The 110,210-nt window shown below is 66.1% G+C and carries 111 protein-coding genes, 1 tRNA gene and 1 riboswitch (1 of these 113 running past the window's edge); of the genes, 57 read left to right on the plus strand and 55 right to left on the minus strand.

The window, feature by feature from the left end; all coding sequences use genetic code 11:
• Positions 1-295: the 3' portion of a hypothetical protein gene (locus ACIQXM_RS08310; protein ID WP_400930304.1), read on the plus strand. Its footprint begins 149 nt before the window's first position; 295 of the gene's 444 nt are visible here — the last part of the coding sequence; the start codon falls outside the window, past its left edge; its stop codon occupies positions 293-295.
• A gap of 53 nt (positions 296-348) precedes the next feature.
• Here ACIQXM_RS08310 and ACIQXM_RS08315 read toward each other — a convergent pair whose 3' ends face one another.
• From ACIQXM_RS08315 to ACIQXM_RS08330, 4 genes are read right to left on the minus strand one after another with little or no spacing between them, the layout of a single operon-like run.
• Positions 349-540: a DUF2795 domain-containing protein gene (locus ACIQXM_RS08315; protein WP_400930307.1), complete on the minus strand. Its 192-nt coding sequence runs from the start codon at positions 538-540 to the stop codon at positions 349-351.
• Complete coding sequence (locus ACIQXM_RS08320; protein WP_400930310.1) at positions 533-1,453, minus strand: glycosyltransferase family A protein; 921 nt, start codon at positions 1,451-1,453, stop codon at positions 533-535. Before ACIQXM_RS08320 ends, ACIQXM_RS08315 begins: the two co-directional genes overlap by 8 nt.
• Positions 1,450-3,051: a D-glycero-beta-D-manno-heptose 1-phosphate adenylyltransferase gene (gene rfaE2 / locus ACIQXM_RS08325; RefSeq protein ID WP_400930313.1), complete on the minus strand. Its 1,602-nt coding sequence runs from the start codon at positions 3,049-3,051 to the stop codon at positions 1,450-1,452. The genes ACIQXM_RS08320 and rfaE2 overlap by 4 nt, the downstream gene beginning before the upstream one ends.
• Positions 3,048-4,541 (minus strand): aldehyde dehydrogenase family protein, encoded by a 1,494-nt coding sequence (locus tag ACIQXM_RS08330; protein ID WP_400930316.1) that lies wholly within the window; start codon positions 4,539-4,541, stop codon positions 3,048-3,050. Before ACIQXM_RS08330 ends, rfaE2 begins: the two co-directional genes overlap by 4 nt.
• Positions 4,542-4,726: 185 nt before the next feature.
• Between ACIQXM_RS08330 and ACIQXM_RS08335 the strand changes: the two genes are divergently transcribed.
• Entirely contained in the window at positions 4,727-5,893 is a 1,167-nt protein-coding gene (locus tag ACIQXM_RS08335) for a glycosyltransferase family 9 protein (RefSeq protein ID WP_400930319.1), read from the plus strand.
• Positions 5,894-5,953: 60 nt separating this feature from the next.
• Here the strand turns inward: ACIQXM_RS08335 and ACIQXM_RS08340 are convergent, their stop codons facing one another.
• Complete coding sequence (locus tag ACIQXM_RS08340; protein ID WP_400930321.1) at positions 5,954-6,604, minus strand: heme oxygenase (biliverdin-producing); 651 nt, start codon at positions 6,602-6,604, stop codon at positions 5,954-5,956.
• A 131-nt stretch (positions 6,605-6,735) separates the two neighbouring features.
• Between ACIQXM_RS08340 and ACIQXM_RS08345 the strand changes: the two genes are divergently transcribed.
• Genes ACIQXM_RS08345 through ACIQXM_RS08360 form a run of 4 tightly spaced genes read left to right on the plus strand, consistent with a single transcriptional unit; the run spans position 6,736 to position 12,182 of the window.
• Positions 6,736-9,066, plus strand: coding sequence for an HtaA domain-containing protein (locus ACIQXM_RS08345; protein ID WP_400930324.1), 2,331 nt, complete (start codon positions 6,736-6,738; stop codon positions 9,064-9,066).
• A complete protein-coding gene (locus ACIQXM_RS08350; RefSeq protein WP_400930327.1) occupies positions 9,059-10,204 on the plus strand; it encodes a hemin ABC transporter substrate-binding protein in 1,146 nt (381 codons plus the stop codon). Before ACIQXM_RS08345 ends, ACIQXM_RS08350 begins: the two co-directional genes overlap by 8 nt.
• Entirely contained in the window at positions 10,201-11,337 is a 1,137-nt protein-coding gene (locus ACIQXM_RS08355; protein ID WP_400930330.1) for a FecCD family ABC transporter permease, read from the plus strand. The genes ACIQXM_RS08350 and ACIQXM_RS08355 overlap by 4 nt, the downstream gene beginning before the upstream one ends.
• A 2-nt stretch (positions 11,338-11,339) precedes the next feature.
• A complete protein-coding gene (locus ACIQXM_RS08360; protein WP_400930333.1) occupies positions 11,340-12,182 on the plus strand; it encodes a heme ABC transporter ATP-binding protein in 843 nt (280 codons plus the stop codon).
• A gap of 42 nt (positions 12,183-12,224) precedes the next feature.
• Here the strand turns inward: ACIQXM_RS08360 and ACIQXM_RS08365 are convergent, their stop codons facing one another.
• The 7 genes from ACIQXM_RS08365 to ACIQXM_RS08395 are packed head-to-tail and all read right to left on the minus strand — an operon-like array spanning position 12,225 to position 18,931.
• Positions 12,225-12,926 (minus strand): SDR family oxidoreductase, encoded by a 702-nt coding sequence (locus tag ACIQXM_RS08365; protein WP_400930336.1) that lies wholly within the window; start codon positions 12,924-12,926, stop codon positions 12,225-12,227.
• Between the two features lie 49 nt (positions 12,927-12,975).
• A complete protein-coding gene (locus ACIQXM_RS08370) occupies positions 12,976-14,337 on the minus strand; it encodes a PfkB family carbohydrate kinase (RefSeq protein WP_400930339.1) in 1,362 nt (453 codons plus the stop codon).
• Complete coding sequence (locus ACIQXM_RS08375; protein WP_400930341.1) at positions 14,334-15,017, minus strand: SIS domain-containing protein; 684 nt, start codon at positions 15,015-15,017, stop codon at positions 14,334-14,336. Before ACIQXM_RS08375 ends, ACIQXM_RS08370 begins: the two co-directional genes overlap by 4 nt.
• Entirely contained in the window at positions 15,014-16,279 is a 1,266-nt protein-coding gene (locus ACIQXM_RS08380) for a glycosyltransferase (protein WP_400930344.1), read from the minus strand. Before ACIQXM_RS08380 ends, ACIQXM_RS08375 begins: the two co-directional genes overlap by 4 nt.
• Positions 16,276-17,340, minus strand: coding sequence for a glycosyltransferase (locus ACIQXM_RS08385; RefSeq protein WP_400930347.1), 1,065 nt, complete (start codon positions 17,338-17,340; stop codon positions 16,276-16,278). The genes ACIQXM_RS08380 and ACIQXM_RS08385 overlap by 4 nt, the downstream gene beginning before the upstream one ends.
• Positions 17,337-18,398 carry a glycosyltransferase family 9 protein gene (locus ACIQXM_RS08390; protein ID WP_400930350.1) on the minus strand — a complete coding sequence of 354 codons (1,062 nt, stop codon included), beginning with the start codon at positions 18,396-18,398 and terminating at the stop codon, positions 17,337-17,339. Before ACIQXM_RS08390 ends, ACIQXM_RS08385 begins: the two co-directional genes overlap by 4 nt.
• Positions 18,395-18,931, minus strand: a complete 537-nt coding sequence (locus ACIQXM_RS08395) for a D-glycero-alpha-D-manno-heptose-1,7-bisphosphate 7-phosphatase (protein ID WP_400930353.1) — start codon at positions 18,929-18,931, stop codon at positions 18,395-18,397. Before ACIQXM_RS08395 ends, ACIQXM_RS08390 begins: the two co-directional genes overlap by 4 nt.
• Before the next feature lie 153 nt (positions 18,932-19,084).
• Between ACIQXM_RS08395 and ACIQXM_RS08400 the strand changes: the two genes are divergently transcribed.
• Positions 19,085-20,032, plus strand: a complete 948-nt coding sequence (locus ACIQXM_RS08400; protein ID WP_400930356.1) for a glycosyltransferase family 9 protein — start codon at positions 19,085-19,087, stop codon at positions 20,030-20,032.
• Here ACIQXM_RS08400 and ACIQXM_RS08405 read toward each other — a convergent pair.
• The 5 genes from ACIQXM_RS08405 to ACIQXM_RS08425 form a co-directional block, all read right to left on the minus strand.
• A complete protein-coding gene (locus ACIQXM_RS08405) occupies positions 20,029-20,811 on the minus strand; it encodes a sigma-70 family RNA polymerase sigma factor (RefSeq protein WP_400930358.1) in 783 nt (260 codons plus the stop codon). The genes ACIQXM_RS08400 and ACIQXM_RS08405 overlap by 4 nt on opposite strands.
• Positions 20,812-20,990: 179 nt before the next feature.
• Positions 20,991-21,431: a hypothetical protein gene (locus ACIQXM_RS08410; RefSeq protein WP_400930360.1), complete on the minus strand. Its 441-nt coding sequence runs from the start codon at positions 21,429-21,431 to the stop codon at positions 20,991-20,993.
• A gap of 90 nt (positions 21,432-21,521) precedes the next feature.
• A complete protein-coding gene (locus ACIQXM_RS08415) occupies positions 21,522-22,205 on the minus strand; it encodes a hypothetical protein (RefSeq protein ID WP_400930362.1) in 684 nt (227 codons plus the stop codon).
• Positions 22,206-22,297: 92 nt separating this feature from the next.
• Entirely contained in the window at positions 22,298-24,943 is a 2,646-nt protein-coding gene (locus ACIQXM_RS08420; protein WP_400930364.1) for an LPXTG cell wall anchor domain-containing protein, read from the minus strand.
• Between the two features lie 188 nt (positions 24,944-25,131).
• Positions 25,132-25,692, minus strand: coding sequence for a CGNR zinc finger domain-containing protein (locus tag ACIQXM_RS08425; protein ID WP_400930366.1), 561 nt, complete (start codon positions 25,690-25,692; stop codon positions 25,132-25,134).
• Positions 25,693-25,800: 108 nt separating this feature from the next.
• On the opposite strand from ACIQXM_RS08425, the gene ACIQXM_RS08430 reads away from it, so the two are divergent.
• Positions 25,801-26,802: an EamA family transporter gene (locus ACIQXM_RS08430; RefSeq protein WP_400930368.1), complete on the plus strand. Its 1,002-nt coding sequence runs from the start codon at positions 25,801-25,803 to the stop codon at positions 26,800-26,802.
• Positions 26,803-26,842: 40 nt separating this feature from the next.
• Here the strand turns inward: ACIQXM_RS08430 and ACIQXM_RS08435 are convergent, their stop codons facing one another.
• Complete coding sequence (locus ACIQXM_RS08435; RefSeq protein WP_400930370.1) at positions 26,843-28,396, minus strand: long-chain fatty acid--CoA ligase; 1,554 nt, start codon at positions 28,394-28,396, stop codon at positions 26,843-26,845.
• A 276-nt stretch (positions 28,397-28,672) separates the two neighbouring features.
• Here ACIQXM_RS08435 and ACIQXM_RS08440 point away from each other — a divergent pair, with 276 nt between their 5' ends.
• From ACIQXM_RS08440 to ACIQXM_RS08465, 6 genes are all read left to right on the plus strand, one after another.
• A complete protein-coding gene (locus tag ACIQXM_RS08440) occupies positions 28,673-30,175 on the plus strand; it encodes a SulP family inorganic anion transporter (RefSeq protein ID WP_400930372.1) in 1,503 nt (500 codons plus the stop codon).
• An 18-nt stretch (positions 30,176-30,193) separates the two neighbouring features.
• On the plus strand, positions 30,194-30,718 hold the full coding sequence (locus ACIQXM_RS08445) for a methylated-DNA--[protein]-cysteine S-methyltransferase (protein WP_400930374.1): 525 nt from the start codon (positions 30,194-30,196) through the stop codon (positions 30,716-30,718).
• Positions 30,719-30,785: 67 nt separating this feature from the next.
• Positions 30,786-31,295, plus strand: a complete 510-nt coding sequence (locus ACIQXM_RS08450; protein WP_400930375.1) for an RNA polymerase sigma factor — start codon at positions 30,786-30,788, stop codon at positions 31,293-31,295.
• Positions 31,292-31,942: a methylated-DNA--[protein]-cysteine S-methyltransferase gene (locus tag ACIQXM_RS08455; protein WP_400930377.1), complete on the plus strand. Its 651-nt coding sequence runs from the start codon at positions 31,292-31,294 to the stop codon at positions 31,940-31,942. Before ACIQXM_RS08450 ends, ACIQXM_RS08455 begins: the two co-directional genes overlap by 4 nt.
• Positions 31,939-32,628, plus strand: coding sequence for an alpha-ketoglutarate-dependent dioxygenase AlkB family protein (locus ACIQXM_RS08460; protein ID WP_400930379.1), 690 nt, complete (start codon positions 31,939-31,941; stop codon positions 32,626-32,628). The genes ACIQXM_RS08455 and ACIQXM_RS08460 overlap by 4 nt, the downstream gene beginning before the upstream one ends.
• Positions 32,625-33,542 carry a DNA-3-methyladenine glycosylase family protein gene (locus tag ACIQXM_RS08465; protein WP_400930381.1) on the plus strand — a complete coding sequence of 306 codons (918 nt, stop codon included), beginning with the start codon at positions 32,625-32,627 and terminating at the stop codon, positions 33,540-33,542. The genes ACIQXM_RS08460 and ACIQXM_RS08465 overlap by 4 nt, the downstream gene beginning before the upstream one ends.
• Before the next feature lie 11 nt (positions 33,543-33,553).
• Here ACIQXM_RS08465 and ACIQXM_RS08470 read toward each other — a convergent pair whose 3' ends face one another.
• Entirely contained in the window at positions 33,554-33,961 is a 408-nt protein-coding gene (locus ACIQXM_RS08470) for a DUF1304 domain-containing protein (RefSeq protein ID WP_400930383.1), read from the minus strand.
• A gap of 158 nt (positions 33,962-34,119) precedes the next feature.
• Between ACIQXM_RS08470 and pstS the strand changes: the two genes are divergently transcribed.
• The 3 genes from pstS to ACIQXM_RS08485 all read left to right on the plus strand — a co-directional run bounded on the left by pstS (position 34,120) and on the right by ACIQXM_RS08485 (position 36,818).
• Positions 34,120-35,235 (plus strand): phosphate ABC transporter substrate-binding protein PstS, encoded by a 1,116-nt coding sequence (gene pstS, locus ACIQXM_RS08475; RefSeq protein ID WP_400930385.1) that lies wholly within the window; start codon positions 34,120-34,122, stop codon positions 35,233-35,235.
• Positions 35,236-35,336: 101 nt separating this feature from the next.
• Positions 35,337-35,537 (plus strand): hypothetical protein, encoded by a 201-nt coding sequence (locus ACIQXM_RS08480; protein WP_400930387.1) that lies wholly within the window; start codon positions 35,337-35,339, stop codon positions 35,535-35,537.
• Positions 35,538-35,567: 30 nt separating this feature from the next.
• Positions 35,568-36,818 carry an AI-2E family transporter gene (locus tag ACIQXM_RS08485; protein WP_400930389.1) on the plus strand — a complete coding sequence of 417 codons (1,251 nt, stop codon included), beginning with the start codon at positions 35,568-35,570 and terminating at the stop codon, positions 36,816-36,818.
• Positions 36,819-37,259: 441 nt separating this feature from the next.
• Here ACIQXM_RS08485 and ACIQXM_RS08490 read toward each other — a convergent pair whose 3' ends face one another.
• Positions 37,260-38,213, minus strand: a complete 954-nt coding sequence (locus tag ACIQXM_RS08490; RefSeq protein WP_400930391.1) for a lantibiotic dehydratase C-terminal domain-containing protein — start codon at positions 38,211-38,213, stop codon at positions 37,260-37,262.
• A gap of 769 nt (positions 38,214-38,982) precedes the next feature.
• Between ACIQXM_RS08490 and ACIQXM_RS08495 the strand changes: the two genes are divergently transcribed.
• Positions 38,983-39,516, plus strand: coding sequence for a hypothetical protein (locus tag ACIQXM_RS08495; protein WP_400930393.1), 534 nt, complete (start codon positions 38,983-38,985; stop codon positions 39,514-39,516).
• A gap of 90 nt (positions 39,517-39,606) precedes the next feature.
• On the opposite strand, the gene ACIQXM_RS08500 is transcribed toward ACIQXM_RS08495, so the two are convergent.
• Positions 39,607-40,875 carry a multidrug effflux MFS transporter gene (locus ACIQXM_RS08500; protein WP_400930395.1) on the minus strand — a complete coding sequence of 423 codons (1,269 nt, stop codon included), beginning with the start codon at positions 40,873-40,875 and terminating at the stop codon, positions 39,607-39,609.
• 84 nt (positions 40,876-40,959) lie between these two features.
• Here ACIQXM_RS08500 and ACIQXM_RS08505 point away from each other — a divergent pair, with 84 nt between their 5' ends.
• Positions 40,960-41,424 (plus strand): MarR family winged helix-turn-helix transcriptional regulator, encoded by a 465-nt coding sequence (locus tag ACIQXM_RS08505; RefSeq protein WP_400930397.1) that lies wholly within the window; start codon positions 40,960-40,962, stop codon positions 41,422-41,424.
• On the opposite strand, the gene ACIQXM_RS08510 is transcribed toward ACIQXM_RS08505, so the two are convergent.
• The 3 genes from ACIQXM_RS08510 to ACIQXM_RS08520 all read right to left on the minus strand — a co-directional run bounded on the left by ACIQXM_RS08510 (position 41,412) and on the right by ACIQXM_RS08520 (position 43,253).
• Entirely contained in the window at positions 41,412-41,918 is a 507-nt protein-coding gene (locus ACIQXM_RS08510) for a PGPGW domain-containing protein (protein WP_400930399.1), read from the minus strand. The two genes, ACIQXM_RS08505 and ACIQXM_RS08510, sit on opposite strands and share 13 nt — an antisense overlap.
• 288 nt (positions 41,919-42,206) lie before the next feature.
• Entirely contained in the window at positions 42,207-42,425 is a 219-nt protein-coding gene (locus ACIQXM_RS08515) for a hypothetical protein (RefSeq protein WP_400930401.1), read from the minus strand.
• Positions 42,426-42,488: 63 nt separating this feature from the next.
• Positions 42,489-43,253: an SDR family oxidoreductase gene (locus tag ACIQXM_RS08520; protein WP_400930403.1), complete on the minus strand. Its 765-nt coding sequence runs from the start codon at positions 43,251-43,253 to the stop codon at positions 42,489-42,491.
• A gap of 272 nt (positions 43,254-43,525) precedes the next feature.
• Between ACIQXM_RS08520 and ACIQXM_RS08525 the strand changes: the two genes are divergently transcribed.
• The 5 genes from ACIQXM_RS08525 to ACIQXM_RS08545 all read left to right on the plus strand — a co-directional run bounded on the left by ACIQXM_RS08525 (position 43,526) and on the right by ACIQXM_RS08545 (position 49,264).
• Complete coding sequence (locus ACIQXM_RS08525) at positions 43,526-44,290, plus strand: alpha/beta hydrolase (RefSeq protein WP_400930405.1); 765 nt, start codon at positions 43,526-43,528, stop codon at positions 44,288-44,290.
• An 86-nt stretch (positions 44,291-44,376) separates the two neighbouring features.
• Complete coding sequence (locus ACIQXM_RS08530; protein WP_400930407.1) at positions 44,377-45,033, plus strand: TetR/AcrR family transcriptional regulator; 657 nt, start codon at positions 44,377-44,379, stop codon at positions 45,031-45,033.
• 39 nt (positions 45,034-45,072) lie between these two features.
• Positions 45,073-47,673, plus strand: coding sequence for an MMPL family transporter (locus tag ACIQXM_RS08535; RefSeq protein ID WP_400930409.1), 2,601 nt, complete (start codon positions 45,073-45,075; stop codon positions 47,671-47,673).
• Between the two features lie 181 nt (positions 47,674-47,854).
• Entirely contained in the window at positions 47,855-48,430 is a 576-nt protein-coding gene (locus ACIQXM_RS08540) for a TetR family transcriptional regulator (RefSeq protein ID WP_400930411.1), read from the plus strand.
• A gap of 39 nt (positions 48,431-48,469) precedes the next feature.
• The gene (locus ACIQXM_RS08545) at positions 48,470-49,264 is read left to right on the plus strand and encodes an SDR family NAD(P)-dependent oxidoreductase (protein ID WP_400930413.1); all 795 of its coding nucleotides are present in this window, start codon (positions 48,470-48,472) and stop codon (positions 49,262-49,264) included.
• On the opposite strand, the gene ACIQXM_RS08550 is transcribed toward ACIQXM_RS08545, so the two are convergent.
• Positions 49,261-49,785 carry a hypothetical protein gene (locus ACIQXM_RS08550; RefSeq protein WP_400930415.1) on the minus strand — a complete coding sequence of 175 codons (525 nt, stop codon included), beginning with the start codon at positions 49,783-49,785 and terminating at the stop codon, positions 49,261-49,263. The two genes, ACIQXM_RS08545 and ACIQXM_RS08550, sit on opposite strands and share 4 nt — an antisense overlap.
• Positions 49,786-49,928: 143 nt before the next feature.
• Between ACIQXM_RS08550 and ACIQXM_RS08555 the strand changes: the two genes are divergently transcribed.
• Together ACIQXM_RS08555 and ACIQXM_RS08560 are read left to right on the plus strand one after the other, a co-directional pair.
• Complete coding sequence (locus tag ACIQXM_RS08555) at positions 49,929-50,819, plus strand: Rieske 2Fe-2S domain-containing protein (protein ID WP_400930417.1); 891 nt, start codon at positions 49,929-49,931, stop codon at positions 50,817-50,819.
• A gap of 70 nt (positions 50,820-50,889) precedes the next feature.
• Complete coding sequence (locus ACIQXM_RS08560; RefSeq protein WP_400930419.1) at positions 50,890-51,747, plus strand: aminoglycoside phosphotransferase family protein; 858 nt, start codon at positions 50,890-50,892, stop codon at positions 51,745-51,747.
• A gap of 24 nt (positions 51,748-51,771) precedes the next feature.
• Here ACIQXM_RS08560 and ACIQXM_RS08565 read toward each other — a convergent pair whose 3' ends face one another.
• Positions 51,772-52,314, minus strand: a complete 543-nt coding sequence (locus ACIQXM_RS08565) for a GNAT family N-acetyltransferase (RefSeq protein WP_400930421.1) — start codon at positions 52,312-52,314, stop codon at positions 51,772-51,774.
• Between the two features lie 79 nt (positions 52,315-52,393).
• Between ACIQXM_RS08565 and ACIQXM_RS08570 the strand changes: the two genes are divergently transcribed.
• From ACIQXM_RS08570 to ACIQXM_RS08580, 3 genes are all read left to right on the plus strand, one after another.
• On the plus strand, positions 52,394-53,227 hold the full coding sequence (locus ACIQXM_RS08570) for a DUF1295 domain-containing protein (RefSeq protein WP_400930423.1): 834 nt from the start codon (positions 52,394-52,396) through the stop codon (positions 53,225-53,227).
• A gap of 116 nt (positions 53,228-53,343) precedes the next feature.
• Positions 53,344-54,078 (plus strand): glucose 1-dehydrogenase, encoded by a 735-nt coding sequence (locus tag ACIQXM_RS08575; RefSeq protein ID WP_400930425.1) that lies wholly within the window; start codon positions 53,344-53,346, stop codon positions 54,076-54,078.
• Between the two features lie 96 nt (positions 54,079-54,174).
• Positions 54,175-54,807, plus strand: coding sequence for a TetR/AcrR family transcriptional regulator (locus ACIQXM_RS08580; RefSeq protein WP_400930427.1), 633 nt, complete (start codon positions 54,175-54,177; stop codon positions 54,805-54,807).
• 38 nt (positions 54,808-54,845) lie between these two features.
• On the opposite strand, the gene ACIQXM_RS08585 is transcribed toward ACIQXM_RS08580, so the two are convergent.
• The 6 genes from ACIQXM_RS08585 to ACIQXM_RS08610 form a co-directional block, all read right to left on the minus strand.
• Positions 54,846-56,003: an alpha-hydroxy-acid oxidizing protein gene (locus ACIQXM_RS08585; protein WP_400930428.1), complete on the minus strand. Its 1,158-nt coding sequence runs from the start codon at positions 56,001-56,003 to the stop codon at positions 54,846-54,848.
• Positions 56,004-56,060: 57 nt separating this feature from the next.
• Positions 56,061-56,717, minus strand: coding sequence for a GNAT family N-acetyltransferase (locus ACIQXM_RS08590; RefSeq protein WP_400930430.1), 657 nt, complete (start codon positions 56,715-56,717; stop codon positions 56,061-56,063).
• A 41-nt stretch (positions 56,718-56,758) separates the two neighbouring features.
• Positions 56,759-58,843 (minus strand): xanthine dehydrogenase family protein molybdopterin-binding subunit, encoded by a 2,085-nt coding sequence (locus tag ACIQXM_RS08595; protein ID WP_400930432.1) that lies wholly within the window; start codon positions 58,841-58,843, stop codon positions 56,759-56,761.
• Complete coding sequence (locus ACIQXM_RS08600; RefSeq protein ID WP_400930433.1) at positions 58,840-59,919, minus strand: FAD binding domain-containing protein; 1,080 nt, start codon at positions 59,917-59,919, stop codon at positions 58,840-58,842. The genes ACIQXM_RS08595 and ACIQXM_RS08600 overlap by 4 nt, the downstream gene beginning before the upstream one ends.
• The gene (locus ACIQXM_RS08605) at positions 59,916-60,536 is read right to left on the minus strand and encodes a (2Fe-2S)-binding protein (RefSeq protein WP_400930435.1); all 621 of its coding nucleotides are present in this window, start codon (positions 60,534-60,536) and stop codon (positions 59,916-59,918) included. The genes ACIQXM_RS08600 and ACIQXM_RS08605 overlap by 4 nt, the downstream gene beginning before the upstream one ends.
• A gap of 188 nt (positions 60,537-60,724) precedes the next feature.
• A tRNA-Met gene (locus tag ACIQXM_RS08610) sits at positions 60,725-60,801 on the minus strand.
• A gap of 95 nt (positions 60,802-60,896) precedes the next feature.
• Here ACIQXM_RS08610 and ACIQXM_RS08615 point away from each other — a divergent pair.
• Positions 60,897-61,781: a metal-dependent hydrolase gene (locus ACIQXM_RS08615; RefSeq protein WP_400930437.1), complete on the plus strand. Its 885-nt coding sequence runs from the start codon at positions 60,897-60,899 to the stop codon at positions 61,779-61,781.
• Positions 61,782-61,784: 3 nt separating this feature from the next.
• On the opposite strand, the gene ACIQXM_RS08620 is transcribed toward ACIQXM_RS08615, so the two are convergent.
• Genes ACIQXM_RS08620 through ACIQXM_RS08630 form a run of 3 tightly spaced genes read right to left on the minus strand, consistent with a single transcriptional unit; the run spans position 61,785 to position 65,060 of the window.
• Positions 61,785-64,181 (minus strand): ATP-binding cassette domain-containing protein, encoded by a 2,397-nt coding sequence (locus ACIQXM_RS08620; protein ID WP_400930439.1) that lies wholly within the window; start codon positions 64,179-64,181, stop codon positions 61,785-61,787.
• A gap of 45 nt (positions 64,182-64,226) precedes the next feature.
• Positions 64,227-64,622: a VOC family protein gene (locus ACIQXM_RS08625; protein ID WP_400930441.1), complete on the minus strand. Its 396-nt coding sequence runs from the start codon at positions 64,620-64,622 to the stop codon at positions 64,227-64,229.
• 27 nt (positions 64,623-64,649) lie between these two features.
• On the minus strand, positions 64,650-65,060 hold the full coding sequence (locus tag ACIQXM_RS08630) for a VOC family protein (RefSeq protein WP_400930443.1): 411 nt from the start codon (positions 65,058-65,060) through the stop codon (positions 64,650-64,652).
• Between the two features lie 262 nt (positions 65,061-65,322).
• Between ACIQXM_RS08630 and ACIQXM_RS08635 the strand changes: the two genes are divergently transcribed.
• Positions 65,323-65,799, plus strand: a complete 477-nt coding sequence (locus ACIQXM_RS08635) for a nucleoside deaminase (protein WP_400930445.1) — start codon at positions 65,323-65,325, stop codon at positions 65,797-65,799.
• A 13-nt stretch (positions 65,800-65,812) separates the two neighbouring features.
• Here the strand turns inward: ACIQXM_RS08635 and ACIQXM_RS08640 are convergent, their stop codons facing one another.
• Positions 65,813-66,349 (minus strand): GNAT family N-acetyltransferase, encoded by a 537-nt coding sequence (locus tag ACIQXM_RS08640; protein ID WP_400930447.1) that lies wholly within the window; start codon positions 66,347-66,349, stop codon positions 65,813-65,815.
• Positions 66,350-66,487: 138 nt separating this feature from the next.
• Here ACIQXM_RS08640 and rlmN point away from each other — a divergent pair, with 138 nt between their 5' ends.
• On the plus strand, positions 66,488-67,741 hold the full coding sequence (rlmN, locus tag ACIQXM_RS08645; protein WP_400930448.1) for a 23S rRNA (adenine(2503)-C(2))-methyltransferase RlmN: 1,254 nt from the start codon (positions 66,488-66,490) through the stop codon (positions 67,739-67,741).
• Positions 67,742-67,777: 36 nt separating this feature from the next.
• Here rlmN and ACIQXM_RS08650 read toward each other — a convergent pair whose 3' ends face one another.
• Both ACIQXM_RS08650 and purB read right to left on the minus strand, forming a co-directional pair.
• Positions 67,778-68,185: a VOC family protein gene (locus tag ACIQXM_RS08650; RefSeq protein ID WP_400930450.1), complete on the minus strand. Its 408-nt coding sequence runs from the start codon at positions 68,183-68,185 to the stop codon at positions 67,778-67,780.
• Positions 68,186-68,275: 90 nt separating this feature from the next.
• Positions 68,276-69,697, minus strand: a complete 1,422-nt coding sequence (gene purB / locus ACIQXM_RS08655; protein WP_400930452.1) for an adenylosuccinate lyase — start codon at positions 69,695-69,697, stop codon at positions 68,276-68,278.
• A 243-nt stretch (positions 69,698-69,940) separates the two neighbouring features.
• Between purB and ACIQXM_RS08660 the strand changes: the two genes are divergently transcribed.
• Positions 69,941-70,225, plus strand: coding sequence for a hypothetical protein (locus ACIQXM_RS08660; RefSeq protein WP_400930454.1), 285 nt, complete (start codon positions 69,941-69,943; stop codon positions 70,223-70,225).
• Positions 70,226-71,596 (plus strand): hypothetical protein, encoded by a 1,371-nt coding sequence (locus tag ACIQXM_RS08665; RefSeq protein ID WP_400930456.1) that lies wholly within the window; start codon positions 70,226-70,228, stop codon positions 71,594-71,596. It abuts the gene before it with no gap.
• Here ACIQXM_RS08665 and ACIQXM_RS08670 read toward each other — a convergent pair.
• Positions 71,558-71,956, minus strand: coding sequence for a phage holin family protein (locus ACIQXM_RS08670; RefSeq protein WP_400930458.1), 399 nt, complete (start codon positions 71,954-71,956; stop codon positions 71,558-71,560). The two genes, ACIQXM_RS08665 and ACIQXM_RS08670, sit on opposite strands and share 39 nt — an antisense overlap.
• A gap of 83 nt (positions 71,957-72,039) precedes the next feature.
• Between ACIQXM_RS08670 and ACIQXM_RS08675 the strand changes: the two genes are divergently transcribed.
• The 5 genes from ACIQXM_RS08675 to ACIQXM_RS08695 all read left to right on the plus strand — a co-directional run bounded on the left by ACIQXM_RS08675 (position 72,040) and on the right by ACIQXM_RS08695 (position 77,262).
• Complete coding sequence (locus ACIQXM_RS08675) at positions 72,040-73,197, plus strand: histidinol-phosphate transaminase (protein WP_400930460.1); 1,158 nt, start codon at positions 72,040-72,042, stop codon at positions 73,195-73,197.
• Between the two features lie 142 nt (positions 73,198-73,339).
• The gene (pdhA, locus tag ACIQXM_RS08680; RefSeq protein WP_400930462.1) at positions 73,340-74,533 is read left to right on the plus strand and encodes a pyruvate dehydrogenase (acetyl-transferring) E1 component subunit alpha; all 1,194 of its coding nucleotides are present in this window, start codon (positions 73,340-73,342) and stop codon (positions 74,531-74,533) included.
• Complete coding sequence (locus tag ACIQXM_RS08685; RefSeq protein ID WP_400930464.1) at positions 74,530-75,510, plus strand: alpha-ketoacid dehydrogenase subunit beta; 981 nt, start codon at positions 74,530-74,532, stop codon at positions 75,508-75,510. Before pdhA ends, ACIQXM_RS08685 begins: the two co-directional genes overlap by 4 nt.
• A 63-nt stretch (positions 75,511-75,573) precedes the next feature.
• A complete protein-coding gene (locus tag ACIQXM_RS08690; protein WP_400930466.1) occupies positions 75,574-76,983 on the plus strand; it encodes a dihydrolipoamide acetyltransferase family protein in 1,410 nt (469 codons plus the stop codon).
• Between the two features lie 69 nt (positions 76,984-77,052).
• Positions 77,053-77,262, plus strand: coding sequence for a hypothetical protein (locus ACIQXM_RS08695; protein WP_400930468.1), 210 nt, complete (start codon positions 77,053-77,055; stop codon positions 77,260-77,262).
• 13 nt (positions 77,263-77,275) lie between these two features.
• On the opposite strand, the gene ACIQXM_RS08700 is transcribed toward ACIQXM_RS08695, so the two are convergent.
• Positions 77,276-78,568: a PLP-dependent aminotransferase family protein gene (locus tag ACIQXM_RS08700; RefSeq protein WP_400930470.1), complete on the minus strand. Its 1,293-nt coding sequence runs from the start codon at positions 78,566-78,568 to the stop codon at positions 77,276-77,278.
• A 47-nt stretch (positions 78,569-78,615) separates the two neighbouring features.
• Positions 78,616-79,572: a LuxR C-terminal-related transcriptional regulator gene (locus ACIQXM_RS08705; protein ID WP_400930932.1), complete on the minus strand. Its 957-nt coding sequence runs from the start codon at positions 79,570-79,572 to the stop codon at positions 78,616-78,618.
• A 499-nt stretch (positions 79,573-80,071) separates the two neighbouring features.
• Between ACIQXM_RS08705 and ACIQXM_RS08710 the strand changes: the two genes are divergently transcribed.
• Both ACIQXM_RS08710 and ACIQXM_RS08715 read left to right on the plus strand, forming a co-directional pair.
• Positions 80,072-81,028 (plus strand): lantibiotic dehydratase C-terminal domain-containing protein, encoded by a 957-nt coding sequence (locus tag ACIQXM_RS08710; protein WP_400930472.1) that lies wholly within the window; start codon positions 80,072-80,074, stop codon positions 81,026-81,028.
• 41 nt (positions 81,029-81,069) lie between these two features.
• Complete coding sequence (locus tag ACIQXM_RS08715; RefSeq protein WP_400930474.1) at positions 81,070-81,261, plus strand: hypothetical protein; 192 nt, start codon at positions 81,070-81,072, stop codon at positions 81,259-81,261.
• A 105-nt stretch (positions 81,262-81,366) separates the two neighbouring features.
• Here ACIQXM_RS08715 and ACIQXM_RS08720 read toward each other — a convergent pair whose 3' ends face one another.
• On the minus strand, positions 81,367-81,927 hold the full coding sequence (locus ACIQXM_RS08720) for an NAD(P)H-dependent oxidoreductase (RefSeq protein WP_400930476.1): 561 nt from the start codon (positions 81,925-81,927) through the stop codon (positions 81,367-81,369).
• A gap of 106 nt (positions 81,928-82,033) precedes the next feature.
• Between ACIQXM_RS08720 and ACIQXM_RS08725 the strand changes: the two genes are divergently transcribed.
• Both ACIQXM_RS08725 and ACIQXM_RS08730 read left to right on the plus strand, forming a co-directional pair.
• On the plus strand, positions 82,034-82,630 hold the full coding sequence (locus tag ACIQXM_RS08725) for a helix-turn-helix domain-containing protein (RefSeq protein WP_400930478.1): 597 nt from the start codon (positions 82,034-82,036) through the stop codon (positions 82,628-82,630).
• Positions 82,631-82,717: 87 nt separating this feature from the next.
• Entirely contained in the window at positions 82,718-84,922 is a 2,205-nt protein-coding gene (locus ACIQXM_RS08730) for a catalase (RefSeq protein WP_400930480.1), read from the plus strand.
• A gap of 98 nt (positions 84,923-85,020) precedes the next feature.
• On the opposite strand, the gene ACIQXM_RS08735 is transcribed toward ACIQXM_RS08730, so the two are convergent.
• Positions 85,021-85,452: a hypothetical protein gene (locus ACIQXM_RS08735; RefSeq protein WP_400930481.1), complete on the minus strand. Its 432-nt coding sequence runs from the start codon at positions 85,450-85,452 to the stop codon at positions 85,021-85,023.
• Positions 85,440-85,625, minus strand: a complete 186-nt coding sequence (locus tag ACIQXM_RS08740; protein ID WP_400930483.1) for a hypothetical protein — start codon at positions 85,623-85,625, stop codon at positions 85,440-85,442. Before ACIQXM_RS08740 ends, ACIQXM_RS08735 begins: the two co-directional genes overlap by 13 nt.
• Before the next feature lie 158 nt (positions 85,626-85,783).
• On the opposite strand from ACIQXM_RS08740, the gene ACIQXM_RS08745 reads away from it, so the two are divergent.
• Positions 85,784-86,521 (plus strand): GAF and ANTAR domain-containing protein, encoded by a 738-nt coding sequence (locus tag ACIQXM_RS08745; protein ID WP_400930485.1) that lies wholly within the window; start codon positions 85,784-85,786, stop codon positions 86,519-86,521.
• 78 nt (positions 86,522-86,599) lie between these two features.
• On the opposite strand, the gene ald is transcribed toward ACIQXM_RS08745, so the two are convergent.
• Both ald and ACIQXM_RS08755 read right to left on the minus strand, forming a co-directional pair.
• Positions 86,600-87,718 (minus strand): alanine dehydrogenase, encoded by a 1,119-nt coding sequence (ald, locus tag ACIQXM_RS08750; RefSeq protein WP_400930487.1) that lies wholly within the window; start codon positions 87,716-87,718, stop codon positions 86,600-86,602.
• Between the two features lie 73 nt (positions 87,719-87,791).
• Positions 87,792-88,289: a helix-turn-helix domain-containing protein gene (locus ACIQXM_RS08755; RefSeq protein WP_400930489.1), complete on the minus strand. Its 498-nt coding sequence runs from the start codon at positions 88,287-88,289 to the stop codon at positions 87,792-87,794.
• Positions 88,290-88,446: 157 nt separating this feature from the next.
• On the opposite strand from ACIQXM_RS08755, the gene ACIQXM_RS08760 reads away from it, so the two are divergent.
• Complete coding sequence (locus tag ACIQXM_RS08760; RefSeq protein WP_400930491.1) at positions 88,447-89,490, plus strand: alpha/beta hydrolase; 1,044 nt, start codon at positions 88,447-88,449, stop codon at positions 89,488-89,490.
• Here the strand turns inward: ACIQXM_RS08760 and aceB are convergent.
• From aceB to ACIQXM_RS08785, 5 genes are all read right to left on the minus strand, one after another.
• Positions 89,472-91,070 carry a malate synthase A gene (aceB, locus tag ACIQXM_RS08765; RefSeq protein WP_400930493.1) on the minus strand — a complete coding sequence of 533 codons (1,599 nt, stop codon included), beginning with the start codon at positions 91,068-91,070 and terminating at the stop codon, positions 89,472-89,474. The two genes, ACIQXM_RS08760 and aceB, sit on opposite strands and share 19 nt — an antisense overlap.
• Before the next feature lie 134 nt (positions 91,071-91,204).
• Positions 91,205-91,849 carry a hypothetical protein gene (locus ACIQXM_RS08770; protein ID WP_400930948.1) on the minus strand — a complete coding sequence of 215 codons (645 nt, stop codon included), beginning with the start codon at positions 91,847-91,849 and terminating at the stop codon, positions 91,205-91,207.
• A 6-nt stretch (positions 91,850-91,855) separates the two neighbouring features.
• Positions 91,856-92,260, minus strand: coding sequence for an Asp23/Gls24 family envelope stress response protein (locus tag ACIQXM_RS08775; protein WP_400930495.1), 405 nt, complete (start codon positions 92,258-92,260; stop codon positions 91,856-91,858).
• Positions 92,253-92,813, minus strand: a complete 561-nt coding sequence (locus ACIQXM_RS08780) for a hypothetical protein (RefSeq protein ID WP_400930497.1) — start codon at positions 92,811-92,813, stop codon at positions 92,253-92,255. Before ACIQXM_RS08780 ends, ACIQXM_RS08775 begins: the two co-directional genes overlap by 8 nt.
• Positions 92,804-93,439 carry an RNA polymerase sigma factor gene (locus ACIQXM_RS08785; protein ID WP_400930499.1) on the minus strand — a complete coding sequence of 212 codons (636 nt, stop codon included), beginning with the start codon at positions 93,437-93,439 and terminating at the stop codon, positions 92,804-92,806. Before ACIQXM_RS08785 ends, ACIQXM_RS08780 begins: the two co-directional genes overlap by 10 nt.
• Positions 93,440-93,637: 198 nt before the next feature.
• On the opposite strand from ACIQXM_RS08785, the gene ACIQXM_RS08790 reads away from it, so the two are divergent.
• The 6 genes from ACIQXM_RS08790 to ACIQXM_RS08815 all read left to right on the plus strand — a co-directional run bounded on the left by ACIQXM_RS08790 (position 93,638) and on the right by ACIQXM_RS08815 (position 96,959).
• Complete coding sequence (locus tag ACIQXM_RS08790; protein WP_400930501.1) at positions 93,638-94,201, plus strand: Asp23/Gls24 family envelope stress response protein; 564 nt, start codon at positions 93,638-93,640, stop codon at positions 94,199-94,201.
• 72 nt (positions 94,202-94,273) lie between these two features.
• Entirely contained in the window at positions 94,274-94,453 is a 180-nt protein-coding gene (locus ACIQXM_RS08795) for a hypothetical protein (protein WP_400930503.1), read from the plus strand.
• An 80-nt stretch (positions 94,454-94,533) separates the two neighbouring features.
• On the plus strand, positions 94,534-94,872 hold the full coding sequence (locus ACIQXM_RS08800) for an Asp23/Gls24 family envelope stress response protein (protein ID WP_400930505.1): 339 nt from the start codon (positions 94,534-94,536) through the stop codon (positions 94,870-94,872).
• Complete coding sequence (locus tag ACIQXM_RS08805; protein ID WP_400930507.1) at positions 94,869-95,435, plus strand: DUF6286 domain-containing protein; 567 nt, start codon at positions 94,869-94,871, stop codon at positions 95,433-95,435. The genes ACIQXM_RS08800 and ACIQXM_RS08805 overlap by 4 nt, the downstream gene beginning before the upstream one ends.
• Before the next feature lie 65 nt (positions 95,436-95,500).
• The gene (locus ACIQXM_RS08810) at positions 95,501-96,100 is read left to right on the plus strand and encodes a hypothetical protein (protein WP_400930509.1); all 600 of its coding nucleotides are present in this window, start codon (positions 95,501-95,503) and stop codon (positions 96,098-96,100) included.
• Positions 96,101-96,104: 4 nt separating this feature from the next.
• Positions 96,105-96,959 (plus strand): MBL fold metallo-hydrolase, encoded by an 855-nt coding sequence (locus ACIQXM_RS08815; RefSeq protein WP_400930511.1) that lies wholly within the window; start codon positions 96,105-96,107, stop codon positions 96,957-96,959.
• Between the two features lie 44 nt (positions 96,960-97,003).
• Here ACIQXM_RS08815 and cycA read toward each other — a convergent pair whose 3' ends face one another.
• Positions 97,004-98,500 (minus strand): D-serine/D-alanine/glycine transporter, encoded by a 1,497-nt coding sequence (gene cycA / locus ACIQXM_RS08820; protein WP_400930934.1) that lies wholly within the window; start codon positions 98,498-98,500, stop codon positions 97,004-97,006.
• Positions 98,501-98,781: 281 nt separating this feature from the next.
• A riboswitch (glycine riboswitch) is annotated at positions 98,782-98,906 on the plus strand.
• A 150-nt stretch (positions 98,907-99,056) separates the two neighbouring features.
• Between cycA and gcvP the strand changes: the two genes are divergently transcribed.
• The 6 genes from gcvP (at position 99,057) to ACIQXM_RS08850 (ending at position 106,843) form a co-directional block, all read left to right on the plus strand.
• Positions 99,057-101,969 carry an aminomethyl-transferring glycine dehydrogenase gene (gene gcvP, locus ACIQXM_RS08825; RefSeq protein WP_400930513.1) on the plus strand — a complete coding sequence of 971 codons (2,913 nt, stop codon included), beginning with the start codon at positions 99,057-99,059 and terminating at the stop codon, positions 101,967-101,969.
• A gap of 19 nt (positions 101,970-101,988) precedes the next feature.
• Positions 101,989-103,110: a glycine cleavage system aminomethyltransferase GcvT gene (gene gcvT / locus ACIQXM_RS08830; protein ID WP_400930515.1), complete on the plus strand. Its 1,122-nt coding sequence runs from the start codon at positions 101,989-101,991 to the stop codon at positions 103,108-103,110.
• A gap of 118 nt (positions 103,111-103,228) precedes the next feature.
• On the plus strand, positions 103,229-103,606 hold the full coding sequence (gene gcvH / locus ACIQXM_RS08835; protein WP_400930517.1) for a glycine cleavage system protein GcvH: 378 nt from the start codon (positions 103,229-103,231) through the stop codon (positions 103,604-103,606).
• Complete coding sequence (glyA, locus tag ACIQXM_RS08840) at positions 103,603-104,904, plus strand: serine hydroxymethyltransferase (RefSeq protein WP_400930519.1); 1,302 nt, start codon at positions 103,603-103,605, stop codon at positions 104,902-104,904. The genes gcvH and glyA overlap by 4 nt, the downstream gene beginning before the upstream one ends.
• A gap of 11 nt (positions 104,905-104,915) precedes the next feature.
• Positions 104,916-106,331: an L-serine ammonia-lyase gene (locus ACIQXM_RS08845; protein WP_400930521.1), complete on the plus strand. Its 1,416-nt coding sequence runs from the start codon at positions 104,916-104,918 to the stop codon at positions 106,329-106,331.
• Positions 106,332-106,420: 89 nt separating this feature from the next.
• Entirely contained in the window at positions 106,421-106,843 is a 423-nt protein-coding gene (locus tag ACIQXM_RS08850; RefSeq protein ID WP_400930523.1) for a ChaB family protein, read from the plus strand.
• Positions 106,844-106,921: 78 nt separating this feature from the next.
• On the opposite strand, the gene ACIQXM_RS08855 is transcribed toward ACIQXM_RS08850, so the two are convergent.
• The 3 genes from ACIQXM_RS08855 to ACIQXM_RS08865 are packed head-to-tail and all read right to left on the minus strand — an operon-like array spanning position 106,922 to position 110,141.
• Positions 106,922-107,815 carry a carbohydrate ABC transporter permease gene (locus ACIQXM_RS08855; protein WP_400930525.1) on the minus strand — a complete coding sequence of 298 codons (894 nt, stop codon included), beginning with the start codon at positions 107,813-107,815 and terminating at the stop codon, positions 106,922-106,924.
• Between the two features lie 2 nt (positions 107,816-107,817).
• Complete coding sequence (locus ACIQXM_RS08860; RefSeq protein ID WP_400930527.1) at positions 107,818-108,762, minus strand: carbohydrate ABC transporter permease; 945 nt, start codon at positions 108,760-108,762, stop codon at positions 107,818-107,820.
• Positions 108,759-110,141: an ABC transporter substrate-binding protein gene (locus ACIQXM_RS08865; protein ID WP_400930529.1), complete on the minus strand. Its 1,383-nt coding sequence runs from the start codon at positions 110,139-110,141 to the stop codon at positions 108,759-108,761. Before ACIQXM_RS08865 ends, ACIQXM_RS08860 begins: the two co-directional genes overlap by 4 nt.
• Between the last annotated feature and the right edge of the window lie 69 nt (positions 110,142-110,210).

A 110,210-nucleotide genomic window follows, 5' to 3' on the forward strand; every position in this document is an offset into this window, starting at 1 on the left:
TTTCACTGCCGCGGGCATTGCGTTCATTGCCTCCGTCCTGATCTGCTCGCTGCTGCTCATGACGGAAAAGCCGAACCCGGACCACCTCAGCGAGGGCTCCGGCGTCAACCGCAGCTCGGCCAAGATTCCCGGCGGTGCCGGCTCGGTGGGGGCACCCCGGAGCAGCGCTGCACCGGCAGGCACTTCAGCACCTGCCGGAACCAGTGCGCCGGAAGCCCCGGACGCTGCTCCAAAAACGGCCGACGGCGCCTCCCGTCCAGCCAATCCCGGCACCACGGAGCCCGGCGTTCAGTAACAAATCCCGCGGCCCGGTCAACGGGACTGCCGGGCGGCAGACGCCCCCGTAAGTTAGTCGAAGATTTCTTTGCTGATGTCCGTGGGAGCGCCGTACTCGCGTTCGGGCAGGTTTCCCAGTGCGTCCAGCACCGACTGGTCGGCCTTGGACCCCTCTGCCTTCTTGACGATGTCCTCCTTGGACGCCGGATAATCCAATCCGCCCAGGGCCTTTTGGATGTCGATCGGGCTTGGCTTGTCACTCATGGCTCTCCCTTGATTGATGTGCGTCTTGCCTTGCTTCCCACTGTCCGAACATGAGCTCGGCAGCGTCTGCGGAACGGTCTTGGACCGTTGTGGGGGATTCCAGGTGGACGGCCCCGGAGGGGACCAAACCGGCTCCGCCGTATTTTTCCATCACGCGCCACTGCGCGGCCACGTCCTCCCCGGAGTGCCCGGGCGGCAGATCCGGCCAAAAGCTGAAACCGCCGCAGTCCAGCAGCTTCCGGCGGTCGAAGAGCACGCAGGCGCCCACCCAGGCCACCTTGTACAGCCGCCAGGAGCCGGGCTCAAGCGACAAATCAGCACCCAAATGGGCAAGATTGGCTGCATTGTGCAGGGGCCACCGCTCAAAACCGGGTTCTCCGCGCCGGATCCGTTCCGGCTCCACAGATCCAGTCCACAGTTCGAACGTCTGCTGCTCGAGGGGCCTGCGGTCCGCCAAATAGGACAAACCCTGCACTGCCGCGCCCACAAACCCGCATTCTGCCTCCGCCAGGGCGTTCACCATCCGGCGCAGCATGTCCGGTTCCAGCCACACATCATTGTCCAGAAACAGCACGAGGGCAGAGCCGGCCGCATCCAGCAGGTGCTGGCGCTGCTGTGCCAGCCCGCGCGCCGGCAGGTTCCGCAGCAGGGTGACCGGCCGCCCCTGGGCCTTCAGCACCCGGAGCATCGCGGCCGCGGCCGGATGCGCCCAGGACGGTTCGCCCGGGCTTTGGTCACTGATCACCACGCCAAAGTCCGGTTCATCCTGGGCAGCCAGCCCGGCAAGCGTCACGGACAGTTCAGCTTCCCGGCCCCTGGTGGGTATCAGGACCTGCAGGTGGAGCCGGGAAGCCGGCACCGGGTCTCCGCCGCCGGTGCCCGCACCCCACGCCCCGGACCATGCCCGGCTCACGCGCGCGCTCCGGCTTCTTCCGCCGGGCCGGTTTCCCCGGCCGCCGGCGCCTTGGGCCCCTCCGGCGACTTGGGCTCCCCGGGCTCCTCAGGCCCCTTGCTGGGGCCGCGGGCTCCGGGGGCGGAAGACTGGATCCGTTCGACCAGCGCCGTCGTCGAATGGTCCGCCACATAGTCCAGAATCCGCACCTGCCCGCCGCATCCGCGCACCACCCGTGTCTCCTGCAGCATCTCCGGGGAATAGTCCCCGCCCTTGGCATAGATGTCCGGACGAAGGGCTTCGATCAGCGGAATGGGGGTGTCCGTGTCAAAAACCGTGACATAGTCCACGCAGCTCAGCGCCGCAATGACGCCGGCGCGGTCATGCACCGGATTGATCGGCCTGCCCGGACCCTTGAGCCGCCTCACCGACTCATCGCCGTTCAACGCCACCACCAAAACGTCCCCGAGGGCCTTGGCCTGCTGCAGATAGCGGGTGTGTCCGCGGTGCAAAACGTCAAAACAGCCGTTAGTCAGGACAATCCGCTTGCCGGCGGCCCGGTCTGCGTCCACCCGCGCCTGAAGTTCGTCATGAGACAGGGCGGTGTCCGCCAGGGCCGTCAGGTGCAGTTCCAGGTCCGCCCACGTGCACACCGATGTTCCCGCCCGCCGGACCACCACGTCGGCAGCGTTCTGCGCCAGGTCTGCCGCCGTGCTCAGGGGGAGCCCGGCGGCACGGGCCACGGTCAGGCACGCCACAAAGGTATCGCCCGCCCCGGACGCCTGCTTCTCCGTGGCAGGCCGCGCCCAGGTGCGGTGGATTGAGCCGCCGCTCATCAGCAGGGTCCCCTCACGGTCCAAGGTGACGACGGCGGAGCGGGCACCCGTTGCCTGCAGCAGTTCAGCGCCGCGGCTGCCGATCTGCTCGGCCCGCTCCCGGTCCGGCTCCGGCCGCAGGTCCAGCAGCCTGACTGCCTCCTGGAAGTTGGGGGTGACGACGTCGGGCTCCAGCGCAGCCCACAGTCCCGGCGAGTGGGCGTCCACCACGGTGAGCCGGTTTCCGCGCTGCCGGATCAGGGCCTCGCGCACGCGCCCGTGCAGCAGCCCGCTGCCGTAGTCGCACACCACCACGGCGTCCGCGTCTTCGAGCCACGCGGGCAGGGCACCGGCCAGGGCCTCCTCCGCCTGCCCCGGAACCGGGCTGCCGCCGTCGTCCATGCGCAGCAGCACCTGATCTCCCGCCAGGACACGGTATTTCGTGGCGGTCCGCGCGTCCGGACTGGCGTGCAGCAATTCGAGGTCGATGCCGGCGGCGCCGAGTACGGCCCGCAGCCGGCGGCCGGGTTCATCCTCGCCCACCAGCCCCGCCAGCCGGACCCGGGCGCCCAGCCCGCGAAGATTCATGGCGGTGTTTGCGGCGCCGCCGGGTGCGTAGTCGCGGCTGACCATATCCACCACGGGAGCCGGCGCTTCACGGCAGAACCGGTCCGTGGTGCCGGACCACCAGCCGTCCAGCATGACGTCCCCAACGACGGCGACTCGCGGCGCCCGGGCCGCCAGCCGGCCCGGCAGCCACGGGGCCAGACTGCGCAGCCCGGACAGTTCCGGCGGGCTGATCATGCCTGTCCCGGCACCTTCGCCAGGCCCACGTGGACCACTTTGACCAGACTGAACTCGTCGAGGAGCTCGGGTCCGTAGCCGAAGCCGCTCCCGCTCTCCCCGCGGGGTTCGGCGGAGCCACCGGGAGCGCCGCCGAAGACGGCGTTGATCTTTACCGTTCCCACCGGCAGGGCTGCCACGGCGCGGTGGGCGGAGTCGATGCTCGGCGTCAGCACGGTGGCCGCGAGCCCGAACCTGTCCCGTGCCGCCAGTTCCAGTCCTTCAGCAAAGCTGTCCACCACCTGCACCGGAGCCACCGGCCCGAACGTTTCCTCCGTAAAGACGGCCATGGGAGAGGAGCAGTTCAGCAGCACCGTGGCGGGATAGTGGGCGCCGGGACCGCCGGGCAGTACGCCGCCCTCGGCCAGCTCCGCTCCGTTCCGGACCGCGTCGGTGACCTGGGCATGGACCAAGGACCGGAGCCGGACATCCACCAGCGGGGCCGGCGGCTGCTCCCGGTTGCGGCGCCGGGCTTCCAGGGTCAGGGCCCGGCAAAACGGTTCGGCCAAGTCGCGGTGCACGTAAATGCGCTCGACGGCGGTGCAGATCTGTCCGCTGTTGCTGAAGGCGCCGATTGCCGCCTGCTCCGCCGCCCAGACCGGATCCACCCCGGCATCGATCAGCAGGGGATCGTTGCCGCCGTTCTCACGGATGACGTGGGCCCCGGTCAGGCCGGCCGCCCGCGCGATCCGCCCGCCGGCAGGGCTGGAACCAACATGGGCGAAGACGTCCACCCCGTCCTCGCGGGTGAGCAGCGACCCGGTCTCCGCGTCTCCGGTCAGAGTGCTGAAGGCGCCGGCCGGAAAGAACGGTGCCAGGATTTCGCCCAGCAGGATGCCGGTGTGGGGAGAGCGTTCGCTGGGCTTGTGAATGACGGTGTTGCCGGTGACCAGCGCCGCGCCAATCAGACCCGCTGCCACAGCCACCGGATCATTCCACGGCGTGAGCAGCACTGCCACGCCGCGGGGTTCGGAGACGGTGTAGTCAGCTGCCAGCGCGGATCCGCGCAGGCTGAGGCCGCGGTGCACCGGGCCGAGTTCCGCATACTGCTCCAGCGTGGACACGGCTGCGGCTATCCCGCCGAGGGCCTCATCCACCGGTTTTCCGGTTTCCCGGTGGTTCAGTTCAGCGAGTTCCGAGGCCCGTTCGGCGACGGCGGCGGCAGCTGAGCGCAGGACCCGGCCCCGGTCAGCGGGATCCGTCCCCGCCCATCCGGGCAGTGTCCCGCGTGCCGCGGCCACCGCCTGCGTCACCTGCTCCCGGTCCGCGGCGGCAAGTTCGCCCACCAGCGTGCCGTCATTCGGGTTGAGCACCACGATTCTGCCCCTGCCCGCAGCAGCACCGGCGATGGACTCAGCTTCAGCGCCCTCGGGCAAAGCGGCGGAGGCGGGAGGGGCTGCGGCCTTGGCGGGAGAGGCAAGCGGGGAAGCGGGAGCGGCACTGTGGGGCATGGGGTTCCTTGGGGTCGGCAGGCGAGCTGGCTGGATCCTGTGTAGGGTTCCTACCCGTTTGGGCGGCGCTTTACACAGGTTTGCACCGGGAGTTTTGAGGTACGGCCAGGCGCTTGGGTTCAGTGCCCGCAGGCCCTAGGGTGAAGCTCAGAAAAGGACCGGGAACACGAGACGGCGGAGGGCACATGGTGCACGGATTGGCGGAGCAGGACGGATCAGCGTTCGGGAAGCCGCAGGCTGCGCCGCTGCGCCCCGGGGTGGGCCCGGTCCTGGAACGGTTCGCCGGAGTGGAGCGGATTGCGGTGCTGCGCGGCGGTGGTCTCGGGGACCTCATGTTTGCCCTGCCTGCCCTGGACGCTCTTGCCGCGGCCTACCAGGAAGCAGAAATCACCCTGCTGGGAACTGCGCTGCACGCGGCCCTGCTGGACGGACGGCCCGGCCCGGTGCAGCGCGTGGAAGTGCTGCCTTCGGCTCCGGGAATCCACCCGGGTGCCGTGGATACGGCTGCCCGAGAGAGGTTCCGCGCGGACATGGGAGAGCGGAACTTCAATTTGGCCGTGCAGCTGCACGGCGGGGGCCGCAACTCCAACCCGTTCCTGCTGGAGCTGGGCGCCGAGCACACGGTGGGAACAAGGACACCTGATGCGGTGCACCTGGAACGCACCATTCCCTATGTCTATTACCAGCACGAGGTGCTCCGCTTCCTGGAGGTGGCGGGTCTGGCGGGCGCCGTTCCGGTGTCGCTGGAACCGCAGCTTCAGGTCCTGCCCGAGGAAGAAGAAAAAGCGGCCGCCTATCTGGCGCCCGGCCGGGACCTGATAACCCTGCACCCCGGCGCCACGGATCCGCGGCGCCGCTGGCCGGCGTCGGCCTTTGCGGATGTCGCGGCGCGGGCCGCGGCAAACGGGTGCCGGGTGCTGGTGGTGGGCGACGACGGCGACCGGATTCTGGGCGAACAGATCCTTGCCCTGGCCCTCGGCGCGGCCGGACAAAATGCCGACATTGGTTCTGTGGCGGGCGAATTGGACATCGGCACCCTGGCCGCGCTGCTGAAGGCCAGCAGCGTGATGGTCGGCAATGACAGCGGTCCGCGGCACCTGGCACAGGCGGTGGGAACACCGACGGTGGGGATTTACTGGTTCGGCAACGTGATCAACGCCGGGGCCATGGGCCGCACCCGCCACCGGGTGCACATGGCCTGGGCATCCCGCTGCCCCGTGTGCGGAGTCGATGTCACCCAGGTGGGCTGGACTGCCGAGCGCTGCGAGCACGACGACTCATTTGTCGCCTCGGTGGATCCCGCGGCGGTGTCCGCGGACGTGGCCGAACTGCGCACGGCGCCGCCGGCTTAGCCTGCTTAACCGGCGGCGGGAACTTTCGCGGAATCCTTCGCGGAAACCGCAGCGGTGCGGCTAAGCGGTCCGGGCCAATTCCTCGAACAGTGCCCGGTTCAGCCGGAATCCCAAGGCCGCCTCGTGAATGAAGTCGTTTTCCGCCTCCGTCGAGTCCACGGCAGTCTCCAGGTGCCCGCGGTAGTCATCCTTGTAGGGCTTGAGCTTGTCGATGCCGGCGAAGTCCCACATGGTCAGCGCCTCGCCCGGAATGGCGTAGTGCCGGCCGACCAGCCGCCCGATGATCTGGCCGCCGGAAAGATCGCCCAGGTAACGCAGGTAATGGTGGGCCATGAAGCGCACGGCATCGGTCTGCGCCGTCTCCTGCAGCCGCGCCACGTAGGCCTGCGTGGACTCCAGGGCCGTCGGAATCTCGGCGAACCCGTGTGCCGGGCGGAGCTGCGCCAGGTCTGCCTGCAGCGAGGCCATCCGGTCCAGACGTTCATCCAGGACGCCGGCCAGGTCTGGCCGGGAGGCCCGCAGCTGCCGCGCTCCCGCTTCCAGGGCGGCGTAAATGTAGGCGTACTGGCTCAGCAGCCGGACATAGCCAACCGCTGTTGACTGCCCCTGGAGCAGCGACGTGATGAAGCCGGAGCTTTCCGCCGCCTCATGGTCGGCCTGCGTGGCAGCCTTTAGTCGCGCAGGAAAGGACGGGGCGAGTTCGGTTGTCATGGTCGATCTTTCGTCGGGATGAATTAAGTCATGCTTCTGTTTCGTATTTGGATACTAGCAAGGTTAGCCTTACCTTTACGACTGTTGCGTCACTCGCGCCGCATCTTCCCCCTCCAGCAAGAAAGACCACGATGACAACTCCGTTGGGAGCGCCTGCCCGAAGGCTGATCTCGCTATTCCTGGCCGCACTGCTGGCCGTTGCCGGAGCACTGATCCTGCCCGCTCCGGCACACGCCGCAGGCCCCTCAGTAACAACGACCCCGGTCTATGCAGGGGGAGGTACGGTCACCGTCACCGGATCAGACTTCACCGCTGCCAGCCCCGGTGTCTACATTGGGCTCGGTGCGGCCGGTGCTTCCGGTTTCTACACCTCCGGTGCCACGGACACGGTCTGGGCAGCTCCCGGAAACGTGGAAGGCGACGGCGCCGCCGGGCGGACCACGCCGATGACGGCGGAGGGCACGTTCACTGCCACCCTCACCGTCCCCCCCGGTGCTGACGCCGGCTTTGCGGTGTACACGTCCAAGGCCCACGGCCAGGGCTTCAGCGATCCCAGCCAGAACACTGTCACGGACGTGTCCGTGCTGCCCGCACCTTCGGTCACCGCCGCCCCGCTCTCCGAAGACGGCGGAACCCTGACGGTCACCGGCAGCGGATTCCTCCCCGACTCCCGCGGGGCCTACGTGGCGCTGGCCGACGCCGGCACCACGGCGATCGACCGCTCCAACCCCACCGCCCAGTGGCTGCGGGCCGGCGCCGGCCTGAACCCGGACGGAACCTTCAGCACCACCTTCGAGGTCGGACCGCGCCTGGAAACCGGCGACCTGTACGTCCTGACCGCCCGCGGCCACCTGGCCACCGACGTCGACCTCTCCACCCGCACGGCGGTGTCCTACACCCCGTCCACCGCCGTGCCGGCGCCGGAGCCCACATCGGAGCCTACTCCCGAACCGACTCCCACCGACGAGCCCACTGCTCCGGCACCGACGCCGGAGCCGACTCCCGAGCCGACTCCGGCACCGTCCGACAAGCCGACCCCGGCCCCGTCCGAAAAGCCGGCTCCGACACCGTCGGCACCGGCCACGGCCAGCCGGGTCGCCGGCGCCACGCTGGGCTGGGGCGTCAAGTCCTCCTTCACCGATTATCTGTCCTCACCGGTCGCCAACGGCGGCTGGACCCTGGACGGCGTCACCCGCTCCGGGGGCTCCTTCGGCTGGGTCAACGGCAGCGGCAACGTGGAAACCTCCACGACCACTGGCCTGGTCACCTACCCCGGTACCCTGCGCTTCACCGGCCACGACGGCGACCTGGACCTCACCTTCTCCAACCTCGCCGTCCAGCTCCGGTCCACGTCCGAGGCCGTCCTGCGGGCCGACGTGACCGACGCCGGGCAGGCACCGGGAACCCGCACGGACGGTCCGACCGTCCTGACCGGCATCGAATTGGCCACCGTGGACCTGTCCGCAGCGGCCGTCACCGCCGACAGCATCCGCGTCAGCGGCGCCCCGGCCACCCTGACCAGTGCCGGCGTGGCCGCTTTTGCCAACTTCTATCCGGCCGGTGCTGCCCTGGACCCGGTCAGCTTCGTGCTGCCCCTTGATAAGCCCGGTTCCGGCACCACCCCCGTCATTCCGGACACCAACGGCGCACCTCCGCCCACGGTTTCCCCCGGCACCGGCGGGAACGACACCGGCGCGGGAACAAGCCCGGACAAGACACCTGAATCCGCGGTCCCGGCCGCGGTTCAGCAGACCGAATCCAAGCCCCGCTACGCCACCGTCTGCACCTCCAACGCGGTTCAGGGCGCCACTCTGGACTGGGGTGTGAAGAGCTCCTTCCGCAGCTACATCCGGTCGGCCATCGCCAACGGCGGCTGGACGGTCAACGGCGTCGCCGACACCGGCAGCGGATTCTCCTTCGGCTCCGGCACCGGCAGCTATGCCTCGGATTCCCGTACCGGAGCAGTGTCCTACCCCGGCAGCATCAGCTTTCAGGGCCATGGCGACACCCTGAAACTCACCCTGTCCGGGATCTCCATCCGCCAGACCGGTTCCGGCACCGGCGTCCTGATCGCCACCGTTGAGTCCTCGGACATGGACGGGAACCGCAGCGTCCACAGCGGCGTGCCGTTCGCGGCCCTTGACCTCTCCGGCGTCAGCGTCGGCGCCGGCGCGGTATCGGTTGCCGGAGCGCCGGCCACCCTGACCGCAGAAGGCGCTGCAGCCTTCGCGGGCTTCTACGAGGCAGGCGCGGCCCTGGATCCGGTCAGCTTTACCTTCCCGCTGGGTGACGCCACCGACTGCTCCTCTGTCCTGGTGGACGAAAACGGAAACCCGGTCGGGTCGCTGGCCAGCACCGGCCTCGGGGGCACCTCCGTCCTGGTCGGCGCCGCGGCCCTGGCCCTGCTCCTGGGTGCCGGCCTGACGCTGGCAGCACGACGAGGCCGCGCGGCCCATGTCTAACCCAAGCACACCGGGCAGCCTCCGCGTCCGTTCCGCAGCAGGCATCGCCTTCGCGGCGGCCGCCGTCCTGATTCTTTCGGGATGTGCGGCCGCCGCGCCGGCGGGCCCCGCCTCCGCGCCGTCCACGGCTACGGTTTCAGCGCCTGCCACCGGGAACCCCGATGCGGGCATCCCTTCAGAGCAGCCGGCGACGGCCGCGGACCTTACCGGCCCCTCCACCGCGGCGCCGATCGCCGACATCGTTCCGGTGACGGCAGCACCATCCCCGGCGCTGCCGGCAACCTTCACCGACTTCTCCGGAGCCCAGGTCACCGTCCGCGATGCCTCGCGGATTCTCGCCCTAGACCTTTACAGCACCCTGGCGCAGACCGTGATCGGGCTGGGCCTGGGAGAGAACCTGGTGGGACGCACCACCTCGGACACCGACTCCACCATGAATGACCTGCCCACGGTGACGGCCAGCGGCCACGAATTGAACGCCGAAGCCATCCTGGCCCTGGGACCCACCGTGGTGCTGGCGGACAAGACCATTGGACCGCCGGAAACACTGCAGCAGCTAGCCGACGCCGGGATCACCGTCGTGTATTTTGATCCCGCCCGGTCCGTGGACGGAATTGACGACGCCATTAGTGCCGTGGGAACCGCCCTGGGCGTGAAAGAGGCCGCCGACCAGCTCAATGCGCGCGTTGCCGCCGAGCTGGCAGCGGCACGCCGGGACATCGCCGCCATGGTGCCGGCGGAGCAGCCCGGAGCCGCTTTCCTGTATATCCGCGGCACCGGAGCGGTGTTCTTCATCCTGGGTGAAGGCAGCGGCGCCGACGGCCTGATCAACGAACTCGGCGCCCGCGACGTCGCCTCCGATGCCGGCCTGGCCGGCACCCGGCCGGCCAACGCCGAAGCCCTGGCAGCGCTGAACCCCGAGGTCCTGCTGGTGATGAGCGCCGGACTGGAATCCACCGGCGGCGTGGACGGGCTGCTGAAGCGGCCCGGAGTTGCACAGACCGCAGCAGGACAGAACCGGCGCATCGTGGACCTGCCGGACGGGCAGGCACTGAACTTCGGTCCCGGCACCCCAGCCACGCTGCTGGCCGCCGCCCACGCGCTCTACGCGCCGGGAAGCACCGAGGAGCCGCAGTGACAGCGCCCGTCCGGGCCGGAACGACTGCGTCGGAAACGACGGCGCGAGTTGCACCGGCTGCGCCGCCGGCGATTTCCCGGCCGTCCGCTGCGGGAGGCCGGAGCGGACGCCGGGCCGCAGTACTGGGCACACTGCTGTCGCTGGCACTGGTCCTGCTGCTGCTGGCCTCGGCGGCGGCCGGCCAGTTTCCGATCGCCGTGCCGGACATCATCGAATCCCTCCAGCGCCGGATCGCGGGTACTCCGGCGACCGACCCGTCAGCTGTCCTTGTGGACGGCACCCTGTGGAGCGTCCGCTTCCCCCGGCTGGTCCTGGGCCTGCTCGTAGGCGCGGCCCTGGGCATGGCCGGCGCCGTCATGCAGGGAGTCTTCGGCAACCCGCTGGCCGAGCCCGGCGTCATCGGCGTGGGATCCGGTGCTGCCGTGGGAGCCTGCCTGGTGATTGTCCTGGGCTTCGACGCCCTCACACCGTTTGCCCTGCCGGCCGCCGCCTTCGCCGGCGGTCTCGTGACCACAGCAGCCGTCTACCTGCTCTCCCGCTCCGGAAACCGGTCCATCGTGCTGACCCTGGTCCTTACCGGCATTGCGGTCAACGCCGTTGCCGGCGCGGTCATTTCCTTCCTGGTCTTCGTGGCGGACACCTCCAGCCGCGAACAGATTGTCTTCTGGCAGATGGGATCCCTGGGCGGGGCCACTTGGACCGCCGTGGGCGCTGTCGCCGTCGTCCTGGCGGCGGGCACCGCCGGTGTCCTGGGAATGTCCCGCCGGCTTGACCTGCTGGCCCTCGGCGAGCAGGCCGCCCGGCACTCGGGCGTGAACGTGGAACGGCTGCGAATCGCGGCGATTGTCTGTGTTGCGCTCCTGACATCGGCGGCCGTGGCGTATGCCGGCGTCATCGGCTTCGTGGGCCTGATCGTGCCCCACGCGCTGCGCCTGGTGACCGGTCCCTCGCACCGGTACCTGATTCCGCTGTCCGCGGTCGCCGGTGCGCTGCTGCTCTCCGGGGCGGACCTGGTGGCCCGGACCGCCATCGCCTACGCGGACCTGCCGATCGGAATCTTCACCGCCCTGGTGGGTGGCCCCGTTTTCTTCCTGCTGCTGCGCAGGACCCTCCGCCGACAAGGAGTGCTCTGACCATGGCACCGACCACCCGCCGGAAAACTCCCGGAACCACTGGGCCTGTGCCCGCCCTGCCAAATCAGCCCGACGCCGGCCCGCTGCTGGCGGCCGTGGACGTCGTCTATGCCCCGTGCGGGCAGCCGGTGCTGCGGGGCATCTCCCTGACGCTGCATCCGGGCGAGGTCACCGTGATCATCGGCCCCAACGGAGCCGGAAAGTCCACGCTGCTCTCCGTCCTGACCGGCGACGCCGTTCCGGATTCCGGCACGGTGGAACTGGACGGACGCCCGCTGCGCTCCTGGAAAACCGGTGACGCCGCGCGCCGGCGGGCCGTCATGGCCCAGGACACCTCGGTCGCTTTTCCTTTTCCCGTGCAGGAAGTGGTGCAGATGGGCCGCAACCCGTGGCGGAAGACGCCCCGGGAACATGAGGACGGTGTCGTGGTGAACCAGGCCATGGACATCACCGGCATCCGGGAACTGGCCGGACGCAGCGTGACCCTGCTGTCCGGCGGGGAACGCCAGCGCACCGCACTGTCCCGCGTCCTGGCGCAGCAGGGCAGCGTGCTGCTGCTCGACGAGCCGGTGTCCGCCATGGACATCCGGCACCAGGAACAGACCCTGAAAACCTGCCGCCGGCTGGCCGCGGAGGGAGCCGCCGTCGCCGTCGTCCTCCATGACCTGGATGCCGCGGCCGCCTATGCGGACCGGCTGGTCCTCTTGCAGGACGGGCGGATCCGCGCCGCCGGAAGCGTGGCGGACATCTGCAAGGCGGAGATCCTCAGCGACGTGTACGGCACGCCCCTTGAGGTTTTCCGCCTTGGGGAGTCGGGCCGGCTCCGCGTCGCCCCGGTGCGCTGACGGGAACTGGGGCTCCTTGCACGGTCGACAGGGCCCGCAGGATCAGGGCCAGGAGTCCTCCTCCTCGTGGCAGATCACCATTTCCCTTACCTCGCACCCCTGTGGCTGGTGCAGCGCAAACAAGATGGCCTCCGCCACTCGCATTGGATCATTGAGCCGGGAATCGTCCTGCGGTTTGTACTGCTCCGTGCGGTCATCGAAGAAGTTCGTCTTCATGCCGGAAGGGATCATGGTGGTCACGCCCATCCGGCCGCGGGTTTCCGCGGCGAGGGCACGGCTGAAACCCACCACCCCAAACTTTGAGGCACAGTAGGCGGTGGCGTCGGAAACCGCCTTGATCCCCAGGCTCGACGCCACGGTGACGGCACGGCCATGGCTCTCCAGGAGGTAGGGCAGCGCAGCGCGGATCACTGACACGGTGCCCAGAAGGTTCACGCCTATGACTTTTTCCCATTCCTGCGCGGCTACGTCTTCGAGCCGCCCGCAGCGGTCGATCCCGGCAGCCGTCACCACTGCGTCCAGCCCGCCCAGGGACTCCGCCGCTTCCCGCACAGCGGCTTCCACGGCCGCGCGGTCCGCCACGTCCACTTCAAAGGCCTTCGCTTCAGTAACGCTGCTGATGTCGCGGTCCAGCACGACGGCGGTTCCGCCGGCTTCGGTCACTGCGCGGACGACGGCGGCGCCCAGGCCGGAGCCTCCGCCGGTGACCAGCACCCGGCCGGGGTTGGAGAGATTCAAGGACATGCTTTTTCCTTTCAGAAGGGTTTCCGGATTCGTAGTGGAACAAGGCTGCTCAGCCCACCTGGGCCAAAGCAGCGGCAAGGGCCGTGGTGGATCGGGCCGGATGGTAGGGAACGGTCACGGTTTCTCCGCCCCAGGTCCTAACCAGGCCGGCTTCGGGAAGCTGGTCCTCGCGGTAATCCCCGCCCTTGACCCAGATGTCAGGGCGCAGCCGCTCCAGCACCGCCTCGGGAGTGTCCTCGTCAAAGACCAGGACGCCGTCCACGCAGCCCAGGGACAGCAGCAGTTCGGCGCGGTCCTCCTCGCCGATGATCGGCCGCTGGGTCCCTTTAAGCCGCCGGACGGAGCTGTCCGAATTCAGCACCACAATGAGGCAGTCTCCGAGCCTCCGGGCCGCCGCAAGGGTCCTGGCATGGCCGGCGTGGAGCAGGTCGAAGCAGCCTCCGGTGGCCACCACCGTTCCCCCGCGCTCGCGGACCTGCTGCGCGGCATGCAGCGCGTCGAGGCTTTCGCTGTGCAGCCGGGCGGGCTCCTTGTCCCGGTGCAGGGAGGCAACACCGCCTCCGGCCAGGAAACCCGCGGCGGCCAGAACGGCTTTCTCGGCCGCGGATTCCAGCGGCTGGCCCCGGTGCAGGCCAAGGGCCAGTGTGGCCGCGAACCTGTCCCCGGCGCCGCAGGTGTCCGAGGTGGACACGTGCGGCGCCGGGATCACCTGGGGCAGCCCGGACCGCGGCAGGACCAGTGCACCCAGGGCGCCGAGGGTCACCACGACGGAGCGGCTTTGCCACCGCTCAAGCAGCCGTTCGGCAGCCCGCACGGCCGCGGAAACCCCGCCGCCGGAAACGCCTGCGCCGCGCAGCGCCTCGGGGAGATTGGGAGTAACCGCAGTGACACCGGGCACCGGTTCAGCCCCGGCAGGGTGCGGATCCCAGACCACGGGAATCCGTCCGGCCAGTCCTTCCAGCACGGTCCTTAGCCGCGGGTTTCCGGTCAGGCCGCGGCCGTAGTCCGCCACAATCACGGTTTCCGCCGCGGCAACTGCGCTGAGCATCTCCTCGGTCACCTCCGGCACCGCGGGCGGCGCGCAGCCCTCGTCAAAGCGCACCACAGCCTGCGCCCCGGCGCGGATCCGGGTCTTCACCGGAGTGGGAACGCCTGACGGCCCGGCAGCCAGCGAAATGCCTGCGAGCGCAGCGCGCAGTTCCCCGGCGGCGCCGTCGTCGGACAGAACCGTAACCAGCTGTACCTCGTGGCCGTCGCGCTGCAGCATCCAGGCCACCAGGCCGGCGCCGCCGGCGCGCCGCCGAACCGTCTCCACCTCCACCACCGGCACGGGGGCGTCCGGGGACAGCCGCTGCGCGCTTCCCGTGATATCGGTGTCCAGCAGAACATCGCCCACCACCACAATTCTCATGACTGTTCCTCTCCGCTGCGGCGCTGCACTTCCGCGTCGAAAGCGCGGCAGAGTGCGTGGACGGCAATCAGATGGGCTTCCTGGGCGTTGGCCGGGCGGGCGTCGATACATACCGCCTCATCACAGGCGATGCTCAAGGGATTGGGTCCGCGCCCGGTCAGGGCCCAGGTACTGAGGCCTAGGTTGCGGGCGGCTTCAGCGGCGGCCAGCAGATTGGGGCTTTGTCCGCTGGTGGACAGCAGGACCAGGACATCACCGCGGCGTCCGTGGCCCAGCACCTGCCGGGCAAAGAGCTGATCGAACCCGTAATCATTCGCTATTGCCGTGACGGCCGAGGTGTCCGCGTGCAGGGCGATGGCCGAGAACGGGCGCCGGTCGCCGTCGAACCGGCCCACCAGCTCCGCGGTCAGGTGCTGCGCCTCCGCCGCGGATCCGCCGTTGCCGGCGGCAAGCAGCCGCTGGCCGGCCAGGAGCCGGCCGGCCAGCTCCACCCCCCAGGCGGTGAGCTGCCGGGCCTGCGCCTGAACGGAAGCCACCGCCGGTGCCAGATCGCTGAAGTGCTGCAGCACCGCCCGATGGGCGGCGGCATGGGGTGCGGCCGGGGCGGGCCGGGTATCCGTACCCATGGTCCCGGCCAACCCGGTTCCGGCGGCTGCGGCCGTGGTGGTTTCGGCGTTCACAATGCGCCTCCCAGCGGTTGCAGGCTGGCCTGCCCGGCGGCGGCCGTCCGGCTCACGGCGCTCTGGTAGGCCTTTTCGGTGTCAGCGGCCACGCGGTCCCAGGAATAGCGTGCCCTCGCCCGCTGCCGGCCCGCGGCGCCCAGACGGGTGGCATATCCGGGATCCTGAAGCAGCTCGGCCAGCGCCTTGGCCAGCGCCTCCGGATCTTTCGGCGGCACGTGAAGCCCGGTCTTGCCGTGCACCACCGTGTCGATGAGCCCGCCCACGGCCGAGGCCACCACCGGAACCCCGCAGGCCATGGCCTCCAGCGGAACAATGCCGAACGGTTCGTACCAGGGCGTGCACACCACCGCGTCGGCGCTGCGCAGCACCGCGGGCATTTCCTCGCGCGGGACCTGCCCCCGCAGCAGGACCCGGTCTCCGACGCCCAGGTCCCGGGCCAGCGCCAGCAGGCGCCGGGCTTCGGGATCGGAGGCCAGCCCGGCGGAGTCGGAGGCCCCGCCGACGATCAGGAGTTCGACGTCGTTCATTCCGCGTTCTGCCAGCAGCGCCACCGCCTGGACCGCCAGATCAATGCCCTTGCGCGGGACCAGCCGGCCGACGGCGGCAATCCGCCACCGCCGGTTGCGCGGCTCGGCCGGACCGGCGGAACCGAACAGGTCCAGGTCCACCCCGCAGGGGGCAACGGAGATGCGATGCCCCGGAATACCCAGGGCCTTGAGTTCAAAGACCTCGTCCGAGCAGGTGGCGATGATCCGGTCCGCGTTGCGACCCACCGACGGTTCCAGCCAGGTGCGCTCAGGCGGACTGGTGTCCTCGGTGCCCTGATGCCGTTTCTTCACCGTGCCGAGGGCATGGAAGGTTTGCAGCACCGGCACCGGATAACCCTGGGTATCGAAGCGGCGTGCGGCATCCAGGGCCGCCACCCCGGACATCCAGAAGTGCCCGTGCACCACGTCAGGGGGAGCGGAGCCCCAGTCAGCGGAGATCCCGTCCGCCAGTTCACTCATGTAGGGCAGCAGGTGGTCCTTGGGCAGCACCCGCGCCGGTCCGGCATCCACGTGCACCACGTCCAGGCCCGGCCCTACCGGCACCACGGCCGGCAGGGCCGGATCATCGCGGCGGGTGTAGATGCGCACGGAGTGCCCGCGGCGGGCCAGCGCCAGGGACAGCGCCGCTACATGCACGTTCTGCCCGCCCGCATCCACGCCGCCCAGCGCCGCCAGTGGACTGGCATGTTCGGACACCATTGAGATTTTCACTGCTTGCCCCCTCCAACAGCACTTGACAGTTCCGTAGGCCGCGCAACCGGCAGGTCAGCGACGGCAGGGTCCTCGAAAACGGGGAGCCGCCCGCCGGCCCGCGTGGTGATATCCGACAGCGTGTTGTCCCAGGCCGCCAGGAAAGCGTCCAGGCCATAGTGGTGCAGGGCAAAGCTCCGGGCAGCCAGGCCCTGCTGCCGTGCTTCACCGGGCTCACGGATCAGGTGCGCTGCCCTCTGCACCAGCTCCTGAACATTCGCGGAGACGGTTCCGGCCTCCGGCGGCACGGCCCGGGCGGCTTCGGTGGTGGCCAGCGCCAGCACCGGAAGCCCCAAATGCATCGCTTCCAGCAGGGAAAGCCCCAGGGAGGTCCACCGCATGGGATGGACGTACACCCTGCACCCGGCCAGCTGTGTATGCAGTTCCCCGGTCGGCAGGTCCCCCCGGACGGTCAGTTCATCCGCGCCCAGGCCGGTGGCGGCGGGAAGCCCTTGTGTTCCCATGCCAAAAACCTCCAGCCTGGCTGCCCGGGCAAACTGCGGCAGCAGGTCCGTGCCGGTCACCCGCCACCGGCGCACCGGCTCGTTGATGACCACGCCCAGGTGTTCCCGGACGCCGGTGTACCGGTAACCGGGGTCCGGGATGCCGTGCTCAATCACCCGGGAGGGGGCCCTGCCGCTGTCCCAGAAGAGATTGTTGAAGTGCGTCACGTGGATGACGGGGATGCTGCTCTGGCCGGCCAGCGGGTGGACGGCAGAGGGAACGCTGCCCTTGGGGGTGTTGTGCTCCAGATACACCGCCGGCAGGTCAACTCCGGGCCGGCGGCCCAGCAGGCGTTCGCAGGCGGCTATCTCTTCGGGGCGCTGCAGCACCACGGCATCGATCTCCTGGTTCCGCAGGTTCTCCGGCGCGCATTCGACGGCTGTATCCGGCCAGTCCCGTCCGCCCCGGCCCAGCCCCCAGGCTCCGCCCTCCGCCGATGCCGGGAGGATGTACTCATGCCCGCCCCGGACGAAGGCTTCCATCCAGCCGCCGTGCACATGCCACAGCAGGATCCTCATACAGTCCTCGTTTCTCTGCGTGTTCCCAGGGATCTCACTCCGGTGGTCAAGCGGTGCACTGCCTCCACCACCTGCTCCGGTGTTACGCCGGAAAGACAGGGGTGGCCCGGTACCGGACAGATGCGGGCGCGGCTGAGCCGGCAGGGTGCGTTCTGGTCGCCCAGCAGTTCCAGCGGCACCCGGTACGGCGCCCAGCGCACTGCCGGCACCACGGGAGCAAAAAGGCTCACGACAGGCGTTCCCACGGCAGCGGCCAGATGGGCCGGGCCGGTATTGCCGACGACGGCGGCCGACGCGCCGGCCAGCACACCGGCCAGGGTGCGAAGATCGGTGCGCCCGCCCAAATCCAGGCCGGCAACCCCCGCCACGGTGGCGGTCAGCCGGGTTTCCCCGGGTCCGCCGGTGACGATGACCCGGTGTCCGGCGGCGGTGAGCAGCTCCACGGCGGCTGCGTGGTGCAGGGCCGGCCAGGCCCGCGCCGGAACCGCAGCCCCGGGATGAACCACAATGTACGGGCCGGGTCCCACCAGATCCCGGACGTCGGCGGTGCCGGACAGGCGCAGCCGACCGTCGTCGTCCGGCGGGAGGCGATAGCCCGCTGCTGCGGCGATCTGAAGGGCCCGCTCTGCTTCCGGCTGGTCTTCCGGGAAGTCTTCCCCGGGTTTGAGCCGGACATCCAGCAGGGAACCGGCGTAGTCCACGGAGGCACCGGTGATCCGGGCAACGCCGGCGAGCCGCAGCACCAGCGCCAGCGGCAGCGGTGACTGGTGGAAGGAGGTCAGGATGACCGCTTCGTTGATCTGCTCATGACGGACGCCGGCTTCCAGTGCGGCGATGGCGGAGCCGGTTGCGGCAGGCGCGGGATCGACAATCCAGGGACTGGCCCAGGTCAGCACTGAATCCACCCCGGGCAGCAGGGCGCCGGCGTCGGCGCCCTGCGGTCCGCACAGCAAGGTGACGCGGGTGTTGCCGGCGGCAGCCACGGCACGGACGGCGGGGCCGGCAAGCAGGACATCCCCGGCACTGTCCAGGCGGGCCACCAGAACGCGGCGCGTCACGGATGCCCCAGCAGGATGCCGACGGCGGCGGCAAGATCAGGGGCCACGCACCTGGCGGCAGCGGTTTCCTCGGCCCGGGTAACGGCGGTTGGAACCAGGACCGCGCGTGCACCGGCGGCTTCGGCTGCCTCTACGTCCGCGCCAATGTCACCGATCATGGCCACTTCCCCGGGCTGCAGCCCCAGGCGCTCGCAGGCGCTGCGGATCATTCCCGGCTCGGGTTTGCGGCAGCTGCAGCCATCCTGAGGACCGTGCGGACAGATTTCCCAGACATCGAACGGGCCCAGCAGTTCATCCACGCGGGCGTTGACGGCGGCCACCTGGGCGGGCGTGAGCAGTCCGCGTGCTATCCCGGACTGGTTGCTGACCACCCCCGTCCGGATTCCCTGCCGGCGAAGTGTCCGCAGCGCTGCTGCCGCGCGGGGAAAGGGGACCACCAGGTCAGGGTTGCCGTTATAGGGGACGTCGCACACCAATGTTCCGTCCCGGTCGAAGAGCACCGCCCGCGGCCTTTCTGGCTCCTGATGTCGCATAAGGAACTTGTTCCCCATCCGCACCGCTTCTAAACAGGTTTGCTGCCAGATCTTCTTCGGTTCCTTCCGGTGCTTAGCCGGAGGCGGGAATTCTGGCAGGATGTGCTTCATCCGCTCCGCACCCGCGGACGCGGAGCGGATGAAGGGGCGGGCATGGGCAGCAGCAGCGCGGGGAAGGACCAGCCGGAGCTGCTGGTGCTGAGGGCCTTGAAACTGGGGGATCTGTTGGTGGCCGTGCCGGCTTTGCGTGCACTGCGGCGTGCCTTTCCGGAGCACCGCATCAGCTACGCGGCACAGGAATGGCTGCGTCCGGTGGTGGGCCTGGTGGGCAGCGTTGACGATCTCCTGCCGCTGCACGGGCTCGATGTCCCCATACCCCTGGTACCCGGCCGGATTGACGTGGCAGTGAACCTGCACGGCAGCGGTCCGGAGAGCACGGGCCGGCTGCAGGCACTGGCGCCGCGCGTCCTGCTTGGACACTCGGGTCCCGGGCTGCCCGGACCGGCCTGGCGCCACGGGATCCATGAACGTGAGCGGTGGTCCGAGCTCATGGACTGGCACGGCATCCCGGCGGATCCGCTGGACTACCTCCTGCTGCCGCCGCGGACCGCCAGTCCCGCCCCGGGCGCCGTCGTCATCCATGTGGGGGCGGCCTACGGAAGCCGGCTCTGGCCCGTGGAGCGTTTTGCCGCCGTGGCCGCGGAACTGCACCGCGCCGGGCATGAGGTGGTGTTCACCGGCAGCACCGGCGAACGGCCCCGGGCACTTGCCGTGGCTGAAAGAGCCGGGCTGCCGGAGGGTACCGTAGCAGCGGGGAAGCTGGGGCTGGACGCATTTGCGGCCGCCGTGGCCGGCGCTGCGCTGGTCATCTCCGCCGATACCGGTGCCGCACATTTGGCCTCAGCGTACTCACGGCCTTCCGTGGTGATTTTCGGCCCGGCACCGGTCGCCGAGTGGGGCCCGCCCAAGGGACCGCACATTGCCCTGACTGACGAGTCGCAGCGGGTGGGGGACACCTTTGCCGTGGAGCCGGACCCTGCGCTGTTGGCGGTCTCGGTCCAGGACGTGCTGACCGCCGCCGCGAAGCTGGAACTGCTCTAGGCGCTGGCTGCCTCGGCGGAGAGCGGAGCGGAGGACTCCGGCGGGCCAAGGATTTCCTGCTGGAGGGTCACCAGTATCCGGGCAAGACGGCGCGAGACCTGCATCTGCGTCATGCCCAGCCGGTCGGCAATCACCTGCTGGGGCTCCTCATGGAAGTAGCGGCGAAACAGCAGGTCCTTGTCCCGATCCGTCAGTTTCCGGATGGCCAGGGCCAGCATCGCCAGGTTCTCCGCGCGCTCCAACCGGGTGTCGATGTGTCCATAGACATCCGCCACATATCCGCCTTCAAAGGGGGCATCAAGGGAATCCGGCTGCAGGCTGCTCTGGCAGTTCAGCGCCTCCGACACAGTCTTCTCATCACAACCCAGTTCCAGCGCCAGCTCCGCCAGGGAGGGTTCACGAACCAGGTGCTGGGTGAGCAGAGGGTAAACCTTGGCAATGCTGGTGCGCAGGTCCTGCACCTCCCGCGGCGGCCGCACCATCCAGGACTGGTCCCGCAGATAACGCTTGATCTCCCCGTGGATCGTCGGAACGGCAAAGGCCGGGAAATGACAGCCCACAGCGGGGTCAAAACGTTTAACGGCCTTAATGAGCCCAATGTAGGCCACCTGCCGCAGATCTCCGCGGTCCCGGCCATGGCCGGCGTAGGAACCGGCCACACTGTCCGCAAGCTCGCGGTGTTTGAGCACCAGTTCATTGTGCAGCGCCTGCTGCAGATCCCCGCGGGCATGCCTGGCGCGGGTGAAATGGGAGAGGGAAGCGGACTCGGGAGACGTCATGGGGCAACTCTTCGCAGTTTCCGACGAGGCCCTCTGCTGGACCGCTCCCTCAGGAAACCAGAAGCACCCTTAGTTATCAAGGGATTTGTTCCGGACTCTGCAAAAAGGGCTTTACCTCTCGGCTGAGAAGAAGGTATAGGTGCGTTTCCGGTTCTACGGACGCGTTCTCCCCTTAGCCGTCAGCGCCGCTTGCGCGGATTCTGTTTCGGAGTTTTCGGAGTCTTCCGCGGTGGAACCGGCCGTTCGGTGCTCTCCGGTGCCAGAAGGCCGTCCGGATCATCCAGCATCCGGCCGAGGCGTGCCAGCTGGTCCTGCCCGGCGTCTTGGTCCTGCCCGGCGTCGACAGACTCTGCGGGTGCCGGCGGCGCGCCCGCAGGGGCCGGGATCTGCTGCTGCCGCACGAGGAGAACCGCCGCGGCACCTATCGCTGCCATCGCGGAAGCCAGGGCCAGCATCAGCATGGCGTAGAACCAGAACAGCGCCACGTTCGGCGGGGCGGACACCGGCGGAGTCAGGACTCCGGTGAAGCAGACGAACCAGAATGCGGCGCAGCTGCCCATGATGATCCAGGCGGTCCGGGAGGGGAGGGAATGCAGCAGGTGGTGCAGCTTCTGATCCATGGACGGGTCCTAGGGGAAGGCCGTGGTGCCGTTGCTTGACGCCTTCCAGTCTAGGGAGACAGACCCGGGCCGTGACCGGCCTTTACCGGATTAAGACCCGTTTGTCCCCAGGGGGGTTGCCGGCCCGCTGGACTCCTCCACAATGACCTTCACTGCCCCGGCCGGCTGCTGTTCGGCCACGGCATCGGTCAGGGGCTGGACCTGCTCTGCCGGAACGCGGACCGTGATGCTGGCGGTGCGTCCGCTGGTGCCCAGCCATTGGACCTGGACCGGTGGAGCCGCATCCGAACCGAGCCAGGCCCGGAAGGCATTCGCAGCTTCCTGCAGTTGCTGTGCGGTGAAATCCGTCAGGTAAGGGACGGCCCCGGCTTCGCGCACTGCCGCCTCGGCCTCCGGGGTGGTCACGGCCACGTGAAGCTGACCTTCCTCGATCCAGGCATCGGAATAGGCCGAGCCAAGATCCATTTTGAGTTGGGCGTGAAGCTGCAGCAGTTGAGTCATGACTTCATCCATAGCTGTCTCGGGATCACTGGGCAGCGCCGGAACTGCGCCGACCGTGCCGCCGGGGCTGTCCGTGACACTGGAGGCCGGCGGGGCACTGGGGATGTTGGACATCCCGTTGTTCGCCGAGGACTCTGCGGTGGACTGTGATGAGTCGGAAGCGCCGGGTCCCTGCGCATCCTGGCCGCAGCCGCCAAGAGTCATCAGGGCAAAGGCGGCAACGGCGGCTACCGGTGCGGCAGCGGCGCTGCGGGTCTTCCTCGGTATAAGCATCAGGGCCTCCTGGGTTTGATAGGCACGTAATACCAAAGCGGGCCCCGGCACAAGGCCGGGACCCGCTTTGGTTTTCTCACGTCAGCAAGGGATTAGGCGTCCTGTGCCTGGCGGCGACGGTTGATCAGCAGGGCGCTGATGCCGCCGGCCATGAGCAGTGCGCCTGCTCCGGTGAAGAAGCCCATGCCTGCCGCACCGGTGTGGGGCAGGCCGCCGCTGTTGTTGCCCGGTGCCGGAGCGGGCGCCGGTGTGGGCTGCGGGCCCTGCGGTGCAACCTCGACGACGGCGTTCACAGTGAAGGACACGGCAGTTGCTGCCGACTCGGCGCCGTTCAGCGTCTGGACTGCGTTCACCGTGAAGTCACCCGCCTTGAGGGCGGGGAAACCGTTGACGGCCCAGCTGCCGTTGTCGGCAACCTGGGCGGTGAGGGTGGTATCTCCGATGGAGACGGAGACCTTGGCACCCGCGGTGCCGGTGCCCGAGATGTCCCGAGGGTTGGAACCTTCATCAAACTTCTGGCCCTCAGTCACGGAGGTGATGGCCGGTGCGGCCAGGATGACGGCGAACTCGGAAGCCGCCGCAGGTGATTCCCGCTTTCCTTCAATACCGTCCTGAGTAGCGGTCACGGTGTAATCACCGTAGGACAGTGCCTTGTCCAGCTTCACTGTCCAGCTGCCGTCCGCGTCAACGGTGGCGGTGGCCGTTCCTTCGATGGCGGCAGTTGCCTCTTTTGACTCCGGCTTTTCAGCGGCAGCCACACCGGTGACGTCCACGGTGACCTTGGCCTTGGCAATGCCGGTACCCGTGATGGTGGTGAGTGAATCAACGATCTGCGCGCCCGCAGCGGGATTGGTGATGACCGGGGCGGCCAGCGGTGCTTCCTGGACAGTCAGCTCATAGGAGGAGGTCTTGGACTTGTTGAAGCCGTTGACTGCCTGGACCTTGAATTCCAGCTTTTCGGCGGGAACGGTGGACGGAGCAGTGAAGCTCCAGACGCCGTTTTCAACTGCCAGGTCAGCCGTCTTGCCGCCCTGGGTGAGCTTGACCGTGCTGCCCGCGGGGGCAGTACCGCTGATGCGCTGGTCCGTGAGGACGGTGCCCTTGTTTTCGTGGGAGGTCAGCGCCGGGGCCTCAACGAACATTGCAACGGTGTAGCCGCCGAGGTGGGTGAGACCGTCGGAAAGCGAGGCAGACAACATGCGCTCCACGCCCTCGCGGTCACCTACGGCACTGTTGATGCCCATCGCATTGGATCCCGAGATGGTGGATCCGCCGGAGTCGCCGGGCTTTGCGTTGGTGGTCAGAGTTGACTCAAAACCAAAGACTCCGCGGATATCTTCCTCGGTGCCCTTATGGCCGCCAACGAAGAAGTCACCAACTCCGGTGACCTCGCCGCAGCTCCAGCCGGTGGTGCGGCCGGACTTGCAGACCGGGGCACCGACAACAGCATCCGCGGTTCCGGTGATCTTGGTGGTAGCCGCAGTAAGATCCTTGGCGTCTTCCCACTGAGTCACCTCGGGCAACAGGTTCAGGTTGTTGTCGATGCTGTTGATAACGGCAACATCCGTACCAACGTTGGCGCCCGTCTGGAGATCGACCGGCGAGTTGTTGACGCCGCCGAACTGGGAGAAACCCCAGGTGCCGAGTTCAGCCAGAAGGGACGGATTGTCGGTTCCGCTGGCCGGATCGCCGGTCGGATCGGTCAGGAGCGCTTCGGTGACTTCGCCGTCATGGGCACAGTGGCCGGCGGTAATGACAGCAGCCTCACCTGTGCTGTTGTAACCGTTGAAGCCGATGGAGCACAGGGCGGCGCCGTCGGCAACGGGACTGGCATAGCCCTGGCCGTTGACGACGTCCTCGACAGGCGTGGCTGTTCCCGAGGACTGGGCAACAGTGACGTTGGCGTATTTTTGGGCGATCGCATCAACCGAAGATTCGGCTGCTGCACCGGGGCTTTTCGAAAGGACGGAGCCGCCGGGTGCGGCCTGCTTGTCCACGCTGATGACGTAGCCTGCACCGTTCCACATGATGGACTGCAGGCCCGCAACACCGACATTGGCGATGTAGTCGGCGCGGATCTTCTCGATGTTGGCGCGGTAATCTCCCGTGAGGCTGAGGGGAGATGCGGTCTCTTCCCCTGCGGCCGGTTCCTCGGTGGCTTTGGGTTCTTCGGAGGCTGCGGGTGCCTCGGCACTCGGCGCATCGGTTGCCGTCTCGGTGGGAGCCGGGGCTTTAACTTCAGGTTCAACGTCGGCTTCTGTTGTGGCGGGAGCCACGAGGAGTGCATCCAGCTTGAGGGCCAGAGCCTCAATCGCCTCTCCGGAACCGGTGATGATGATCTTGCCGTCTTCGAGGGCGATGCCGGCGAAGCCTTCGGTCGCCTGGAGCTCGGGAAGCGCCTCTGCAGCCTTCTTGCCCAGTTCACCCGCCGCTTCGAATTCTTCAACGGTCATGCCGAGGTCGCGGAGAAGCGCTTCAGCCAGGCCGGGGGGCAGGGTTCCTGCCTCCTCGGCGGGAGCAGCTTCAGTGAGGGCAACGTCGCCGGAAATTGTTCCGTCAGCGGCGGTTGCGTCGACCGGCGCCTCAGCGGTCGCCGTGACCGGTGCGGATGTTGTGTCCGGCTCTGCTGCCGGTGCGGCGATGGCCGGAGAAGCGAAGAATGTTCCGCCCACTGCCAATGCTGTTGCGGCGCCCAGAGCGCCGACGCGTTTATAAAACGCGGTTGAGTTGTCCTGCAATTGAAACCCCCATTTTGTGCTGTCACAGACTGCACCCCGCGACGGGCACAGGAGTAGCCCTGTGGCGGCACTTCGCGGGGTCGAGACTGAGTGGAATAGCTGTCCGCCGTGGTGACGGGCGCAGCTCAGGGTCAGTGTAACTACACGTGTTCAAAGTAACAAGACCCCTTACTACCTGGTCTGTGGAACTACGTGGTGTGCGCAGACCCAGCCGACGCCCGGCGGCTGCGGTAGGACCGGACATGTTCCCGGTTGCCGCAGTTCCCGGTGTCGCAGTATCGCTTGGAACGGTTCCGGGTCAGGTCCAGGATCACGGCGGAGCAGTCCGGAGCGGAGCAGGTCCCCAGCCTGTTTATTTCGCCGCCGCGCAGGATGTCTGCCAGGGCCATGGCGGCCTCGGTGGCCATCCGTTCTTCCAATGGTGCAGCCGGGGAGGTGCAGTGCAGGTGCCAGCCCCACTCATCATGCCGGACCACCTGCGGGAGGGCGCGGGAGTTCCGCAGCAGCTGATTGACGCCCGCGGCCAGTTCTTCTGCACCGGCCGTCCAGAGCCGGTGCAGCACGGTGCGCAGGTGGCGGACGGCCCGCAGTTCAGCTGCCGTGCGGGTGCGGGAACCGCTGAAGCGCTCCCGGGCCAGGAAGGCATCCAGGTCCTCCACGGTGAGGAGTTGGTCGGGTCCGGCCATGCCGGTGTTGATGAGCGCCGCCGCAGTTCCCAGGGAATCTGCGGTGTCATGTCCTAAAACCATTGTGAATCCTGACATCTTTGAAGAGGTCTTCCCAGTGTAAGGGGCTAAGAGGCAGAATGGTCCTGACCGGTCCCGCGGGACGTCCAATACTTCGTTCTTAGAGGGGCCATGAAGCGTGTAAATCATCAGCGGACCGTCGGGCCCGGCACCGCGGGCCTCCCCGGCAATCCGGGTGGCAGCGCCGGTATTGCGGTAGCCCTGCTGTCGTCGGCAGTGTTCGGACTCTCCGGTTCCTTCGCCAAGTCGTTGCTGGAAACGGGCTGGACGTCCACCAGTGCCGTGGCTGTCCGGATGGGCGGAGCGGCGCTGGTGCTGCTCGTTCCCGCCCTGGTGGTGCTGCACGGGCGCTGGTACCAGGTCAGGGGGAACTGGAAGACCATCCTGGCCTTTGGATTCATTGGAGTTGCCGGGTGCCAGTTTTTCTACTTCAACGCAGTGGAACGGTTGTCCGTAGGGGTGGCACTGCTGCTGGAATTCCTTGCACCGGTACTGATGGTGCTGTGGATGTGGGCGGCCACCCGCCGTCGGCCGGGCCTGAAGACCATCGGAGGCGCCCTGGCCGCCATCGCAGGCCTGGTACTCGTCCTGGATCTTGGGGGAGCCGTGAGCATCGATCCGGTGGGCGTCCTGTGGGGTCTCGCGGCGGCCATATGCCTGGCAATCTACTTCTTCATTACGGCCAAGCAGAACGACTCGCTGCCGCCACTGGTGCTCGCCACCGGCGGAATGATCGTAGGAGCGGCCACCATGGTGCTGCTCGGGGCCGCCGGGATTCTCCCCACGGGATTCAGCGCCGTTCCCGTGGTGCTGGCCGGCCGGGTGACGCCGTGGTGGGTGCCGCTCGCCGGGCTGGTCCTGCTCTCAACCGTGCTGGCCTACGTCACCGGTATTGTGGCGGCGCGCCGCCTCGGTTCGCGGGTCGCGTCTTTTGTCTCCCTGACTGAGGTGCTTTTCGCCGTCCTGTGGGCCTGGCTGTTCCTGGCGGAACTTCCCGCCACGGTACAGCTCATCGGCGGGGCACTCATTGTCCTGGGGGTGGTGCTGGTGCGCTCGGACCGGGCGGCCGGCCTGCCCGGCGAGGCCCTTGGGGAGCCCGACCCCTACGCATGACACGGGCCCGCCGCAACGTCTGCCGCGGCGGGCCCGTCCGCTAAGCCTGCGGTTCGACCTGAGGCTCGCCCTGGTCAGCCTGGGTATCCACCCGGATTTCCCGCTTGAGGATCTTTCCGGTGGGCCCCTTGGGCAGGGCATCGGTCAGCACCACCCGCCGCGGATACTTGTAGGCTGCCAGCCGGTCCTTCGCGAAACTGCGGATGTCCGCCAGCAGCGCGTCGCGGGCCACGTCGTCGGCCACGCGGACATCCTCCTTCAAGCCCACCACGGCCACAATTTCCTCGCCGTGCAGTTCATCGGGAATGCCGATCACTGCGGCCTCGGCCACGGCGGGATGCCCGTACAGAACTTCCTCCACCTCCCGGGGATACACGTTGTAGCCGCCGCGCAGAATGACATCCTTCTTGCGGTCCACGATGTAGATGTTTCCGGCTTCGTCGAGCCGGCCCAGATCCCCGGTGCGGAACCAGCCGTCGGGAATGGCCGCCTGCGTAGCTTCCGGATTGTTCCAGTACTCCTTCATGACACCGGTGCCCTGCACGGCGAGCTCGCCAACCTCACCCACGGGAAGGTCGCCGCCGTCGGGATCCACCACGCGCACGTGCATGCCTTCCACCGCCTTGCCGATGGATCCGGCCATGCGGTCCGGTCCCGGCAGGTTGAAGGAAACCACGGGTGAGGTTTCGGACAGGCCGTACCCCTCCAGCAGCTGGGTGCCGAAAACACGCTCAAATTCGTGCAGGACCTCCAGCGGCATGGCCGACCCGCCGGTGATGGCTCCGCGCAGCGAGGAGACGTCGGTGTCGGCCAGGCGGGGATGGCGCAGCATGCCCACGTACATGGTGGGAACGCCCTCAAAGATGGTCACGCCGTCACGCTCAATGATTTCCAGGGCCTTCCCTGCGTCAAACCGGGGGAGCAGGCTGATCGAGGCACCGGCCATGACCGCGGAGTTCAGTGCAGACGTCTGCCCGAACACATGGAAAAACGGCAGCCCGCCGAAAATCACGTCCGATTCCACCGTGTGCAGCAGATTGCGGGAAATCTCGGCGTTCGTGACCAGGTTGTTGTGGGTCAGGGCGGCCCCCTTGGGCCGCCCTGTGGTGCCGGAGGTGTAGAGGATGACGGCGGTGTCCTCCCCGTCCACCTCATGCACTTCGGAAACCGGATCAGCCTCGGCCAGCAGCTGCAGGAACGCCCCCGCATTCACCGGGATAACCTCAACTCCGCCGGCCTGCTCCGCCCCCTCGAGAGCTTCGGCAAGGATGCCTTCCCAGGCGAAGACCAGCCGGGCACCGGAATCCTGCAGGTGATAGGCCACTTCGCGGGCTTTGAGCAGCGGGTTCAGGGGAACCACCACGGCTCCGTACCGCAGCACGCCGTAGTAGACAAAGGCCATCTGCGGAATGTTGGGCATGATCAGGGCCACGCGGTCACCGGCCTCGATGCCGCGCGCGGCGAGGACGCCCGCCACCTTGGCGCTCATGGCGTCCAGGGCTGCGTAAGAGACGGTGGTTTCATCGAGCAGCAGGACCGGGCGGTCCGGGACCCGGGCCGCGGTGTCGGTGAGAATGCCGGCGAGGTTTTGCATGAAGATCTCCTTTGATCTGGCGTTCAGCTTCCAAGCGGTTGCGGATCCCCGGAGGGGCCGCGGAGCCGGTACTCCCCATTCCATACCGCCCGGTATGGAGCAGTCTAGGGCCACCGGGGCGCAGATGGAGGGGCAAACGGCGTTTTTCTTGCCGAGCGGCGCCGGCCCCCGCGGGGACCGCATCAATCCGGCGGTAATCTGGTCCTGGGCGCGGTGTGCAGTCCCGCCGCCGCAACCCCAATTACAACCGATCTCCTCAGCCTTCAAAGGAACCCCATGCCCTCTTCAGCGGCGCCCGCCCGCACGCCTGCCGCCCGGCAGTCGGTGCTGGCCACCCTGAAATCTCCGCGGCTGCTCAAAACGGAGGTGCTGGCCGGGCTTGTGGTGGCACTTGCCCTGATCCCCGAGGCCATTGCCTTCTCGGTCATCGCCGGCGTGGATCCGCGGATGGGACTTTTCGCTTCCTTCACCATGGCGGTCACCATCGCTTTTGTGGGCGGGCGCCCCGCCATGATTTCCGCCGCCACCGGCGCCGTAGCCCTGGTGATAGCACCGGTGGTGGCCAACTACGGCGTCCACTATCTGGTGCCCACCGTGATCCTGGCCGGCGTCATCCAGATCCTGCTCGCGCTGGCCGGTGTGGCCAAGCTGATGCGCTTCATTCCCCGTTCGGTGATGGTGGGCTTCGTAAATGCCCTGGCCATCCTGGTGTTTTCCTCCCAGCTGCCCGAACTCATCGGCGTGCCCTGGCTGGTCTATCCGATTGTCGCCGTCGGGCTGGTTATCGTGTTCGGCCTGCCCCGGCTGACGACGGCGGTGCCCGCGCCGCTGGCGGCGATTGCTGTCCTGACGGTGGCCGCCGTCGTCGCCGGCTGGGACCTGCCCACCGTCGGAGACAAGGGTGAGCTGCCCGACAGTCTGCCGGCCCTGCTCTTCCCGGACATTCCGCTGACCCTGGACACACTGCGGATCATCGCTCCGTACGCCCTCGCCATGGCCTTTGTGGGCCTGCTGGAGTCTCTGCTCACCGCCAAACTCGTGGATGACATCACCGATACCCGCTCCTCCAAGCCCCGCGAGGCGGCAGGGCAGGGCATCGCGAATATCGTCACCGGATTCTTCGGCGGCATGGGCGGCTGCGCCGTGGTGGGGCAGACCATGATGAACGTGAAGGCCTCCGGTGCCCGCACCCGGATTTCCACCTTCCTGGCCGGGGTTTTCCTCCTCGTCCTGGTGGTGGTCCTGGGAGATGTGGTGGCGCTGATTCCCATGGCGGCGCTCGTGTCCGTCATGATCTTCGTGGCCTGGGCCGCGTTCGACTGGCACAGCATCCGACCCTCCACCCTGAAGCGCATGCCGAAGTCCGAGACCGCCGTCATGCTCATCACCGTCCTCGCCACGGTGTTCACGCACAACCTGGCGATCGGCGTCGGAGCCGGCGTGCTTACCGCCATGGTGCTTTTTGCCCGCCGGGTGGCGCACTTTGTGACCGTGCGCCGCACCCTGGCCGGCGACGGCGGAGCGGTCACCTATGCGGTGCAGGGTGAGTTGTTCTTCGCCTCCTCCAATGACCTCTACACCCAGTTCGACTACGCCCTGGATCCGGACGATGTGCTGATTGACCTCAGCGCCTCCCACGTCTGGGATGCCTCTACGGTGGCCGCGCTGGATGCCATCACCGAAAAGTACCGCAGCCGCGGCAAAACGGTCCGGATCACCGGCCTGAATGATTCCTCCGATGCCATCCGTTCCCGGCTCAGCGGCAAACTGGGCGGATAAAGCCGCTACGCTCGGCTCATGACTGCCGTCCACTCCGTGATCGCCTCACCCATCGGACCCCTGACCCTGGTGGCCGACGGCGGCGCCCTCACCGCGGTGTACATGGAAAACCACAAACGCGGCCCGGCACCTGAAACCCTCGGCCCGCTGGTTTCGGACAACGACGCCGCCGGTGCCGGCGCCCTCGTCCTGGCCCGGACCCGGGACCAGCTCGGAGAATACTTCGCGGGGGAGCGCCGGGACTTCACCCTGCCGCTGGCTCCGGCGGGCAACCCGTTCCGGCAGCGCGTCTGGACGCTGCTGCTGGAAATCCCCTACGGGGAAACCCGCACCTACGGGGACCTGGCCCAGCAGCTCGGGGACAAGAACCTGGCCCAGGCCGTGGGCGCAGCGAATGCCCGGAACCCCGTCTCCATCATCATTCCGTGTCACCGCGTGGTGGGAGCGGCCGGCGCCCTCACCGGCTATGCGGGCGGACTGCCGCGCAAGCGCCACCTGCTGGGGCTGGAGGATCCGCGGCGGATCCAGGACGCACTCTTCTGAGAGCATGGGATCGTCAGCCGGAGCGGGCTCACAAAAGCTGCTCCGGGATCGTCTACCGGGTGTGGAAGTGAAACCGTTCGAAGCCATTGTCACCGAGCACGGTCCGGCCGTACTGCGGGTCTGCCGCGCCGTGCTGGGCCCGCACGATGCCGAGGACGCCTGGTCCGAGACGTTCCTGGCCGCGCTGCGTGCCTATCCGGATCTGGCTCCGGGTGCCAATATCCAGGCCTGGCTGGTGACGATCGCCAAGCACAAGGCCATTGACCTGCACCGTGCCGCCGCCCGGCGGCCGGTCCCGGTTTCCGATCTGCCGCCGCCCGCGGACAGCCGCGGGCTCCGCCGGCCTGACCGCACCGGATACCCGGGCCCCGGCGAGGCCAATGATCACGATCCGCTCTGGGCTGCGCTGAAGACCCTGCCGCGCAGGCAGCGGGAGGCCCTTGCCTATCACCACCTGGCCGGGCTGTCCTATGCGGAAGTCGCCGTGGTGCTGGGCGGCACCGAGGCGGCCTGCCGCCGGTCCGCAGCGGACGGCATGAAGAAACTGCGCAGCCTGAACTTGGAGGAATCACGATGACACCGTCGGAGAAACTGCAGCTGAAACCAACACTGAACGTCCTGCCGCCGGAGCTGCTCCTGCAGGCCGGCGGAGACGCCGCCGATGCCGCCGTCCTGGAACGGCTGCACGGAAGGCTGGTCACCGCCGCCGAGGAAACCGGTGTGCTGGACGTGGCCTATACGGTCATTGACACCCCCGTGGGGGAACTGCTCCTGGCGGCAACCGACGCCGGATTGGTGCGGGTGTCCTTCGCCTGTGAGGACCACGACGCCGTCCTGGCCCTGCTGGCACAGCGGATCAGCCCCCGGATCCTGCGTGCGCCGGAGCGGCTGCAGGCTGCTGCCGAGCAGATCGGAGAGTACTTCGCCGGCGCCCGCCGCAGCTTCGACCTGCCCCTGGACCTGCGGCTGGCAGCCGGTTTCCGCCGTTCCGTCGTCGAGCATCTGTCCGGCATCGGCTACGGATCCACGGCTACCTACGCCGCCCTCGCCGCGCTGGCCGGCAGCCCCGGTGCGGTCCGCGCCGTCGGCACCGCCTGTGCCCTGAACCCGCTGCCGGTGGTGGTGCCCTGTCACCGCGTCGTTCGGTCAGACGGGAGCACGGGCGGCTACCGCGGCGGGCCCGCAGCCAAACGGCTGCTGCTGAATCTGGAGGCCGCGGCATGAGCGGGGCACTGTTCCCGCCAGACCGGGCAGAGCTGGCCCCCGGCGCCGTCCATGTTCCCGGCTGGCTGGATACCGCAGCGCAGCGCGAGATTGTCCAGGCCTGCCGGCAGTGGGCCATCGGACCCGTGCCCATGCGCGCCGCAGTGCTGCCCGGAGGGCACCCCATGTCCGTGCAGACCGTGTGCCTGGGCTGGCACTGGCAGCCCTACAAATACACCCGCACGGCCGACGACGCCGGCGGCGGCCGGGTGGCCGAGCTGCCCCAGTGGCTGATCTCCCTTGGACGGCGCGCCCTGGCCGAGGCCTACGGACGCCCGGGCGAACCCGGATACGCGCCGGAGCTCTGGAAGCCCGAGGACTACACCCCGGACACCGCCCTGATCAATTACTACGCCCACGGCGCCCACATGGGCATGCACCAGGACAAGGAGGAGAAGTCCAGTGCCCCCGTGGTGTCCCTCAGTATCGGCGACACCTGCATATTCCGCTTCGGGAATACTTCAACGCGGACCAAGCCCTACACCGATGTTGAGCTCAGCTCCGGAGACCTGTTTGTCTTTGGCGGGCCCTCGCGCTTCGCCTACCACGGCGTGCCCAAGACCCTGCCGGGCACAGCCGATCCCGACTCGGGGCTGACGCAGGGGCGAATCAACATCACCCTGCGCATGACCGGAATGACCCCATGATCCCCCAGCCGGTCAGGACCCTTCGGCACAGCCTGGCCTACGCTGAACCGTTCGCCTGGCAACCGTTGTTCCGGGCGCTTGCCGCCCACGCGGTGCCCGGCCTGGAGCGGGCGGAATACAACGGCGACGGCGGAGCGGAGGTTGAGCGCCTGGTGCCCGCACCGTCCGGACCGGCCTTGGTCCGCGTCCGTTTTGGGGCGCCGGGTGCCGTGGAAGTGGAGCTTTCCCTGGCCCCGGAAACTCCGGCCGAGGCGCAGGCGCAGGAGGAGTCGGCGGTGCTGGCCCTGGTGCGGCGCTGGCTGGACCTGGATGCGGACCCCGCCGTCATCGACGGATTCCTCTCCGGCTTTGAGCTGCTGGCACCGCTGGTGGCGGCAGTGCCGGGACTGCGCGTGCCGGGGTCCGTCAACGGCTTCGAAACCGCCGTCCACACGGTGCTGGGCCAACAGGTTTCCCTGGCCGCAGCGCGTACCTTCGGCTCCCGGCTCGCAGCAGCCTTCAGCGGCCCGGAACGGGACGGACTTCGAGTCTTTCCCTCACCCGTGCAGCTGGCCGCCGTGCCGGCGGAAGATCTCCAGGCCGCCGTGGGACTCACGCATGCACGGGCGCGCACCGTGGCTGCGCTGGCGAAAGCATCTGCCTCGGGGTTGGTGCTCGGTGCCGGATCCGACCCGGCTGCCACCCGGGCGGCCCTGCTGGCCCTTCCCGGAATCGGCCCGTGGACGGCTGATTATCTGGCGGTCCGGGTTTTCGGCGACCGGGACGCCTATCCGGCGGATGACCTCGTGCTCAAGCGGGCGCTGGGGGTTGCAACCGGACGTGCTGCGGCCGCCCTGTCCGAACCCTGGCGGCCCTGGCGCGCCTACGCACTGTTTCACCTGTGGACGGCCGCAGCCTACGGATCCGGACGGTAGCCGCGGCAGAATCAGGCTGCAAGCAGGGTAAAGAGCAGGCAGAGGACGGCCGGACCGCCCTGAATAAGAGCGGGACGGATCATTTTCCGGTTGCTCAGGATCAGCACCAGGGCGGCCAGGACCATTGACGCTGACGTGAAACTCATCAGGGTCAGCCCCGCCACCCTGCTGCCGGCGCCAAGCAGGACAATCCCCAGCAGCGCACCGACTGCCAAAAACAGGTTGTAGAAGCCCTGGTTGTAGGCCAGTGCCTGAGTGTAAGCCGCCTCCTGCGGACTTGAGATCCGAAAGACCCTCATGGTGGCCGGAACCGTCCAGCGCAGGGATTCCAGCACGAAAATGTAGAGATGGACAGCCGCGGCAATTGCGGCAAACACTGCAGCGGTAATGAGCACGGTGATGCCTCCTTGGCCTCCCATGCTTCCACCCCTGTTGGGTGCAGCCAAGGCCGGGGAGGGTATCGGTTGGCGGGGGAGCGGGAATGGCCGCTAGCCTTGAAGGGGTGTCCGGTGTATTTTCCGTGAGCATCCCGGCCGCGCCGTCAGCCTCTGCCACAGTCCCCGGAAGGACAGCCTCAGTGCCCATACCCCGTTCCGTCCGTTCCCTTGCCGCGGCAGCGGCCGCCGTCCTGGCACTGTCCGCCTGCGGTTCGGACTACCCGCTGGGCGATGCACAGCGCGAGGCAGCGGAAAACAGCACGTCCACGCTGTCGGGCATCCTCTCCGGCTCCGGATCCAGTGCCCAGGGCCCCGCCATGGACGCTTGGATCGCCGGCTTCGGGACCATCAATCCGAAGGTCCAGGTGCAGTACTCCCCGGATGGTTCAGGCGCCGGACGCAATGCGCTGCTGGCCGGTGCGGTGGACTTCGCCGGTTCGGATGCATATCTCCAGGAGGAGGAGCTGGGCAAAGCCCGGGAAGTTTGCGGCCCCAACGGAGCCATGGATATTCCGGCCTACATCTCCCCCATAGCGGTGGCCTTCAACCTGCCGGGCATCGACTCCCTCAACCTGGATGCCCCCACCATCGCCGCGATCTTCCGCGGAGACATCGAGACCTGGAGCGATCCGGCAATTGCCGGCCAGAACCCCGGGGTTGCCCTTCCGGATATCCGCGTCACGCCGGTCAGCCGGGCCGATGACTCCGGCACCACCGAAAACTTCACCGAGTACCTGCATGAGGCCGCTCCCCAGGCGTGGCCGGACAGCCCGTCAGGGACCTGGCCCGGGAACCTGGGCGGCGAAAACGCCCAGGGCAATGCCGGCGTGGTCAGCACGGTGACCCGCACCGAGGGTGCGGTGACCTACGCCGATGATTCCGTCATAGATGACTCAATGGGCACCGTGAACCTGCGGGTCGGGGAGGAGTACGTGCCGATCAGCGCCGACGGCGCTGCGATCGCCGTCGAGCAGGCCAAGCGTGTTCCGAACCGCGGACCGCATGACATTGCCCTCCAGCTGGACCGCACCACCACCGCCCCCGGTGCCTATCCCCTGGTCCTCGTGTCCTATCAGATCTATTGCAGCGGCTATGAAGATTCAGAGACCGTGGAACTGGTCAAGGCCTTCGGCGAGTACGTGATCAGCGACGAGGGGCAGGCAGCGTCGGAGGACGCCGCCAAGAGCGCTCCTCTGCCGGAATCTCTGGCAGATGAGGCCCGCGCGGCCGTTGAAAGCATCACCACGCTGCCCTGACGGCGGGACGACGGCGGTACGCGCCGGCGCTAGCGGAGCCCCCTTGCGCGGCCCGGGCAGCGGTGGCACCGTTGATTCACCGCAATCTAAAGGGGGCCGCAATGCAACCGATTCAGATAGAGCGCTGGTGGCCGTATCTAGACGGCTCGGCCAAGTCATGGCTGCGCGAAAACCTTCGCGACGAGGGTATCCCGGGAAAGATCCAGGACCGTATCGCTGAAGCCGGAGGGCCGGTGATTGAACCGCTCCTGGAAGAGCGGGACTGGGTGTTCATTGAAGCCCAGCCGGAGTTCGCGGAATAGTTCCGCCGCCGGCTGGGGCAAAATGGAGGGGTGACCAAGACCGATTCCCCAGCTTCTCCAGCCTTCCCGCCACGGCATGTGCCGCCGGAGGAACCCTCGGCCTTTGGGCCGCATGCAGACGGCCGCCTCAAGCCGCGGGGTACCTTCGCCAGGGGCATGGCTGCTTCATCGGTATGGGTTGCCCGGGGGTTGATCATCCTCGCCGGCCTCGTGGTGATCTGGTTCGGCATCCGCTCCCTGTGGTCCATAGCGCTTCCCGGCTTGCTGGCACTGCTTCTGTCCTCCATCCTGTGGCCGCTGAACCGGGTGCTGCGGGCCGTGCTGCCCAAGGCCCTGGCGGCTTTGCTCTCCCTGCTGGGGCTGCTGGCGGCCATCGCCGCCGTGGCCATGGCGGTTGTGCCCTCGATCTCCTCCGGTTCCAAGGAACTTGTCCGGATGGCCGGAGAGAACATGCAGGAGCTCAGCAGATTTGTGGCTGACCTGCCGTTTGCCGTCCAGGAGATTGATTTCACCGAACTGTTGGATGCCGGGCTGGCCCAGCTGCGGGAACACAGCAGCGACATTGTTTCAGGCGTCACCGCCGGTTTGGGCACGGTTTCATCCGTCACCGTGGTGTTCCTGCTGACCCTGGTCTTCACGTTCTTCTGCCTCAAGGACGGGGACAAGTTCCTCCCCTGGGCGAGCCGGTGGACCAATAACCGTGCCTTTGTCCACGCCGTTCGCGTGTCCGAGGAGGCGTGGCAGACGCTCTCCGCGTACATCCTCGCGCAGGCCACGGTAGCCCTGGCGGACGCTGTCTTCATTGGGCTGGGACTATGGGTTCTGGATATTCCGCTGGCACCGGCCCTGATGGTGCTGATCTTCTTCGCCAGCTTCATTCCCATTGTCGGCGCTGTCGCCACCGGCGTGCTGGCCACCCTGGTTGCCCTCGTGGCCCACGGCTGGGTAACGGCCCTGCTGGTGCTGGGCGTAGTCCTGGTGGTCCAGCAGCTGGAGTCGAACATCCTGCAGCCCCTGCTGGTGGGCAAAACGCTGAAGCTGCACCCCGCCGTCGTGCTTGGATCCGTGACCGTGGGCAGCACGCTCTTCGGCATTGTGGGGGCGTTCCTGGCGGTGCCTGCCACCGCGGTAGCCATTGTGGTGCTGCGGTATCTGCGGGACCAGTCGCTCTCCACGGCCAATGCCGCGGTTTCCGGGCAGGTTCCTGAAGCGGCCCAATCGGATGAGCTGAAGGGTCCCGAACCGCAGCCGCAGCACGGATCTGCGCCGGCGGCTTCCTAGCGGCGGAAAGTGTAGTTCGGCTCGTACTTGGTTGAGCCGGAGATGCGGTGGACGCGCCGGAGACAGAACGGGTCAAAGACCTCGACTTCCATGCGTCCAGTTTCCGGATGGGAACAGTAAATGCAGGTGCAGGGGTAATGCACGCTTCACATACCTTTCGGATACCGATCTGCTGCTGCGCGGCCTCGGGGCACGCGCGGATTCAACACCACATATTGTGCCCAAACCGCTTCCGGAAGGGAAAATCGCGGCCCGTGCGGGCGGCAGAGGGTGCGCACGGATTGATGCGCGCGGATTAAAAGGGCGGGGCGCCCCCGGTGGTCTCACTTCCGGAAGCGCCCCTCGCGTTGCCCTATTAGTATTACCAATTGACCTGTGAGGAATCTGAATGCCGCCTCGTCAGGGCGCAGTGCACGTGCCCGTCACCACTGATCGGTGAGGCTACGGAGCCATCCTCAGGAAATCGGCTTCCCGCTCCTTGCTCCAGGACCGGGCATACAGCCCCAGGCCTGCCTCGTCCCGGACCGAGATGCCGAGCCTGTTCAGCATGAGCCGGCTTTGGTACACGGTAAGCTGCTGCGCACTGCGGCTGGCCCTGACTTTATCCGCCCGGTACAGGTAGGTGTCGATGGCCCGGGACCAGCGTTTGCGCCAGTTGTCCACAGCCGGTTCCGACGCGGTGGCGGCCATGAGCCGGTGGGCCGGCAGGATCCGGGGTGCGAGCTGGGAGGTCAGGGCATTGCGCATGTGGGCGGCCTGGGGGCCCGAGGCCGCTGTGCAGCTGCGCAGGTGGCTGTCCCAGTAGTAGTCCCACGAAATGGCCCGGCGGTCTGCCCAGACCGGGGAACGCGGTCCGCGCATCATGGCGTAGCTGGCATCGAACAGGAGCAGCGCGGCCAGGGACGAACGGCTGTTTGCCTTCGGGAAGCGGGACGTGGCCCAGGCCGCCAGGTCCGATGACAACTCGAAAACCTCTTCCGCCAGCGCCAGTCCGTCCGCACCGCCATACTTGGCGAGGTCCGACTCTGCCCGGGGTGAGACCGGCCCCGACTCCCAGCGGGTGGGAATCGGTTCCTCCCGATACTCCGAGGTCTGCAGTTCCCCCAAATGGGGAACAGCCTGGTCAACCAGGGCGCGCATCAGGGATTGCAGGCGGTCCAGAACCCGGGGAGCGCCAAGGATGCGGACCTGGATGAAGGGATGGACCGGGTCCATGCAGCGCGTATGGAACCAGCGCTGTGCTCCCCAGGAACGAGCCTGGGCGGCCAAAGGCGTGACCACGTCTCCTATGATCGCGTCACAAACATCTTTGCCCGTGGGCTGGATGGTCAAGGACCACCACTCGGCACCGTTGGTCAGCGGCTTGGGTTGCTGTACTTGCGCTAACTGGCTCATTGGAGATGCCTCCCGTTGGTGTGTCGTACCGGAGATGTCGCTCCGGCCCTAGCGAAGTTGATGATGTTCTGCGTGCCTCTGTCCCGCGGCCGGCGGGACATGTCTTTCCGGCGGAACTCTTAGGGAAGAGATCTGGCGGAGTGGAGGGCGGCATGGTGATATGGCCTGTTACAGGAGTCGGGGTTCTCCGGCCCGGAGGCAGTCCAGCGAGCTCGCCCCCCAAATGTCCGGGGTCCGTTGCCTGGCTGTCCTGCGGGGTCGGAAACTGAAGGTGTGGATTTCATCTGCTTGCACTTACCGTCTTGCTTGCACTTGCCGTTTTGCGGGATCTGACCTGCCGGCTGACCGTGAAGTGATGCCGTCAGGCCCTTATCCTTCCAGCCGCCACGCCGGGTCCACCAGAGATTCTCGGAAAACCTTTCGTTAACGGAGTAACTAGTTGCACCTGCAGAAAAATCGGGTAAAGGGTCCAGCAGACCTCTTTGTCCAATACCCGGGCTGCGCGGCCGATTACCCCTTTTCGCCGGCCGCCGAGGTTCGGGCCTACCTCTCCGATTACTCCGCGTCTACCCTCTGTTGGTTCGCTGCTGCGCAAGGGGGATGAAGTTTTTTGGGCGAAATCGTTCAACACTCTGGTGCTCGGGTGCCGAGACGCCCTAGGCTCCAATTGGTTTGCGGCAGCGACAAATTCCAAACCCGGGGCGGAGCCAACCGCCCCGGGCAATGCAATACCTGTTCCCCGCGGTCGGCACGGGGCAGGGAAGGAAAGATGAAAGATCATTTGTGGCCAACGGAAGTATCCGAGAGGCTGAGTGAGCATCTGGCGGGCGCTTTCACCGGAGTCGACTTCCGGACGGCTCCGCTCGAGGTCTACGACGTCGCCACAATCGATGTGGCGTGGACCAACGGGCCCGCCCTTCATGAAGTGGATCTGGTTGCGTTGGAGTTCATTCTCCGAGCGAATCTGGATACGTGGGGGACATCCAAGGCCAGCGGCGTAAGGATCGACAGGATTTCCAAGCGGCGAACCATGAGTCCGTCGGCGGAGGACATGCTGATGAAGGTCCTGGCCGCTGATCTGGGGGTTGGTGCGGATGATCCGGACATCGAGCGGCTGTATGCCCTGCCGCCCGTCCTCGCCGGCTGCCGTTTTGGTGCCGACAAAGGAACGATCCTGGAGTTCCTGGATCTTCTGTTTGAATCAACGAGCTTCACGGGGGAGGAAGCCGACGGATACGTCGGCGGGCAGGAGCCGCTGCTGTGCCGGTGCACCCTATGTGTCAAACCGGCATTCTCCGTTTAGGGCACCGATGTGCCCCTGAGATTGTTGCTGTCCCCGCCGCTGGAAGCGTTGCAGCCTCCGGCGGCGGGGTTTTGGTGCGGGCGTAATCGTCTACGAGACGGGCTGCCGGGTTTCCCCGGCCCGCAGTCCGGACGCGGCGGCGGGTGCCGGTGCGGTCTTTCGCGTCAACGTTACGTAGGAGACGGCAGCGAGAACGGCAAAGACAACCATGGCGATGCCCATCGGCACCGCTGTGTCCTCGCCGCCCAGGCCCACAACCGGTGCTACGGCGGCGGCGAGCACATACTGCAGGCAGCCCAGGAAGGCCGAACCGGTTCCGGCGTGGTGCCCGGCTTCTTCAAGGGCAAGTGCGGTGGCATTGCCGAAAATGAAACCCAGAGACCCCTGGAATACGGCGAACAGGACCAGCATCGGGACCATCGGTGTTCCGGAAAGCGCGAAGGTTAGCAGGCCGGCTGCGGCCAGGACGGCCACCGCCAGGCCAATGGAAATCATCCGCCGGTAGGAAACCTTGCCCGCCAGTGCGGCGGCAACAACGCTGACAATCGTGATGCACAGGGCGTTCATGGCGAAAATCAGGGAGAACCGCGTCTCCGAGAGGCCCATGATGTTCTGGATGACGAACGGGGAAGCCGAGATATAGGCAAACAGTCCCGCGAAGGCGAAGCAGAACGTCAGCAGGTAGCCGGTGTAGTTCCGGTTGCGCAGGACCACTCCGGCCACATGCAGCGTGGTCTTGATCCCGCCGCGGTTGCGGTCTTCATCCGCGAGGGTTTCCCTGGCTCCAAAGACTCCCCAGACGAAGAGGACCAGGACCAGGCCGGCCAAAACCCAGAACACGGCGCGCCACCCGGCGGCGGCGATGATGACGCCGCCTGCCAAGGGGGCGATCACAGGCGCGATGACGCAGATGATGGTCAGGACACCCAGCAGTTTGGCTGCGGCAGCACCGCGAGACGTGTCCGCGACAATGGCGCGGGCCAGGACGACGCCCGCTGCTCCGCCCAGGCCCTGCAGGAAGCGGGCAGAGGCGAGAATTTCCGCAGTGGGGGCGAGGGCGCAGGCAGCACTGGCTGCGGCGCAGACGAAGGTGCCCGCCAGCAGGGGCTTGCGCCGGCCAATTCCATCAGACAGCGGGCCGATGAATAGCTGGCCGAGGCCGAGACCTACCAGGAACGTGGTCATGGTCAACTGGACACCTGCTGCAGTGGTGTTTAAGTCCCCGGCCATGCCCGGGAAAGCGGGCAGGTAAAGATCGATGGAGAGGGGGCCGAGGGCGGTCAGCAGGGCCAGGAGAAGAATGAGCTGCCCACTGGTGCGGCGCACGGACGAGGGCGGGGGAACGGTGGAATCGGGCATGACGGCTTTCTGAAGGGGGCCAGGATTCCATCCATAATAGTTATATGAACATATATATGTCAATATATGGGATATGCTGGTGGAATGGCGGATAACACTGAGGCTGCAGCGCGCCGGCGCGAATTGGCCATGCTTCTGCGGGACCTCTCCTGGACGATTCACAGGCGTGTCCCGGAAGTGACCGGGATTGATCCCCTGACATCCACGGATTTGGCGGTGCTGAAGCATGTGCTGGATGCACCGGGAATGACGGTGACTGAACTCTCGAGGGAGATGGCACTGAAGCAAAGCAACACCAGTGCGGCGGTGCGCACCCTCGCGGAGCGCGGCCTCGTTGTCAGGGAAAACAGCTCAAGTGACCGCCGTGTGAGCAGGCTCTTCCCGACGGACAAGGCCCTGGATCAGGATGAAGCGATCGCCGATGCTTGGGCAGGACCTATTCGAAAGGCGCTTGCCGGCCTTGCCGAACCGGAGGCAGCGGCATTGGATGCGGCCGTTCAGGCGCTCCGGAGCCTGAACCGGTCGCTGAGGTCCGCTCAGGGGTCCTGACGCTTCGCCGGGTCACTGCTCGGGGTTCTGGAGTCCGTGTTTTGGGGTTCTTGCGGAGGGGTCCCGCGAAACCTGCGGAAGCTGTAGCCAATGAGGCCCAGGGCAATCAGGCTCGAAATAATCAGTCCCGTTCCCGTGCCCCAGCCTCCGGGCAGCCACAGCTTGTCGCCGTAAGGCCACCAGTGCGGCGCCCTGGCCCAGAGGCCCCAAACAATACCCGCCGCCAGGACGGCCAGGGCGGCCGTGACGCTCGCGCAGATCCGGGGCCACGTCTGCACTCCCGTTGCCGCCGTTTGGAAGGCTTTCGCCTTGACCGGCCGCAGGAACCGCTGCGCCCACTGGTACCTCAGGGACAGGACGGCCAGTCCCGCCACGAGGGCGAGGAGGCCCGGGCCGGGAAGGACCAGTGCCGCCAGCCCCAGCACGATCAGGGTCCATCCCGCCACTTCTATGCCGGTTCGCCTAACCCATGGCGGCAGTTTGCCGGTGTTCATAGCTTCCGATCTGTGGCTGGAGACTGGTTCCGGTGAATCTTCTTCAAGCGCCGAGGCCTGCTTTGTGGGCGCGGCGGTGGGCTGCGGGGGCTGCTTGGGGATTGGGCTGCCCCGATGCTCCTGGGCTGGTACTCATGACAGAACTCCCTTTCCTGTGAGGCGTCCCCGTTCCTACAACCAGATTAGGAGCAATTCCCGCAGAGAGACAGCTTGCTGACGATGTCCCGGTTTGGTCTCGGCGGCGGGTCAGGCCGGCCCGGCGGCTGCCGGACACTACGCCGCGGGACACTATGAGGAGGCTTCAGCCTCTGAAGCGGGGGTTTCTTCGTCCACTTCCAGGGCGGGCTGTTCCTCGCGTTCCTCATGGCGATCCCCGTCCTGCTCCTGGGGCTTGGCTGCTTCCACGAGCCGTGCCGTGACCTCGTCGTTGAACTCGTCCCGCGTGCCGGCCAGGTTGTTTTCCATGGCGTCGGCTCCGGGGTTGACGTTGCGGTCCTGAGTACTCATGTTGTTCTCCTGCCGGTGATGTGAGCGGTCCGTACCTGCCCAGCCTTGCACAGCTTGCCGGAATCAGCGTCCGGTAACGGCGGCCAGATCCCGGCGCACGGCTGCGGGCTCCCGGTCCAGCGGCATGTTCCCGGGGTCCCCGACGCCGTCCAAAGCGCCCTGCGGGTCACGTTCCAGCGGAGCAAAGAACCCGTCAAAGTCGATGGTGGGGGAGCCGTTTTCCGAGATCAGCACCAGGGTCTTGCCCACCGCTTCCCCGGAACCCACTGCATGCACCAGAACCTGGGCAATCTGGCGGCGGGAAACCGCACCGTCGGCCGGTGTTCCGGTGTGCCGAGGATCCCCCTGGAGGGCCACGAGACGCTGCTGGCCGGCGTCGTTGTAGTCGAACCAGCCCGGCCGAACAATGGTGTATGGCAGGCCGCTGGCCCGCACCAGGCGCTCCGAACGGCGCTTCCAGTCGAGGACTTCCGAGAAGCTTCCGGAACGGCTGGTCACTCCGATGGCGGTCATGAGGACAATCCGGACCTGCCGGTTGCCCAGCGCCTCCAGTACATTGAGCACTCCGCCGTAATCGACGCTTTCGGCACTTCCCCCGCTTTCCGATCCCAAAGTGAGGATGACGGCATCAATCCTCTCCACAGCCGCCTGCAGGGTCTGGGGGCGGGTCACGTCCCCCACAACGACGTCGGCATCCTCGGGCAGCAGCCGGGACGCCTTGGCCCGGTTCCGCACCAGGGCCCGGGTGGCGTACCCCTGGCGCAGCGCTTCCGCGACAACCAGGTGGCCGATGCTGCCGGTGGCACCGACAACCAGGATGGTGGTCATGCGATCTCCTTCGCTATGGGCCTTTAGCCCGGACAGCTGCGGTAATTCGAGCGTCGCACACAGGGTGTTGCGCCGGTACCCTAGGCTGAACTCCACCCAATCAGCCGCCAAAAAACCGGAGCGTAACCATGTCCCTGCGCATGAAGCTTGTACGGCTGGCCCTGTACGCGGCGCCTAGGCCCTTCCGGACTGAGGAAGCTGTCCGCCGCACCGCAGGCCGGCGGCGCTCCCCGAATGTACCCTTGGCCCTTCGAAGCAGATGCCGCGTCGCAGTGACCTCGGTTGAGGGGTTTCCGGTCATCACCCTGACACCGCGGCGTCCGTCCGGCACGGATCTTCCGTCCGGCGCAGAGCTGATGTACCTGCACGGAGGTGCCTACGTCTTTGGGTTGCGGCGGCCGCACTGGTGGATCATCTCGGCCATCATCCGGCGCACAGGAGCAACGGTTACGGTGCCGCTGTACGGCCTGGCGCCGCAGCACTCCGTGGCGGAGGCCTTGCCGTTTGTGAATGCGGTGCGTGATGGGATCCGCCGCCGCTCACCCGGAGCTCCCTTTTTCCTGGCCGGCGATTCGGCCGGCGGCGGCCTGGCCCTGGCCCACCTGATAGACCGCCGGAACCGGGGAGAAGCCCTGCCCCGTGCCGTATTCCTCATTGCTCCCTGGGTGGACTGCAGCATGACCAATCCTGCCATTGAGCAGCTCCAGCGCCACGATCCCCTGCTGGACCTCCCCGGGCTCCTCTATGCCGCCCGGCTGTGGGCGGACGGCCTGCCCCTGGACTCGTGGCGGGTCAGCCCCGTCAATGACACCCTCGAAGGCCTTCCTCCGCTTCTTCTTTTCCAAGGCGGCAGCGACCTGCTGCTGCCGGACTCTGAACGGTTCGCGGCCAAGGCATCGGCCGCGGGAACGCCCGTGGAGCTGCACGTTGCCCCGGATGGATTCCATGTTTACGTTGCGGCTGCCTTCACCCCGGAAGCCGCCGGTGCCCTGGATCGGATTGCAGACGTTGTGAAGGGTGCAGCCGTGAAGCGATGACCCTGCACCGGACCGGCTCATACGCTGTCCGAAGAACCCCCATAAAGAAATTGCACCTAGTGCATCGGTGCACTTAGTGTAGAAACGTGCTCCAAGACTCTTCCCCCGACCGCCGTGCCGCTCTTAAAAGCCGTCACCGGCAGGCCATCGTCGATGCCGCCGCCGCTCTGATGGAGGAACGGACGGGGATCGACTTCACCGTGGATGAACTGGCCGGGCGCGCGGATGTCTCCCGGCGCACCGTCTTCAATCATTTCTCCTCAGTGGATGATGTGGTGATTGAAGTGTGCGGTGACGTGCTCAACGCCGTCGTCGAAACCCTGGCGGAAGTGCCGCCGGAGGGCGGCGGCACCGAGGCTTCAATGATGGAAGAAGTGGCGGAAGCATTCCGCTCCACCGATTTGGTGGCTCCCATGGCCTACCTGACCCGCATGCTGGGCGGACCCAACGAAGAGCCGTCGCCGCGCCAGGCGCTGATGACCCTCCGCGTTTTTACGGAGGTGAGCAACCGGCTGCTGGCCGCCATGCTCCGCCGCCGGCCGGACGCGGACAAACTTTCCGTCCACCTCCTGGTGGGATCCGTCGCCGGCGGCGTGGGGGTCCTGTACCACCACTGGGCCGCCGAAACAGCCGCCGTGGATACGCCTCAGTCACGCGAGGTCTGGGCCCGGCACCTGGAACGGCTCATCCGGGCAGTCCGGAACGGCCACGGCACCGAATCGCCGCCCAGACAAATGGCCTAAAACTTCCTTTTTCCCGTCCCACCCCCTGTTAGGACTCTCATGGCTGAATTCCTCTACCGACTAGGCCGGGCGGCTGCGCGCCGTGCCCGTACCGTGTTGGCGGTCTGGATTGCAGTGCTGGTGGTTGCCGGAGCGGCGTTTGCGCTCTTCGGCGGCACATTGGCTACCGCATTTTCCATCCCCAACACCCCCACCACGCAGGTGACCGAACGCCTCCAGGAAAAGCTGCCGCAGGCCTCCGGCGGAGCGGGTTCGGTAATTGTCCAAACTGAAGACGGTTCCGCCTTCAGCCCGGAACAGCAGCAGGAAATCTCCGCCCTGGTCACCAAGGCGTCAGAGGTCGACGGCGTGGAAACGGTCGTCGACCCCTTTGCCACCGAGGCTGACCGGGCCGCCCAGGCCCAGCAGCTGGCCCAGGGGCAGGCACAGATCGACGCCGGCCGCACCCAGCTGGAGCAGGCACGGGCCCAGCTCGACGCCGGCCAGGCCAAGCTTGATGCCGCGCGTGCGCAGGCTTCCGCCGGGGGAGCATCGGCCGAGGTGCTCGCCGGGCTGGATGCGCAGCAGGCTGCCCTGGACGCCAACCGCGCCAAACTTGACGCCTCCAGCGCCGACCTTGAGGCACAGGCCCTTCCTGCCGAGCAGGGCGCCGAACTGCTGGAAATGGCTAAGGAAATCCGCACCGTTTCCGAAGACGGCAGCGCCGCCGTGGTGAACGTGGTCTTCAGCGAGACCCAGATGGAAGTGACGCAGGAAACGAAGGACGCTCTTGTGGCCGCCTTCGAGGACGAGCCGATCGACGGCGTCAAGGTGGACTACTCCGCTGAAGTTGCCGCAGCGGTCCCCAGCCTCTTCGGTGTTGGCGAAGTGGTGGGCCTCGCGGTCGCCGCCGTGGTGCTGGTGGTCATGCTGGGCAGTTTCATTGCCGCCGGGCTGCCGCTGCTGACCGCGCTGATCGGCGTCGGCATCGGCGCCCTGGGCGCGCTGGCATTCTCCGGCATCGTCGAAATGGCCTCCATCACCCCCATCCTGGGCCTGATGCTCGGCCTGGCCGTCGGCATCGACTACGCCCTGTTCATCGTCAACCGGCACCGGCGCCAGCTGAAGTCCGGCTACGCCATCCAGGAATCCATTGCCCTGGCCAACGGCACCTCCGGCAACGCCGTGGTGTTCGCCGGCGCCACCGTGTTCATCGCACTGCTGGCCCTGAATGTCACCGGGATTCCCTTCCTGGGCCTGATGGGCACCGTTGGTGCAGCCTGTGTTGCCGTTGCCGTGCTGATTGCCGTCACCCTGACTCCGGCCCTGCTGAAGATCGCCGGCATGCGCGTGCTAAGCCGCAAGGAACGTGCCGCCCTTGAGGGGCACGGGGACAGTGCCCGCCGCGGACCCAAGCACTCCGCCGCGACAGCGGACGGCCCGGCAGCCGGAAACGGCCGCCCTGAGAGCGTGCCTGCCAAGCCCATGGGCACAGGACGTGCCCTCCTTACCGTGGTTGCCGCCGTCGCCGGACTGCTGCTGATCGCGATCCCCGCGCTGGACCTGCGGCAGAACCTGCCGGACGGCTCTGCCGAGGCGCATGACTCCAGCCAGTACCAGGCCTACGCTGCGGTGTCCGAGAAATTCGGTGAAGGCCAGAACGGCACCCTGCTGGTAGTGGCGGAGCTGCCCGGAGAGCCCACGGAAGAAGAAGCCACGGCAGCCCAGGCGGAAATTGCCCGGACCCTGTTCGATCAGCAGGACGTTTCTGCAGTAGCTCCGATCGGCACCTCCGAGGACCGGACGGTGGCTGCCTTCCAGGTGGTTCCAACCGAAGGTCCCACCAGTGAGTCCACGGAAAACCTTGTGCACGCACTCCGGGACCTGTCTCCGCTGGACGGCAAGTATGAGATCGGCGTGGCCGGATCCGCGAGCGGCAACATCGACATTTCGGACAAGCTGTCCGACGCCCTGCCGATCTACCTCGGCGTCGTAGTGGGCCTGTCGCTGCTGATCCTGATCCTGGTCTTCCGTTCCATCTTCGTGCCGGTGATCGCAACCCTGGGCTTCATCCTGTCCTACTTCGCAGCCCTTGGCGGCGTGGTGGCCATCTACCAGTGGGGCTGGCTCTCCGGCGTCTTCGGCGTGGAGACCCCCGGTCCGATCCTGAGCTTCCTGCCGACCATCCTCGTGGGCATTCTCTTTGGCCTGGCCATGGACTACATGCTCTTCCTGGGATCGGGCATGCGCGAAGCCTACGCCCACGGAGCCCCGGCGCGTGTCGCCGTGGTCCAGGGTGTGCGGGCCGGCCGCTCAGTGGTGACTGCCGCTGCCATCATCATGGCGTCCGTGTTCGGCGGCTTCATCTTCTCGCACAGCACCATGATCCGGCCCATCGGCTTTGCTCTGGCCTTCGGTGTCCTCCTGGATGCCTTCGTGGTGCGGATGCTGCTGATTCCGGCGCTTATGCACCTGGCCGGAGACAAGGCCTGGTGGCTGCCCAAGTGGCTGGACCGGATCGTGCCGGATGTCGACGTCGAGGGTGCGTCCCTGGAGCGCCGCCACCCGCACGAGGATGCCCAGCCGGCGCCGTCCGCGGAACCGGCAGCCGCGGCGGATGCCGTTTCCGAAGCGGACGACGGCGTCTCTGCACGCCGCTGATCCTTCAGCCCCGCAGTGTCCGGTGCCGCCCTTCTCCGTTCGGAGGAGGGCGGCACTTCCGTTTAACTCTTTGGCGTCCCAGGGTCCGCGGCATCTGTCAACGGCGTTGACAGACGATCCGAGCGAGGCCTATGGTGGGTGTCAACACTGTTGACACCCACTGTCGTTCCCGAGGAGAGCCATGCAGGATTCCGAATCTTCGCCCTTCCAGGAGTCCTCCGCTGAAACGCGCCGGCGCATCGCCGAAGCGGCAGCCCGGCTCTTTTCGGAGCAGGGTTTCCAAAACACGTCCGTGCGCTCCATAGCGGCGGCAGCCGGTGCCGACGCCGCACTGGTGATTCGCTATTTCGGCAGCAAGGAAGACCTGTTCCTGGCGACCATCCAGATGCACCGGGCATTTGAAGAGGCGCTGCAGGCTCCGCTGCCGGATCTGGCCGCTGCGCTGGTGGGGGCGGCGGCAAGGATGCGCGGCACCCGGGCCCTGCGCATCTACGGCGTCCTCATGCGGGCCTCAGGCAACCAAAAGGTAGGGCAGAGCCTCGCCCAGGCGATCGAGGACGGGCTCGTGCAACCGCTGACAGAGCGGCTGGACGGACCGCAGCCACGCGTGCGCAGCACGCTGATCACCGCACAGCTGCTGGGGCTTCTGGACGCCCTCGCCCTGCGTTCTGACACCGCCCTGATGGAGGCGGGCGAGCACACCTTGGCCGCCCTCTACGGGCCGGCAGTGAATGCACTGATTTTTCCGGTGTCGTAAGAGCACCGGCGCACCGCAAGAGAGAAGCAGGAGAACATCATGAACCGTTTGGAAAACAAAGTTGCCGTCATCACCGGAGGTGCCAGCGGCATCGGTCGCGCCGCCGCAGCAATGATGGCTGCCGAGGGAGCCGCCGTAATGATCGGTGACCTGGATCAGGACAAGGCAGCACAGGCGGCCGCTGAAATCACCGAGGCAGGCGGCCGCGCCGTCGGCCGCGCCGTGAACGCGATGGAGGAGGAATCTCTGCACGGGCTCGTGGAGTCCGCAGTGGAAGAATTCGGCTCCCTGCACATCATGTGCAACCACGTGGGCGGCAGCAATCCACGCAAAGACCTGGATCTCCTGCGCATGGATATGGCCGAATTCGACCGGACCATGGCCCTGAACGTCCGCAGTACGGTGGTTGGTTCCCGTGCTGCCCTGCCCCATATTATTGCCGCCGGCGGCGGGTCCATCATCAACACCGCCTCCGTTGCCGGGATCTCCGGCGACTTCCTGCAGGCGGCGTACGGAACGGCCAAAGCCGCAGTGATCCGTCTGACCCAGTACATTGCCACTCAGTACGGCGAGCAGTACGTGCGGTGCAACGCGATTGCCCCCGGCGCCATCATGACGCCGGCCCTGCGGGACAACCTTTCGGAGGACGTCATCGAGTCCATCCGGGGGCACAACTCGCTGCCGTTCATCGGAGCTCCGGAGGATATTGCCGCCGCCATGGTGTTCCTGGCATCGGATGAATCCCGGTACATCACCGGCCAGCTCCTTACCGTTGACGGCGGGATGTCCAGCCACAGCGCCATTGCGGACGGCCGCAGGAGCATGCTGTCCTAGACCTTTGTGCCGGCGGCCGGCGGAGGTGCGCCTCGGCCGGGTCGCCGCGCAGGGCCGGCGGACAGCAGCGGCGCGACGGCGGTGAGCAGCCGGTCCGGCTCACTGCAGGACACCAGCACATCGGCATGCCTGCAGCCAATGCGAATAGACGGTCCGCCCACAAGATAGCCCGTGCCGTCCGGAAGGATCCGCAGGCCCATGCCTTCGCGCAGTCCGGTGACGGGGCCTGCGGAGATGGCCGTGATCTCGCGGTAGGGGACCTCGGTGGAGAAGATGCCGGCCACGCGGATGTGAATACTCTGCGGTCCCACGCGGATCCGCGCCTGCATCATCACGATGGGCGCCATGATTGCGGCCACGAACAGGCCGGTCAGCAGGATCCCCGGCCCGGCCTCTGCGGCGGCAGCTGCGGTTCCGGCCAGGACAGCAAGTCCCAGGAGGCCGAGAATCAGCCGGTAGCGCGTTGGTATCCGCGTGCGGAACGTCAGCGTTGCTGTGTCAGTGTCATCCCCCGAAGTCATGGCACCAGTCTGGCGGATGATGTCTGGTTTGTCCCTGCGGCCGCCTTCCGGCATTAACGCCGCCGGGCATCAAATACGGTGGTGCCGGGCGGCGGCGGTGGTTACCCTGTTGAGCATTCCACCAGCGCCGTCAGGAGAACAATATGCCGCGTCTGCCTTTGGTCCATTACGTTGACAAGCTTGAAGGGGCGGCCTGGCTGGATCCTGCCGCAGGAGCGGTGGCCGGCCTGGTCAGGAAGGCGGTGCCCGCGGGGAAGGTCGCCGACGCATTGCACGGGGTTCCGCTGGGGCATCCGGTGCACCCGCTGCTGGTGGTTGTTCCGCTGGGTGCCTGGGTTTCTGCCGCTGTCCTGGACCTGATGCCGGGCAATCAGGGGGCCGCCAAAACACTTGTGGGGCTGGGTGTTTTGGCGGCGGTTCCCTCGGCGCTGACCGGTGTCACCGACTTTTCCCAGCTGGACACCCCGCAGCAGCGTACCGGGATAGTGCATCAGGCCAGCAACGCCGTCGCCACCGTTCTGTACGCGGCCTCGTGGCTGGCCCGAAAGCGCGGAGACCACGGCATGGGAAAGCTGCTGGCATTTGGCGGTCTGGCCGTTTCCGGCGTCGGCGGCTTCCTCGGCGGCCACCTCTCCTACCGCCAGGGTGCGGGGGTGAACCGCAACGAAGACCTTTCTGAAGAAATCCCCGAAGGGTGGCATTCGCTTGGCCCGGTGGAGGCCTTTGCCGCCGGGCAGCCGCGTGCGGCCTCACTGGGCAGCATTGGGCTGATGGTGCTGCGCCGTGAAGAAGCGGGCGGCGGCGCCGTTTCGGTGCTGGCGGATACCTGTTCTCATCTCGGGGGGCCGCTGCATGAGGGGCATCTTCAGGAAACGGGCGGCCAGCTGTGCGTCGTCTGCCCCTGGCACGGCAGCACCTTCTCGGTTGAGAGCGGCGAAGTGATGCGCGGTCCGGCCACGGCACCGCAGCCGGTATTCCAGACCCGGATCCGCGGGGGCCAGCTCGAGGTCAGCCTCACCGGCGCCGGGGATTAATCTGTTGCGGGCCTCCGGAGCAGATGCGGGGGGCGCCTGCACGGATGCGGACAGTCCCTTCCCGGGAGGATTGGATCTCCATCCGCCGGACGTCTGGGCCGACCTTCGGTATGCCTGGCCGGAGCTGCCCTGGGACCGGGCGCAGTTTCGGCGCGGAGCCTTCCACCACGTGGCAGTGTTGGGGGAGGACGCCGTCGTCCGCGTGGTTTTTGGGCTGCGCCATGCGCAGAGCACCATCAGTGAAACTGCCAACCTGGCTGCTTTTCCCTGCGCCGGGCTGCCGTTCGGCATGCCTTCCGTGATGGGTTCCCCCGTCCACGGCGACGGCTGGTCTGCCCAGGTCAACAGCTTTGTCGCCGGCGAGCACAGGCCGCTTGAGCTGTGGGCTGCGGTGCGCGGTGCCCTTGGCGTGGTGGTGGCGGCCGTGACGGACCTGGTGCCGGTGAGCAGCGGACTGAGGCCAGTGCGGGAATGGTGCGGAGCGGGGCAGTGGCCGGCAGTCGTTGCCGGAATCACCGCAGATCTGCCGCCGCGGGAAGCCAGGGCCGCGGCCAAGGTGGTGGCGGATGTGCTGGCCGCGGAAGAACCGGTGGTCCCCCGCATCGTCCACGGAGACCTCGGATTGCACAACGTGCTGTGGAAAGGTGCGGAAATCTCAGGACTGGTGGACTTCGACAATGCCTGCGTTGGTGACCCGGCGATGGATCTGGCACCGCTGGTGGGAGCCTTTGGCGCCGCCGCTGTCACCGAGATTGCTGACGCCGATCTGGTGGCGCGGGCACAACTGCACCGTGCGTCCCTGTCGCTTCAGGTGGCGGCAGCGGCGGAACTGGCCGGGGACGCCAACCTGCGCGATTTTGCCCTCGGCAATTTCGGCGCCCGTTTTCGCAGCGGCACCCTCTATGACCCGGGACCGCGCCGCTTCTGACCTTCGCGTGGCCTTCTCCGGCGCTTAGGGCAGGAGCAAGTCGATCAGGGGCACATCCGGCGGCGGATCCGTGGCGAGCCGGGCGTGCGTTTCGACGTCGAACCGTTCCGTTCCGTAGCGCAGCTTCGCACGCTGGATTCCCTCCGGCTTAAACCCGGCAGCTGATGCCACCCTGCAGGAGGCAGGGTTGTTGGTGCGGTGCCCCAATTCCAGACGGTGCAGCCTCAGATCCGCCAGCGCCCGGTTACCCAGCGATGCCACGGCCCGTGCCGCCAAGCCTCTTCCCCGTGACGGTGCCGCAAGCCAGTAGTACGTCCACGCCGTGCCGTGGCGTTCATTGATATTGCTGATGCCCACGCTTCCCACCACTGCACCGTCCACCTCAAGGGCCAGGTTGCAGGCAGTCCGCGGGTCCCAGCCCAGATCGTCCCGGACGACCCGGACCGCGCCTTCCGGGGTTCCGGCGCGGGCGTCGAGCTGGCGCTCCAGATCCGGGCTGCCGAGGTATGCGGCCATCAAGGCTCCGGCGTCGGACTGCCGCCAGGGCCGCAGGAAAAGCGAGGACATGGGCCGAGGTTACCAGCTTACGTTCCGGCTGAGGGCCGGCAGCGTTCCCCCCGGCTTCCCGCGCGCGTAGTCTCCAGAGATGAACCCGGTTCTGATCTGCCTGTGGATTCTTGCCGCCGCCTGTGCCGGAACCTGGGCGCTGTCCCTGATCACGCGGGAGTACTCGTGGACGGACCGCATCTGGTCCCTGGTTCCCCTTGCGTATGTGTGGGTTTTTGCGGCGGCATCCGGCTTTGAGGGCCGTTTGGTCCTGATGGCAGTGCTGGTCACGCTGTGGGGCGCCAGGCTGACGTTCAACTTTGCACGCAAGGGCGGCTATGCGCCCGGCGGTGAAGATTACCGGTGGGCCATCCTCCGCCGGCGCCTGAAGCCCTGGCAGTTTGCCGTTTTCAATCTTCTGTTCATCAGCGTTTACCAGAACATCATCATCTTCCTCATGACCCTCCCCGCCCTGACCGTCTACCAGAACCCTGACCCGCTCAACGCCGGGGACTGGATCCTGGCAGTGCTGTTTCTGGCTGCCCTGGCCGGGGAGACCGCGGCTGATCAGCAGCAGTGGGACTTTCAGCAGTGGAAGGCCGCTGAACGGGACGCGGGACGCAGCCCGCAGCCGGGTTTCCGCCAAACGGGGCTGTTCCGTTTTTCCCGGCATCCAAACTTCTTCTTCGAGCAGGCCCAGTGGTGGTTGTTTTACGGCTTTGCGGTGACGGCCACGGGTGCCTGGCTGCACTGGACCGTGCTGGGGGCCGTGCTGCTGACCCTCCTGTTTATGGGATCCACGGTGTTTACGGAGAGCATCTCCCGCTCACGGTATCCGGACTACGTCCAGTACCAGCGCCGCACTTCGGCAATTATTCCATTGCCGCCCCGTCACCGGCTGCGTCCGGCGGCGGGGCGGCAACCGGCCGGATAGGACCTGCAACACGCCTGCGTGTTCTTCGTGCCACACTCTTGGCATTTTCGGACTAGAATCTTTTCGACAGGTGTTGAATAACTGGGAACATCTTATTCGCACCTTAGGAGATTTGAATGGCACGCGTAAGCGGAAAAGTGGCACTGATCAGCGGCGGCGCACGGGGCATGGGTCTCGCGCATGCCCGTCGCCTCGTAGAGGAGGGCGCTCGCGTCGTCATCGGTGACATCTTGGATTTGGAGGGCCGGAAGGCGGCAGAACAGCTTGGCGAGAACGCCCGCTATGTCCACCTGGACGTCACCAAGCCCGGGGACTGGGAAGCGGCCGTCCAGACGGCGGTTACCGGGTTCGGCGGGCTGGACGTCCTGGTCAACAACGCCGGCATCGCCAACTTCGGCCATATTGAGGACTTCACCCTCGATCAGTGGACAACCATTGTGGACATCAACCTGACCGGCGTTTTCCTCGGCATCAAGGCCGCCATTCCCGCCCTCAAGGAATCCAAGGCGGGCTCCATCATCAATATCTCCTCCACCGCGGGCCTGCAGGGTTTCGTGGAACTGCCGGGCTACACCGCCACAAAGTACGCCGTACGCGGCCTGACCAAGTCGGTGGCCCTGGACCTGGGCAAGTACGGCATCCGCGTGAACTCGGTGCACCCGGGCGTTATCAAGACCCCGATGACCGAAGGCATGGAGAATCCCATGAACCACGTGGCGCTGCACCGCATGGGCGAGGCTGAGGAAGTCTCCAACATGGTCCTGTTCCTGGCCAGCGACGATTCGTCGTTCTCATCCGGAGCGGAGTTTGTGGTGGACGGCGGCGAAACCGCCGGGCTCGCAAACCACTGACGGATCACACATAAGCTTGCGGCGTCCCCCAGCGCCGCGGCACGGAAGGGCTTCGCTTCGGCGGGGCCCTTCCGTGTATCTGAGAAGATAAGTGCTATGCCTGAACCGGAAGCATCCCCCGCGCTGCGGCGCCCCGCCTCGGAAGAGCCTCGGACGGCGCGTACCCGGGAGTCGCTGGAGGCCGGCCTGCTGGCCCTGCTGCGCGATCACGATCTGGCAGATATCAGTGTTTCGGCCCTCTGCAAGCAGGCCGGAGTGCACCGCACCACCTTTTACGGCCACCACCGCAATATCTACGAGCTGGCTGCCTGCGTCTATGCCGGCGTGGTGGACCGGCTGGGCACGGTGGACGTGCTGGACCAGCGGGGCACCGGCAAAACCGTTGCGGAAATCAGCACCCTGTATGTCGACGCCGTCCGGCTGATCCTGCAGCACACCCGTGAAGAGGAACGGGTTTACCGCGCACTCTTCCACACCGGAACGTTCACGGGGGTTCTGGCGGACAATCTGGCGCGGCGGTTCCTGCTCTCGCTGTATGTATGGCAGGGCTACTCTTTGGTGCCGCCCGTGGACCCGGAGGTCATTGCCGCTTTCCTCGGCGGGGCCTACGCCTCATGGATTGAGCAATGGGTGCTCCGCGAGGACGACGACGTCGAAGCCTGGCTGGCTTCGCTGGTTCATCTGCTGCCCGACTGGTGGCCGCGGGAGGGTTTCCCGGCAGCCGCATAGGGGCGGAATCCAAGGGCAGGTGCGGCGAGGCGGGACGCTCAGAGCCGGTGCAGGGAACCGCCCAGGGAAGCCAGGTCCGGATAGCCGTTCACTGCCATGGTCAGATCCGCTTCCGCGAGCAAGCTGCGCATGACATGCGTGATTCCCGCCTGGCCGCCCACCGCCAGCCCATAGACGTAAGGCCGGCCGATTCCCACCGCTGTGGCCCCCAGGGCCAGTGCACGCAGCGCGTCCACCCCGGAACGGACCCCTGAATCGAAGAGGACCGGGGCGCCGTCGGCAGCTTCCACCACGCCGGGCAGGCAATCAATGGCGGGGATGCCGCCGTTGGCCTGCCGGCCGCCGTGGTTGGAGCAGTAAATGCCGTCCATCCCTCCGTCCAGGGCGCGGCGCGTGTCCTCCGGAGAGCAGATGCCCTTGAGCACAATGGGCAGCGAGGTCAGGGAACGGAACCAGGCCAGGTCCTCCCAGGTCATGGTGGGATTGCCGAACAATGAGGCCCAGAGCATCACCGCTGCGGCGGGGTCGGTGGAGCCCTGTTCGGCCAGCAGCTTCCGGAACCGGTCATCGGTGAGGTAGTTGGCCAGGCACTGGCCCGAGAGCATGGGCAGGTAGGCGGCGCTGAGGTCCCGCGGCCGCCAGCCGTTCACCCAGGTGTCCAGCGTGATGACGATTCCCGCGTAGCCGGCTGCTTCGGCCCGGTGCACCAGGTTTTCCGCGAGTTCCCGGTCCGCCGGCGGATAGAGCTGGAAGAATCCCGGGGTTTCGCCCGCGGCGGCGCGAACCTGTTCCAGGGGCGCGGAGGCGAGCGTGGAGGCCACCATGGGGATGCCCAGTTCGGCTGACGACGCCGCTGCAGCCAGGTCGCCGTCGTCGGCCACCGCACCGAGGACTCCCACGGGCGCGAAGAACAGCGGCGTGGGCAGCTGATGTCCCAGCAGGTCGATCCCCAGGTCCCGCTGCTGGGCGCCAACGAGCATCCGGGGCATGATGCCCAGCCGCTCGAAGGCGGCAACGTTGGCCCGCTGCGTGTGTTCATCACCGGCCCCGCCGGCCACGTAGCCGAGTGTCCGGGGGTCCATGCTGACCTGCGCGAGCTCCTCCGTCGCGGCAAAACCCATCGGCAGATCCGGCAGTATGCCCCGAGCGCCGTTCATGTAGATGCCCAGCTGGTAGTCCCCGAAGTTGCTGCTCACGATTGTCCTCACGTTTGCTTCCGGCACCGTTGCCGAAATGCTGTTGTGGCGGACATGCTACTCCTGAATGGGGGAGGCGGACTCCGCAGCATGGGTTTCCACAGCGCCGGTGAAGCGGCTCAGCCTGCTCTGAAGTCCGGCGCGTACTCCGGGCCACTCCGCGGCGAGTATTGAATACACCGCGGTGTCGCGCCAGGTGCCGTCCGCGCGGAGCTTCTCCCGCCGCAGGACGCCTTCAAAAACCCCGCCGATCTTCTCGATTGCCGCCCGGGACCGTTCGTTGCGGGAATCGGCCTGGATGCTGACTCGGCCGAAGCCGGCACCGAAGGCATGCCCGAGCAGCAGGAGCTTGGTCTCGAGGTTGACCGCAGTGCCCCAGACCGCCGGGCTGTAGGCGGTCCAGCCCAGCTGGACTGTCTCCTGCTGCAGGTTCAGGTCCGCAAGGGTGCTGGTGCCCACCACGGGGCCGGGGATCCCGTCACGGATCAGCCGTACCGCAAAGGGAAGTTCATCCCACCGGTAATACGTCAGAGCCCAGGCGGAGAAGGCGTCCGGATCGGCGCGAAGTCCAGCCGGTCCGCCTCCATAGCCGCCGGAAAAGACATCCGGGACCGCGATGGCCCGGTGCAGGTCCGGCAGCAGATCGGCAGTCATCGGCTCAAGCCGGACAAACCGGCCGGTGAGGAGGGCGGAGGCGGGACGCGCAGCAGTCATGACGCCAGTTTTGCACGGCCTCGCTTCTGCGTGCCGTCCGGTTACTCCAAAAACTTGTCCGGCGTCAGTGGAAGGTCCCGGATCCGGATCCCGGAAGCGTTGTAGGCGGCATTGGCAATCGCTGCGGCACTGCCCACAATTCCGATTTCCCCGATGCCCCGGGCGCCAAGCGGTCCGGCGTGCTCATCCACGTCCTCGATCCACAGCGCGTCCATGTCCAGCACATCGGCGTTGGTGGGGATGTGGTATTCGGCCAGGTCGTGGTTCACGAAAATCCCAAACCGAGGATCCAGCACGCTCTGCTCATGCAGCGCCATTCCCAGCCCCATGGTCATTGCGCCCAGGAACTGGGACCGGGCGGTGCGCGGGTTGATGATTCGCCCCGCCGAAAAAACACTCAGCATGCGGGAGACCCGGATTTCGCCGGTGTCCGCGGAGATCCGGACCTCGGCGAAATGCGCGCCGAAGGAATACAGTGCCAGGTTCGCCGCCTCGGGGTCTTCCGGAGCCTTGGCCTCGGTCTGCGCCCCGGGGGAGGGATGCTCTCCGTGGTCGGCCCGGAATGCACGGGCGGCGGCAATGATTGTTCCGCCCCAGCTCGCCGTTCCGGAAGATCCGCCGGCCACCGAAGCGGCAGGAAACACGGTGTCGCCGATGCCCAGCCGGATCCGGTCCATCGGCACGTCCAGCGCATCGGCAGCAATCTGCGTCAGCGCCGTCCAGGCGCCGGTGCCAATGTCCGCCGCTCCAATCTGCACCGAGTAGATGCCGTCCTGTTCGTAGCGGATCCGGGCGGTGTTGGAGGGCTGGCGCATAAAGGGGTAAACGGCGCTGGCCGTCCCCAGGCCCACCAGCCAGCCGTTCTCCTGGACGGACCGGGGACGGGTGACCCGCCGCTCCCAGCCGAAGCGTTCGGCACCGAGGTCAAAGCATTCCAGCAGGTGCCGGCTGGAGAACGGGTTCCCGGTTTCCGGATCCGTTTCCGGCTCATTCCGGCGGCGCAGCTCAATGGGGTCCAGTCCGGCAGCGGCGGCGAGTTCATCCATGGCCACCTCGGGGCCGAACATTCCCGGACACTCACCCGGTGCCCGCATCCAGGAGGGAACAGGGATGTCCAGCGGTGCCACGCGGGTGGTGGTGCTCCGGTTGGGAGAGGCGTACATCATCCGGAACGGTGCGGGGGTCTGTTCCGCGAATTCCTTGATCCGGGAGGTGTGCTCCACGACGTCCAGGGACATGGCGGTGAGCCGCCCGTCGTCGGCGGCCCCCAGCCGGATGTGCTGAATTGTCGGGGTGCGGTGGCTGGTCAGGGTGAACATCTGCTGACGGGTGACCGGGAACTTCACCGGCCGCCCCTCGGTGACCTGCGCGGCCAGGGCAGCCATCACCACCTGTACGTGCGGCATGCCCTTGGAACCAAATCCGCCGCCCACGTGCGGGGCAATGACGTGCACCTGCTCCTCTTCCAGGCCCAGGACCTGCGCCAGTGTTCCTTTGACTGCGTGCACACCCTGGGTGGAGTCCCACAGCGTCAGCGTCCGCCCGTCCCACTGGGCCACCGTGGCATGTGGCTCCAGGGGATTGTTGTGTTCGGCCGGGGTGGAATAGGTCTGCTCGATCTTCAGTGCAGCGGTCTCGAAGGCGGCGTCGGCTGCCCCCTGGCTGCTGTCCGTGGGAGTGCCGGCGTTCAGCTCCTCCGGGGCGTACAGGTCCGGATCGTCCCTGCGCAGCTGGGCGGAGAAGGGCTCTTCCGCGTAGGCCACGCTGACTGCCGCGGCCGCCTCACGGGCGATCTCCGGAGTTTCCGCCAGCACTGCCGCAACAAGCTGCCCGCGGTAGCCCACCCGGTTGTCCTGCAGCGCTGCCAGTTCCCGGTCGGAGGTGTCCGCCAGCCGGGGCACCGTTTCGGAGGTGAGGACGGTGAAGACCCCGTCAAGAGCTTCCGCGGCGGCCGTTTCCACCCGCTGCACGGTTCCGCGGGCAATGGTGGAGAGCACGGGATACAGGTGCAGCGGGTTCTCCACCGGCTGCTCATAGGCGTACGGTGCGGTGCCCTTGACCTTCAGTTCGCCGTCGAGCCGTTCATAGGGGGTGCCGATGGCCCGGGCGGTCAGCTGCTTGCTCATGAGTCCAGTTCCTCCCAGCCTGCGTCCCGGGGGCCGTCCGGCCCCTCGGGATGGTCGGTTCCCTCGGCGCTCGCATCCGGGGTTCCCAGCCCGGCCAAGTCCCGCAGCACGGCGGCCAGGGTGTTGCGGACCATCGGGATTTTGAAGCCGTTGTCCTGCAGCGATTCCGCCGCCGCCAGCTCGGCATCGGCGGCGGCCCGGAAGTTTTCCTCCGTTGCTTCCGTGCCGCGCAGCACGGCCTCCGCCTGCAGGGCGCGCCACGGCTTGTGCGCCACCCCGCCCAGCGCGATCCGGATGTCCCGGATCACCGGAGGCGAGGCGCCGTCGTCCTCCAGTTCCATTGCCGCCGCCACGGACACCAGGGCAAAAGCGTACGACGCGCGGTCCCGCACCTTGCGGTAGGCGGACCGGGCGGGTGCCGGCGGGAGTTCGACGGCCGTGATGAGTTCACCGTGTTCGAGCACGGTGTCCTTTTCCGGCTGATTCCCCGGCAGCCGGTGGAAATCACTCACCGGAATGATCCGTTCCCCCGCCGGGCCGAGCACCACGACGGCGGCGTCCAGGGCAGCCAGGGCCACGGCCATATCCGAGGGATGGGTTGCCACGCAGGCTTCCGAGGCGCCGAGAATCGCGTGGTAGCGGGTATAGCCGTCGACGGCGGAGCAGCCGGTCCCGGGTTCGCGCTTGTTGCAGGGGGTGGTGGGGTTCTGGAAGTACACGCAGCGGGTGCGCTGGAGCAGGTTGCCGCCGGTGGTGGCCAAATTGCGCAGCTGCCCCGATGCCCCGGCCAGCAGTGCGGAGGACAGCGCCGGATAGCGGCGGCGGATAAAGGTGTTCGCGGCGAGGTCGGCGTTGCTGACGTTGGTGCCGATCCGTACCCGGCCGTCGTCGAGCACGTCCACAGTGTTCAGCGGCAGCCGGCTGATGTCCACCAGCAAAGTGGGGGAGGCGATCCCGAGCTTCATCCGGTCCACGAGGTTGGTGCCGCCGGCCAGGAAAACGGCGTCGGGGTTGGCGGAGACCAGCGCGACGGCGGCGGCCGGGTCCTCGGCGCGGCGGTAGTCGAAGGGGATCATGACCGCTCCTCGGGATGGGCCGGCATTGAGGCCGCGGTGGGAGAGTCATGAACCGCCTCCTCCTCCGGATCCGGCATGCCCTTGCGGAGGGTGGCAGCGGCCTCGGCGGCCTGCCGCACGGCTGCCACAATATTGACGTACGCGCCGCAGCGGCAAAGGTTCCCGCTCATCCGCTCGCGGATTTCAGCGTCAGTCAGGTCGATGCCGCTTTCAGTGTCCGGATGCGCGGTGGCAGCGGAAGGATGTCCCGCTGCGGCCTCCTCGATCACGCCCACGGCGGAGCAGATCTGCCCCGGGGTGCAGTAGCCGCACTGGAATCCGTCCTGTTCCAGAAACGCCTGCTGCACCGGATGCAGGCGGCCGTCCGGAATCACGTCGGCCAGGCCCTCGGCGGTGAGAACCTCCGCTCCGTTGTGGGCCACGGCCAGGGTCAGGCAAGAATTGGCGCGGCGCCCGTCCAGCAGGACCGTGCAGGCGCCGCACTGCCCGTGGTCGCATCCCTTCTTCGGTGATGTCACGCCCAGCCGGTCCCGAAGCGCGTCCAGCACCGTGGTGCGGGTATCGACGGTCAGCGTCCGTTCGCTGCCGTCCACGTTCAGGGTTATCTCCGCATCCATGTACCGCCCGCCCTTCAGCAGTGTCCAATGGTGCGCCAACCTACCGGAGGTGCGCGGCGGGGACAACACCCAAATGGCTGCCGGATCCGTACTGCGGGGAATCGCCCGGCCGCTGCAGGCACAGACACGGGATACGCTGGTTAAACAAAACGGCCCCCATCGGTTTTCACCGATGAGGACCGTCTTCTTGGTTGCGGGGGCAAGATTTGAACTTGCGACCTCTGGGTTATGAGCCCAGCGAGCTACCGAACTGCTCCACCCCGCGTCGTACTTAGAACTGTACCCCCCTGTGGCTCAATCCGAAGAATCCAGTGACAGCCGTCACTCCGGGGATGGAAAAGTTGTCGGTAGGGTGGGGTTGTGAGCCTGCCTACCGAAGACACAACTGTCACTTATCCCTCCGGCGCCGTGGAGTCCACCGGAACGGTCCTTCACGCTGAAAGCCTGGCTGACGGCAGCCGGGTGGTCCTGCTGGACGTCACCGCCGTTCACCCCGTAGATGCCGGCTGGCCGGACCAGGGCGCGGACCGCGCGGTGCTGGTCACGGACGCAGGGGATTCCTATGAGGTGCGCGACGCCGTGGTCGCGGCCACCGACGGAACTGATCTGTTCCTGGGCGCTGATATTCCGGTCAGGAAGGGCACCGAAGGCTGGACCTTCACCGTTGCACACGTGCTCCCCCCGGATGCTGCCGTGCAGGAAGGGGACTCCGTGCGGATCCAGGTGGACGCGGCTTACCGCAGTGCTCTTTCCGTGGGGCACACCGCCTGCCATCTGGCGTCGCTGGCGCTGAACCGGCAGCTGGCCGGGGCCTGGAAGAAAGACGTTCCCGCTGATGCCGCCGGCAACCCCAACTTTGATGCCCTGGCCATCGAAACATCCACCATTACCGAGCACGGCTCCACCGATGTGTACCGGCTGGGGAAGTCGCTGCGCCGCAAGGGCTTCCGGCCCGAGGCGCTGCTGGACGATCTGCCCGCCGCCGAGGCAGGCATCAACGCTGTTTTGGCGGACTGGACCGCCACCGGTGCGCAGGTGCGGATCGAGTGCGACGGCGGCGGACTCACCGACATGCGCCGCTGGGCCGTGGACCTGCCCCAGGGCCCGGTCAGCATTCCCTGCGGCGGCACGCATGCGGCGTCCTTGGAGGAGACCGGCGGCATCCAGGTCACCCTGACCGCGGAAGAGGGCGACGGCGCCGTGACCGTCACCATGGATACCATCTGTGTGCAGCCCGCGGGGTAACGCTCAGGCGTCGACGTAGGCGGCCAAATGCCGGCCGGTAAGCGTTGACCTGCCGGACACGAGGTCCGCGGGAGTGCCCTCAAAGACGATGCGCCCGCCGTCATGACCCGCCCCGGGACCCAGATCGATGATCCAGTCCGCGTGCGCCATCACTGCCTGGTGGTGCTCAATGACAACCACCGATTTACCGGAATCCACGAGCCGGTCCAGCAGGCCCAGCAATTGGTCCACGTCTGCAAGGTGCAGTCCGGTGGTGGGCTCGTCGAGGATGTAAACGGTTCCTTTTTCGGCCATCTGGGTTGCCAGCTTCAGGCGCTGGCGCTCGCCGCCGGAAAGGGTAGTGAGCGGCTGGCCGAGGTGGAGGTAGCCCAGCCCGACGTCGGCGAGCCGGGCCAGGACTTTATGTGCCGCCGGGAGGGAGGTTTCCCCGCTGCCGAAAAACTCCCCGGCCTCGGCCACGGACATCTCCAGGACATCGGCAATGTTCCTGCCGCCCAGGGTGTACTCCAGCACGGCCGCCTGGAACCGCTTGCCGCCGCATTCTTCGCAGACGGACTCCATGGTGGCCATTACTCCTAAATCAGTGAAAATCACGCCCGCACCGTTGCAGACGGCGCAGGCACCTTCGGAATTGGAGCTGAACAGGGCCGGTTTAACACCGTTGGCTTTCGCGAAGGCCTTGCGGATCGGCTCCAGCAGCCCGGTGTAGGTGGCCGGGTTGCTCCGCCGGGAACCTTTGATCGCACCCTGGTCGATGACGACGACGCCGTCCCGTCCGGCCACCGAACCGGAGACCAGGGAACTCTTTCCGGAGCCCGCCACCCCCGTCAGCACGCAGAACACGCCGAGGGGAATGTCGACATCGACGTTTTGGAGGTTGTTCGCCGCAGCGCCGCGGACCTCCAAGACGCCGGCAGGGGAGCGCACCGCGTCCTTCAGCCGGGCTCGGTCATCGAGGTGGTTCCCGGTGACGGTTCCGCTGCCGCGCAGGCCCTCAACGGTGCCCTCAAAACAGACCGTACCGCCGTCACTCCCGGCCCCGGGGCCCAGATCGATCACGTGGTCCGCAATGGCTATGGTTTCTGGTTTGTGCTCGACGACCAGCACGGTGTTGCCCTTGTCCCGCAGCTGCAGGAGCAGCCGGTTCATCCGCTCGATGTCATGCGGGTGAAGGCCGATTGTCGGTTCATCAAAGACGTACGTCACATCCGTCAGTGAGGACCCGAGGTGGCGGATCATTTTGGTGCGCTGGGACTCCCCGCCGGACAGGGTTCCCGAGGGGCGGTCGAGGCTGAGGTAGCCCAGGCCAATCTCGGCGAAGGAATCCAGCAGGTGCTGCAGCCCGGCCAGCAGGGGTGCCACCGACGGTTCGTCGAGGGTGCGGATCCATTCTGCAAGGTCAGTGATCTGCAGGGCGCACACGTCGGCAATGTTCCTGCCGTTGATTTTGGAGGAGCGGGCCTCGGCGCTGAGCCGGGTCCCGCCGCACTCGGGGCAGACGCTGAAGGTGATGGCCCGGTCCACAAAGGCGCGGATGTGCGGCTGCATGGCCTCGGGATCCTTGGACAGCATGGACTTGGAAATTTTGGGGATCAGCCCCTCATAGGTCAGGTTGATGCCCTCCACCTTGATCTTGGTGGGTTCCCTGTAAAGCAGGTCATGCAGTTCCCGCTTGCTGAACTTCGCGATCGGCTTGTCCGGATCGAAGTAGCCGGTGCCCCTGTAGATGCGGCCGTACCAGCCGTCCATGCTGTAGCCCGGGATGGTGAGTGCGCCCTCGTTCAGGGACTTGCTGCTGTCGTACAGGGCGGTCAGGTCGAAGTCGGTGACGGACCCCGTGCCCTCGCAGCGCGGACACATGCCGCCGAGCCGGTTATAGGTGGCCTTCTCCGCCTTGGTTTTGCCGCCGCGTTCCACGGTGATGGCGCCGCTGGCTTTTACCGAGGGCACGTTGAACGAATATGCGTTGGGTGAGCCGATCTGCGGCTGGCCCAGCCGGCTGAAGACGATCCGGAGCATGGCATTGGCGTCCGTGGCAGTACCAACGGTGGAGCGCGGGTTGGCGCCCATCCGTTCCTGGTCCACGATGATGGCTGTGGTCAGGCCCTCCAGCAGATCCACGTCCGGCCGCGCCAGGTTGGGCATGAAACCCTGCACAAAAGCGCTGTAGGTTTCATTGATCAGCCGCTGGGACTCGGCAGCAACGGTGCCGAAAACCAGCGAACTCTTGCCGGAGCCGGATACGCCGGTGAAAGCTGTGAGGCGGCGCTTGGGAATATCGACGCTGATTTCGCGGAGGTTGTTCTCCCGCGCGCCCCGGACCCGGATCATGTCCTGGGAGTCCGCCGCATGCGGGGACGCGGATCCGGTTTCTGCTGCGGTTCCAGAACGTATGCCCATGGCCGGCCCGTTTCTTTCGATGAGGTCAGTGGTGTCTGCCTGAGGCTACAGGTTCCCTTGCCACGGCTCGCCGTCCCGGCACAAGAAATCCCAGAGGTGCCCGTCCGGATCCGCTGCCGTTCCCAGGTAGACGCCCTTGGCTTTGACGCGGGCGCGGGAAATGAGCTTCCCGCCGTTGGCCGTGCAGGCGGCGAGAATCTCATCCACGTCGCTGCGCGTGGGAAAGGCCAGGGCCGTGCGGGTGGGAAAAGCCGCAGCGGTGCGGGTTTCCCGGTTGAACGGCTTTGGCAACAGAACCAGCACAATGGCGGCAGAGATGTTCATGGCAGAGAGATCAACCGTGCTGAGCCTTTCATTGAGCGAAAAGCCCAGACCCATGTAAAAGCCGGTGGACCGGTCCAGATCCGCCACCCGGAGGTGCGGATAGATTACGGGGTACAAGCGCTGCCCTCCGAAGCCCTGCAGACTCTATTCGGGGATGGACGGATCCATCCACATGAATTCCCAGACGTGGCCGTCCGGGTCGGTGCCCGCTCCGGAATACATGCCAGGCATCTGTTCCCGCCCAGGCTGGAAGACGGCCCCGCCGCTCTTGGCGCAGTTTTCCAGGAAAGCATCCACTTCCTCACGCGAATCACAGCTCAGGCAATTGAGAATTTCCTTGCCGGCAGCCCGCAGATGCGGCCTGTCACCCTCAGGAAGGAACTGCTGAAAGAAGTCCTGCCGAAGCAGCATGACCACTATGGTGTCGGAGATGACCATGGCCGCGGCGTCTTCATTGCTGAACTGCGGGTTCTCAACAAACCCGAGGCCACGGTAAAACTGCGTTGATTTGGCCAGATCCACGACGGCGAGGTTTGGAAAAATCATGCGTTCCATTGGGGTTCCTCCCGGAATCGATCCCACCGCTTGGGCTTCGGGCCGGACGGGCCCTGCCTCCGGGAGCGCCCGCGCCCTGTCCCTGTACGCTCCCACACAGGCGGCGTCCAGTCCAGAGTTCCCGGCCCGGGGCTGCGGCACACGGGGCCGGATTCGGGGTGCGTCCGGGTGCTAGCCTTATGCTGCCGAAGGCGGGCACTTACCGAGTGCTGTCTGCCTGGCCCGGCGGCACCCGCCGGTTGTCCCACCCGAGGAGAGACGCATGACCACCGATGCCGAATACCTTGCCCGTGCCGTCAGCCTGGCCACCGCCAACGTGGCCAACAGCGGCGGACCGTTCGGCGCCGTCGTCGTCACCCCCGACGGACGGGTGTTTGAGGGCGTGAACCGCGTGACGGCCAATCATGACCCCACGGCGCATGCCGAAGTTACCGCCATCCGTGCTGCCGGAGCGGGCCTGGGAACCCATGACCTCAGCGGTGCTGTCCTCTACAGCAGCTGCGAACCCTGCCCCATGTGCCTTGCCTCGTCCCTCTGGGCCCGGCTGGAGCGCGTGGTTTTCGCGGCAAACCGGTACGACGCCGCCCGCGCCGGGTTCGACGACGCCGTCTTCTATGAGTACTTCGAGACACCTGTGGCTGACCGGTCCCTGCAGGTGACGCAGCTGGAGCCGCACGAGGTTGCGGCCAATTCGCCGTTTGACGCGTGGACCGCCGCGGAGAGCCGCATCACCTACTGATACTGGGCTCCTTTCAGTCCCGCGACATCCAGGGACGCATTGCCCCGGCGGGAGAATCCGGCGGACAGAGGCCCAGGCCAATGGTCTTTGCAAAGCACACCGAGTCCTCCAACTCGGCGTAGGGGCCAAAGTTGGGCACCACCGTGTAACCGCCGTGCTGGTAGAAGCGCCGCCCGTCCGGCTGGGCTGATCCTGCTTCGGCCGTGATGACTGCGTAACCGGCAGCCCGAGCCCGATACTCAAGGGCAGTCAGCACTGCCGTGGCCACCCCGGATCCCCGGGCGTACGGCAACACATAAATCCGCTTGATTTCCGCCGTCGTGTCGTCCAGCCGCCGCAGCCCTCCGCAGCCCAGCGGCTGGCCGGAACTTTTTTCGTAGGCCACCAGGAAAACGGCCGTATCTTCGGCGGACGGCGGCGCCGGTTCGGCGGAGGCGGAATCGTGGCGCGAATTCAGTTCCGATTGCTGGGCGGCGCGCAGATCGGCGCCTACGGGATTGCTCCAGGGCACCTCGCGGATGGTGAGGTGCGGCGGCTGGTCGGCAAGCATGGAGACCTCCTGCTGGGGTCGTGCCGGGAACGGGCATTTCCTTGACTCTAGGAGCATGCGGTTTCAGCGGTGTTTCAGCATCGTGCCAAGTGGGCTAACAGAAAGCGGAGAATGCGGATGCGTGCAAAAATAGAAGGGATGACTTCCCTTGAAACTTCCCCCGCAACCCCGTCCAAGCCGGTTGGCACCTCCAAGGCCCAGCTGCAGGCGCGGAAAACGCAGGTTCGCCCCGCCACTGAGGGCTGGGAACAGGCCAAGGAGCCCGACGGCCGTCCTCTGCTTCAGTTCAAGTCGCCGCGTGTTTCCCAACCTCCGGCCCATCTGGCCGATATGACGCTGCCCGAACGCCAGGCCAAGCTCAAGGAGCTGGGCCTGCCGGCCTTCCGCGCCAAGCAGCTCTCGGTGCACTATTTCCAGCACTACACCACGGACCCCGAAGCCATGAGCGACCTCCCCAAGGAGCGCCGCGATGATCTGGTGAAGGAAATGTTCCCCACGCTGCTGACCGAAGTGAAGCGGCTCACCACGGACAACGGCGACACGATTAAATTCCTCTGGCGTCTGTTTGACGGTTCGCTGGTGGAGTCCGTGCTGATGCGCTACCCGGGCCGGATCACCCTGTGCGTCTCAAGCCAGTGCGGCTGCGGCATGAACTGCCCGTTCTGCGCCACCGGACAGGCCGGCCTGACCCGGAACATGTCCACCGCGGAAATCCTGGACCAGATTGTCCAGGCCAACCGGGTGATCAAGGAGGGCGGCCTGGGCGGCAAACGCCGCGACGGCGGGCACGACGCCGAGCGCGTCACCAACATTGTCTTCATGGGCATGGGTGAGCCGTTGGCCAACTACAAGCGCGTCATGAATGCCGTGCACCGGATGGCCGCCGAGGTTCCCGAGGGGCTGGGCATGAGCGCCCGCAACATTACGGTCTCCACCGTGGGCCTGGTTCCGGCCATCAACAAGCTGGCCGAGGAGAACATCCCGGTCACGTTCGCGCTGAGCCTGCACGCACCGGACGATGAACTGCGCGACGAGCTGATCCCGGTCAACAGCCGGTGGAAGGTGGACGAGGCCCTCGATGCCGCGTACAACTACTACCGCGTTACCGGCCGCCGTGTCTCGATCGAGTACGCCCTGATCAAGGACATGAATGATCACCCGTGGCGGGCCGACCTGCTCGCCAAGAAGCTCAACGCCCGCGGCCGCGGCTGGGTGCACGTCAACCCGATTCCGCTGAACCCCACGCCCGGATCCATCTGGACGTCGCCGGAACCGCACGTGACCCGGGAGTTCATCAACCGCCTGATCGACGCCGGCATCCCCACCACGCTGCGCGACACCCGCGGCAAGGAGATTGACGGCGCCTGCGGGCAGTTGGCCGCAGCGGACTAGTTTCCTTCGGCCGGACGCCGGGGCATCCGTTCAGCATCAGGAAACGAAGATGCAGAACGGATGTCCGGCCGGATCGGCAAAGACATACAGGGGCTCATCGGGATCATCCGTGCGGTCAAAAAGGAGTTCAGCTCCCAGGGCCAATGCCCTGGCATGCTGCTCTTCAAGTGCCTGGCGGTTGGGAACAGTGAGGTCCAGGTGCATCTGCATCGGCACATCCGGCCGGGGCCAGGTGGTCCGCTGAAGATGTTCAGTGAATTGGAAGGACAGTCTGGAGTTGCCGTCCGCGTCGGTCAGGACCAGCCAATCGGCATCGTCGTCCCTTTCCTGCGGCTCGTCCCCGGGCCGGTACCGAAAACCGAGAAGTTGGCGGTAGAACTCGGCCAGGCCCCGCACATCGGGCGTGTCCAGAACCGCAGTGAGCAGCTGAGGGAATCCGTTCATGCGCCAACAGTAAGGCGCGGGCGCTGAAATAACGACGGCGGGAGGCCGGGTTTCGAAACCCGGCCTCCCGCCGTCGTTGCGTGTTCCGGATTACTTCGTGACGTGGTCCACGAGAGATTCGGCGATACCCGTGTACTTGCCCGGCGTCAGGGCGAGCAGCCGTGCTTCGGCTTCGGCGGGCAGGCCCAGGCCGGTGACAAACTCGCGCATGCGGTCCGCGTCGACCCGGTGTCCGCGGGTCAGTTCCTTCAGGCGCTCATAGGGGTTGTCCATGCCGGGGGCACCGGCGACGGCCTCGGCCCTCATGACCATCTGGATAGCTTCGCCGAGCACCTCCCAGTTGGTGTCCAGATCGGCGGCGAGGACGTCGTCGGCCACGTCCAGGCGCTCGAGGCCCTTGACCACGTTGGAGATGGCCAGCACGGAATGTCCAAAGGCCACGCCGATGTTGCGCTGCGAGGAGGAGTCCGTGAGGTCGCGCTGCCAGCGGGAGGTCACCAGGGTGGAGGCCAGGGTATCCAGCAGGCCGTTGGAGATTTCCAGGTTGGCTTCGGCGTTCTCGAAGCGGATCGGGTTGACCTTGTGCGGCATGGTGGAGGAGCCGGTGGCGCCGGCCACGGGGATCTGCTTGAAATAGCCGATGGAAATGTAGCTCCACACGTCGGTGCAGAAGTTGTGCAGGATGCGGTTGAAGCGGGCAATGTCCGCGTACAGCTCGGCCTGCCAGTCATGGGATTCAATCTGCGTGGTCAGCGGGTTCCAGGTCAGGCCGAGGCCTTCCACGAAGCTGCGGGCCACCTGTTCCCAGTCCGCACCGGGCACCGAGGCGTAGTGCGCGGCGTAAGTGCCGGTGGCGCCGTTGATCTTGCCCAGGTATTCGGTCTTTTCAATGCGGCGCAGCTGGCGGGTCAGCCGGTGCGCCGTCACCGCCAGCTCCTTGCCCAGCGTGGTGGGGGTGGCAGGCTGCCCGTGCGTGCGTGAAAGCATGGGAACGGAACGCGTTTCCTCTGCCATGGCAGTGATCCGGTCCACCAGGTCGAGGGCCGCGGGGTGCCAGACATTCTCGACGGCACCCTTGACTCCCAGCGCGTAGGAGAGGTTGTTGATGTCCTCGGAGGTGCAGCCGAAGTGCACCAGGGCGGTCAGGTTCTCGATGCCGATCTCCGGCAGCCGGCGTCCGATGTAGTACTCCACGGCCTTGACGTCGTGGACGGTCACCTGCTCGATTTCGGCGAGCTCGGCAATGGAGTTGCCGTCAAAACCGGAGACAATTCCGCGCAGCCGGTCCTGCTGCTCGGTGCTCAGCGGCGAGGTGCCCGGCAGGACGGAATGTGAGGTGAGGTGGATGAGCCACTCCACTTCCACATGCGTGCGGTCGCGGTTCAGGGCCGCTTCGGAAAGGTAGTCCACCAGCGGAGCCGTGACGCCGCGGTACCGGCCGTCCAACGGGCCCAGGGCAATGGCGGGGGTAACGGAGGCAAGGGGGACGCGGGGAGCAGCGGAGTCAGCCATGCCGCAATTCTTTCATGCTCCGGCGGAAGGGCTCACTCTGTGACTTGGCGGTCCGGGGCCCCCGTTCTGCCGGATCCGTTCCCGGCCAGCACGAGCTTGTCCTCCACAGCGCCTGCGGGGAGCGGAGATGCAGTTCTTTTTCCCCAGCGAAAGCCCGGCCGCTCCGTGGCGCACCGCGGTATGAAAGAACTGAAGCGGCATTCAGCGGACGGGTGTTCCGGCTGTCCGGGACGGAGGAGATCGATGGACATGTTGGGGGAGCCGGCGGCCAGTCCGCGCGATGTTCAAGCGGCGGAGCAGGCTGCCGCCTATGTGGCGGAGGCAGCGGAAAAACTGGCGGACATGAAACAGGATCTGCCGGCGCTCAGCAGGATGGATTGGCGTTCTCCGGCGGCCCGGGAATTTGATGAGGTCCTTGGCCGGCACATCAAGGGTCTTGCGGGAACGCTGGAGGATCTGAAAATTTGTGCTGCAGCCGTGGAGGGGCATCTGGATAACATCCGCGGCGCAGGAACGGAAAGGCACTAAATGCCGTCCCAGTGGTCCGCCGAGGACCATTCAGTGCCGGGGATTGATGTCCGGGGCGGCGCGCACGGGTTGACCGTGGAGTACCGGGAACTGGAGTCGGTGGCGGGGATTCTGGACCAATCCGCCGCTCAGCTGTCATCGCTGCGGTCAGGATGCAGGGAGATGTACATGCTCCTCTGCACAACCAGTTCGGTGCATCCCTCTGCCCGGGTGGCCGCTGCTGCGGCTGACCTTGTTCTGACAGGCCTTTCACGGAACAAACGGGACGTGGAGGAAGCGGCTGGCGATCTCCGCCGGGCTGCCCGGAACTATCTGGAGGCTGAGGAAGGGCTGGAAAAGGGGCTTGCCTGGCTGGCGGGTGCGCCGGCGGGTGTGGAAATGTGGCGGCGCGGCGGTGGCGGTTTGCCCGGGCGGGCGGAGAGCGAACTGATGGTGCCGCCGTTCAACGGCCTTCTCATAGAGAAAGTAATGGAGCAGCTTGCCGGCCGCGGGTTTGGAGAGCTTCGGCCGATCGACGTCGTCAGGGGTGAGGGCGGGCAGGCGGATATTGAGCTGAGTGGCACGGCACGCGCTCTGCTGGAGCGCTCCAAGGTGCTCTTGGACGGACCGGATCGCGGTGTCGTGGAGATCCTGACCGTGCAAACAGGCGCGCGGCGCGTTCGCATTGTCACTCTGCCCGGTACCCAGGACGCCGGGAACGTTCTTGTGGGGCCCAACCCGTTTGATAACTACGGCAACGCTGAGGGACGCGCCGAGGACAGTCATTTCATCGCCGACGCCGTGGCGGAATCGCTCCGGCTGGCGGGCGCCTCAGCGAATGACGCAGTGATCCTGGTGGGTTACAGCCAGGGCGGGATTCATGCAGTGAATGCGGGGGCCCGTCTGGGGGAGTCCGGTGAGTTCTCCGTCGAAATGATTGTGACGGCCGGTGCTCCGGCAGGAGACCGGAGCACGCCGGACGGGGTGAAGGTCCTGCACTTCGAGAATTACCAGGATTGGGTCCCCGGGACGGACGGAACCATGAATCCTGACACGCCGGACCGGATCACGGTGACGGGGCGGACGCCGGCGTCGGCGGAAGGCAGCCCGGGCGGCCTCGGGCCGGCGCACGACTTGGACTTGTACCTGGAACTGGCCGCCGCAGCTGATGCCAGCCGGGACCCTTCCCTGAGGGAGTCCCTGGGTTCCTTGGCGGAGATCATTCCGCCCGCATCGATTGCCACGCGCGGCCTCTTTAAGTTCTCGAGGAAACCCAGCCGGCCTCCCGTGCCTTCCGGGCCGGCAACTCCGGCGCCTCGGGCGACACCCCGGCTGTCACCCCGGAGGCGTCCGCTACCGCCGGGTTCCGGTCAGCGAGCCGGCCACGAGTGAGACCAGGCTGATGATGATCGAGGCCAGGATGGCCGTCCAGAAGAAGGAGTCAACAGCGAAGTCAACCGGTGTGTAACTGCTCAGCCAGGAGGTCAGCATCAGCATGGCCGCATTGATAATGATGGTGAAAAGGCCAAGGGTCAGGATGGTCAGCGGCAGGGCAAGGAGTTTGACGATCGGCCGGATCAGCGCGTTCACAATGCCGAACAGCAAACCAATGAAGAGGAAGGCCAGGACAAGATCCACGGTGGGGTTGCCCGAGAAGGCGCCTCCCGTTTCGATGACCGTGATGCCGGGAACGAGCCACGCGGCCACATAGAGGGCAAGGGCATTAATGATGATCTGAATCAGGAAGCGCATGGCACCATGCTGACATACCGGCAATTCCGGATCCCTGGTGGTCCAGATCACGAAAGACCCCAAAGGCTATTAGGGTTAAGTCTATGACGACCACCGAAAAGGACACCCAGGACACCCAGGACACCTACGCCGCTGACGTCCGGGCACCCGGGATCCTCCCCCGCAACGTGATGTCGAAGCTGCCCACCTACACCGCGGGTAAACCGCCGGCCAGCATTGATGGACTGCAGAGTTACAAGCTGTCTTCCAATGAGAACCCGTTTCCGCCGCTTCCTGCCGTGCTCGAAGCAATCAGCAACCGGCAGGACATCAACCGGTACCCGGATCCGCTCTCCACGGCCCTGCGCACTGAACTCGCGTCTTTCCTGGACATTCCTGCGGAGGACATCGTCACCGGAGGCGGCAGCCTGGGTGCGCTGAACCAGCTGCTGTCCACCTTTGCCGGACAGGACGAGCTCGGCCTTCCCGATGAAGTGATTTACCCGTGGCGTTCCTTCGAGGCCTATCCCATCAGTGTCGGCCTGTCCGGCGCCGACAGCGTCCAGGTGCCGCTGCGCGCGGATGGCACCCATGACCTGGACGCCATGGCCGCGGCCATCACCTCCCGGACACGCGTGATCCTGCTGTGCACGCCCAACAACCCCACCGGTCCGGCGCTGACCGCCGCCCAGGTTGAAGATTTCCTGGCAAAGGTCCCCTCGGACGTGATCGTGGTCATCGATGAGGCGTACGAGGATTTTGTCCGCGACCCGGAGGCCGTGAACGGCATCGATATGTACCGCAAGTACTCCAATGTGGTGGTGCTGCGCACCTTTTCCAAGGGCGCGGGACTGGCCGGCCTGCGCGTGGGCTACTCCGTGTCACAGCCGCACCTGACCCAGTACCTGCGCGTTGCCGCTGTCCCGTTTGCCGTCTCGCAGCTGGCCGAAACGGCCGCAGTGGTGTCCCTGCGCCACCACGGGGAACTTGTGGAAAGAATACAAGGACTCGTGGCTGAACGGACCCGGGTGGTTGAGGGTTTGAAGGCCCTCGGATGGCGGATTCCCGAGGCTCAGGGGAACTTCGTATGGCTGGAGCTTGGGGAAAATACCCCCGAGTTTGCGGCGCTGGCGGAGCAGCAGGCCCTCGCCGTGCGGGCCTTCGGCACCGAAGGCGTTCGGGTCACCATCGGGGAGGACGAGGCAAATACCCGATTCCTCGCTTTATGTGCGACTTATACAAAGGGGCCCCGACTTTCCTAGCGTGTCCTAAGTGCGGACCGGGAGCCGCTGCTCGTTAGGCTGAGTGAAGAACGTTCCACATATATGCCCCGCCGGTGTTCTATTCCTGGTGCGGCATATATCTAGCGCGGTGCAGGTCATCTGGGCCCGGCGAGGAGTAAGTATGGACCTGAAGCATCTGGCTGCCCGGACGGAGGCCGTTGATCCTTTCGGCCTGCCCGGAGCTGACCTCGGCAGTGCCGGGGGCGGAGCACGTCCGGAGATGGTGCAGTTGCTCAGTCCCGAGGGAGAACTCCTGAAGGACGATGTGTACAGCCCTTACGTTGCAGACCTCGGCGCAGAGGAGCTCCGGGGACTGTACCGGGACATGTTCACCATCCGCCGCTTTGATCAGGAAGCCACGGCCCTGCAGCGCCAGGGCGAACTGGTGATGTGGGTTCCCATGACAGGGCAGGAAGGTGCGCAGATCGGTTCCGGGCGAGCCCTGCAGGCCCAGGACTACGTCTTCCCCACGTATCGGGAACACGGCGTGGCAATGACCCGCGGGCTGGAGCTGTCCTCGCTTCTGCGCCGCTTCCGCGGCGTTTCCCACGGAGGCTGGGACCCCAAGGAGACCAATTTCCACCTCTACACCCTGGTCTTGGCCGCCCAGGTTCCCCACGCCGTCGGTTATGCGATGGGCATGGCGCGTGATCGGAAGATGGAGCCGCAGCTCCCGGAAGCTGCCACTGTGGCCTATTTCGGCGACGGCGCCAGTTCCGAAGGTGATGTCCACGAGGCAATGGTCTTTGCCGCGTCCTATGACGCCCCCGTGGTTTTCTTCTGCCAGAACAACCACTGGGCCATCTCGGTGCCCACCGAGGTGCAGTCACGGATCCCGCTGGCCAACCGCGCCAAGGGCTACGGCTTCCCCGGCGTCCGGGTGGACGGCAATGACGTTGTTGCCGTCCGGGCGGTAACCGCATGGGCGCTGGAACATGCCCGCTCGGGCAAGGGTCCGGTGCTGATCGAGGCGTTCACCTACCGGATGAGTGCCCACACCACTGCTGATGACCCCACAAAGTACCGGCTGAGCGCCGACGAGGAAGCCTGGGTTTCCCGTGACCCGCTGACCCGGTTGGAGAAGCACCTGCGAAGCGCAGGCATTGCCGGCGACTCCTTCTTTGAGTCGGTCGCCAAGGAAGGCCAGGTCATGGCCGACAAGCTTCGGGAGGACGTGCTGGCCATGTCATCGCCCGGATTTACTGATGCGTTCACTGACGTTTACGCCGAGGCGCATCCGCTGATCCAGGAAGAACTGGACTTCCACCGCCGCTATGAAGCCGGCTTCGCCGATTCCCAGGAGCCCACCGAATGAGCACCATGACCATGACCATGGCCAAGGCCATCAACGCCGGCCTGCGGGCTGGACTGGCCGAGAATCCCAAGTCCCTGCTGATGGGTGAAGATATCGGCGACCTCGGCGGCGTCTACCGCGTGACGGAGGGGCTCAAGGCAGAGTTCGGGGCCGACCGGGTGATGGATACCCCGCTGGCGGAATCCGGCATTATCGGTACCGCCATCGGCCTGGCGCTGCGCGGCTACCGGCCCGTGTGCGAAATCCAGTTCGACGGTTTTGTGTTCCCCGGGTTCAACCAGATCACCACCCAGCTGGCCAAGATGCATTCCCGCAGCGAAGGTGCGCTGACCGCCCCGGTGGTCATCCGGATTCCCTACGGCGGCGGAATTGGTTCCATTGAGCACCATTCGGAATCGCCGGAAGCATTGTTCGCGCACACCGCCGGTCTGCGTATCCTTTCTCCGTCCAATCCCCAGGACGCGTATTGGATGATCCAACAGGCGATGACCGGCATGGATCCCGTCATCGTCTTTGAGCCCAAGCGCCGCTACTGGCTCAAGGGCGATGTTGATACCCGGAAGCCGTCCGGGGATCCGTATGCGGCACATGTGCTCCGTGAGGGCACTGATGCCACCATCGTGACCTACGGGCCGCTGGTCCCCGTGGCACTGGCCGCGGCCAAAGCGGCGGAGGAGGATGGGCGCAGCATTGAAGTGGTGGACCTGCGCTCCATCTCGCCCATTGACTTTGACACCGTCACCGCGTCGGTCCGGAAGACCGGCCGCCTGATCGTGACCCATGAAGCACCCACCTTTGGCGGCATCGGCGGCGAAATCGCGGCCCGGGTGACTGAGCGCGCCTTCCTGTCCTTGGAAGCGCCGGTGATCCGCGTCGGCGGGTTCCACATGCCGTATCCGGTGGCAAAGGTCGAAGAGCACTACCTGCCGGACATCGACAAACTGATGGACGCCCTGGACCGGTCCTTCGCTTACTGAGCGGCGCCTAAGGTCCCGTCCCAAGTCCGCAGCACACCATGCGTCCACAAAGATTGAGAAGCCATGACTGAGAGAACTTTCCACCTTCCCGACGTGGGAGAAGGCCTGACAGAGGCTGACATTGTCCAGTGGAAGGTCAAAGCCGGAGACACGGTGGAGATCAATGATGTCATCGTCGAGATTGAGACGGCGAAATCGCTGGTGGAACTGCCTTCGCCCTACGCCGGCACGGTCTCCGCGCTCCTCGTGGAGGAGGGCGAGACCGTAGACGTCGGGTCGCCGATCATTACGGTTGCGGCCGGTTCCCCGGCACAGGAAACCGGCCAGCAGCCCGGAGCTCCCATGACGCCCGCGCCCGTTCCGGCGTCCGCGGGCGACGACGAACAGCCCAGCGCTTCCCTTACCGGTACCGGGCCCAAGGCCGACGCCGTGAAGCGGCGTCCGCGGAGCAGCCGCCCGCCTGTCGAGCCCGATGCGGCTCCGACGGAACCAGCAGCAGTACCCGCACCTGTGGCTCCGCCGGCTGGGGCACGGCCTGCCGTGACACCGCAGGCTGCAGGGGCTGCCGTGCAGGATGCGCTCACCCGGCTCGTCCAACGGGTCCTGGCCAAGCCGCCGGTGCGCAAGGCTGCCAAGGACCTCGGCATCAACCTGGCGGACGTTCCGGCCACCGGAGCAAGCGGCGAAGTGACCAAACAGGATCTGCTCACCTACTCCGCGCAGCATGCCTCCGGGCAGGACGCCGGTGACACCAACGGATCATCGCCCCAAAGCCACACCGATCAGCGGATCGAGCGGATCCCGGTCAAGGGCGTGCGCCGGGCCACTGCCAAGGCAATGGTCGAAAGCGCATTTACCGCCCCCCATGCCAGCATCTTCGTGGATGTGGACGCCTCCCGCACCATGGAATTCGTCAAGCGGCTGAAAGCATCACGGGATTTCGAGGGCATCAAGGTCTCACCGCTGCTGATCGTGGCCAAGGCCGTCATCTGGGCCGCCGCACGCAATCCGTCGGTCAACGCGTCCTGGGGCGGCGAGGAGATCCTGGTCAAGCACTTCATGAACCTCGGTATTGCCGCTGCTACGCCCCGCGGCCTGATGGTTCCGAACATTAAGGACGCCCAGGACCTTTCCCTCAAGGAACTGGCCGTTGCCCTGAACTCCCTGGCAACCACTGCACGGGAAGGGAAAACCCCGCCGGAGAACATGCGGGGCGGAACGCTGACGATCACGAACATCGGAGCGCTGGGAATTGATACCGGAACACCGATTATCAATCCCGGGGAGGTGGCAATCGTGGCCTTTGGCACCATCAAGCAAAAGCCCTGGGTCGTGGACGGCGAAGTAGTTCCGCGTTGGGTGACTACCCTGGGCGGATCCTTTGACCACCGGGTGGTGGACGGCGACCTTTCCGCGAGGTTCATCTCCGACGTCGCTTCGATCCTCGAGGAACCGGCGCTGCTGCTCGATTAGCCTGCCGCCGGACCGTTACGGACTGCCGGTGCTGCGGGCGCCCCGGCAGTCCGGATACGATCGGGGATTATGACTAATCCTCGCGGCCCCCGGGGCCGGGGCGGCCCTCCGTCCATTGACCTTAAGCGCACGCTCATCCTGCTCGTGGCGGCATTCGTTGTGTCGAGCCTGCTGATCGTACTTTTCCCGGGGCTGGGGACTTTCTGGCGTCTGCTGATCATCCTGGGCCTGTTCCTCGTGGTTTTTCCGTTCCTTGAACGGCGCAGAAGAAACCGTTAAGCCCGCGTACCCGCTAACCCGCAGCCTGCTCCACTGCCCGGCGCAGGACAGGGGCGAGGCGTCGCACGCCCTCGGCAATGTCCGTTTCGGACACCGCACTGAAGGCCAGGCGGAGCTTGTTGGAGGGTTCATCCGACGGTGAAAAAGCGGCTCCGGGAATGAAGACAACTCCCGCCTCGATGGCCTCATGGAGCAGGGGATAGGTGTCAACGCCGTCGGGCAGGCTCAGCCAGACGAAGAAACCGCCGTCGGGCACCGTCCACGTGACGCCGTGGGGCAATTCCGTGGCCAGCGCCGCGAGCATGGCAGCGCAGCGCGAGGCATACAGCACCCGCGAATCCCTGATGTGCTGCATCCAGTCGTAGTCCCGCAGGTAGGCGGAAACCAGCATCTGGGTCAGCGGGGACGGACAGAGCACCACAGCCTCGCAGGCCAGGTAAAAGCGGCGGTGCAGGTGCCGGGGGACCAGCGCCCAACCAACACGGACCCCCGGGGCGAAAATCTTGGAGAAGGATCCCAGGTACAGCACGTCGTGCGGGTTCCCGGCCCGCAGCGGAATGAGCGGCTGCCCGTCAAAGCGCAGCATCCCGTACGGGTTGTCTTCCAGGATGAGGATATTTGCCGCGGCGCAGATTTCCACAATGCGCGGGCGCCGGTGTGCGGCCAGGGTCACTCCGCTGGGGTTGTTGAAGCTCGGGATCGTGTAGAGCATTTTGATGGTTTTTCCCTGTGCCCGCAGCGAGGTGATGTGTTCCTCCAGAGCCTCGGGAATGAGTCCTTCGCTGTCCACCGGCAGGGCCCGCATTTCCACTTCGTAGGCCTCGAACGCGTTGAGGGCGCCCACGTAGGTGGGATCTTCGCACAGCACCACATCGCCGGGGTTGCAGAAAACCTTGGCAGCTACGTCCTGTGCGGACTGGGAACCGGTGGTGATGACGATGTCCGCCGGGTCGGCGTCGTGGATTCCTTCCGCCGCCATGACCTCGCAGGCCTGGATGCGAAGCTCCTCCATCCCCTGGCCTGCGCCGTACTGCAGGGATTCCAGCCCCTGCTCCGCAACGATGCGCCGGACCGACTCGCCCAGGTCCGCCAGGGGAAGGGACCGGAGGTAGGGGCTTCCGCCGGCAAGGGAAATCAGTCCCGGCCGGATGGAAATGTCGAAGACGTCACGGACGGCGGACTGCTTGATGTGGAAGGCCCGGTCGGAGAACAGGGCATCATGGCGGTGGGCGGATGCAACTGCGCGGTCGAGTGCCGTCTGGGTCTCGGCGGTCAGGACTGTGACGGCGGTCTCCTCGAAAGTCATCCCCACATCCTAGTCCCTCGGGTTCACCGCTGGGCAACATCCGTTGCCTAGATCCACCCCGCGCGGTGCGCTTTCACTCCCGCCTGGAACCGGCTCTCAGCTCCGAGGTCCTCCAACATCTTCGCGATATGCCGGCGGCACGTCCGCACACTGATGCCCATCCGGCGTGCAATCACCTCATCCGGGTGTCCCGAGGCGAGAGCACGGAGAATCGACCGCTGGGTGCTGGTGAGCTGCCCCGGCGCCGGATCCTTGGTCAGGAACGGTTCGCCCAGCTCCCAGGCGAATTCAAACATGTAGACAAACATCTGCACGATGTCAGGATCTCGGACAACCAGGCCGGCGCGGTCCCGGCTGTCCCTTGCCCGCGGAACAACGGCAACCTTGTGGTCGAAAATGACTGCCCGCAAAGGGATGTGCGGCAGGGTGCGGAACTGCCCGCCGGCCGCCGTGACAATTTCGATGGCTTTCCGGGTGGGCATGTGGTCGCGCAGGCTCGAGTGATAAAGGGTGCGGCGTTCAATGCCCTGTTGGAGCAGGTCCACATCCTTCTGGATGCTCTCCTCCTGGGTGTCGGCTGTGGCACCCTGCCCGGGGCGGGCCATGAGCACGCTCTCGGACGCCGAGCGGGCATACTCGATCAGGATGCGCAGCACCTGCTCCGGGTTTTCCAGAACTTCCACCGAGGCGTCCGTGGACACTTGCCGGCTTGCTTCGGCAAAAATCGGCACCAGGCCCGCGAGTTCGCGGCGCTTGGCTCCAATGCGCGAACGAAGGTCCAACAGGGCCCGTTCGTCAGGATCCACCAGTTCGGCCAGGGCGACGTCGGGGGAGACGGCGGTGTAACTGTGCTGGTTTTCATTGGCCTGCACCAAGAGGCACCGTTCGACCAGCTCCCTTATGGCACCCTGGATGGAGCGCGTGGTAAGGCCCAATGCCTCAGAGGCCTCCTCGATCGTCCAGCCCGGGGAGCTCACCGCGTACCGGTAGACGGACTGGGACACATCATCCAAGGTATCCGCTCCTTTTCATCAATTGGGGACCAGCCTACTCACCGGAGGCGGGACTGTTCCGGGCGGCGGGCCGCCGGCAGTCCCAAGGTTTCCCGGCCAGCGGGAATAACGGACATGGCCGCTTAATGCCACTATGCCGGATGGAGGCTCCTGAGGCCACAAATTGTCCGTTCTCAGCATCACCCCGCGGTTTTCCCGGCGACGATCCTCATTGGCACCTGAAGTGCAAGGGTCGATTAGGTCATGACAGCAACCGGGCATTTCAAAGGGTAGACGGGGTATCGCTGCGCGGGGGAAGCTTTCGGAGTCAATCAACCGCACAGGCTGGGACTCAGCCGCAGGTACAGGAGGGGAATGAAAATGACCAAAGTTTGGGACTGGCTCTAGCAAACTCCCCTCGGGGGGAAATCAAACAACTGTCGTATCCGTAGGAAAAAGTTAGTCCCGCCAGCGGCGGTAGCCAAGCACAACCCCGGAAGGGATGCCCACCATGACTCAGGTGACTGCAGTTCGAAACGCCTCGCGAACTCGCTCAACCGCGCAATGGTGGACGCTTTCCTTCTACACCGGGGGCTTCGATGTAGCGGACGGCATCATTGGAGAACTGGTTACCCCGCTGGCGGCCCAAGCTCAGGCCCAAGGCGTCCAGCGGTGGTACTACACCAGATGCATGGAGCCGGCCAACGCGCACGTCCGGCTCCGGATCCTCGGAGAGCCTGGAACGATTGAGCGGCTGCAGTGCCTTTTGGCGGCGCTGCGTGAACAGGCATCAGGTGTGATCGGCCATCTGGAAATGACCCAGCAGTTCAGTGAACCTGCCGTGGACCGGATGGGCCCCGGGGGTGCCGAGCCGCAGAATCAGCGGCTTGAAGCAGATCTCGCCAAATACGGCGGCTTCGAAGGCCTGACACTGGCCGAAGAAATTTTTGAGCTTTCATCCGAGCTGGGGGCATGGGCTGCGGCCCGCTTTCCCAAGGTCCAGAACAAATGGGCCTTTGGGTCCCTGCTTCTTTTTGATTCGGCGCGCAGCATGATGAAGGGACCGCGCTCGGCCAGCTGGCCGGACCGCCGGCGTGTTTCCTGGGACTACTACTGGGACAGCCATCTGCGCAGCTGCACCGCGGGTTTCGGGCCCCGTGCCGCCAGCGTCCGGCAGGCAATGACCATTCAGGTGGCCGCCAAGGTGGCCCCCACGCATCGGCTGATGGCCGCCACGGCTGCGGAAAACGCCGTGGAGAACTGGCGCCGCCGGTGGTTTAGGACCATCGACAGCTACCTTTACCGTGCAGACAAAGCCCGCCTCAGCCGCAGTGCCCAGCACCTGACGGTGTATCAGGCGCACATGCTGCTCAACAGGATTGGGCTCTCCCTCCGGGAAGAAGCCGCCCTGGGTCTCTATGCACGGAGCTGGAGCACGGAACGCGAAGCTGCTTTGCTGGACAGATAGCAAGCTCACCGCAAAATGTAAGCCCATCTGAAAGGACATCCGTGGAAAATCGCAACGAGCTGGTCGTAGCTGCCAGCTCCCAGGACCTGTCCGAAGTCCTGGGATGCTCTGAAGACGTTGTTGAAGACCTGCGGGACATGGGGATTGTCTCATCGAGCGGTGAACTGTGGGATGTGGGACCGGCCCGCGACTATCTCAGGGATGCAGCTTGGGCCGGCGGCTTCTGGGAATAGGTCTTCCGGAATGTGCCTGTCCTGCTGGGATTAGCTGAGGACAGACGCAAAAGGACGGGTTCGGCGCTGCCGGACCCGTCCTCTTGCGTTGATGAGGTGAAGCTGTTAGGCCGCAGTTGGGGCTGAGGCCTGCGCAAGAGCTGAGAGCACAGAGCGGAGCTGCTCCACAACTTCTGCATCATCCTTCGGGTGGATCTCGGCGAAGCGCGTCACCGAGCCGCCAATCGAGAGGCGCACATCCTCCACCAGGAGGGCGCCGGCGATGCCCAGGGACTTGCGTGCGTCGTCGTGGGCCCACACGCCGCCGAACTGGCCAAAGGCGGACCCGATAACGGCCGCGGGCGTACCGGAAACCGCTCCGGTGCCGAACGGGCGTGACAGCCAGTCAATCGCGTTCTTGAGGACGGCGGGCATGGTCCCGTTGTATTCCGGGCAGACCAGCAGCAGGGCGTCCGAAGACGCTGCGGCAGCGCGGAGGGCGGCTGCAGCTTCAGGAACGGATCCCTCAACGTCAATGTCTTCGTTGTAGAACGGGATGGTCCCGAGGCCCTCGTGGATGATGACGTCAACATCCTCCGGGGCGTTCAGGACGGCCGTTTCTGCGAGCTGGCGGTTAACTGAACCGGCCCGAAGGCTGCCGACCAGGGTAAGTACTTTAGTGCTCAAGTGAACTCCTATCGGGGACCGTGCCGCTGACGGCACAGATGTTGCATCTCAAACTATAAACGGACCCCGGTCCGTTTATATTCCCGTGCGGGTTAGACTGGCGCCCATGCAGGACATTGGGCCAGAAGCCGGAGAGGCCGGATGCGAGCGTCTCGACGCCGCCCGAAACCGGAGGCTGCTGCTTGCCACGGCGCTGGACATCATTTCCGAGCGCGGAGCCGAAGCGTTGACGATGGACGACCTTGCCCGGCGCGCGGGTGTGGGAAAGGGAACAGTATTCCGCCGCTTCGGCAGCAGGGCGGGCCTGATGCAGGCTGTCCTTGACCATGCGCAGCGGGGGTTCCAGGAAAGCTATATGAGCGGGCCGCCGCCGCTGGGCCCAGGGGCTGCGCCGCTGGATCGCCTGCGGGCCTTCGGAGTTGCGCGGATCCGGGCCCTGGAGCTTAGCGGTGAACTGCGGCAGGCCGCGGACGTGGGCCGGTTTTCCCATCACGGGCACCCCGTCCGCCGGCTTGAGCTCGCCCACCTCACGATGCTCCTCGCGGCGCTCCCGAATGTCCGGGATCCCGAACTGACGGCCTATCAGCTGGAAGCGTTTTTGGAGGCAGGCCTGCTGCTGCATCTCCACCGGTCAGCAGGGATGCCGCTGGAGCGGCTTATCGACGGATGGCTGCACCTCGTGGACACGCTGACGCACCATTAATTGTCAGCATGCTTAGCAAGTAAGTAGGGTGTAGTGAGGGCCGCCCCACTCGGGCGGCTGTCAGGTTCGAACCATGATGGAGGCTACATGTCTGACAAGAGCACACCCATTCCGGGCGTTCCGGCACCGGAAGCGCCGCAGCTGGCTGAACCGACGGAGCCGCGCGAACCGCTGCCGCCCAAACCGGACCAGGACGGGCCGGAAACCGTGTCTCCCACAGGCGTTCCCACCGGTGCCCCGAAGTCCTCCAACGCCCAGAGCGGCAGGTTCCTTACCACCGCGCAGGGCGCCCGCCTGCAGGATACGGACCATTCCCTCAAGGCCGGCCCCCGTGGACCCGTGCTTCTCCAGGACCACCACCTTCGCGAAAAGATCACGCATTTTGACCACGAGCGTATTCCGGAGCGTGTGGTGCACGCCCGCGGTGCGGCGGCCCACGGTGTTTTCGTGGCGAACGGTGCAGCAGAGGGTGTCACCCGGGCGGGCTTCCTCGCCAAGGGAACCGAAACACCTGTCTTTGTACGTTTTTCCACGGTGCTTGGCTCCCGCGGTTCCGCGGACACCGTCCGGGACACCCGCGGTTTCAGCACCAAGTTCTACACGGACGAAGGCGTCTATGACCTGGTGGGCAACAACATCCCCGTGTTCTTCATCCAGGACGCCATCAAGTTCCCCGATGTCATCCACGCAGGCAAGCCGCATCCGGACCGGGAAATCCCGCAGGCGCAGAGCGCACACGACACTTTCTGGGACTTTGTCTCGCTTCACACCGAAGCCCAGCACCACGCCATGTGGAACATGTCGGACCGGGGAATCCCCCGCTCCTACCGCACCATGGAAGGCTTCGGTGTCCACACCTTCCGCCTGGTCAATGCCAAGGGTGAAACCACTCTGGTGAAGTTCCACTGGAAGCCCCGGCAGGGTGTGCACTCCCTGGTTTGGGAGGAAGCGCAGATCATCAACGGCATGGACCCGGACTTTCACCGCCGCGACCTCGCCGACTCCATTGAAGCCGGCGCCTTCCCGCAGTGGGACCTCGGCATCCAGGTGTTCCCGGACACCGAGGATGAAATGTTTGAGGGCATTGACCTGCTGGATCCGACCAAGCTCGTTCCCGAAGAACTTGCTCCGGTCCAGATCATTGGAACCATGACGCTCAACAAGAACACCACCAACTACTTTGCCGAAACCGAGCAGGTGGCGTTCCACCCCGGACACCTGGTGCCCGGAATCGATGTCACCAATGATCCGCTGCTGCAGGGACGCCTTTTCTCCTACATCGACACGCAGCTGACCAGGCTCGGCGGACCCAACTTCAGCCAGATCCCGATCAACCGTCCGCACGCACCGGTCAATGACATGCTCCGCGACGGCTTCCACCAGGATGCAGACCACGCCGGAGTTGCGCCGTATCAGCCCAACTCCCTCGACGGCGGCTGCCCGTTCATCGCCGGTGCGGACATGGGCGCCTTCATTGACGTCCCCGTTGAGGTTCCCGCTGCCCGCAAGGTGCGCGAGAATCCGGCCACCTTTGATGACCACTACAGCCAGACGCGGATGTTCTTCCGCTCCCTGACTCCGGTGGAACAGGACCACGTGGTGCAGGCCTACACCTTTGAACTGGGCAAGTGCTACGAGGAGAACATCCGCCTGCGCCAGCTGCAGGCGCTGGCGAATATCGATGAGCGGCTGGCCGCCGAAGTGGCAACCGGCCTCGGACTTGAGGCCCCGGCTCCCGAGATCGAGGTGGCGGACACCGCTCCGAGCCCGGCGCTGAGCCAGCTCGGCGGATCGTGGCCTGTTGCGGGCCGGATTGTGGGCGTTATTGCCGACGATTTCACCGACCCCGCGCAGCTGTCCGAGGTTCTGACCGCGGTCGAGGCAGAGGGCATGGTTCCGCTGGTGGTAGCTCCGCACGGCGGAAAGCTGGCCGGAGGTGCCACGGTCCAGCGGACCTACCTCACCGCCCGTTCCACGGAGTTCGACGCCGTAGTGGTGGCGGTGTCAGGTGCCCCGGCTCCCGACGCCGTGGACAGCCTGGACGCCAAGGCAGGCAACCCCGAGGGGCATCCTTCCCTGGACCCGCGAATCACGCTGCTCCTGGCTGAATCATTCCGCCATGCCAAGGCCATCGGTGCCCTCGGCGAGGGTCCCTCCGTTCTCATGGCCGCCGGTGTCCCTGTTGAGGCACCCGGTATTGTCACGGGAACGGCCGCGGACGTCGTGACGGGCGTCAGCGGACTGTTGGCCAACCACCGCGTCTGGGAACGGTTCCCCACTGCGGTTGCGTAACTGAAACGGCCCCTCAGGGGGCTGCATCACCAAAGGGAGCTCCGGCGACGCGCCGGAGCTCCCCTTTGCTTGTCAGCTTGCCCGGTTGAGCAGTCTGCCTACTTCGGTGCAGGATCCGACGCCGGCGGCCTCAGCGCTCGGATCAGGGCGTGCAGCTCCTGACGCAGTCCCTCAACGTCGTGGCTGCTGCGGGCGAGCAGCCGCGCTTCAGCAGCAGCGGCCTTGGCATGGATCTCCCTGCCGGCTTCGGTGGCGCTCCACCGGCCGTCTCCACCGGCGTCGGCATACCCGCAGCACTGCAGGGATGACAGGCAGTCCCGCACGCAGTTTTCCCCCAGACCTGAGGCCTCGGTGAGAGCAGACTGGTCCGACGGGGAGAGGACCAGCAGGCCCAGGACGGCAGCACGCTCCTGCGTGAGACGAAGCTCCGTCAATGATTCTTCGGTTGCCCGTTCGGTGATAAAGGCCGCTGCGGAGAGCAGCCGCGGAACGTAGCCCGCTGCATCAGGTTCAGGACTCAACTGCGCCATCCCGGCGGGGTCCAGCTGGCGGGAACCGGGTGGCCGGCAAACGTCTCACAGGCGGAGCAGGTGTAATTGGCCACACCGGGGAGGTCATCCGTGGGCGGGGTGAAGGACTCGAAAATGAGGAAGTCGTCCACTCCGCACTGGTGACAGACGGGTATTTGAACTGCGGGATCCATGAATGTCCTCTGCTGGAGGGTTGCAGAATGTCATGGCCGCGTCTTGACCGTAGGGAATTTATCGTAATATCGAACCGCACGGCAGACAATTCCGGACCGGCGCTGCCGAAGGGTGCAATCCGCTGTCCATCTCCGTGGAATCCCGAGCAAGAGGACACATGGACGACCCAAAGTTTGAAACAGCCCCGTGGGCACAGCTGCAGGATCTGTTGGTTGATCACGAGGACGTACAGGAATTCCTGCAGGAGCTGGCACGGCTTACGGCATCTTCCTTGTCCGCCAGGGCAACAACCTATTGCGGCATCACTCTGCAGCGCTCCCGCGATCATCAGTTCACCGTGGCCAGCAGCGATGACGAAGCGCTGCAGATGGATGAGATCCAATACGCCTTTGGCGACGGCCCCTGCCTGCATGCCATCCGCATCCAGGATGAGGTGCACGTCGGCAACTCAGCGGCGGATCCGCGCTGGCCTGAATACATGGCACACATCAGGGACTACGGCATCAGGTCCATGTATTCCGTGCCGCTGAAGCTGGAGGGCCACGCGAAGGCGGCAATGAACCTCTATGCGAAAGACCCGGACGTCTTTGATGAGGAATTCCGGCGCGTAGCCCGGACCTACGGCGCCGAGGCCTCCCAGGCACTGCTCCTCGCGGTCCGTGTTGCCCGGCACGCAGCCACGGTGGAAGACCTCCAGTCGGTCCTGACCTCACGCACCGACATTGACCTGGCCGTGGGAATCATCATGGGACAAAACCGCTGCACGCAGCAGGAGGCCTTTGACACTCTGCGGCGGGCCTCCAACGGCCGGAACCTGAAGGTGCGGGTCCTTGCAGCGGAGATGGTGTCAAGGCTGAACGGCGAACCGGCCACCACACACTTCACGGCGGGGTAGGAACGCCCTGCTGGACGGCGGCCGCCGTCCAGCAGGGCGTGAGGCCGGTACGTGTGAGCGTACGCGGTGCTCTTCTGCTCAGGCAGGCAGGAGCTCGCTCCAGTCCGTTGCAAGCTCCAGCCCCAGGGCCGTGGACACCGAAGCGTGGGCCACCTTGCCGCCGGCAATATTCAGCCCGCGGGCCAGTGCGGGAGAGGCGTCAAAGGCGCCGCGCACACCGCGGTCGGCCAGCGCAACGGCGTAGGGAAGCGTCACGTTGGTGAGGGCGTAGGTGGAGGTGTTCGGGACAGCTCCGGGCATGTTGGCGACGCAGTAGAACAGGGACCCGTGGACACGGAACGTCGGATCCTGATGCGTGGTGGGGCGGCTGTCCTCGAAGCACCCGCCCTGGTCCACTGCAATGTCCACCAGGACGCTGCCGCTCTTCATCCGGGAGACCATCTCATTGCTGACCAGCTTCGGCGCCCGGGCACCGGGGACGAGTACCGACCCAATCACCAGGTCGGCGTCGGACAGGGCACGTTCAATTTCAAACGCGTTGGACGCAACGGTGCGGATCCTGCCGGCATACTGGGCGTCGAGCTGGCGCAGCCGGTCGATGTTGATGTCCAGGACCGCGACGTCGGCATGGGCTCCCACCGCGCCGGCCACAGCATTGGTGCCGGCCACTCCGGCGCCGAGAACCACTACCTTTGCCGGGCGGACGCCCGGAACGCCGCCTAACAACAGCCCCGGACCGCCGGCCGGTGAGGTCAGGCACTGCGCGCCCACCTGGACTGAGAGCCGGCCCGCCACCTCGGACATGGGTGCCAGCAGCGGCAGCACACGCCCTTCCTGCACGGTTTCGTAGGCGATGGCGGTCATGCCGGATTCCAGCAGTGCCGTTGTCAGCTCGGGCGCTGCAGCCAGGTGCAGGTAAGTGAACAGCACCAGGTCGGGACGGAAGAAGCGGTATTCCGACTCCACCGGTTCCTTGACCTTCAGGACGAGGCCGGCCCGGCTCCACACGTCGTCGGCGGAATCAAGGATCCGGGCACCTGCGCCGGCGTACTCCTCATCACTGATGCTGGAGCCGGTTCCGGCGCCGCTCTCCACGAGGACGGTGTGTCCGCGGGTAGTGAATTCGTGTACGCCGGAGGCCGTGATGGCCACCCGGAACTCGTTGTTCTTGATTTCCTTGGGGATACCGATAATCACAGCTTGCTCCATTGCATTGCAGGTGAGGCGGTGGACCGCCGGGTTTCCCCACCAGCATAGGGGAGGGAGCCGGTCACTGCCCGCCGGGTGTCTCGCCGTTGGCTGCCCGGGCCGTCCTCGCCGCCTGCTGGTCACGGAGCCAGGCTTCGACGTCGGACAGGCGGATGCGGCGGTGCGTGCCGCGGTATTCCACCGGGATAACGCCGGCGTCCGTGAGGTTGCGCAGGTACGTATGGGATATTCCTGCTGCGGCCGCTGCCTGCGACGTCGTCAGCAGGGGAACATTGGATCCGGCAGCGGGTGCCGGTTCCCGGGCGGCTGATGCATCCGCCGGAGCCCGCCCGGCTGCGGCCGGCGCTTCGCCACCGGGCGCAGCACCGGAAGTGATCACGACGTCTTCACCGCGTCCAAGCCTGACGAGGAGGTCCAGCACCGCATCCCGGGCGGCAGCGGGCAGGCGAAGCGCCGTGCCGTCAACAAATACGGTGACGTCCCCGGCGGACAGTGCCCGGGACAGTGCCCGCACTTCCGAGGCAGGGAGCGCGGGGGTTTGATGGGGGCTCTGGGTCATGCTGCCATCTTGCCAAAGATCGCAGGCATCCGGTGCATGCGCCCCCTGCGGACGCCGCCGGCGCCGGCCGCGTTGACCGGCGGCGCGGCGGCACGGAGGATTGACAGTAGCTGTCCGGGCGCCAACCGCCTGTGAGTGGCGGCGTGAAGGGAACTCCTTGCAAGATCTGGCACCAAGCTCCGGCGGCTCGTCCTGGCGTCCCGACATCCTGGGGGAGGGCTATGAGCGGCTGACCTTGGAACTTCCCGGCGGTGCGCCGGGAACGCTGGTCCGCTATTCCCCTGACGAAGAATGTGCCGGGGATGCCGATGTCCTCTACGTCCACGGGTGGTCGGATTACTTTTTCCAAACCGAACTTGCGCAGTACTGGGCCGCAGCAGGAGCCCGGTTCTACGCCCTGGACCTGCATAATTACGGGCGCAGCCTCCGGCCGGGGCAAAGCCCGGGGTTCGTCACCGACCTCGGGGATTACGACGCCGACATAGCGGCCGCGCTCGCAGCCATGGGGCGCCCTGATCCCGCGTCCGGGTCTCCCGCCTCCGGGCGGCCCCTGATCCTGGTGGGGCATTCCACGGGCGGGCTCACGCTGAGCCTTTGGGCGGCCAGGCATCCGCTTGCTGCGTCCGCCCTGGTCCTTAACAGTCCGTGGCTTGAATTTCAGGCCTCGGAACTGGCCCGGCGGCTGATCTCGCCGCTGGTGGGGCTGGAAGCGCAGCGCCGGCCGCTGGCACTGCTTCCTCCGGTGGATTCGGGCAACTACTCCCGGGCCACCTTCTCCGCCTTTGGCGGTGAGTGGACCTATAACCTGGCGTGGCGGCCGCTGAGGGGTTTTCCTGTCACCCTGGCTTTCCTCAACGCCGTGTTCCGGGCGCAGGCTACCGTAGCTGCGGGACTTCACCTTGAGATCCCGGTCCTGGTGCTGCTGTCGGACAAAAGCTACCTGCAGCCTCGCTGGTCGGTCGACGCCGGAACCTCCGACGTCGCCCTGGACGTGAACGTGGTGGCCCACCGGGCACTGTCGCTGGGTTCCAGCGTGAGCATCAACCGGATTCCCGACGCCCTCCATGACGTTTTCCTGTCACCGGGCCCGGTGCGGCGCCGAGCCTATGCAGCAGTGGCCCGCTGGGGGCGCGGCTACCTGCCCGCAGCTTCGAAACCGGTGCCGGAGCTGCGGGCGGGTACTCAGTCGATCAGCTCGTAAGCCGGCAGGGTCAGGAAGTCCACGTAGTCCTCAGCCAGGCTGATATCGGCGATCAGTTGGCTGGCCGGAGCGTAGTACCGGGCGAACATGTCCTCCGGCACCTCGCTGCGCAGCCGTTCGGTCTCCTCGGCCAGCAGCCGCTTCACCAGATCCTCCGTTACGGTGGCGCCGGTGTCCTCCAGGACCACGGAGTTGCGGACCTGCTGCCACACCTGCGAGCGGGAGATCTCCGCCGTCGCCGCGTCCTCCATCAGGTTATGGATGGCCACCGCGCCGTTGCCGGACAGCCAGACGGCGGTGTAGGCCACCGCAACATAGAGATTGGAGCGCAGGCCGGCCTCGGTGACGGATCCGCCCGCGGTGCTGACATCCAGCAGATCTGCAGCGGAAACTGAAACATCGTCCCGCAGGCGGTCCACCTGGTTCGGTTTCTCTCCCAGCACGGAATCGAAAACCTCGCGGCACGTCTGAACCATGTCCGGATGGGCCACCCAGGAACCGTCAAAGCCGTCCGTGGCTTCGCGGGTCTTGTCTGCGGTGACTTTTTCGAAGGCCTTGGCCGTGATCTCCGGTTCCCGCCGGTTCGGAATGAAGGCTGCCATGCCGCCCATGGCAAAGGCCCCGCGGCGGTGGCAGGTTTTCACCAGCAGCTCGGTGTAGGCCCGCATGAACGGTGCCGTCATGGCTACGTCCGCACGGTCCGGCAGCAGGAAAGCCTTGCCCGCGTCGCGGAAGACCTTAATCATGCTGAACAGGTAATCCCAGCGGCCGGCGTTCAGCCCGGAGGCATGGTCCCGCAGCTCATAGAGGATCTCGTCCATTTCAAATGCCGCCGGAATGGTTTCGATGAGCACCGTTGCACGGATGCTGCCCTGCGGAATGCCCGCGTACTCCTCGGCAAAATTGAAAACATCGTTCCAGAGCCGGGCCTCGCGGTGGCTCTCCATCTTCGGAAGGTAGTAATACGGGCCGGCTCCGTTTTCCAGCAGGGTGCGGGCGTTGGCGAAAAAGTGCAGCCCAAAGTCCACCAGTGCACCCGCGGCGGGCTCGCCGTCGATCATCACGTGCTTTTCCGGCAGGTGCCAGCCCCGCGGACGAACCACCATGACTGCCAGCGGGGCGTCGTCGCGCAGGGCATATTCCTTGCCCTCCCTGCTGGTGAAGGAAAGATCCCCGCGGGAGGCACCGTACAGGTTGACCTGGGCGTCCACCACGTTGTGCCAGGTGGGGGTGTGGGCATCCTCCAGATCGGCCAGCCAGACCTTGGCGCCGGAGTTCAGGGCGTTGATGGCCATTTTGGCCGGAGCCGCGGGCCCGGTCATCTCCACCCGGCGGTCCGTCAGGGCAGCGGGGGCCGGAGCAATCTTCCAGTTCGCCTCACGGATGTGCGCCGTTTCCGGAAGAAAGTCCAAGCTCCCGCCAGCTGCAATGGCTGCACGCCGGTCCGCGCGGGCGGCCAGCAGTTCATCCCTGGTGGACCGGAACCGCCGGTGCAGTTCTTCGATGAACTCCAGCGCGTCGGGCGTCAGGATCCTGTCTGCCCCCTCCATTGGGGACAGGTCGCTCACATCAATGGCCATGGTGTTCTCCCTACGAGTGGTGACATCGTTAGCAGTTCATAACTGCATCAATGGGATGCAGCTTACATGCTTCATCGCTCATTTATTTCGTATCGTGGACTTTATTATCTATTCAGTGGAAGTGCAAGGAAGTCTCAGGCGTCACGCGCGCGCATAAAGGTGAGTACATCCGCCGTCGGGCCCCACCCCTGCCGGGCGTACCAAAGGGCAGACTTGGGCAGCGCCGGCATGAGGATCAACGGACTGTCACGATATGCCGCCTCCTCGGCCAGTGCGGCAAGCACCGCCGTCTCCATGGTGTGGTCCGGATCCGGGCGGCGGATATCAATTCCGCCAAACACCGCGAACCCGTCTCCGCGGGCAATCCGTCCGCTCGCCACCACTTCCGTGTAGGCACTGATCTCCGCCACCGCGTAATCCTGAAAGCCGGTCAGGGCCAGTTCCGCGCCCTCGGGCAGCTGCGGCACCTGCGGCAGATCAGCCGGATCTGCCGTAAGGAGGGCAAGCCGGGAAAGGGAGGTTAGCCCCTGTCCCGCCGCAAATTCACCGGCAGTCTCCGCATCATCCGTCACCAGGGTCAGGCGTGCTCCGCGAAGACCTGCCACCTCTGCCGCTGCCCGCGGAGTGTCCCGCCCCGGCCAGGTGACCACGTACTGCGGCGTGGCTCCGCCGCCCGCAGGAGCCATGAGCACCGCATCGCCGTCGAGCGTGCTGTGGAGGCCGCGGACGGCAGCCCAGGCCGGAGCCCACTGGGTGAAGTTGCTTTGCCAGAGTCCCAATCCGCGTCACCGTCCTGGCCGCGGGGGAGCGGAGGGGGGTGATTCAATCGCAAAAATGGTGACATTGACGGGGCCTGCGGCAACGCCCGTGCCGCGCAGGGCCCGGCGGACCCGCTGTTGCAGGTCGGCGGCCACTTCCAGGGCGTTGAACCGGGCATCCGTGGCCACCTCCACATCAATGGTCGCCCGGCCGTCGGCAACGGAGGCAACCACTCCGTCGCGGGTTGTCCGGGTTCCGGAATCAGGAACCCGGCGCAGATTGTTCCTGGCGGCGGCGCCCCACCTTACGAGGAGCTGGCCCAGACCTGTCCCGAGCCGGAGGATTCCGGGAGTCTCCCTCGCGGCGCGTGCGGCAACCCCCGCAACTACCGCACTTCCGACCACTTTGCCCCGCAGCGGACGCTCACTCATCGTACAAATCCTCCACGGTCAGGTTCACGGTGTGCGGCACAATTCCCACCGAGGCTTCCACTGCGTCACGGATGCGCAGACGCAGGAACGTCATGGCACGCTGGATGTCGACGCCGGGTGCCACGGCAGTGCGCAAATGGATCAGCAGGCCCGGTCCGGCGCCGGGAGCCAGATCAATGCGGCAGCGGCGTGCCCGCACGCCGCCAAGTTCCCGGGCAGCGTCCCGTACGACGCCGGCCAGGGCGGCTTCGCTGATCACGATGCTTCCGCCGCGGCTGCCGGCCAAGGGAAGCCGGACGCCCCGCCGGACCTGGGCGCAGGCCACTTCCAGGACAGCGTCTTTCAAGCCGTGCGGCGGACGCAGGTCCGGGTGCTGCAGGTCCTGGTCCCGCAGCAGCGCCGTGGCGCTGGACAGTGCTTCCAGATTGTTTCGGGCTGTCCGGCAGTACGCACAGGAAAGGGTATGGGGGTCCGGGGTGCGGTTGATGTCCTGCCAGACGCGGTTGACGCTGCGCCCGCAGGCCAGGGTGGACGGCCGGTTCTCTAGTGCCATTGGATCATTGCCTCCGCAAGGTTTTCGCGTGCCCGGGCCAGGCGGCCCCGTACGGTGCCGGGACCGATCCCCAGGGCTGCGGCAATTTCCGCGTAGCTGAGGTCATGGAATTCGCGAAGCAGCCAGCAGGCACGCTGATCAGGCGGCAGATCCGCCAAAGCCTTGGACAGGCACTCATACTGAGCAGCGAGCTCGGCGTTGCGGTGCGGATCACCGGCTTGCAGGTTCATCGCGGGCCACAATGCCGCCCCGTCCACACTGTCCTCCGGATGCGTGCTGCGGCGGCGCAGTACGTCAAAGCAACGGTTGGTTGCCGTCCGGTAGACCCAGCCGCCGAAGGCACTTGACCTGTCCAGGCCGGGAAGGGCACGCCACCCCGCGGTGAGGGTGTCCTGAACGACGTCTTCGGCCTCCCCGCGGTCATTGAGCATTCGCATGGCCAGCCGGAACAGCCGCCCCTGGTAGGTCTCCACTAAATGCTCAAAGGCGGCCAAGTCACCGTCCTGGGCGCGGGCGACGATTGTTGCCTCGTCCAGGCGGGCTATTTCTGAAAGGCCTCCGGATCCTGCCGGGAGGCTGGACTGCACAAAGGTGCCGGACTCTTCCGGCAGTTGAGCCGCTGCCATGAAGGCCCCTGTCCGGTCCGGCGGATGCCGGTCCCTTCCCCAATATGGCAGACCGTTTCACGGCGCGGAATACTGTCCGGCTCCGGCGGGATAAAGAAAAAGAACTTTGCGGAACAACGTGACGATTGTCCCCGCACCGCGTCTTTAATTCCGTACGAGATCCCCGGGGGATCCAGTCCCAAGCAGGAGATGAATGACATGGCAGATGTCCAAAAACCGTCAGCACCGTCCGTAGGGCCGGTATCCGCCTCGCAGGGCAGCGGAGGATCTTCCGGTTCGAATGCCGGCACCGTTGGCGCAGGCACGGCGACCAGCCCCAGTGACCTTGAACAGGCCGGCAAGTCCGGTCCGCTGCACACTCCTCATGGTGACACCACCATTGAAGAGACTGTGGTGCAGAAACTCGCGGGCATGGCCACGCGTGAAGTCCCGGGTGTTTTCGCGATGGGCAACGCTGCGCGGCGGGCCTTCAGTTCAATGACCGAGCGGATTCCCGGCTCCCAGACGAATGTCAGCAACGGCGTCAGCGTGGAGAAAGGGGAAAGGCAGGCAGCTATCGACGTCAGCATCGTGGTGGAGTACGGCTTCTCCATTGTTGAGGTCAGCCAAGGCATCCGCCGCAACGTGATCCGGTCGGTGGAAAACGCCACGGGTCTGGAAGTCCTGGAAGTGAATGTCAATGTCACTGATGTGCATTTGCCGGACGACAGTTCCGATGATGACCAGGATTCCGCCAAAAAGCCGTCCGGCCGGCTGGAATAGCCGCCGGGCGCCAAGCAACCAACCGGCCGGAGCCAGCGGGCCCCGGCCGGCGTACTACTGAAGGAGAGCAACATGTCTGCAACAAAATGGTGCATGTCCGTTGGTCTGGTCCTGGGGATCGTACTTGCTTTCGGAGGTTGGTACGCCCTCTTGCTGGCGGTGCTGTTCGGGCTGGTCGGGCTGCTGGTGGGTATGGCAGCTGAAGGCCGGCTCGACTTCCAGACTATGTTTGGCCGGGCGTCCAGCAGATGAGCACAGTTGAAGTCCGGAGCGGCTTGTCTCCGGGTCCCGTCCGGCAGCCGCCGCCCGCTGGACCAGGACGCGGCTCAACCGTGATCGCCCGGAAGGTGCTGGAGAAAATCGCCGGCCAAATCGCAAAGGATGAGACCTTCGCGGGAGGCAGTTCGGGGGGTTTCCTGGGCATCGGAGCACGGGCTGACCTTTCTGCCAGGCCCCAGGCGCATGTGGAGCTGGCAGGAAATATTGCCTCGCTGAAAGTGGACGTGGGGCTGCCGTATCCGGTTCCGCTTCGTCAGGCCACTGACCAGCTGAGGGACCGGATATCCTCCCGGGTCACCGAGCTCACCGGTGTGGAGGTGCGCCAGGTGGACGTCACCGTGTCCTGGCTGCGGCCCAAGGAATCCGCAAACGGCCGCCGGAGGCTGCTGTGAGCGACGCTCCCGGGGTTTCCCTGCGGCCGCGGCCCAGCCGGGCGGTCCCGGCGACAATCTGCGGATTGGTCCTGCTGGCTTTGGGAGTGGCACTGGTTTGGGCCGGAATTGCGCGGCTGGCCCAGGGCGAGTGGCCGCCGTTCTTTACAACGGTGTCTGACTGGCTTGAGTCGCTGAGCTGGAACAGCACTGGAAGTTGGATCGCCGGAATCATCCTCGCCGTTGTAGGCGTGGTCCTGCTGCTGTCGGTCCTCATTCCCGGACGTTTCCATTCCCTGCCCCTGCATCTGGATACGGCTGCGGAGGTGACGGGTGAAAGCCGCGCCGTGATGTCCCGCCGCGCCGCCGCGCGGTTGGCGGCAGCCACCTGCGAACACATCGACGGTGTGTCTTCGGCATCCGCAACGGCCTCGGACCGGGAAGTGCGCGTTTCCGTCAACACGGCACTGCGCGACACCGCCGACCTGCAGCACTGGGTCACGGACGGGGTCCGCTCACGGCTCCAGGCAGCGGGTCTGGAACCCGTTCCAAAGATCAGCGTCACCATCAGGTCCAGCAGCTGATCGGTTCCGCCGCAACCGGCGGCGGAACCGCACTGCCGGACCACCACTGACAGAAGGGCAAGACCATGCGCCAGCATGCCGGCACCGCCAACCGTGTGTGGCTGATCATTCTTGGACTGCTGTGCCTCGCAGCGGGAATTTATGTCATCCTGTCTGCTTCCTCTGTGCTGGGCAGCGCGGACGGTTCGGTCCTGTATGGTCCGCCGGAAAACGTCACTGATCCGGACTATGCGCCGGTTGTGGCTGTCCTCGGCGGCCTGCTGATAGGCCTGCTGGGCCTGTGGTGGATCCTGGCCCAGATTCCGCGGCGCGTTGCCGCCGGACCGTTCCGGTTGCAGGAGAGTCCATCCCGCGGAACCACTGTCTGTAATCCGTCGGTCCTTGCTGCCGCGGTCGAAAATGACACGAACCAGATTCCGGGAGTGGTGGATTCGGCGGCAATGGTGCGCGGAACCGCCGAGGAGCCGGACCTCACCTTGAAAGTAACGGTCAATGCCCGGGCGGACATCGGGGAGGTGGTGCGCCGGATCCAGGAAACCGTAGTGCCGAATCTGGCGTCGGCTCTGGAGAATCCGCTGCACAGCCTGGGGATCCAACTCGAAGCCAGTAATAAGGCGGCCTTTGCCGGTGGTGCTGTCAGCTCCACCGGAACCGTGGTTTATTAGCCCCATGCCAGCTACGCCTCAGGAGCACAGCGGCCGCTCCCAACCTGGCCCCTCCGCAACGCTTCCGCTGTGCGTTACCTGCGGAACGCAGTTTGGAGCGGCGCGGCAGAACTGTCCCATCTGCGAGGACGAACGCCAATATGTGCCGCTGACCGGCCAGGCCTGGACCACGCTGGAGAAATTGTGCGGCCCCTCCCACCGCGGAACCGTCCATTCCCAGGGGCCGGGCGTCCTTGGCATCGGCTGCGAGCCGTCCTTCGCCATCGGACAGCGCCCGCTGTTGATCAAGGCAGCCGGCGGCAATGTGCTTTGGGACTGCCAGGCCTATTTGGACGACGAGCTCGCCGCCCTGATCCGCGCCGAAGGCGGCATCAGCGCGATCGCGGTCAGTCATCCGCACTTTTACACCACCATGGTGGAATGGGCGCATGAATTCGGCGCGCCGGTGTATCTGCACGCGGCCGACCGGGAATGGATTGGACGGGCGGATCCCGCACTGCAGTTCTGGAACGGCGACAGCTTCGCCCTGTCCGAGGGCCTGACCCTTCACCGCGCGGGCATCCACTTTGCCGGCGGAACGGTTCTGCACTGGGAAGGGAATCCGGACGGCGGCGGAGCACTTTTCACCGGTGACATCATCAATGTCATTCCCGACCGGACGCACGTGTCCTTCCTGTACAGCTATCCCAACCAGATTCCCGAGCGTCCCGAGACAGTGCAGGAAGCTGCAGCCCGACTGGAACCGCTTCGATTCGACCGGTTGTACGGCGGCTGGTGGGACCGGATCATCCTGCACGGGGCAGATCGGATTGTGCAGGAGTCCGCCCGGCGGTACCTCGCCTTTACGCGGGGCAAATAGCAGGCGGCCTCACCGGTACGCCACGCTCCCGCCGGGCCCCGGGGTTACTTGACAGCTTCTGCCTGCGGCGTCAGCGCGGCGCGCTCACCAGCGGCCATGGCCTTGTACTCGGCCACCCGGGCCTGGTGCAGCGGGGTCCGGCGCAGGAACGCATAGACAACACCCAGCAGGGCAAACCAGATGGGTGTGACCATCAGCGCCTGCAGGGTATCCGCCTGAGTGGTCAGTGCCCACAGGATAAAGACGAAGAACGCCAGGACCACGTAGACCATCACCACGCCGCCGGGCATCTTGAACTTCGACGCCTCGTGCAGCGCGGGCCGGCGCTTGCGGAATACCAGGTAACTCAACAGGATGACCGTCCACACAAACATGAAGCACAGTGCGGAGATGGTGGTCACCAGCGTGAAGGCTGCGCTGACCGACTCACCGGCGTACAACAGCACCACGCCGGCCAGCAGGAAGGTGCAGGAGAAGAACAGGGCGTTCTGGGGCACCTTGCGCCGGGACAGCCGGCCAAACGGGCGAGGGGCGTCGCCGTCGTGTGCCAGGCCGAAAACCATGCGCGAGGTGGAATATATACCCGAATTGGCTGAAGACGCGGCGGATGTCAGGACCACGAAGTTCACCACAGCGGCCGCTGCGCCCAGACCGGCCAGGGCGAACATGCCCACGAAGGGGCTGTCATCCGCGCTGAACTTATCCCACGGGACCACCGAAATCAGGATGACCAGGGCGCCTACGTAGAAGAGCATGATGCGCAGCGGAATGGAGTTGATGGCGCGGGGGAGGTTCTTTTCCGGATCCTTGGTTTCCGCGGCTGCCGTGCCCACCAGTTCAATGCCGACGAACGCGAACACGGCAATCTGGAAACCGGCCACAAATCCCATGGGACCCGTGGGGAACAATCCGCCGTGCTCCCAAAGGTTGTTGAACCCGGCTGTGTCTCCGTCACCGGAGGTGAAGCGGGTGAAGATCATGACCAGGCCCACCACAATGAGGGTGACAATGGCCAGGATCTTGACCAGGGCAAACCAAAATTCAGTTTCACCGAAGGCCTTGACTGTGGGGAGGTTCAGGGCCAGCAGCACCAGGATGCAGGCCAGGGCCGGAATCCACAGCGGCGCATCCGCCCACCAGAAGGTGACGTAGTGCGAAATGGCGACGACGTCGGCTATTCCGGTGACCACCCAGCAGAACCAGTAGGTCCAGCCGGTGAAGAACCCTGCCCAGGGGCCCAGGAGATCGGCGGAGAAATCGGTGAAGGACTTGTACTTGAGGTTGGAGAGCAGCAGTTCTCCCATGGCCCGCATGACGAAGAACAGCATGAAGCCGATGATCATGTAGACGAAAATCACTGACGGACCGGCCACCGAGATGGTCTTGCCGGAGCCCATGAACAGGCCGGTTCCGATGGCGCCGCCGATGGCCAGGAGCTGGATGTGGCGGCTGGAGAGGGAGCGGGAGAGTTCCGGTTCGGAGGAACTGGTCCCTCCGGGGTTGGTCTCCGCGGGGGAAGGGCGGGTCAGGCGGTCAGGCATGGCGTTCTTTCTCATATGGGGCACCTGCCGGCGCGCGTGACGCCGCTACGCGCGCGGAAGGCCTCGGATGAGGCCATATGAGAGGTGTTGGCGCCACCGCCGACAATCCAGTGTGGAAGTCGCGGACGCGCCGTGTCAATTTGAGGGCCCGGCGGCCGGAAAACAGTGCAGTGAGGCGGCGCACGGGCGTCAAAAAGCCCGCGGCAGGCGTCATTCGCTTGTTGAGCTACCCGCATGAGAGTAGGGTCACATGTGGAAACACACAAGTGAATATGCCTTTATCAGCCGTGGCGGGAGAGTTCCGCCAGTGCAGCCACCTATTTCTGTAGGCGACACTGCCCAGGCGGGCGCCGTAGGAGCAAACCCTCCCCGGGAATCTCTCAGGCCCCTGTACCGCCACAGCGAGGCAACTCTGGAAAGCAGCCTCCACACTCCGGTGTGGGACTCACCGACGGTGCAAGCGGGACTCATCCCGCGGAATCTCTCAGGTCCAATACAGAGCGGGGAGGACCCAACGTTTGTTGGCGTACCCCGTCTGCCTTTCCAGGAGCCCCTAATGACTGCTGATCTATCCACTGCCCCAACCCCCGCCGCGTCCGCGTCCGCCGCGCATTCCCTTGGCGCCGCCGAGGCAGCGCCGCTGGCGGAAGGGTTTGTTGACCGCCACATTGGTGTCCGCGCAGGCTCCGCCGAAGCCATGCTCAGGGCCGTGGGCTACGATTCCCTCGATGCTCTGGCAGACATGGCCGTTCCCGCCGCGATCCGCCAGGGCAGCGCGCTGGTGCTCGATCCCGCCCGCTCCGAAGAGGAAACCCTCGCGCAGCTGCGCTCCATCGCCGGCAAGAACAAGACGGCCGTGCAGATGATCGGCCAGGGCTATTACGGCACGCACACGCCGCCGGTGATCCTCCGCAACGTCGTCGAGGACCCCGCCTGGTACACCGCCTATACCCCGTACCAGCCCGAAATCTCCCAGGGCCGGCTTGAAGCCCTGCTGAATTTCCAGACCATGGTCCAGGACCTCACCGCCCTGCCCATCGCCAACGCCTCCCTGTTGGATGAAGCCACCGCAGTGGCTGAAGCCGTGCTGCTGATGCGCCGCTCCAACAAGTCCAAAGCCAACGGCGCCATTGTGCTTGACTCGGAAACCCTGCCGCAGACCATCGCCGTGGTGAAGGGCCGGGCCAAGGCCCTGGGCTTCGACGTAATCGTCACGGATCTCGCCAACGGACTGCCCGACGGCGAAATCACCGGCCTGGTCCTGCAGCAGCCCGGCGTCTCCGGCGTGGTCCGCAATCAGGCGGCTCTGATTGCCGAGGCGAAGGAACGCGGCGCACTCGTTACCGTAGCCGCGGACCTGCTGGCACTGACGCTCATCACTCCTCCCGGGGAACAGGGCGCCGACATTGCAGTTGGCTCCGTGCAGCGCTTCGGTGTTCCGCTCTTCTTCGGTGGTCCGCACGCCGCGTACATGGCCGTCCGCAAGGGCTTGGAGCGTTCGCTGCCCGGCCGCCTGGTGGGCGTGTCCAAGGATTCCGCGGGAACTCCCGCCTACCGGCTGGCCCTGCAGACCCGGGAGCAGCACATCCGCCGCGAGAAGGCCACCTCCAACATCTGCACCGCGCAGGCGCTGCTGGCCATCGTTGCCTCCATGTACGCCGTCTACCATGGTCCCGAGGGCCTGCGGCGGATTGCCCGCCGCGCCCATGATTCCGCCCGCACCCTGGCCACCGCCCTGGCCGCTGCCGGCGTCGAACTGCTCTCCACCAGTTTCTTCGACACCCTCACCGCCCGTGTCCCGGGACGCGCCGCGGAAATCGTTGCCGCAGCCGAAGCCCGCGGCATCAACCTGCGCAGCATCGACGCGGACACGGTGGGCATCTCCTGCGATGAGACGACGACGCCGGCCATCCTCGCCGACGTCGCCGCCGCCTTCGGTGCCGGGGCGGACTTCCCCGCTGAGCCGGAAGGCTTTGAGCTGGCCGCCGAAATCCGCCGCACGTCGGATTTCATGACCCACCCGGTGTTCTCCTCCTACCGCTCGGAAACCCAGATGCTGCGCTACCTGCGCCGCCTCTCGGACCGCGACCTGGCCCTGGACCGCACCATGATCCCGCTGGGCTCCTGCACCATGAAGCTCAACGCCACGGCCGAAATGCAGGCCATGACCTGGCCCGAGTTCGCCTCCATCCACCCGTTCGCTCCGGATTCCCAGACCGAGGGATGGCGTGAACTGATTGCGGACCTCGAAGAGAAGCTCGCGGTCATCACCGGTTACGACAAGGTGTCCATCCAGCCCAACGCCGGCTCGCAGGGCGAACTGGCCGGCCTGCTGGCCATCCGCGGCTACCACCACTCCCGCGGCGAGAACCAGCGCACCGTTTGCCTCATCCCGGCGTCCGCGCACGGTACGAATGCCGCCTCCGCCGTCCTGGCGGGCATGAAGGTGGTGGTGGTCGCCACCGCTGACGACGGCGCCATTGACCACGCGGACCTGCGCGCCAAGATCGATGCGCACCGGGACAACCTGGCCGCCATCATGATCACCTACCCCTCCACCCACGGTGTGTTCGACGACGACGTCCGCGACGTCTGCGACGCCGTCCACGAGGCCGGCGGCCAGGTGTACATTGACGGCGCGAACCTCAATGCACTGGTGGGGCTGGCCCGGCCGGGCGAGTTCGGCGGAGACGTGTCCCACCTGAACCTGCACAAGACGTTCTGCATCCCGCACGGCGGCGGCGGCCCGGGCGTGGGCCCGGTGGCCGTCAAGTCCCACCTGGCACCGTTCCTGCCCGGCGATGCCGCCACCTGGACCGAAGGCGAGGACATTCCGGTGTCGGCATCGCGCTTCGGCTCCGCCGGCGTCCTGCCGATCTCCTGGGCCTACGTGAACCTGATGGGCGGCGAAGGCCTTACCGAAGCCACCAAGAGCGCCCTGCTGGCCGCCAACTACGTGGCCGCCCGGCTCAACGACTACTTCCCGGTCCTGTACACCGGCCGAGGCGGACTCGTGGCGCACGAATGCATTCTGGACCTGCGGGAACTGACCGCGAAGACCGGCGTGACCGCCGAAGACGTGGCCAAGCGCCTGGTGGACTACGGCTTCCACGCGCCCACCCTGTCCTTCCCGGTGGCCGGCACCCTGATGGTGGAACCCACCGAGTCCGAGGACCTGGGTGAAATTGACCGCTTCATCGACGCCATGATCGCCATCCGCGCCGAAATCGACCAGGTGGCCGCCGGAGACTTCACCCTGGAGGGCAGCCCGCTGCGCAACGCGCCGCACACCGCCGTCGTCCTGGCCGGCAACGAGTGGGACCGCGCCTACCCGCGCGAACAGGCCGCTTTCCCGATGCGCAGCCAGCGCATGGACAAGTACTTCCCGCCGGTGGGCCGGATCGACGGAGCAGCCGGGGACCGCAACCTCATCTGCTCCTGCCCGCCCATCGAAGACTTCGAAAACTAGAGCGCTAAGGCTGAGAACAATGACTGAGAAATACACCGCGCTCTACGAAGAGCACAAACGCCTCGGCGCCTCCTTCACCGACTTTGGCGGCTGGCAGATGCCGTTGAAGTACAGCTCCGAACTGGCCGAACACCACGCCGTCCGCAAAGCAGCGGGCCTGTTTGACCTCTCCCATATGGGTGAGGTCAAGGTCACCGGACCCGACGCCGGCGCTTTCCTGGACTACGCGCTGGTGGGCAAGCTGTCCGCAGTGAAGGCGGGCAGGGCCAAGTACTCGCTGATCACCAATGCCGACGGCGGGATCATCGACGACTTGATCAGCTACCGGCTCGACGACGACTCCTACCTGGTGGTGCCCAACGCCGGCAACGCACCGGTGGTCGCCGCGGAGCTGGAAGCCCGCGCCGAGGGCTTTGACGTCACCGTCGACAACATTTCCGAGGGCACCTCGCTGGTGGCCGTCCAGGGGCCCAACGCAGAAGCCATCCTGCTGGCTCTGGTTCCGGCGGAACACCGGGACGCCGTCACGGGAATGAAGTACTACGCCGCGGCGAAGGTGCCGATGGTGCTGGGCGCCTGGAGTGCGGACCTGCTGGTGGCCCGCACCGGATATACGGGCGAGGACGGTTTTGAGATCTACGTAACCAACGACGCCGCACCCATCCTGTGGGCCGCCCTGCTGGATGCCGGAGCGGACCGGGGGCTGATTCCCGCAGGCCTGGCCTGTCGCGACTCGCTGCGCCTGGAGGCCGGGATGCCCCTGTACGGCAACGAGCTCACGCTGGACCTGGACCCTTACGCTGCGGGTCTCGGCCCCGTCGTCGCCCTCTCCAAGGAGGGGGACTTTGTGGGCCGCACCGCCCTGGAAGCCAAGAAGGAGCAGGTTCCGGCCCGCCGCCTCGTCGGGCTGAAGGGCGCCGGCCGCCGTGCCGCCCGCTCTGCCTACCCCGTCCTGTCCGACGGCGCCGTGATCGGTGAAGTCACGTCCGGTGCCCCCAGCCCCACGCTCGGTTACCCGATCGCGCTGGCCTATGTGGACACCGCCTTCTCCGAACCGGGCACCTCGCTGGACGTGGACCTTCGCGGCAAGCCCGAGTCCTTCACCGTCGTCGCCCTCCCGTTCTACAAGCGCACCTCCTAACCCGCCGAGATGGCAGTAAGTGCTCGTCTCAGCTCTGAGAGGCGCACTTACTGCCATCTCGCGCGGCCTAGACTTTGAAGTAACCCGGCAGAACCTCAGATGCACCGAAAGGCACACAATGAGCAAAGTGAACGCAGGACTCCGCTACTCCGCCGAGCACGAGTGGGTGGATGCTTCCAGCCCCGTCAAGGTTGGTATTTCCGCCGTCGCCGCCGACGCCCTGGGCGACGTGGTCTACGTTGACCTGCCCGAGGTCGGCGCAGTGATCACCGCCGGTGAGACCTGCGGCGAAGTGGAGTCCACCAAGTCCGTTTCGGACCTGTACGCTCCGGTCTCCGGCGAAATCATGGAAATCAACCAGGAGGCCATCGACAACCCGGCCCTCCTGAACGAGGACCCGTACGGCGCCGGCTGGCTCTTCACCGTGAACACCACGTCCGAAGGCGAACTCCTCAGCGCCGAAGAATACGCGGAAAAGAACGGCGGCGAGCTGTGACCGATTACCTGAACTCCCACTTGGCGCAGATCGATCCCGAGGTGGCGGAGCAGATCGACAACGAGCGCCGCCGCCAGCAGTCCGGCCTGGAAATGATCGCCTCGGAAAACCACACCTCAGTGGCTGTCATGGAAGCCCAGGGTTCGGTGCTGACGAACAAGTACGCCGAGGGCTACCCGGGGCGCCGCTACTACGGCGGCTGCGAGTACGTGGATGTCATTGAGCAGCTGGCCATCGACCGCGCCAAGGCGCTGTTCGGTGCCAACTTCGCCAACGTGCAGCCGCATTCCGGCGCGCAGGCCAACGCCTCGGTGATGCACGCCTTGATCCGTCCGGGTGACACCATCCTGGGCCTTTCGCTGGCTCACGGCGGCCACCTGACCCACGGCATGAAGATCAACTTCTCCGGCCGGCTGTACAACGTGGTCCCGTACAACGTGGCCGAAGACACCCACCAGGTGGACATGGCCGAGGTGGAGCGGCTGGCCCGCGAACACCAGCCCAAGCTGATCGTGGCCGGCTGGTCCGCTTACGCCCGCCAGCTGGACTTTGCCGAATTCCGCCGCATTGCGGACGAGGTGGGCGCCTACCTCATGGTGGACATGGCCCACTTTGCCGGACTGGTGGCCGCCGGCCTGCATCCCAGCCCGGTTCCCCACGCGCACGTGGTCACGTCCACCACGCACAAGACCCTCGCGGGTCCGCGCGGCGGCATTATTCTCTCCAACGACGCCGACATCGCCAAGAAGATCAACTCGGCTGTGTTCCCCGGACAGCAGGGCGGCCCGCTGGAGCATGTGATCGCCGGAAAGGCCACCGCCTTCAAGATCGCGGCAACCCCGGAGTTCAAGGAACGCCAGGAGCGCACGCTCGCCGGCGCCCGGATCCTCGCCGAACGCCTGCTGGCCGACGACGTCGCCGCCAAGGGCATCTCCGTGATTTCCGGCGGCACTGACGTGCACCTGGTCCTGGTTGATCTGCGCAACGCCGAGCTCAACGGCCAGGAAGCCGAAGACCGGCTCGCGGAGATTGACATCACCGTGAACCGCAACGCCGTTCCGTTTGACCCGCGGCCGCCGATGGTGACCTCGGGCCTGCGGATCGGCACCCCGGCGCTGGCCACCCGCGGCTTCGACGAAGGCGCCTTCCGAGAGGTAGCCGACATCATTGCACAGGCCCTGATTGCCGGTGCAGATGAGGACCTCTCGGAGCTGAAGGCCCGCGTCACCGCACTGGCCTCCGCACATCCGCTGTACACCGAGGTGGCCGACCTGGCCACCGCTCCGGCGCACGTCTAAAAGGAATATTCATGGCTGTTGGCGTTTTTGATCTGTTCTCCGTGGGCATCGGCCCGTCGAGTTCCCATACCGTGGGACCGATGCGTGCCGCTGCCGTTTTCGCGGCGGAGCTGGTTGACGCCGGCATCCTGGAGTCCGTGGCCGGTCTCCGCGTTGACCTGTACGGGTCACTCGCGGCGACCGGCCGCGGCCACGGGACCATGACTGCCGTGCTGCTGGGACTGGAAGGTTTCGCTCCGGAAAAGATCCTGCCCGAAGAAGTCGAGGAGCGCCTGGCCGCCATCGACGCAACCCGGAAACTGCAGCTCTGCTCGCAGGTGCCCGGTGCTGCGGCTTGCGTGCTGGAATACGGCGAAGCGGACATTGTCCTGCACCCGCTGACTGTCCTGCCGCGGCACACCAACGGCATCAAGTTCGCCGCCAGCGCAGCTGACGGAGCGGTGCTGCACGAGGCCACGTTCTTCTCCGTGGGCGGCGGGTTCATTGTCCGCGACGGCGAGGAAGACGCTGCACGCGAAGAGCTCGAGTCCACCAAGGCGGCGTTGCCGTTCCCCTTCCGCACCGCCGTCGGGCTCCTGAAGCACTGCACCGACAACGGGCTGAGCATTAGCGAAGTCATGCTCGCGAATGAACGGGTTTCCCGGCCCGAAGACGAAATCCGGGCGGGCCTGCTGCACATCCGCGACGTCATGGAGGAGTGCAAGAACTCCGCCATCGCCCGCACCGGCCTGCTGCCCGGCGGGCTGAAGGTTCGCCGTCGTGCTCCGGCCTGGCACGCCCGGCTGCGCGCCGAGGACCCGAACCGGGATCCGAAGTTTTGGCAGGAATGGGTGAACCTTGTGGCGCTGGCCGTGAACGAGGAGAACGCGTCCGGCGGACGGGTGGTTACCGCGCCCACCAACGGCGCCGCCGGCATCATTCCCGCCGTCATGTTCTACGCCACCCACTACGGGCCCGGCATGGAAAATGCCACCCAGGAAGAGAAGGACGACGTCGTGGTGCGGTTCCTGCTCGCCGCGGGCGCCGTGGGCGTTCTCTACAAGGAGCAGGCCTCCATTTCCGGTGCGGAGGTGGGCTGCCAGGGCGAGGTGGGTTCCGCGTCCTCCATGGCCGCAGCCGGTTTGGCGGAAATATTGGGCGGAACGCCGGAACAGGTCGAGAATGCCGCCGAAATCGCCATGGAACACAATCTGGGCCTGACCTGCGATCCGATTGGCGGACTGGTGCAGGTCCCCTGCATCGAGCGCAACGCCATCGGTGCCGCCAAGGCCGTCAATGCCGCGAAAATGGCGCTCTGGGGCGACGGCGACCACCGCGTCTCGCTGGACGAGGTGATCGTCACCATGCGCGAAACCGGCCGGGACATGAGCTCAAAGTACAAGGAGACCGCGCTGGGCGGACTGGCCGTCAATGTAGTGGAGTGCTGACTTTCGGCATTGTCGCAGGTTGAGCCGGCGCCGTTCCTTTGATAGACAGTAAGGGTACTTAGTACTGCGCCTGCCGGAAAGGAAGAGCAATGCCCAAGACCGGAAAGAACGATTCTGCCAAGAAGAGTGAACTGCCCTCAACTCTGCAGCGTTCGGACAAGTTGGCCCAGGATACGTTCGCAAAGACCTATGATTCCGCGGTTGACGAGTATGGCGAGGGGGAGCGGGCTGCCCGCACGGCCTATGCCGCCCTAAAGCACACACACGAAAAAGTGGGTGACCACTGGGAAGCCAAGGAAGAGGCCGGCCCGTCCGACGCCAAGGCCGAAGGCGGCAGGGGTTCATCCGGAGAAACCAAGGGCGGCGTGGATGCCAATGCATCCAAGGACCACCTCTACGGCGTCGCCTCAAAACTGGACATTTCAGGCCGGTCCAACATGACCAAGGATGAGCTGGTGGACGCGATTCAAAAGGCAAATAACAAAGCGTCACGAAATTCACGAAAGAGCTGAGAAAGCCTCCGGATGGTTTCTTTCCTGAAACTCCGGCAAACGCGAGATGAAGGCTATCTGGTGAACCGCCGATCCGGCCTACTTCACGGCACCCATGGACAGGCCGCGCACCAGCTGCTTCTGCGCTACCCATCCGGCCAGGACCACCGGCAGTGACGCGAGGACCGAAGCGGCGGACAGCTGCGCCAGGTACAGGCCTTCACTGGTCATTTGAGAGACCAGGAACACCGGTACCGTGGCGGATTTGGCCGCCGTAAGGTTCAGGGCGAAGAAGAACTCGTTCCATGCGAAGATCACGCAGATCAGGGCGGTGGCTGCCAGGCCGGGGGCAACCATCGGCATCAGCACGCGCCACAGCGTCTTCATCAGGCCAGCACCGTCCATTTGCGCCGCTTCGAGAACCTCGGCGGGCACTTCCTGGAAGAAGGAGCGCATCATCCACACTGCTATCGGCAGGTTCATGGACGTGTAGAGGACCACCAGTGTCCAGATGTTGTCCAGTACCTTCAGCTGGCCGGCAATCACGTAGATCGGCATGATGACCGCGACCACCGGAAGCATCCGGGTGGAGATAAAGAAAAACAGGACGTCGGAGGTCTTTTTCACGGGGCGGATGCTCAGCGCGTAGGACGCCGGAACAGCCATGATCACCACCAGCAGGGTGGATACTCCGGTGGCAATCGCTGAATTGATGAAGTAACTGCCGGCGCCGGCGTCGAGCACTGCGCGGTACTGGTCCAGCGTGGGAGTGAAGAAAAAAGTGGGCGGATTGGAGGCAGCGGCAGACTCTTGCTTGAAGGACGTCAGGACCATCCACAGCACCGGCGAGAAGAAGCCGATCGCGAGGATCCAGGTCAGGGCGGTCAACAGTGACGCGCCGGTCCGCGGCTTTCCCCGCTTGGGCCGGGCTGCCGGGTTCTCGGAAGCGGAGGGGACGCCTCTGGGAGGAGCCGGTTCGGTTTGGGTGCTCACGGCTAGTCCTTTACGTCGAAGCTGCGGAAGATCAGGCGAAGGGCAAAGGTGGCAATGATGATGGTGGCAACCACCACCACCACGCCCATGGCAGCGGCCTGACCAATGTCGAAGCCCAGGAAGGCCCGCTGGTAGATGTAAAACGGCAGGTTGGCGCTGGCGGTGCCTGGCCCGCCGGCGGTCATCAGGTAAATCTGGTCGAAGGTGTTCACCACGTAGATCGCGCCGAGCAGGACGCCGAGTTCGATGTACCGGCGCAGCTGCGGCAGCGTCACCGAGATGAAGGTCCGCCACCAGCCGGCACCGTCAACCTGCGCTGCCTCCAGTACATCCTTGGGCTGTGACTGGAGTCCGGACAGGACCAGCAGCATCATGAACGGAGTCCACTGCCACACGAGGGACATGAGGATGGAGGCAATCGGATGGGCCGAGGTCCAGTCCACGGGGGAGATTCCCACCAGGCCGATCAGCCAGTTCAGCAACCCGTAGTTGGGGTTCAGAATGGACACCGACCAGAGCAGGGAGCCGGCCACCGGCATGATCAGGAACGGGGTGATCAGCAGGGTTCGGACGATTCCCCGGCCGATGAAAGCCCGGTCCAGCAGGATGGCGAACACAATGCCCAGGAGCATTGCAAAGAAAACGCAGCCCAATGTGAAAATCACCGAGTTCAGGGCGGCCTGGCGGAAGGTGGAGTCGGCAAAAATCTCAATGTAATTGGAGAACCATACAAAGCGGTCGCCCTCCGGGTTCAGCAGGTTCCAGTTCTGCAGTGAATACCAAATGGTGAAAAGAAAGGGAACCTGGGTCACTATCAGCGTGAAGACCAGTGCCGGCAGCAGCGGTGCGCGGCGCCTCCAGCCTTCGGCACTGGAGATGCCGCGGGCGTGGCGCTGTTCAGCGTCCCGGCGGACCTTGGCTTGGTGCTTGTCTACCAGGGCGCTCATTTGCTGTCTCCTGACTGGTAGCTCTCCGCGATGGTTTCGGCGTAGCGCTGTGACTGTTCAAGGGCCTCGGGCACCGTTTTTTGTCCCGCGATCGCTGCTGAGATCTGCTGGGCAACCCGGGTGCCGAGGTCCTGGAACTCGGGGATGCCCACGAACTGCAGCCCCGGATACGGCACGGAGCCTTTCATGCTGGATTCCTGCGAGGCCCCCGCCATGGCGGTCAGCGTGGGTTGGGCATAGGCCTCGGCAACTTCGGCGAATTCGGGAATCTCGTAGGTGGACAGCCTGCTGCCCGGCGGCACCCGCTCCCAGCTGATTTTCTCACCAACCAGCTGGATGTAGTCCTTATCGGTCATCCATGAGATGAAATCCCAGGCCGCATCCTTCTTTTCGCTGGTGGCGGGAATCGCCAGGGACCAGCTGTACAGCCAGCCCGAGGAATCCGTCTCATTCACCGGTGCCGGCGCGTAGCCGGTTTTCCCCACCACCAGCGAGGAACTGGGATCTTCAACCGAGGAGACCATGGAAGTGGCGTCGTACCACATGGCCGCGTTGCCCTGGCTGTACTGGGTGAGGCAATCGCCGAACCCGGAAGTGGCCGCGCCCGGCTGGCCGTAGCTGCGCACGAGGTTCACATAGTCGGTAACGGCGGCTTCCACCTCCGGTGAATCGAGGGTGGCGTTCCAGTCCTGGTCAAACCAGCCGCCTCCGTAGGTGTTCATCATGGTGGTCAGGGGAGCCATGACCTCGCCCCATCCGGCCAGCCCGCGCAGGCAGACACCGGAGAACCCGTTGTCCGGGTCGTTAAACCTCTCCGCAAAATCGGTGATGTCCTGCCACGTGGGTTTCTCCGGCATAACGAGGCCGGCTTCCTCAAAGAGATCCTTGCGGTAAGCCAGGAAAGAGGATTCCCCGTAGAAGGGCACCGAGTACATATCCCCTTCGTAGCTGAGCGATTCACGGATATTGGGAATGAAGTCCTCCGGGTCATAGCCCGGGGTGTCCTCCGTGTAGTCCTGGAGATTGGTGATCCAGCCGTTTTCAGCCCACATCGGCGTTTCATAATTCGAGATCATTACAACGTCGAATTCCCCGCCCCCGGTTGCCACGGATGCTGTGATTTTGGCCCGGGCCTCGTTTTCGGGAAGCGAGACAAACTGGGGATCGACGTCCGGGTACCGGGCACGGAACTCGTCCTCCAGGGAGATTGCATCGGTCATCTGCGGGTTGGAAACGATGGCCACCACAATTTCCTCGGGGCCCTCTGCGCTGTCACTGCCGCATCCCGCGAGTATGAGGGCAAGGACCGCAGCTCCCGCGGCCACGCTCCTTCGGTCACCGCGTCTGCGGCTTCCCGGCCTGCTGCGTCCTGTCCTCATATGTCACCTTTGCTCATCTGAGAATTGCCTTGTGCTCATTTGGGGAGTAACTCTAAACACAAGCACCCC

This window comes from Arthrobacter sp. NPDC097144, assembly GCF_044762205.1.
Lineage (GTDB): Bacteria > Actinomycetota > Actinomycetes > Actinomycetales > Micrococcaceae > Arthrobacter_B.

Coding starts and splice junctions, on each gene's coding strand:
- ACIQXM_RS08315 (WP_400930307.1), bottom strand. CDS start 540: ATGAGTGACAAGCCAAGCCCGATCGACATCCAAAAGGCCCTGGGCGGA.
- rfaE2 (WP_400930313.1), bottom strand. CDS start 3,051: ATGATCAGCCCGCCGGAACTGTCCGGGCTGCGCAGTCTGGCCCCGTGG.
- ACIQXM_RS08330 (WP_400930316.1), bottom strand. CDS start 4,541: ATGCCCCACAGTGCCGCTCCCGCTTCCCCGCTTGCCTCTCCCGCCAAG.
- ACIQXM_RS08335 (WP_400930319.1), top strand. CDS start 4,727: ATGGTGCACGGATTGGCGGAGCAGGACGGATCAGCGTTCGGGAAGCCG.
- ACIQXM_RS08340 (WP_400930321.1), bottom strand. CDS start 6,604: ATGACAACCGAACTCGCCCCGTCCTTTCCTGCGCGACTAAAGGCTGCC.
- ACIQXM_RS08345 (WP_400930324.1), top strand. CDS start 6,736: ATGACAACTCCGTTGGGAGCGCCTGCCCGAAGGCTGATCTCGCTATTC.
- ACIQXM_RS08350 (WP_400930327.1), top strand. CDS start 9,059: ATGTCTAACCCAAGCACACCGGGCAGCCTCCGCGTCCGTTCCGCAGCA.
- ACIQXM_RS08360 (WP_400930333.1), top strand. CDS start 11,340: ATGGCACCGACCACCCGCCGGAAAACTCCCGGAACCACTGGGCCTGTG.
- ACIQXM_RS08365 (WP_400930336.1), bottom strand. CDS start 12,926: ATGTCCTTGAATCTCTCCAACCCCGGCCGGGTGCTGGTCACCGGCGGA.
- ACIQXM_RS08370 (WP_400930339.1), bottom strand. CDS start 14,337: ATGAGAATTGTGGTGGTGGGCGATGTTCTGCTGGACACCGATATCACG.
- ACIQXM_RS08385 (WP_400930347.1), bottom strand. CDS start 17,340: ATGAGGATCCTGCTGTGGCATGTGCACGGCGGCTGGATGGAAGCCTTC.
- ACIQXM_RS08395 (WP_400930353.1), bottom strand. CDS start 18,931: ATGCGACATCAGGAGCCAGAAAGGCCGCGGGCGGTGCTCTTCGACCGG.
- ACIQXM_RS08400 (WP_400930356.1), top strand. CDS start 19,085: ATGGGCAGCAGCAGCGCGGGGAAGGACCAGCCGGAGCTGCTGGTGCTG.
- ACIQXM_RS08405 (WP_400930358.1), bottom strand. CDS start 20,811: ATGACGTCTCCCGAGTCCGCTTCCCTCTCCCATTTCACCCGCGCCAGG.
- ACIQXM_RS08410 (WP_400930360.1), bottom strand. CDS start 21,431: ATGGATCAGAAGCTGCACCACCTGCTGCATTCCCTCCCCTCCCGGACC.
- ACIQXM_RS08415 (WP_400930362.1), bottom strand. CDS start 22,205: ATGCTTATACCGAGGAAGACCCGCAGCGCCGCTGCCGCACCGGTAGCC.
- ACIQXM_RS08425 (WP_400930366.1), bottom strand. CDS start 25,692: ATGGTTTTAGGACATGACACCGCAGATTCCCTGGGAACTGCGGCGGCG.
- ACIQXM_RS08430 (WP_400930368.1), top strand. CDS start 25,801: ATGAAGCGTGTAAATCATCAGCGGACCGTCGGGCCCGGCACCGCGGGC.
- ACIQXM_RS08435 (WP_400930370.1), bottom strand. CDS start 28,396: ATGCAAAACCTCGCCGGCATTCTCACCGACACCGCGGCCCGGGTCCCG.
- ACIQXM_RS08440 (WP_400930372.1), top strand. CDS start 28,673: ATGCCCTCTTCAGCGGCGCCCGCCCGCACGCCTGCCGCCCGGCAGTCG.
- ACIQXM_RS08445 (WP_400930374.1), top strand. CDS start 30,194: ATGACTGCCGTCCACTCCGTGATCGCCTCACCCATCGGACCCCTGACC.
- ACIQXM_RS08455 (WP_400930377.1), top strand. CDS start 31,292: ATGACACCGTCGGAGAAACTGCAGCTGAAACCAACACTGAACGTCCTG.
- ACIQXM_RS08460 (WP_400930379.1), top strand. CDS start 31,939: ATGAGCGGGGCACTGTTCCCGCCAGACCGGGCAGAGCTGGCCCCCGGC.
- ACIQXM_RS08465 (WP_400930381.1), top strand. CDS start 32,625: ATGATCCCCCAGCCGGTCAGGACCCTTCGGCACAGCCTGGCCTACGCT.
- ACIQXM_RS08470 (WP_400930383.1), bottom strand. CDS start 33,961: ATGGGAGGCCAAGGAGGCATCACCGTGCTCATTACCGCTGCAGTGTTT.
- ACIQXM_RS08480 (WP_400930387.1), top strand. CDS start 35,337: ATGCAACCGATTCAGATAGAGCGCTGGTGGCCGTATCTAGACGGCTCG.
- ACIQXM_RS08490 (WP_400930391.1), bottom strand. CDS start 38,213: ATGAGCCAGTTAGCGCAAGTACAGCAACCCAAGCCGCTGACCAACGGT.
- ACIQXM_RS08495 (WP_400930393.1), top strand. CDS start 38,983: ATGAAAGATCATTTGTGGCCAACGGAAGTATCCGAGAGGCTGAGTGAG.
- ACIQXM_RS08500 (WP_400930395.1), bottom strand. CDS start 40,875: ATGCCCGATTCCACCGTTCCCCCGCCCTCGTCCGTGCGCCGCACCAGT.
- ACIQXM_RS08505 (WP_400930397.1), top strand. CDS start 40,960: ATGGCGGATAACACTGAGGCTGCAGCGCGCCGGCGCGAATTGGCCATG.
- ACIQXM_RS08510 (WP_400930399.1), bottom strand. CDS start 41,918: ATGAACACCGGCAAACTGCCGCCATGGGTTAGGCGAACCGGCATAGAA.
- ACIQXM_RS08515 (WP_400930401.1), bottom strand. CDS start 42,425: ATGAGTACTCAGGACCGCAACGTCAACCCCGGAGCCGACGCCATGGAA.
- ACIQXM_RS08520 (WP_400930403.1), bottom strand. CDS start 43,253: ATGACCACCATCCTGGTTGTCGGTGCCACCGGCAGCATCGGCCACCTG.
- ACIQXM_RS08535 (WP_400930409.1), top strand. CDS start 45,073: ATGGCTGAATTCCTCTACCGACTAGGCCGGGCGGCTGCGCGCCGTGCC.
- ACIQXM_RS08540 (WP_400930411.1), top strand. CDS start 47,855: ATGCAGGATTCCGAATCTTCGCCCTTCCAGGAGTCCTCCGCTGAAACG.
- ACIQXM_RS08545 (WP_400930413.1), top strand. CDS start 48,470: ATGAACCGTTTGGAAAACAAAGTTGCCGTCATCACCGGAGGTGCCAGC.
- ACIQXM_RS08550 (WP_400930415.1), bottom strand. CDS start 49,785: ATGACTTCGGGGGATGACACTGACACAGCAACGCTGACGTTCCGCACG.
- ACIQXM_RS08555 (WP_400930417.1), top strand. CDS start 49,929: ATGCCGCGTCTGCCTTTGGTCCATTACGTTGACAAGCTTGAAGGGGCG.
- ACIQXM_RS08565 (WP_400930421.1), bottom strand. CDS start 52,314: ATGTCCTCGCTTTTCCTGCGGCCCTGGCGGCAGTCCGACGCCGGAGCC.
- ACIQXM_RS08570 (WP_400930423.1), top strand. CDS start 52,394: ATGAACCCGGTTCTGATCTGCCTGTGGATTCTTGCCGCCGCCTGTGCC.
- ACIQXM_RS08575 (WP_400930425.1), top strand. CDS start 53,344: ATGGCACGCGTAAGCGGAAAAGTGGCACTGATCAGCGGCGGCGCACGG.
- ACIQXM_RS08580 (WP_400930427.1), top strand. CDS start 54,175: ATGCCTGAACCGGAAGCATCCCCCGCGCTGCGGCGCCCCGCCTCGGAA.
- ACIQXM_RS08590 (WP_400930430.1), bottom strand. CDS start 56,717: ATGACTGCTGCGCGTCCCGCCTCCGCCCTCCTCACCGGCCGGTTTGTC.
- ACIQXM_RS08595 (WP_400930432.1), bottom strand. CDS start 58,843: ATGAGCAAGCAGCTGACCGCCCGGGCCATCGGCACCCCCTATGAACGG.
- ACIQXM_RS08600 (WP_400930433.1), bottom strand. CDS start 59,919: ATGATCCCCTTCGACTACCGCCGCGCCGAGGACCCGGCCGCCGCCGTC.
- ACIQXM_RS08605 (WP_400930435.1), bottom strand. CDS start 60,536: ATGGATGCGGAGATAACCCTGAACGTGGACGGCAGCGAACGGACGCTG.
- ACIQXM_RS08620 (WP_400930439.1), bottom strand. CDS start 64,181: ATGGGCATACGTTCTGGAACCGCAGCAGAAACCGGATCCGCGTCCCCG.
- ACIQXM_RS08630 (WP_400930443.1), bottom strand. CDS start 65,060: ATGGAACGCATGATTTTTCCAAACCTCGCCGTCGTGGATCTGGCCAAA.
- ACIQXM_RS08635 (WP_400930445.1), top strand. CDS start 65,323: ATGACCACCGATGCCGAATACCTTGCCCGTGCCGTCAGCCTGGCCACC.
- ACIQXM_RS08640 (WP_400930447.1), bottom strand. CDS start 66,349: ATGCTTGCCGACCAGCCGCCGCACCTCACCATCCGCGAGGTGCCCTGG.
- rlmN (WP_400930448.1), top strand. CDS start 66,488: ATGACTTCCCTTGAAACTTCCCCCGCAACCCCGTCCAAGCCGGTTGGC.
- ACIQXM_RS08650 (WP_400930450.1), bottom strand. CDS start 68,185: ATGAACGGATTCCCTCAGCTGCTCACTGCGGTTCTGGACACGCCCGAT.
- purB (WP_400930452.1), bottom strand. CDS start 69,697: ATGGCTGACTCCGCTGCTCCCCGCGTCCCCCTTGCCTCCGTTACCCCC.
- ACIQXM_RS08660 (WP_400930454.1), top strand. CDS start 69,941: ATGGACATGTTGGGGGAGCCGGCGGCCAGTCCGCGCGATGTTCAAGCG.
- ACIQXM_RS08665 (WP_400930456.1), top strand. CDS start 70,226: ATGCCGTCCCAGTGGTCCGCCGAGGACCATTCAGTGCCGGGGATTGAT.
- ACIQXM_RS08670 (WP_400930458.1), bottom strand. CDS start 71,956: ATGCGCTTCCTGATTCAGATCATCATTAATGCCCTTGCCCTCTATGTG.
- ACIQXM_RS08675 (WP_400930460.1), top strand. CDS start 72,040: ATGACGACCACCGAAAAGGACACCCAGGACACCCAGGACACCTACGCC.
- pdhA (WP_400930462.1), top strand. CDS start 73,340: ATGGACCTGAAGCATCTGGCTGCCCGGACGGAGGCCGTTGATCCTTTC.
- ACIQXM_RS08685 (WP_400930464.1), top strand. CDS start 74,530: ATGAGCACCATGACCATGACCATGGCCAAGGCCATCAACGCCGGCCTG.
- ACIQXM_RS08690 (WP_400930466.1), top strand. CDS start 75,574: ATGACTGAGAGAACTTTCCACCTTCCCGACGTGGGAGAAGGCCTGACA.
- ACIQXM_RS08695 (WP_400930468.1), top strand. CDS start 77,053: ATGACTAATCCTCGCGGCCCCCGGGGCCGGGGCGGCCCTCCGTCCATT.
- ACIQXM_RS08700 (WP_400930470.1), bottom strand. CDS start 78,568: ATGACTTTCGAGGAGACCGCCGTCACAGTCCTGACCGCCGAGACCCAG.
- ACIQXM_RS08710 (WP_400930472.1), top strand. CDS start 80,072: ATGACTCAGGTGACTGCAGTTCGAAACGCCTCGCGAACTCGCTCAACC.
- ACIQXM_RS08725 (WP_400930478.1), top strand. CDS start 82,034: ATGCAGGACATTGGGCCAGAAGCCGGAGAGGCCGGATGCGAGCGTCTC.
- ACIQXM_RS08730 (WP_400930480.1), top strand. CDS start 82,718: ATGTCTGACAAGAGCACACCCATTCCGGGCGTTCCGGCACCGGAAGCG.
- ACIQXM_RS08735 (WP_400930481.1), bottom strand. CDS start 85,452: ATGGCGCAGTTGAGTCCTGAACCTGATGCAGCGGGCTACGTTCCGCGG.
- ACIQXM_RS08740 (WP_400930483.1), bottom strand. CDS start 85,625: ATGGATCCCGCAGTTCAAATACCCGTCTGTCACCAGTGCGGAGTGGAC.
- ACIQXM_RS08745 (WP_400930485.1), top strand. CDS start 85,784: ATGGACGACCCAAAGTTTGAAACAGCCCCGTGGGCACAGCTGCAGGAT.
- ACIQXM_RS08755 (WP_400930489.1), bottom strand. CDS start 88,289: ATGACCCAGAGCCCCCATCAAACCCCCGCGCTCCCTGCCTCGGAAGTG.
- aceB (WP_400930493.1), bottom strand. CDS start 91,070: ATGGCCATTGATGTGAGCGACCTGTCCCCAATGGAGGGGGCAGACAGG.
- ACIQXM_RS08775 (WP_400930495.1), bottom strand. CDS start 92,260: ATGAGTGAGCGTCCGCTGCGGGGCAAAGTGGTCGGAAGTGCGGTAGTT.
- ACIQXM_RS08780 (WP_400930497.1), bottom strand. CDS start 92,813: ATGGCACTAGAGAACCGGCCGTCCACCCTGGCCTGCGGGCGCAGCGTC.
- ACIQXM_RS08785 (WP_400930499.1), bottom strand. CDS start 93,439: ATGGCAGCGGCTCAACTGCCGGAAGAGTCCGGCACCTTTGTGCAGTCC.
- ACIQXM_RS08790 (WP_400930501.1), top strand. CDS start 93,638: ATGGCAGATGTCCAAAAACCGTCAGCACCGTCCGTAGGGCCGGTATCC.
- ACIQXM_RS08795 (WP_400930503.1), top strand. CDS start 94,274: ATGTCTGCAACAAAATGGTGCATGTCCGTTGGTCTGGTCCTGGGGATC.
- ACIQXM_RS08810 (WP_400930509.1), top strand. CDS start 95,501: ATGCGCCAGCATGCCGGCACCGCCAACCGTGTGTGGCTGATCATTCTT.
- ACIQXM_RS08815 (WP_400930511.1), top strand. CDS start 96,105: ATGCCAGCTACGCCTCAGGAGCACAGCGGCCGCTCCCAACCTGGCCCC.
- cycA (WP_400930934.1), bottom strand. CDS start 98,500: ATGCCTGACCGCCTGACCCGCCCTTCCCCCGCGGAGACCAACCCCGGA.
- gcvP (WP_400930513.1), top strand. CDS start 99,057: ATGACTGCTGATCTATCCACTGCCCCAACCCCCGCCGCGTCCGCGTCC.
- gcvT (WP_400930515.1), top strand. CDS start 101,989: ATGACTGAGAAATACACCGCGCTCTACGAAGAGCACAAACGCCTCGGC.
- gcvH (WP_400930517.1), top strand. CDS start 103,229: ATGAGCAAAGTGAACGCAGGACTCCGCTACTCCGCCGAGCACGAGTGG.
- ACIQXM_RS08845 (WP_400930521.1), top strand. CDS start 104,916: ATGGCTGTTGGCGTTTTTGATCTGTTCTCCGTGGGCATCGGCCCGTCG.
- ACIQXM_RS08850 (WP_400930523.1), top strand. CDS start 106,421: ATGCCCAAGACCGGAAAGAACGATTCTGCCAAGAAGAGTGAACTGCCC.
- ACIQXM_RS08860 (WP_400930527.1), bottom strand. CDS start 108,762: ATGAGCGCCCTGGTAGACAAGCACCAAGCCAAGGTCCGCCGGGACGCT.
- ACIQXM_RS08865 (WP_400930529.1), bottom strand. CDS start 110,141: ATGAGGACAGGACGCAGCAGGCCGGGAAGCCGCAGACGCGGTGACCGA.